Consider the following 113057-nt stretch of genomic DNA (forward strand, 5'->3'; position numbering starts at 1 on the left):
GACTCGGCCAGGTAGACGTAGGCGTCCGGGTTGCTCGAGACGGCGCGGGCGACCGGCGGCACCGCGCGCAGGGCGAGATTGCGGTAAACGGCGCGCAACGCCTGCCGGGTGGGGGTGGAGAACTCGCAGATCACCAGCCTGCCCCCCGGGCGGACCACCCGAGCCATCTCCCGCAGGCCCGCCGCGGTGTCCGCCAGATTGCGCAGGCCGAACAGCATCGCCACCCCGTCGAAGGTCCCGTCGGCGAAGGGCAGGCTCAGCGCGTCGGCCGCGACCATGGGCAGCCCCCTGCTGTAACCCGCCGAGAGCATCCCGAAGGAGAAGTCGGCGGCCACGCACTTCGCCCCCGAACGGGCGAACTCGCCGGTGGAAACGCCGGTTCCCGCGGCCAGGTCCAGGATGCGCTCCCCACTCGCGGGGGACAGCGCGCGCCGGGTGACTTCCCTCCAGTACCGGTCCAGACCGAGTGAGAGCACCGTGTTGGCGAGGTCGTAACGGCGCGCGACGTCGTCGAACATCGCCGCCACGGCGCGCGGATCCCTGTCCAGGTCGGCACGAGACACACCCGCAGCCTACGTCCCCGCGCGCCCCGCCCGGTGAGCGGCTCCGCCCGGCCGCTCCCCGACCGGACCCGCCCGCGCGGTGCTGGTGCCCGACCGGCACCGTGTCGCAGAAGCGGCTGATCACCGACGCCGCGCGGACCGACGAGCGCGGGTGGCCGCACCGAGGTTCGAGTCCGAGCGGGACCGACGGCGAACCATCCGGTTGCACTCGGGCGGGTTCCCCCGTGCCAACGGCAAGTCGCGGTTGGCGCGGATCGGGGACGTGAGGGTCGCCTGGTCACGGCCAGGGCATCGATGTCGGGGGCGATCTCGGGCTGAACGCGTTCGCCGTGGACCGGCACGGGCGGGGCATCGACGACCCGAGGTTCCTGCGCCGCGCCGAGCGCAAGCTCAAACGGGCGCAGCGCGAGCTGTCCCGCGAGCAGCGCGGGTAGAACCACCGGGCCAAGGCACGCCGCAGGGGCGCCCGACAACACGCGAAGGTCGCCGACACCCGGGCCGACTGGCTGCACAAGGCCACCACCGGCCTCGTTCGTGAGAACCAAACGATCGTGCTGGAGGACCTCGCCGTGTCCGGCCTTGCCCGCACCCGGCCGGCGAAGAGCGTGCACGACGCCTCGTGGGGCACCTTCCGCAGGTTGTCGGCCGAGAGAGCTGCCCGCTACGGGCGGGACCTGGTAGTCATCGACCGCTCGTCACCGACCTCGCGGACCTGCTCGAACTGCGGGCGCGTCGACGGGCCGACACCCCTGCCCGCGCGCGGGTGGGAGCGCCCCGCGGAACGGTGCGCGACCGCGACGCCGCGGAAAACGTCCTCGCCGCCGGACGGGCGGAGAGGCGAAACGCCTGTGGAGACCGGGCAAGACCCCGCACCGGGGCGCAGGTCGCCGAAGCAGGAAGCAGCGGAACCCCGCTAGGGGACGCCGCTCCGCACGCGGCGCAAGCCGCGTGCGGAGCCCCCGCCCTCCAGGAGGAGGAGCACGTCAACCGAACATCTCCTGGTGTCCACCCGCACGTATCCTTCTCGTCACTCAGCGAAGCGATTATGTGTCGGGATGAACGTCACTTCTTCCCAACGGGCCGGGCGCGCGGAACCGGCGCTGGTATCGCACGCCCTGGAGACAGCGGGCCGCCTGGCCAACGAGGCCGCCGACGTCATCACGGCCACGGCGGGAAGGGACCCCCGGTCCCCGCAGGCCGCCGATCCGCCGTTCGACTGGGTGACCGACACCGGCCGCACTCTCGAACGGCACACTCGACGGATCCTCGCCGACAACTTCCCCGGAGTTCCAGTGTTCGGGGACGAGTTCGACGCTTCCACGTTCGGGAACGACGCGGCGGGGCTGCGGTGGGTCGTCGACCCGGTGGACGGGACGGCGAACTACGCGGCCGGGGTTCCCTGGTGCGCCTACAGCCTCGCCATGCTGGACGACCACGGCCCCGTGGTCGGGGTGGTCGCCGACCCGTACCGCGCACAGATCTACGCGGCGGCGCGGGGCAGAGGGATGCGCGCCAACGGCACGCCGGTGCGCCTGGGGGAACGCCGCCGGGACGGCTCCGGGCTCGTCTGCACCGAGTTCACCAGGCACGGCCCCTGGGACGGCATGGACCGTTTCATAACCAACGCCGCGGCCGACCAGGTCGGGGTGCGGGTGCTCGGCTCGCCCGCACTGGCCATCACCCAGGTGGCGCTCGGGCAGGCGACCGCCGCCGTGCTGCCGTCCTACGGCGAGTGGGACGTGGCCGGCGCGCTCGCCCTCGCCGTCGAAGCCGGGGCCACCGTGCTGGACCGGAACGGCCACCCTGCCACCCTGCCCAGGGGCGGCCTGCTGGTCGCCGCCCCGGAAATGACCGCCACCGCGTTCGGATGGTGGCGGCAGGCTTCGGGAACCCGTGCTCCGGAAGAGCCGGAGGCCGGATTCGCTCCCGGAACACCGGATCGAGCCCCCGGGGCGCCCCCTTCCGTTGGAGACCCCGAGCGCCGCTGACCGGGGAACGCGCTCCGACGCCCCGGCCGGGTTTCCGGGGACGGTTCAGCGGGTTTCGACCAACGCCTCGGCTTCCGGGGTCGAACGCGGCCGCGTTCGCTCCTCCCGTCCGGCGAGGATCTCCGACATCGAGGGCAGCAGGGGGAACCGCGCCCGCAACCCGGCTATCCGGGTCTGCGCGTGGTCCGGGTCGGCTTCGGCGCCGAGCTCGGCCACCACCTCGGTCAGCCGGTCGGCGAAACTCGTGAACACGGCGGAGGCCTCCCGCACCTGACGGTGCAGCCGCCGCGACGTGGCCCGCCGCGACGAGCTCTCCTGCTCCGGGGGGACCGCCCCGTCCCCGCCCGGATTCGCCTCCGGCGCGGCGGAGTCGAACTCGCGCCCCAGCTCCACCAGCGTCCGCACCGTGGGCAGTTCGGCGTCCATCCGGTAGACCACCTGCCGCAGCCCACGGCGCACCGGCAACGAGGAAACCGTGTCGGCCGCGCGCACGGCCCGGCGAACAGCCTGCTCACAACGATTGAGCTCGCACAACCACCGGTCCCGGTTCCGGTGCTGGTTCGAGGGCTGCTCGCCGTTCGGGACGGTCCCCGCAGCGGGCGACGTTCGCCGTTCTTCGCACCACCCCCGCGTGGACTCACCCGACGAGCGCCGGAACGACAGCCCGAGCAGCGTTCCGAGCGCCCCCGCGAGCAGCGCCACGATCAGGTGCGTCACGAATCCGCTCATTGTCCGCGGTGCCCTTCACTCGACTCCCCCGTGGCCGTGTGCGGCGCGCATTACGCCATCCAACAACTGTGCACCACGCGGAAGGGCCGCGGCTTGGGGAAAAGTACTCAAATAGTGGGCCGCACCTACCCGTGATCACGGTGTCCCTCCGTGGTCACCGCCCCGCCCGCTGAGCGCCGGGCCGGTGAGTGGCCCGCTCCAGCGCGAGGGGAGCCGCCGGATTCAACGGCCCCCCGGCACGACGTCGAGGTCCGCCTCGCTCCGGGTCTCGGCGAGCAGGAAGTCCAGCGCCGCCGTGTGCGCTCCGCTGCGCCCGTTCGGTTCGTCCTGCTCGGAGAACACCCGGGGGTCGGGGAAGTCCAGCCGGGCCACGGAAAGCACCTCGTCGACCAGGTTCGACACCTCGGCGCGCAGCCCGGCCGGATCCACGGCGTAGCCCGCATCGGCCAGTCGCCGCTCCACGGGGTGCACCGCGAAGAGCTCCCGCGTCATGGGCCAGACACGGGCCAGTCCAGCACGCATCCGTTCCCTGCTGCCCGCCGTCCCGTCGCCCAGACGTATGACCCACTGCGCGGCGTGGTCCCGGTGTCCACGGGTCTCGGGCCACGCCATCCCGGCGACTCCGGCCAGCACGGGGTCGCGGCTGTCCATCAGCCTGCGCAGCAGCGCGCTGCGCCACGCCGCGCAGACCAGCAGCCGCGCGACCGAAGCGGCGAAGTCCCCGCCCGCACCGGGGCCGCAGTCGAGCTCGGTGAGCCGCACGTTGCGGAACTGCTCGGAGCCCCGGGAACGCGCGAAGGCGTTCTCGTCCCGTGCTCCGCCCTCCACCGCGGCTGCCCGGCCCAGCAGCTCCCGTGCGTGACCGAGCAGCTCCAGCAGGATGCGGACCTGTTCCTGGTCCTCCTCCAGGTCGGGACCGCGGTGGCACCACTGGGCCAACCGCCACGACAGCACCAGAGCGTCGTCGCCGAGCATCAGGCAGTAGGCCGAGAGGTCCGCCAGGGACACGTCGCCGGGGACCCCGCGGTCCACCCCCGCCAGGGGATTGTTCGCGGCCGGGCGCACCTCCCAGCCGGGGGACGAGCGGTCGTCCGGGATCCGCTCCTGCTGCCGGGGGAGCTGTTCGGCCTCGCCCCCGAAACCCGAAGAGTTCATGACCACCTCGATTCCGTGCCGCTGGGCCGTCGGCACGATCGCCGAAGTGCGCCGCCAACGATGCTTCCACCTGGGGCGGAGACGACTCCGGGACGACCGCGTTCCGACGCCGGTTCGGCCGACTCCGGGTTCGAACGCGTCCGAGGGCTCTCCGGAGCCGGCGGTCGGTCGAGGACCGGCGGAAAGCTCACCCCCAGTGTCCCACCGCACACCGGAGAGCCCAACCACGTGTTCGGATGCATCGCCCGGCGGCTCGACCAGGAGGTCGCACGGGTCGGTTCGCCCGGCGGTTCGCCCGGGGGAACCTCGGCCGGGGCCTCGCCGCGGGATCCGCCCACGTCGAGCGGCCACGACCGGCGCCCCACCGCGTCGCAGGCCCCGGGAAGCGTCCCTACTCGTTCCTCCGGGGGTTCGCGGACAGCGTTCTGCGCAGCGCCCAGTAGGTGGGCAACAGCACAGCCCAGACCACGGCCGTCGCGCTGCCCACGGGAAGCAGCGCCACGCTCATGTTCCTGTCCTTCACGCGGACGAGATCGGGATTGCGCGTGTCGAACTCGACCCGGACGAGCTGGCCCTCCTTGAGGTCCGCCGGGTATAGGACCCCTCCCGGCGGGACGTAGACCCTGCCCTCGTCGGTGTTGAACCGCACGACGGTGCGGAAGTAGGAGTTCTCCACCACCTCGGCCACGGCGGTGCCGCGGGACTCCTCGATGGTGCGGTCGTTTATGTGGCAGGCCAGCAGCAGCGCGACCGCGAGCGCGGTGAGGAGCCCACCCAGCGCCAGCACCAGACGCGGAGCGAGGCGTCCGAACCGCCACCGTCCTCGCGGAGGACTCGGATCGCCGTCCGAGGAGGCCGGCCCTTCGGTGGGACCGTCCGCCCCTCGGGTGCGCGTTTCAACAGCCACGGCCGGTGATTGTATGCCAAGCACACCACCCGCACGGAGCATCCGGTGGGCTTCGGCGGGTGTGCCTCGCCACGCGCGCGGGAGACCTACCCTCGAGTCGTGGAGTATTTCCAGCGCAACCTTACTGTCCGCACACGCGGGATTCCAGCCGGGCAGGAACTCCCCGATCTCCTGGAGTCGCTGCCCGAGGGCGTCTCCCCGGACACGGATCCCGTCTGCTGGCTCCGGAACGGCTCCGGACTCGTCGGCTGGGGCGAAGCGGCACGCATCGAGACGCACGGCGGCGAGCGGTTCGTCGAGACCGACGAGCGATGGCGCGGGCTGGTCGCGGAGATGGACGTCGACGACGAGGTGGGGCTGCCCGGGACCGGGCCGGTGGCCTTCACGAGCATCGCCTTCGCCGACGAACCCGGTTCGTCGGTGCTGATCGTGCCCGAGGTCGTCGTCGGCCAGCGCGCCGGGGTTCGCTGGATCACCACCATCGGTGGCGGGGAACGCGAGGTGCGCGGGGCCCCGCCCGCGGCCACTCCCGGAACCGTCCGCTATTCCGACGGGGATTTCCCGGCCACCCGTTACGGGGAGGCGGTGGCCGAGGCGGTGAACCGGATGCGGAGTTCGGAACCGCTCGACAAGGTGGTGCTGGCCCACGATCTGCTCGCCACGACCTCCGAACCGCTGCGCAGCAGATACCTGCTCGACAACCTCACCCGCCGCTACCCGGACTGCTGGACCTTCGCGGTGGACGGCCTGGTCGGTGCCACGCCGGAGCTGCTGCTTCGGCGCGCCGGGGGCGAGGTCAACTCGCGCGTGCTGGCGGGAACGGCCTGGCCGCGCGGCGGGCGGCCCCAGCACCAGCTCGTCGCCGAGCTGATCGACTCGGCCAAGAACCGGGGCGAGCACACGCACGCCGTGCGTTCACTGGCCCGGGAGCTCGAGCCCTTCTGCAAGGAGTTGGAGGTCCCCTCGACTCCCGAGGTGCTGCGGTTGCGAAACGTGCTCCACCTCGCCTCGGACGTCTCGGGCAGGCTCGACCCGGCGCTCGTGGAGAACGGGGAGGCCGGCCTGCTGCGGCTGACCCGTGCGGTGCACCCCACAGCCGCCGTCGGCGGGACTCCCACGGCACGGGCCATCGAACTGATCGACGAGCTGGAGGAGATGGACCGGGGGCGCTACAGCGGTCCGGTGGGGTGGCAGGACGCCGAGGGCAACGGGGAGTTCGGCATAGCCCTGCGGTGCGCCCGGATCACCGACGACGCGGAGGGCGGTTCCCGGGCACGCCTGTTCGCGGGTTGCGGAGTCGTCGCGGACTCGGATCCGGACACGGAGGTGGCCGAGGCCGAGGCGAAGCTGCTGCCGGTGCGGGAGGCGCTGGAAGGGGTGCGCTGACCGGAGCGATACCGGGGGCTCCGGTTTCAGCTCCCCGGCGCGTGCCGGGCCAGCCGCAGCCGCTCGGCCACCGCGGCAACGTCCCGCCGGGCGGCACCAGGATCGACCCGGTAGGCGGTGACCAGTTTGCCCACCACCCGTTCGGGAGTCTCTCCCCCGGCCAGGTCCCGCAACACCCACGTGCCGGTGTCGGTCAGCCGGGCGGTGGACTCGTCGCGCAGCAGCAGTCCCATACGAAAACTCCGGCACCTCCCGCGACCACGGTTCCTCTTCGAGGCTATCCACGGCGCACCACTCACCACAGTGAACAGCCCGAAGTTCACGCGAAGGTGCAACACGAAGCGGGAAAACGTCCGCTGGACAGGTCTTCCGAAATGGACTCCGAGTGCGGTCGGGACCCCGTGTTCAACCTCCACAAGGTGCTCGATCACCACGGAGGTGCGGGGACGGGGCTTTCGGGACGGACTCGCCGGAACCACCGCCCGCGGTGCGGGGCCGAATCGCCAGACCCACGAACTCGGCGAGATCCAGGAATTCCACTGCCGGGACCTGGGACCGTCCCAGCTCTACCGCACCCGCGGAGAAGGCGGCTACGAGGCGGGGTTGCCGGACGAGCGGTACCACCTGGAGTTCACCTCGCACGTCGATGGGAGCCCCGGCGCCGCTCCCGGCGAAGGGGTCCTCCTGGTGCTCCACTTCGAGACGGAGGCGCGGATGCTCACCGTGGCACGACTCCCCGGAGCAGCCGGCCGATCCCGGCAACCCGTGGTGGCGCGAACACGGTGCCCGCGCCTTCCAGAACCCGGACGGCCGGCACATCGTCCTCAGGCCCACGCCCGTCCGGCCGACGGGGGCGGGCTCACGCGGTGCCGTCGAGCACGGCGGGCAGCTCGCCGATCGTCGGCAGTATGTGCGTGTGCGGAGCTCTGCCCAGTTCCGCGACGCCGTGCGCGCCGGACAGCACGCCCGCCACCAAGCCCGCACCGGAATTGGTGCCCGCCAGCAGATCGTTGACCGTGTCGCCCACCACCATCACCTCGCGCATCGCCGACGCCGACAGCTTCAGGGCCGCTGTCAGAACCAGGTCCGGATGCGGGCGCCCGCGGTCGACGTCCGAGGAGCAGAGCACGAGGTCGGCCAGGCCCGTCCAGTTCAGCGACTCGATGAGCAGATCGCGCGTGGTGGCCTCGAAGCCGGTCACCAGCGCCACCCTGATGTCGAGTGCCCGCAGGCGTCGAATGGTCTCGGTCGCGCGGGGCAGCGCGGTCACCGTCCCGGCGGACACGTATTCGGCCAGTGCCTCCTCGAACGCCGCGTGCGCGCGGGCCGCCAGTTCCCGGTCCCCGTCGAGGACCGCGCGGAACATGTCCGGCTTGGATCCGCCGCGCAGTTCGCGGAACCGCTGCTCGAGGTCGGCGGGCAACGTCGCCCCGACCCGTTCCAACGCGGCCCGGAACGATTTCTCGACCACGCCGTTCTCGGCGACCGTGGTCCTCGCCATGTCGAGCACCGCAAGATCCACGACGTCACACTACCCCGTGTCGCTCCCACGTATCGCGTCCACTCCCGCCGCCGAGGACGAACCGCCCCACCCGAGCGGAACGCCCGGCCGGTGAGGTTCCGGCCGGGCGTCTCATCGGTGAACGGGAGTCAGCCCGCGTTGTGCCTGCGGGCCAGCATCCGGTGCGTGTGGTCCAGCTGCTTCACCGCCCTCGGCTCCGCGGCTGACCGGGCGGCGGCCGCACGCGGCACCCCGGTCGTCTCGCCCACCTGGGGCTTGCCCGAGCTGAACAACCACTCGTCGAAGAACCCGTCGAGCTGCTGCCCCGAGATCCGCTCGGTCAGCGCGATGAACTCGTCCACCGTCGCGTTGCCGCCCCGGTTCTGCTCGTACCAGCTCCGCACCGTGCGCAGCATGGCCTGGTCACCGATTCGGTTGCGCAGCGCGTGCAGCGTCATGGCGCCCCGGTCGTAGACGGCACTGTGGAACAGGTCCTGCTTGCCGGGATCGCCCGGCTTCACCTGCCAGAACTCGTCACCGGCCGGGTGGGCGGAGTAGTAGTGGTCGAACAGCTCCTGGGCGGTGCCGTTGCCCTGGTGCTCGGCCCACAACCACTCGGAGTAGCTGGCGAACCCCTCGTTGAGCCAGATCTGCGGCCAGTCCTTCACCGCCACCGAGTCCCCGAACCACTGGTGGGCGAGCTCGTGGGTGACCACCGAAGTGTTCGACCCGATCCTGAAGAAGCCCGGACTGTACACGGGACGGGTCTGCGTCTCCAGCGCGAATCCGAGCCCCTCGGCCGGAACCACACCGCCCTGGGACTCGAACGGGTACTCCCCGAAGAACCCCGACAGGAAGTCCAACACCTCGGGGGTGCGTTCCACGCTGGCCTTGGCCGGCCCCCTCAGCTCTCCCAGACCATCGGCGTAGGCCGTCACCATCGGCTGCCCGAAGGCGCCGGTCTTGCCGCTCACCTCGTACTGCCCGATGGCCAGGAAAGCCAGGTAGGTGGCGGAACGGCTGGGCATCCGCCAGTTCCACCTCGTCCAGTCCCCCATCGCGGAACGGCCGGTCATCTTGCCGTTGGACAGCACCTCCGTGCCGTTCGGCACCGCCACCGAGATGTCGAAGCTCGCCTTGTCGCTGGGGTGGTCGCTGCTGGGGTACCACCACTCGGCGATCTGCGGCTGCCCCACCGCCACGGCCCCGGTTCCGGTGTGCTTCCAGGGAGTCTGCCCGTCGACCTCCACCTCGGACGGCTTGTCCGCGTACTCGACCACGAAAGTGGCCAGACTTCCCTCACGCAGGGCCTTCTTCGGCTCGACCTTCACCTCGGTCGCGTTCTCGCGGGTGACCTCGGCTGGCTCGCCGTTGACCCGCACCGACCGGATGTCGAGCGCGAAGTCCAGGTTGAAAGTGCCGAGATCCTCGGTCGGTTCGGCCACGATGGTCGTGGTCCCCCGCAGCCGGTCGTTCTCCGGCTGGTAGCGCAGCTTGATGTCGTAGTGCGACACGTCGTAGCCGCCGTTGCCCGCCTCCGGGTAGTACGGGTCGCCGACCCCCGGCGCCCCGGGACTCGCACTCCCGGCCAGCGCGGGGGTGGCGAAAACCGCCATGGCTCCACAGGTGGCTACGGCAGCGCGCAGACCTCGTCTCCGCAACACGTGGTTACCTCCTCGAACACTGCTCGGCGCGAACACGCGAGGTGATCGTACGCCCACCCAGCGCGATCACACCGCATCAGCGGTGCACTCTAGCGGGAAGTCACCACTCCGGCCGAACACGACGGAATCACGGGATTTGCCGAAATCCCGAGAAAAACGGCAACACCGCTGCTCGTCGGTCCACGGAGTCCGGTGCTGTCGTCCGCTCCCGCCTCGGGAACACACCCCCGGGAACCGGTGAAGGCGAAGCGCGGCGAACCGACCGCCCCGGGAACGAAAGAACCTCCGTCAGCCGACCACGGCGGCCGAAACCGCGTCGAGCAGTCTCCCGTGGACCCCGCGCAGCCCCGCACGCGGCGCGCGGACCTCCACCACCCGCAGTCCCGGCCGGTACCGCAGGGCGCGAGCCAACTCCTCCCGGCCGGTCACCAGCTCGTGGGGCACGTGGTGCGCCGCGCACAGCGCTGCCAGGTCCGTTCCGTGCGGCGTGCCGAAAACGCGCTCGAAAGTCTCGGAGTGCGCGGAACGGCCCTGCTCGAGCAGGCTGAAGATCCCGCCGCCGTCGTCGTTGTACACCACGATCGTCAGATCGGGGCGCCGCTCGTGCGGACCGAGCAGCAGACCGTTGGAGTCGTGCAGGAAACCGAGGTCCCCCAGCAGCGCGTAGTTCGGTCCCGCGCTCTCCAGCGCCACCCCCACCGCCGTGGAAACCAGACCGTCGATGCCGGCCGCACCGCGATTGCGGTGCACCCGGACAGCCGGCCTGCGCGCCCCGCACAACGCGACGTCCCGAGCGGGGTTGGACGATCCCAGCACCAACAGCGAGTCCGCGGGAAGAGCCTCGACCAGCCGCCCGGCCACGACCGGTCCGCTGTCCACTTCCTCCCGCTCCAACGCGGCGTTCAACTCCGTACGCGCCTTGTGGTCCGCGGCGCGCCAGGTGTCCAGCCACTCCGGATCGGGACTCACAGCCGTGGTGTCCAACCGGCCGGCCACCACCGAGACGTCGTGCGCGGGCGCGGGCCAGCCGTCCGGGTCGGAGTGCACCAGGATCACCTCGATCCCGCTGTCTGCGAGCAACCGCTGAACCTGGCGGAACACGGTCGGGCGTCCGACGCAGACCACCTGCTCCGGACGGTGCTGCCGCACGAACTCCGGCAGCGCGAGCAGCCACATCCCGGTCGGCAGCGTGTTGGCCCCCGCCGTCACCCCGCCCGTCTCGGACAGCAGCGGCCAGCCGAGCGCCTCCGCCCACGCGGTGGCCCGTCCGGCCGCGTCCTGATCGGCGAGGATCACCAGACCACGCGCGGAACGCACCTCGGCCTCGGGGGGAACCTCGGCCACCGCGCCGAAACCGGTCCAGGGCCCGCCGCCGGCACGCCCCTCCAGTGACTCGCACCACTCCGCACCGCCGTCCTCGTCCGGAACCAGGGGCTCCCGGAAGGGAACGTTGAGGTGCACCGGCGCGCGCCGACGACCTCCGCCCGAGGCGGTGTGCACCGCGCGGCAGACCTGACTGCGCCAGTACGCGTTCTGCCCCGGCCGGTTCTCGGCGACGGCGATCTCGTCGAACGAGCGCACCGCCGAGGTGTAGAGCCGGTTCTGGTCGATCGACTGGTTGGCCCCCGCCGCGCGCAGCTCCGGAGGGCGATCGGAGGTGAGCACGATCAACGGCACCCCGGAGTGACGGGCCTCACTCACCACGGGGTGCAGGTTCGCCGCGGCCGTGCCGGAAGTGCACACCACCGCCACGGGAGTGCCGCCCGCTGCCAGCCCCAGCGCCAGGTAACCCGCGCTGCGCTCGTCTACGCGCACGTGCAGCCGTACCCGCCCGGAGACCTCGGCCCGGTACAGCGCGAAGGCGAACGCCGCGTTGCGGGACCCCGGCGACAGCACCACGTGGCGCACGCCGTCGCGCACGAGCTCGTCGACCATGACCTCGGCCTGCGCCGTCGCGGGATTCAACCGACCACTCCAGCTTCGCGGTGGATGTGCGGGTCGGGTCCAGACTATTGACGTCCTCCCCACGGCTGAAGCCGGGGCCCGCGCGCTGCGGAATCCGGTCGAGAGGCGGATGAGCACCGGCGGTGCCGCGCCGCGGCGAGAGTCCTCGGCGGTGGCGGCGGAAGCAGCCACGCGACCGAAGGGGAAACTCACATCATCCCCGGGTACGGTCCGGAGCCGGAGCTCACCGGCGGACAATGCCGGTATGAGCAGCACGCGGAGGCTCCGCCCCTTGAAGGTCCCCGACGGCGCCCGCGCCCCGGAGGTCCTTCCCGAACTGCGCCGGGCGCTGGACGGCGACGGCCCGGCCCTGCTTCCGATCCCGGAAGGGGACCCCGCCGCAGTCGAGACCGCCGGGGCGCTCGGAGCGGACGAGCCGCTGGACCCGGCGGAGGACTCCCCCCTGGATCCGACCGCGCTCGTGATCGCGACCTCCGGTTCCACCGGGCGGCCCAAGGGAGTGCTGCTGTCCGCGGCGGCGCTGCGCGCCTCCGCGCGGGCCACCCACCACCACCTGGGCGGACCGGGGCGATGGCTGCTGGCCATGCCTGCTCATCACATCGCGGGCATCCAGGTCCTGATCCGCTCGCTGCTGGCGGGCCGCCCCGCCCACGCCGTCGACTCGACGGCGGGGTTCCGTCCCGAGGTCTTCGCCGACGCGGCCGAGGAGGTGCTGTCCGTTCCGGACAGGCACTACACGGCGCTGGTGCCCACCCAGCTCGGCAGACTGCTCGCCCCCGAGAGCGATCCGCGCGGTTTGCGGGCGCTGCGCGCCTTCGACGCGGTGCTGGTCGGAGGCTCGGCCATCGCGCCGAGCCTGCTGGACAGCGCGCGGCAAGCAGGTGTGAACGTGGTCACCACCTACGGAATGAGCGAAACCGCGGGTGGGTGCGTCTACGACGGGACCCCCCTGCCCGGCGTCGAGGTGCACGTCGAAACCCCCTCGCCCGGCGCTATCAGCCTGTCCGGGCCGACCCTGGCGCGCGGCTACCGCCGTTCCGGAGGCGGCAGCACCGCCTTCGCCGATGGCTGGTTCCGCACCGGCGACCTGGGCGAGTGGCGGGACGGCCTGCTCGACGTCCTGGGCAGAACGGACGACTTGATCGTCACCGGCGGAGTCAACGTGGCCCCTGCCGTGGTCGAGCGCGCGCTGAGCGGGCACCCGCTGGTCCGGGAGGTCTGCGTGCTGGGCGGCCCGGACCCGGAGTGGGGACAGGCCGTACTGGCCGCCGTGGTCCCCGAAGGGGAAGCTCCCCCGCTCGAGGAGCTGCGCGCGGCCGTGCGCGAGCGGGCCGGTGCCGTGTGCGTCCCCAAGCGGTTCGCCGTGCTGGACGAACTGCCCCGCCGCGGCCCGGGCAAGCCGGACAGGACGGCACTGCTCGGGATGTTCGCCGAGCGCGGGGAGAACGAGCTCTCGACGGGACTGCCCACCGGGTCGGACGAGCCGATGCGCGAGGATGACCCCCATGGCCTCAGTCGCTGAATGGGTGGAAGGTGCCCGCATCCGTACCCTGCCGAACGCGATCGCCCCCGTGATCGCGGGCAGCGGCGCCGCGCTCGGCACCTCCGGATTCGACCTCCCGTTGGCCTTGTTGGCCCTGGCCGTGTCACTGCTGCTGATCACGGGGGTCAATTTCGCCAACGACTACTCCGACGGCATCCGCGGCACGGACGAGGAGAGGACCGGCCCGCAGCGCCTCGTCGGCTCGGGAGCGGCCAACCCGCGCAGCGTGCTCGCGGCGGCCCTCGCCTGCTTCGCGCTGGCGGCGATCGCCGGGCTGGCCGTGCTGTACCTGAGCGGGCACTGGTGGCTGCTGCTGCTCGGTGCGGTCAGCATCGCGGGAGCCTGGTTCTACACCGGGGGGAAACACCCCTACGGTTACGCGGGACTCGGCGAACTGGCCGTTTTCTGCTTCTTCGGCCCCGCTGCGGTGCTGGGCACGATGTACGTGCAGGCCGACACCGTCAACGGCTCCGGAATCGGGGCGGCGGTCGCGATGGGCTCGTTCTCCAGCGCGGTGCTGGTGGCGAACAACCTGCGCGACATCCCGACCGACACCGCCAGCGGCAAACGCACCCTGGCCGTGCTGCTCGGCGACAGGGACACCAGAACCCTGTACGCGCTGCTGACGCTGCTGCCGTTCCTGATCAGCACGCTCACGGCGCTGCGGATCCTGCCCGCGCTGCTCGGCTTCCTCGCCCTGCCGCTGGTCGTCACTCCACTGCGGACGGTACTCGGAGGCAGAACCGGGCTGAGCCTGCTGCCCGTGCTGCGGGACACGGGTCTGGCCATGCTGCTGTGGGCCGTGACCACGGCGATCGGGTTCGCCGTCGCTTGAGCGGGGCCCGCGCGTTTCCGCGCGCGTCCGCCCCCGATGGACGGACGACAGCGCGGAAACGCGTTCCGGGCCGGGTTCGGCGTCAGCGTCGCCGGATCCGCACCAGCCCGTACGCCCAGTTGAGCGCGAGCCCCAGCGGCACCGCGGCAGCCACGGCCAGACCGATCTGGAACAGCCGCGAGGTCGCCAGCTCGTACACCTGGAGAGCGGTTCCGGTGCGCACCCTGACTTCCTGCTCGCAGGTCATCGTGGCGGGTCCGGAGAACCAGCGCTCGTAGTACCTGTAGTGGCCGGACCTTTTGCGCGGACTGATGATCTGACGTTCCTCCCCGTTCTCGGGGACCACGTCGCAGTACGCCGCCGTATGCCTGCGGGAACGCTTCTCGATGCCGATATCGCCGTTTTCCCAGGTGAACTGCTCGGTCACCCTGTCATGGCCGTGCTCCTCCAGCACCATGTACGTGGAGTTCAAAGCCCCGTACCCGTACATCGCCGCGAATCCGAGCACGAGCAGACCGGCCCAACCGATCGCAAGGCCGACCACCACTTTCCGCAACATTCGTCCTCTCTCGCTGTTTCCTCCGCGCGGAGGTGAGTCCCGTCCGCCCCGAGGTCCCTCGCAGCGTGGCTCGCTCGGTCGGGCGGTCACCGGCACGTGAGGCGGTGCCCCGCTGCGTTGCGGGGCACCTCGAGCAGCCACCTGCGCCACGTGCCCGCTGCCCCGCGACGCAACCACTCCCACGCACCGGAACTACTCGCTCCACGTGAGCTGAGCACCCCGGCCACAGCGAACCCCGCTGCGGAGAACCTCTCATTCCGGCGGGCGGTTCGGGTCGTTCTCGATGATCTCGGCGACCTCGTGCCCCTCGTCGAGCATCTCCTTGGCCTGCTGCATGTTGGGCACTCCGGAGGCGAACGCCGACTGCACCCCCTCGTCCTGCAGGGCGCGCCCCTCGGCCACGTCCTCCCAGCTCAGCTCGCCCTCGTCGACGCGCCGTTGCAGTTCGGCGATCCCCTCCGGGGCCTCCCCCCTCCGGACGAGCTGCTCGATCCGCTCGGTCTGCTCCTCCGAGAGCTTGGCCTCGGGCAGCTCCCTGTTCATCTCGTCCGCGCGGGCGCCCACGCGCTCGGCGTTGGCCAGCGCTTCCTCCAACGCCGCCTCGGCGTCCCGGATCTCCTGGGTTTTCCAGTCCTCGTTCACTTCTTCCCCCGACCGGTCGACTGCTCTCGTGCGGAAATCCGCTGCTCCGGGCGAACGATCCGTCCCCCGACACGTGACGGCTCGCTACAGGGTCCCCGACATGGACGTCTGATAGCCCGATCCCCCACCGCCGTCCTGGGAACCGGAGGACCCGGTCGGAGTGGAACCGTCCTGCTGTGCGGAACCACCGCCGTCGCGCATCTCGGAGTAGGTCTGGCGCGCCTGGGAAGCGTCCTGGCGCGTCTGAGTGGCCCCGTCCCGCACCTGAGTGGCCCCGTCGGCCACCTGAGTCGCTCCGTCCTTCATCCCGGACACGGCGCTGCTGAGCTCGCTGCCCTGGTCCAGGACCGCGTTGACGGCGTCCCCGGTGCTGCGTGGCCCGTCGCCACTGGCGATCTCCTTTATCTTGGAAAGCGAGGTCCCCGCGGACTTGATGCCGTCGATCATCTGCTGGACGCCCTCGTACATCTGCCTGATCGCGTCGATCATGTCCAGGATCATGAAAACGAGGTCGACGCACTGCAGGACGAGACGCACCGCGTTCGCCCAGCCCCCGACCGGGATCCAGGCGGTGCAGGCGGCCTGGATCAGCCTGTTGACCAGCTTGGTCAGCATCTCGAGGATCTTCGAACACAGCATCTCCGAGGCATCGGCCGCCTTGGTGAAGCCCTGGCTGATCAGATCGGCCACCGCGGCGTCGGCCTCGAGGGCGACGGTCCAGGTCCCGACGATCATGGCCTCGAAGGAGGCCGCGGCCTCCCCCTCCCAGCTCTCGCGCAGATCGCTGGCGCCGTGGTTGATGTTCTCGCGGACCGCCCGCAACGACTTGCCCACGGCAGTCCACGCCTCTGCGTTCTGGCCGATCTTGGCGAAGTCCCCGGTGATCGGCGATATCAGGGATTCGACCAGGTTCTGGCCGGTCACCTGCTCGTAGATCCAGTTGATCCCCTGGACCTGCCAGCTGGCCCCCTCGATCGCCGATTTGAGCCCTTCCGAACTGTCCTGGTTCGTCTCGGGTTCCAGTTCGGCCAACGGATCGGCGGAGTCCTCGAACAACGCCACTGAGTTCCCCCTTTCTTCCTCGTCCGTGAGCGAAAGCGCCGGTGCCTGCCGCGCTTGCTCGCCGCGCCGCGGACAACCGGCAGCCGAGCGTCGAACCCCGCTCGTGGGATCCGGTCCCCTCGGAGAACGGGCTCAGACCCGCATCGCGTCGAGTTCCGAGGAGATCTTGCCGAGCATCTGCTCGATTTTTCGCTCGCGCTCCTCGTAGTCCTCGGCCGTTTTGTCCAGTTCCTCACGGACCTGGGTGAGTCGGGACTCGGCCAGCTGCAAGGTCTCGGAGTACAGGGAGGTCACCCCCTCCACCACGGGGATCAGGGCCGCCATGACCCCGGTGAAACCGCTGGTGTCCGAGGCCGTCTCGTTGGCGTACTCCTCGATCTTGCCGAAGTACTCCGCGTTGCGTTGCAGCAGTTCGCCATACCCCTGCAACTGGGGAGTCGTCACCCTCGCGAGTGTCGTCAACGTCCCTCCTGCCGATCGCTGCGGCGATGTCGGGACTCTGCCTAGCAATCACCCGTGTGGCGGACCGCGAATACGCCGGAAACGTTTCTCTTTCGTAATAATCGGATCCGCCCCGTGCGAGTCGTCGTCGCACGGGAAACCGACTCACCCGCGAAGTGGGCACGAAACGGACACCCCGCCCGGGGGCTTCAGTAGACCAAGGGCCGCAGCACGCGACGCGACACCTCGGCGGCCGTGTCGCACTGCTCGGGGCCCGCCTCGGGAACGGCCACCGTGACCTGCAGAGTCGTACCGGCGACATCGGAGTACACGGTGCAGTCGTTGGCGTGCGACGTGCGCGAAGCGGTAACCGGCAGCGAGGTGACCTCCTCGGAACCGATCTCGTGGTAACCGTCCGGCTGCGCGGCCACCAGAACGGAGCGCTCGCCTTCCCGCCCGGGAAAGCGGCACCCCCGCACCGGCGGGTCGAAACTCACCTCTTCCGAGCTTCCGGACTCCACCGGAAAGGCGAAACGCCCCAGCTCGGCCGGCCCCACCAGTTCGCACAGCCGTTCGGCGGAAAGCTCCCCCAGCCGCTCCCGCTCCTTCTCGGGAACCTCCCGCGTGGTCGAAACACCGGAGGAGCTGGGGGAGGCCTCGGAGGAGCTCCCGGCTCCGTCCGCGGGGGAACCACCACCGGAGCACCCGGCGAGAGTGACCAACAGCACCCCGGCACACAGGGACACGCGCTTCGGATCCGCCGAGCCGCGTCGGAAACCGGCACCTGATTCACGAGACATGGGATTCAGGATGCCTGATGGGGGTTTCCCGGCGTGGTTGTCGTGGGCGCTCGCTCGGCGGAACCTCGCGCAGGCCCTCGCTCCCGGTGCCCGGACATCGGGCAGCCGCCCCCGAGGCGCTCACTCCCCCCGGCGGTCCGGTTCCGGCTCCTCCGGATCGCGCTCCACCGGGGAGGGGTCGGCCGTTCCGCGGAGTTGAGCACGCAGTCGTTCCTTGTGCTGCCGGCGCACACGGCTCCGCTCGGCCACCCCCGCGGCCACTCTGCGCCGCAGCCCCGGGAAAATCACCAGGGAGAGCGGCATCGCCACCACCACGGCCACCGCCAGGGCCACGAGCAGCGGAACGCGGAAAAGCACGAGCGCCCCCGCCAGCACGGCGAGCAGGCCGAAACGGGCCACGGTGTAAAGAGCGATGTCGAACGCCAGCCGGCTCGACCCCCGCTCCTCCCGAGAGTTCTGGTCACCCGACTCGGAATCGGGCGGTCCCTGCTGTTGCTGCACCTCAGCCAGGGTAGAGGACGGCCGCGGACGCGGAACCGCCCGTTCGGCGAAACGCCCTCCACCGGGACTCCCGCCCGCCGCGGCCCCCGGAGGAACGCTGGCGGGCAGGCGCCCCGAAGAGAAGTGACTCGAAACACGTTCGGCTCAACCGGACGCGAACCGGGGCAGCAGCCGCCGCGAAAACCGGTACTTTCCGAAAAGTCGCAGGTCGCCCGAACCGCACTTTTCGTCCCTTACTTTCCCTTTACCTGAACCCAACTGTTCGAGTACCCGACGCGGGGAGTGCCAGGATGCGACCGGAATGCCCGGATACCAACTCCGACCGTGGAGGTCACCAGTGACAGCGTCGACCCAGCAGCTTCCGCAGAACAGCCAGGATCAACTGCTCACCCCAGGAGAGGTCGCCGCTATGTTCCGCGTCGACCCGAAGACCGTGACCAGGTGGGCCACCGCAGGCCGGATCGGGTCGATTCGCACGCCGGGCGGGCACCGGAGGTTCCGCGAATCCGAGGTCCGCACCATGCTCGCCGAGCTGACCAGCGATGTGGACACGGTAAACGGCGTTTGACGGAGGGTTCCCGCTTCGGCTGCCGCGGGTTCTCGGGAACGGGGCGCCCCGGCATCGGCAGCGATGACGACCTCGCAGGGCACCTCGAACGGTGGACCGCGCAAGCGGAGTCGGCCGCCGTGCGGCGGTCGTGCTCGATTTCCGGTTCCCTGGACGGGTACCGTGAAACCGACACGAAACGGACCAAGAGATCTTTTCGGACGACTCGGAGCCCCGGGACACCACTCGGAACTCCGCGCGCTCGCCCGGAAGTGGTCCGCGAGGACCCGCCACTGGACTCGTTCGGTGTGCGACCGTACACAGTAGGTGCCTGCCCGTTCCGAGCGTGTTCCGCTAGTCTGGGAGCGGGGAGAAAACGGAGGTGGCCACGATGCTCTACGCCCTGGCTGCGATCGGCGCGGTGACACTGATCGTGCTCTTGTGGAAGGGCTTCGGCCCGGTGCGCGAGGCACTCGAGCGGCGGGAGGACGAACAGCCCGGACGCCCGGCTCCCGACGACGACCCGGAATTCCTCCGCAGGATCGCGGAGCAGCAGAACAAACCCGGTGAGGACAACCGCTGAACAGTTGATCGGGTGGTGATGAGCGGCGTCGGCCGCTCATCACCACCCGATCAACCGGCACCGCCGGTTTGGCTCGGTCTTCTCTTCGGCGCGCGGCGCCGAAACCATCACCGTGCCCACCGACACCGCCGGGGGTTCTCAGTCACGGGTCTCGCGAGGACAGCCTCGACGTTGTGCAGCCGCTACCCGATGTCGAGGATCCCGCAGCGAGACCCCGACCGAGGTCCCCCCACGGAACCACCCGAGCAAACCGAGCCGCTCAGAGTTCTCACTGCCTGCCGGCAGCGTGCGGGAAGTCGTCGGCGACGGTCGCGGCGAGCTCGAGCAGTGCCAACCTTGTCGGGGCGGCGAGCTGGTCCAGGTCCACCTCGGCCCCCTCCTCGAGGTGGGCGTCGAAAGGAATCCGGGAAACCGAGCGGCACCTGGCACCGAAGTGCGCCGCCAGCTTGTCCACGTCGACCTTGCCCGACCCCGGACGCACCGAGTTGATCACAGCGACGGAACGCGCGACCAGTTCGCCGTAGCCGTGCGCGTCCAGCCAGTCCAGTGTGGCCGAAGCGCTGCGCGCGCCGTCGACCGAGCCCGGTGAGACGATCACCAGCGAGTCGGCCACGTCGAGCACGCCCTTCATGGCCGAGTGCATCAGACCGGTGCCGCAGTCGGTGAGCACCATGTTGTAGAAGTGCTCCAGCAGCGACACCGTGGTGTGGTAATCGGACTCGCTGAAGGCCTCCGAAACAGCCGGGTCCTGCTCGCTCGCCAGCACCTCGAGCCGGCTCGGCCCCTGCGAGGTGTACGAACGGACGTCGCTGTACTTGCGGATGCGCTGGGCGTCCCGCAGCAGGTGCCGCACCGTCGCCGTGGTCTCCATCGGAATCTTCTGGCCCAGCGTCCCCCGATCCGGGTTCGCGTCCACCGCGATCACGCGGTCACCACGCAGCGAGGAGAACGTGGATCCGAGGGTCGCCGTAGTAGTGGTCTTGCCCACCCCGCCCTTCAGGCTGAGCATCGCGATCTTGTAGCAGCCTTGCAGCGGCTGGTTGATACGACCGATCAGCTCACGCCTGCGGACGTCGGCCGGACTCTCCCCCGGGTTGATCGTTTTCCCGCTGGCCAGGTAGACGGCACGCCGCCAACCGGACTGCGGGGGACGTTTGGCCTGGCGCACCAGCTGCGCCGAGGAGAGGTCCTGTCCCAGGGCGGGATCCTGCTGGCCGGGAACCGGCTGCTGCGCGGGAAAGGACTGCCCCTGCTGCGGCTGCGGGTGCCCCTGCGGATATCCCCGCGGGGGATGGGGCTGCTGCCCGGGAGGAGCCGGGTAGGGACCCGAGTGCCCGCCCCACACCTGGTGGGCGCCGGAGGAGCCCCCCGGAGCCTGGTGCGGTCCGGACTGCATCCGGTACTGCTCCGCGCCGGGAACCTGCTGGGGCCCCGAAGCCGCGGGATTCACGTAGGGAGGCACCACGGGGTTGGGCCCCGAGTACGGCTGTCCCGGGACCTGCCGCGGAGGAGGCGCTCCGCCGGGAACGCCCGGCTGCTGATGCGCCCCCGGGTCACCGGGCGGATTCGGGCCGGACCGCTCCGGGTTCACCCCGGCCGCGGGGTCGCCGCCCGGGGTGGCGCTCACCTCGGTTCCCGCACCGTAGTCGGGCACCGAGTGCTCCGGCCGAGCACCGCTTTCGGCCGCCTCCGCGTTCGAGTTCGGCGTCGCGTCGGAGGAGCCCTGTTCCGAATCCCACCGGGCTCCCGGCTCGTCCTGTCTTCCGGTCACCGTTCGAATCCTCCAAGAACGAATCGAGAGCCACCGGTCCGCGCGCACGGCAGTTGGCGGGTGAAGCCGAGTCCGCGCCGGATGGCGCTTCCCGGAAGCGGGCGGCCACCGCGGCGCGAAACCGGTCCGGGCATCGGACCGGGCACGGCAACCGCGATCTTACGGACGGTGTCGACCGGTGTGCGAGGACCCTGCCGACCCGGCTCCTCCACCCGCGCGAACGGCCTCACAGCCCCGCGTAGGAGTGCAGCCCGGAAATGACGATGTTGATGAAGAACAGGTTGAAGACCATCACGGCCAGACCGAAGATGTTGATCCAGGCCGCGCGGGTGCCGCGCCACCCCGAGGTCGCGCGGGCGTGCAGGTAGGCCGCGTAGACGATCCACGCGATGAAGGAGCAGGTTTCCTTGGGGTCCCAGCCCCAGAAACGTCCCCATGCGGCTTCGGCCCAGATCGCACCCGCGATGATCGCGAACGTCCACACCGGCATGATCAGCACGGTGGCCCGGTAGGCCACCCGGTCCAGCATCCGGCTCATCGGCAGCCTGCTGCCGATCCGTTCCGACTTCAGCGGGTTGTTCTCGTACCGCAGGCGGACGAGGAACATCATGCTGGTGACGCCGGCCACCATGAACACGCCGGTGGAGACGATCGCGGCGGAAACGTGGATCCAGATCCAGTAGGACTGCAGCGCGGGCTGCAGCTGGGAGGCCTTGGCGTACAGCGCGGTCCCGGACAGGAACAGCAGCAGCGTGGTCGGCAGCAGCACGAACCCGCCGAGACCGCGCAGGCGAGGAGCGGTGGTGGTCTTGCGCTGCGGGCGGGACTGCCGGTAGAGCACCACCAACCACGCCACGACGGCGACCAGGCAGATGGCCGAGCCGAACTCGTACATGTTGCCCCAGGGCACGCGGCCCACGGCGAATCCGCGTGTCACCAGGGAAAAGGCGTGCACGAGAGTCGCGAGTGCCGTGACGGCCACCGCCATCCCGCCGAAGCGTTCGGACCACGGTTTGCGCGGCTCGGGTTCCAACCGTCCCACGACGGGACGCTGCGGTCCCCCGGAAGCGGAGCTCCCCCCGGCCGCGGACACGGCGGCGGGCTCGGCCGAGTTCTCCTCCGCCGAGTCCCGCGCTCGCGCGGAGGCGAATTCGGCGAAGTACAGCAGCATGGCGAGAACGTAGACGGCGACCGAGGTCGCGAACGCCATGTCGCTCAACGTAGACAACGTCCCGTTGACCTGCATCAACTACTCCTTCCGCGGGAGTTGTCCCCCGCCACCGAGGAGGAGGTGGAACCACGCCCACCCACCAGCAGCTCTTCGGCGATCCTGGTGAACTCCTCGCCGTATCCGGCCTGATCGGTGCGGGCGAGTCCGCCGATCTCGACGGAAGTGTCGCCGTCCGACTCCTCCGCGTCCGTGCCGGTGGGCCCTGTTCCCGCCCCGGCCGGAGTGATCCGCACCCAGATTCTGCGCCGCTTGATGCTCAACGAGGCACCGAGGCCGACGACGACCGTCAGCGCGAACACCAGGACGTACGGCTGGAACGGGTTGTGCGAGACCTGCAGGTTCACCCACCGTTGAACACCGTCGAACCTGATGGAGGTCCCGTCGGCCAGGCGAACGGAATCGCCGACGGCCAGGTTCTGCCGCTCGACCCGCTCCAGCTCCCCGGAGTCGATCAGTTCCTGGTTAACGTTGAAGATCGACTGGCTTTCCCCGGTAGCGAAACCGAGTTTGCCCTTGAGCACGTCCACGGCGACCATGGGGTCGTTCAGCGCGGGAAAGCTCGAGCTGAGGACCTTGCCGTTCAGCTGCGCCGTCGGCGCGAACAGCCCCCTGATCGCCAGCTGGTTCTCGTGGCGCCGCTGCTCATCGGGCATGTCGGGCCGGTCGAACTTGGTGGCTCCCTGCGACAGCATGGTGCCGGTGTTCACGGGCTTCCACTGGGTCTTCTTGGTCCGCTGCTGTCCGTCCGGGAAGGTCACCGTGAACACCGGGGTGTAACCGTTGCCCGTGAGGTAAACCCGGTCCCCGGCCGTGCGCAGCGGATTGTTCACCTGGAGGTCGTGCGGTTTCCAGTTGCCGTTGTCCAGCGCCTCTCCCGACTGGTAGTCGATGTCGGCGTGGAAGTTGTCGGGCTGGCCGGACGGGAGGTATCCCACGTCGAAGTCCTTCACCCGCAGGCAGAACTCGCTCAGGCTGGTTCCGTCCACGGTGGGGCCCGCCCGGAAGGAGTCGTAGTTGTACGTGCCCGAGTTGCAGAAACTCGACCCGTCGGCCTGCACCACCACCTGGCCCTCGTAGCGCGTGAGCTGACCGCCGGCGACAGTGATCAACAGTCCGACGAGGGCGAAGTGGAAGACCAGGTTCCCCGCTTCCCGCAGGTAACCGCGTTCGGCGCTGATCGTGCGCGACCCGTCCGGTTCGGTCGCCTCCTCGGTCCGCCAGCGACGCAACCTGCGCCGGGCGACCGCGGTCATCTCCTCGGCGGAGAGGTCGACGGTTCCGCCCGCGTGATGCGGCATCCTCTCCAGGTTCCGCGGCGTGCGCACGGGACGCGCGCGCAGCTGGCGCAGGTAGTGCGAGCTGCGCGGCAGCAGGCACCCGATCAGCGACACGAACAGCAGCACGTAGATCGCCGCGAACCAGACGGAACCGAAGACGTTGAACGCGCCGACGGCGTCCAGGACCTTCGCCAGGGTCGGGTAGTTGTCGGAGAACTCCCTGACGTTGTCCTCGTTCAACGACCACTGCGGCAGCAGCGCTCCGGGAAGCGCCGCGAGCGCGAGCAGGAAAAGCAGGACCAGGGCGGTGCGCATGGAGGTCAACCCGCGCCAGGTGTTGCGCAGGAAGCTCAGGGTGCGCCGCAAGAACGAAGTGCTCATCAAATCGGCAACTCGAATCCGTTGATCGGGACGCGCAGTTCGGCGATCATCTCTCCCCAGAGACCGGTGACCAGCAGCAAACCGACCAGCACCAGCAGGCCTCCACCGATGAGCTGAATGACCCGGCCGTGTCTGCGCAGCCACCCGGTGCTTCTCACCGCCCAACGCGCGCCGAGGGCGAGCACCACGAACGGGACGCCGAGGCCGAGGCAGTAGACGAGCACCAGGAACGCCCCCCGCACCACGTCACCGTTGACGGCTTCGGTGGTGTAGGCGAGTGATATCACCCCGCCGAGAGTGGGGCCGATGCAAGGTGTCCAGCCGAGACCGAACACCGCACCGAGCAACGGAGCTCCCCAGACACCGCCACGTGGTACGCGGTGGATCCGCACGTCGCGCTGCAGGGCCGGGAACGCTCCGAGGAAAACCAGGCCCATGAGCACCGTGACGACCCCGCCGACGCGGCGCAGCACCGGCTCGTTGGCCAGCAGCGCGTCCGAGAGCCCGAACACGAGCATGGTGGTCAGCAGGAACACGACCGTGAAGCCGAGGATGAACAGGGCCGCCGCGCCGGCCACACGCCAACGTCCGCGACGCGTCTCGGCGGCTTCCGAAACGTCGACGGCGGGAGCCTCGGCTCCGACCACACCGGCGAGATAGGCCAGATATCCGGGGACCAGCGGCACCACGCAGGGCGAGGCGAAACTGACCACACCGGCGAGCGCGGCGAACCCGACCGCCAGAAGCAGCGGTCCGGACTCTGCCAACGCATGCGGATCCACACCGCCGAGGGTAGGCAAGCCTTCCGCGGGACGGGACAGCGCCCCTGGTGAGCGGGAACACACTACGCGCGCGATCCGCCTCGCGGTGGGGAAAGCCCCGCCCGCGGGCGGCGGAACGACGACCCCCTACCGGCGAATCCTGTTAGTTCGCACCACCGGGTCCGGGGGCCCGGGAGTCCTGCTCCTCGGATCCGGACTCCTTCGAGCCCGTCCCCTCGGAACCGGTGTCCGCTCCCTCGCTCGCGATGTCCCGCACCTTGGGCAGCAGCTCGTCCTTGGTGATCGCCGTCAGGTAGATCGCCGCCACCCGGTGCCGACGATCCAGCACCACGGTCGCCGGGGTCGTGCTGCGCGGAAAACCGTCCAGGGCCAGCATGGCGCGCCCGGAGGGATCGAAGATCGACGGGTAGGTGATCCCGAAGTTGTCCACGAAGTCCCGCGCGGCGTCCCGGTTGTCCCTGACGTCGATGCCGAGCAGCTGAACCCCCTCGTCACCGAGGGAGTCCTGCACCGCCTGCAGATCCTCGGCCTCGGCCCTGCAAGGCGGACACCACGATCCCCAGATGTTGAGCACCACGGCCTCGCCCTCGAAGTCGGACAGCCGAATCCGCTCGTCCGACTTCTTCAGGGACTCGCCCTCGAGACCGGTCACCCGGCCGCGCTCGTCCGGCGGGTAGAACAGCCTGGTCCTGCCTCCCGGGGAGACGAAGGTGAACTCCCCGTTGTCGGTCACCGCGTCCCCGTCGCCGCCCGCGCACCCGGACAGCAGACCGAGCAACGCCACGGTCGCCAGGACCAGCCATCGCCTACCGGCTCGGAACCGCCGACGGTTCGACTTCATGCACCACTCGCTCTCGCGTCCGTCTCACCCGCGGGCTCGGTGTAGAACAGCCGTTCGAACTCCTCGTCGCGGAACACCAGGCTGGTCACGGAAGCCAACGAGCACTGCCGTCTCCGCGGATCGTGCCACAGGGGTTTGCCCTCGAGGTAACGCCGCAGTGTCCAGATCGGAAGCTGGTGCGAGACGCAGACGGCCTCGCCCGTGCCCGCCGCGTCACGCGCCCGGTGCGCCGCCGCCAGCATCCGGTGGGCGATACGCAGGTACGGCTCCCCCCAGGACGGACGGAGCGGGTTCCACAGCTTCGGCCAGTGCCGGGGGGAACGCAGCGCCCCGTCCCCCACCGAGACCCTGCACCCCTCGAAGCGGTTCTCCGCCTCGATCAGGCGTTCGTCCGTGGTGATGTCGAACGCGTGCTGCTCGGCCACGGGTGAGGCCGTTTCCGCGGCGCGCCGCATCGGGGAAGCGTGCACCGTCCTGACGTCGTGCTCGGCCAGGAAGCCCGCGACCAGCTTGGCCTGGCGCCGACCTTCCTCGGAGAGCCGGTACCCGGGAAGGCGCCCGTACAGAATGCCCTCCGGGTTGTGCACCTCGCCGTGACGCACGAAGTGGACGACGGTGGTTCTTCCACTCACTTCCCCGCCTCCGAACCGGCCGCTGCTGCCGCTCTCGCCGCGTGCGGCAGCGCTTCCGCGATGATCTCGAAGGAGGTGTCGTCCATGGCCGCGTTGACGAACCAGCACTCGAAGGCGCTCGGCGGCGGGTAGACACCGCGCCGCAGCAGCTCGTGGAAGAACGGGGGGAACCTCCAGCTCTGCTGGGACTTCGCCCCGGCGAAGTCGTGCACCGGCGTCTCGGTGAAGAAGACGCTGAGCATGTTCCCGGCGAAGGAGACCCGGTGCGGCACCCCCTGAGCGCTCAGCGATTCGGTGAGCAGCTCGCCGAGCCTGGCGGAGTTGCGGTCCAGGGCCGCGTAGGCCGCGTCGTCGGCGGCGCGCAGGTTGGCCAGTCCCGCAGCGACGGCCACGGGGTTACCGGCCAGGGTTCCCGCCTGGTAAACCGGGCCCCGCGGGGCCAGCAGGTCCATCACGTCGGCGCGTCCCCCGAACGCGGCCGCGGGCAGCCCGCCGGACATGACCTTGCCGAAGACGTACAGATCACCGGCGACGCCGTCGAGGCCGTACCAACCGGCGCGCGACACCCGGAATCCCGTCATCACCTCGTCCATCACCAGCAGCGCACCGGCGGAGCGGGTGATCTCCCGCAGCTCGGCGTTGAAGCCCTCCCGCGGTGCCACGGCCCCCATGTTGCCCGCGGCCGCCTCGGTGATCACGCAGGCGATGTCGTCGCCGTGCTCGGCGAAGACCTCGCGCACGGCCTCGATGTCGTTGTAACCGACCACGATGGTGTCGGCGGCCTGGGCGTCGGTCACACCGGGTGTGCTCGGCAGCCCGAGGGTGGCCACTCCGGAACCCGCTCCGGCCAGCAGCGAATCGACGTGCCCGTGGTAGCAACCGGAGAACTTGACGACCTTGCTGCGCCCGGTGAAGGCGCGGGCCAACCTGATCGAGGTCATCGTGCCCTCGGTTCCCGAGTTGACCAGCCGCACGTGCTCGACCGGGCCGACCCGGTCGATGATCTCCCGGGAGAGGTCGATCTCCCCTTCTGCCGGGGTGCCGAAGGACAGCCCGTTGGAGGCCACCCGGCGCACCGCCTCGACCACGTCCGGGTGCGCGTGGCCGTTGACCATCGGCCCCCACGATGAAACCAGGTCCACGAAGCGGTTGTCGTCGGCGTCCCAGAGGTAGGGGCCCTCGCCGCGAACCATGAACCGCGGTGTTCCGCCAACCGAGTGAAAGGCGCGCACCGGGGAGTTGACCCCACCGGGTGTCACGGCCTCCGCGCGCTCGAACAGCTGCCCGGAGCGTGGCGCGGGATCGGATACGGACGACGTGGAGTTCGCGGGAGTATCGGCAGTCACGCTTCCAGTCTGCCAGCCGGAGAACTCCGGGGGCCCGGGCCTCCCCCGCGGCGGGTGGTACATCTTGCACGGCCCCGGAAGGGGGCGGCGCGTGGGCCGTGCCCCGCGACACCGCCGGACCACCCCCACGCGGGCGGCTGCTCGACCAGCTGCACCAGCTGCGCGAAGTTCCGCCGCGAGTCCTCGCCGGGAAGAGCGGGAAACCCCGGTCAGGAGGGGCGGTCGACGGTTTCGTCCCCGGGAGGGGGCTGCGTCGAGTCCCGCGCACCGGAACGCCCACCGACCCCGAGCATCAGCTCCCGGAGCCCGTCCAGCAGCAGCAGACCGGCCGCGGTCACCGCGAGCACGGCCAGCGTGACCCAGCTTCCCAGCATCCTGGAGACGACCACCCCGCCCGAGGCCGCGGGGAGGTCGATGTGGACCACCGAGTTCCCCCAGGCGGAGAAGGCCGCCGCGACCAGCAGGGCGGCGAGCACCAGCTCGATCCCGAGAACCACCAGTCGCCGGGGCTGGTGCAGCCCGGGTGAACGTGTTCCGGTCGAGCTCGCCGCGCTTTCGGAATCCCGCACACGGCAAGGATCGCACGGCGGGGTCACTCAGGAGGCCCCGGCGGCTTTCCCAGCGCGGTGCGCAGCGCTTCGGGGTCCCGCGCCCAGGCCAGCACCCTCTCCCGCCGCTGCGCTGAGCCCGGTTCCCCGCTGCTCAGCAGCAGCGGAACAGCGCCGGTGCCCCTCGGGAGGGTGAGCTGCCCGCCCAGCACCCGCCCGGTCCAGGCATCCTCCGTCTCCCCGAGGGCCTCGATCCGCTCGACCGGCACGGTCTCGCCTCCGACCACCAGCCGTTCCGGGGTCAGCAGCACCGAGCGGTACTTCCTGCGCGCGGCGACCCAGACAGCCGTGGCGGCCGCGAACAGCGCCGCCGCCCCCAGCCACTGCGGCAGGTGCACCGGCCCGGGCAGACCGAGCTCGACGAGCAGGCCGAGCAGCGCGAAAGCGGGTCCCCAGGTCAACGGCGACCAGCCGGACCCGCTCTCGACGTAGCCCGCACCTCCGAGATCAGTCGCGGTCACCGGACAACCACTCCGAGGTGCTCCTGCGCCAGAAGCAGGCCCAGGCCAGCACCGCCAGCAGCAGCACGATCAGGTTCGTGGGGGTCCACGTGCCGAAGGCCAGCACGAACAGCACGTGCCCGGCCGCGAGCACCGTGAGCGCGACACGTGCCCAGGAACGCCCCCGCAGCACCAGCAGGGCCAGCACCACGTACCCGGCTGTCAGCGCCACGGCGACAGCGGTGTTCACCAGCAGCAGGCTCCGGACCATCGAACCGGCCTGGACTTCGGGGACACCGCGAACGTCGATCAGCCGGTCCCGCAGCGAACCGAACTCCGTCCAGGCGATCGTCGCGCGGACGATCAGGAAGACCCCCAGCGCGCCCCAGAGGCCGAGGCCTGCGCGCAACGCGGGCGGAGCCCCGGCGAGAGACGGTCGCGATGTGTCCATCTCCCGAAGATATCCCGGAACGGCTCCGGCCCCGGCACGCCTCGCGGCCGGCGTGCTGCTCAACATCCGCCGCCGGAGCGCTCACGCTCCGGTTCAGCCGTGCTGCGCCGCCTTGAAGAACCAGTTGGACGGCCGCAGCCACACCAGGACCAGGAAGGCGATCATCGAGATGACGCTGACGGCCCCGGCCGAGACGTTCAGCGCGAACAGCGCGGCGGGGGGATCCAGATCCACCTGGCTGCCCTGGACCGTCGTGCTGTTCACCGAGGTGACGCCGCTGCCGAACAGGGAGGGCAGCATGAACAGGATCCAGATCCCGGCGAACACGGTCAGCGTGATCCGCGCCCAGTTGCGCCCGGCCCGCATCTTGAAGCCGAACAGGATCCAGAGCCCGGTCAGCACGGCGTAGAAGAAGATGACGAGGCCGAACATGAACATGAACGCGCCTTGCACGATGCTGCGGGGGTCCGGGGCGTCCGGAGCGGTGGCCTCGAACTCGGCGCCGGCGACCATCTGGTCGATCATCTGGGTGACCGACAGCATGGCCCCCGCCGTGAGCAGGGTCACCACGATGGGGGCGATGATCGCGATCCAGAAGGCGACGTTGATCGTCGTCGGACGCTGCGCGACCGCGAGCTCGGAACCCGACACCGGAGGTGCCGCGTACGGGTTGGCGCCGTACGCGCCCTGCTGGTATCCCTGCTGCGGATAGGGCTGTTGTTGATAGGGCTGCTGCGGATAACCTTGCTGCGGGAACCCGCCCGAGGGCGTCCCGGGTTGGTACCCGGGCTGCTGGGACGGGTCCTGCTGCCATGGATTCTGTGGGGAAGTCACGCGCAAACAGTAGAAACCCACACTCGGCGTGTCCATCGGTCGTAATCAACCGTTATGCGCGCCACGGACACGGGCGAGTCCCGGCCGCCGAAGTTCTCCTGCCGAATGGCAAACCGGCTCCGCCGGGGGTGCTCCCCCCGGCGCGGCAGCGCCGCAACACCACCCCCGCAACTCGCACCGCCGAAGGCCCGGCCGGAAACTTCCGGCAGAAAGGCACCCTCCGACGCGAACGCCCTGAGCCCACGCAGTCGGCACCGCCGCGGGCTCTCCCGTGGTGCTCTCACGAGGACGGCCCCGACGTCGTGCAGGCCGCTACCCGAGGTCGGGGCGCCCGCAGCGAGAGCCCGCGAGGGGCTCCGCCACCCGCACCGCCACGCGAACCGAGCCGTCGCCCCTCTTCACCTCAGCGGGGGCCGCGCCGCTTGACCTCCGCGAAGAACCTCCTGGACTCCGGCCGCAGCAGCAGCACGAACACGGCCGCGTCCAGCAGCGCGATCACGATGCCGAAGGCCAGGCTCAGCGGCCCCAGAGCCATGCTGGGAACGCCCTCGACCGAGGCCGTCGGAGTTCCCGAGCCCGTGGTGATCAGCGTGAAGGCGGTGCTGACCACGAGCAGCCCCGCGATCACGAGGATCACCACCCGCGCCCAGTTCCGGCCCCGCGCCATCTTGTTGCCGATGAGCACGTACAGCGCGGCCACGGCGAGCACGAGCAGCAACGAGAACATGATCCCGCCGTTGACGGCCGCGTCCACCTCGTGCTGGGCCAGCTCGGGGTTCAGCGAGCGCAGCTCCTCGACCAGTGCCCTGCGATCGGACATCTGGATCACCGAACGCGCGAAGCCGACGATCGCCGCGGCTATCCACAGCCAGCGGGCGAGCCACACCGACCGGGGCGGGGAGTCTGGACCGCTCCCGCTCTCCCCCCGCACCGGTTCCCCCTGTGCCGGACCGGAGTTCCACCCCGCGTTCACGAGGCGTCACCCGCAGGCTCGTCACGCAGCCAGCGCGCTGCCTGCGTCGCCCAGTAGGTCAGCACGATGTCCGCCCCGGCACGACGCACCGAGGTCAGCATCTCCAGCACGGTCCGCTGCCGGTCCAGCCAGCCGCGCTCGGCGGCGGCCTCGATCATCGAGTACTCCCCCGAGACCTGGTAGGCCCCCACGGGCACCGGGGAGGTCTCGGCCGTCTGCCGGACCAGGTCCAAGTAGGACATGCCCGGCTTGATCATCACCATGTCAGCGCCCTCGGCCAGGTCCAGCTCCACCTCGCGCCGGGCCTCGCGCCCGTTGGCCGGATCCTGCTGGTAGGTCTTGCGGTCCCCGGAGAGCTGGGATTCGACGGCGTCGCGGAACGGGCCGAAGAACGCGGAGGAGTACTTGGCGGAGTAGGCGAACAGCGAGGTCTCGTGGAAACCGGCCGCGTCCAGCGACTCCCGGATGGCGCCGATCTGGCCGTCCATCATCCCGCTGGGGCCGAGCACGTGAGCACCGGCCTCGGCCTGCGCCAGGGCCATCTCCCCGTACAGCCGCAGGGTCCGGTCGTTGTCCACGTTGCCCGCGTCGTCCAGGACTCCGCAGTGACCGTGATCGGTGAACTCGTCCAGGCAGGTGTCGGCCATGAGCACCGTGTCGTCGCCGATCTCGGAGGCGAGATCACGCAGTGCCACGTTGAGCACGCCCTCGGGATCGGCGGCGGCCGAACCGGAGGCGTCCCGCTCCGCGGGGACGCCGAACAGCATCAACCCGCCGACACCGGCCCGAACCGCCTCCACGGCCGCTCTGCGCAGCGAATCCCTCGTGTGGTGCAGCACCCCCGGCATGGAGGGGATCTCCACCGGCTCGCTCGCCCCCTCGTGAACGAACATCGGCAGCACCAGGTGCCTGGGGCGAACGTCGGTCTCGGAGACGAGACGACGCAACGCCGCGTTGCGACGCAGCCTGCGCGGACGGACTGCGGGATACATGAGCAGCACCTCACGTAGGGGTAAGGATTCTTGGCAACATGGCTCGCCCGGTTGGCCCCTTGGCGGAACCTCCCGCGGGGGTGCCGGTGGCTCGGGTGGTTAGCGGCGGTGCCGACTGCGCAGTGGAGCGCTTCGGCGCTGCCCGCGCCGAAGAGACCACACCGGGGTGGGGCTTCCGGGGAAGCCCCACCCCGCGGCTCAGGAACGTCGGGTCCGCTTGGCCTTCTTCGGCGGCGGCAGCGCCCCCTCGGCCCGCAGCCGGGCCGCGTGCTCGGCGAGCGAGTCCACCAGCGAGGGAACCTGCGCCACGTCCGGCCGCACGTCCACGCGCAGCCCGAACTCCTTGGCCGTCTCGGCGGTCTTGGGACCGATGCAGGCCACCAGGGTCCTGGCGTGCGGCTTACCGGCGATTCCGACCAGGTTCCGGACGGTGGAGGACGAGGTGAAGCACACCGCGTCGAAACCACCGGTCTTGATCATCTCGCGCGTCTCGGCGGGCGGCGGCGCCGCGCGGACCGTGCGGTAGGCGGTCACGTCGTCCACCTCCCAGCCGCGCTCGGTGAGCCCGGCCGAAAGGGTCTCGGTGGCGATGTCGGCCCGCGGGAGCAGCACCCTGGCCACCGGGTCGAGAACCTCGTCGTGCGGGGGGAAGTCCTGGAGCAGCCCCTCGCTGGACTGGTCACCGGAGGGCAGCAGTTCCGGGTTGATCCCGAAAGAGCGCACCTTCTCCGCGGTGGCCTCTCCGACGCAGGCGATCTTGACGCCGGAGAAGGCCCTGGCGTCCAGTCCGAACTCGTGGAACTTCTCCCACACCGCGCGGACCGCGTTGGCCGAGGTGAACACAACCCACTGGTAACGACCGTCCACCAGCCCCTTCACGGCCCGCTCCATCTGGGCCGGGCTGCGCGGGGGCTCGACGGAGATCGTGGGCACCTCGTGGGAGACGGCGCCGTGCGACCACAACCGGTCGCTCATCGCACCGGCCTGGTCCTTGGTCCGCGGGACCAGCACCTTCCACCCGTACAGGGCCCTGGTCTCCCACCAGGACAGCCCACCACGGTTTCCGGCCACGTGACCGACGGTGACGACCAGCGAACCCTGCAGCTCACCGGCGTCCCCGGCCATCGAAGCCAGCGTGGTGTCGATGGTGCGTTCCGAAACCGTGGTTCCGTAAGCGGTAACCGAGACAGGCGTCTGAGGGCTCATCCCGTGTTCGACCAGCGCGGAAGCGGCCTCGGCCAGGTGGCTGCCCGCGGCGTGCAGCACCAGGGGGCCGTTGGTGTTAGCCAACGCCGCCCAGTCCACCTCGCCCCGGACGTCCACCTCGGCGTGAGCGGAACCGAGCGCGACACCCGCGTAGGCGGGGACCGCGGTTCCGGCGGAGACGCCGGGGACCACTTCGAAGGAAACGTCGGTCTTGGCGACCTCCTGGACTTCACGCACCACCGCGTCCGCGGTGAACGGGTCCCCGGACACCAGGCGCACCACCGGCCTCCCGGTCTGCGCCTCGCCTGCCAGGTTCCCCGCCACGTCGGACGGCTCGCCGACCGCGGGACGCACCTCGGCGGCCTCGTCCGCGAGCGCGGACACATCGGCCGGAACGTCCGGATCCGTCACCACCAGTGACGCGTGTGTAAGCAAATGCTTCGCCCGGACGGTGAGCAGGCCCGAATCACCGGGGCCGGAGCCCACGAATGCCACTCGTCCGGGGGTATTACGTGCTCGGGTCATCAGGGCACTCCCCATCAACTACTGCCGGGCCCGCTGAGCAGCGCGGCCCCGGCGTCGAGCAGCTGGGCGGCGATGCCGGTGCCCAGCTGCTCAGCGGCGGTCGTCTCACCAGTGGCGGATGCGCGAAGCAACTCGTTGTCCTCGGTTGCCGCCACCCCGCGCATGGACAGCCGCCGTACCGCGCGACCGTCCTCGTCGAGGTCCTCCACCACTCCGGCCAGTGCGCCTACGGGCGCACTGCAGCCGGCCTCGAGCGCTGCCAGCATGGCGCGCTCGGCGGCCACCGCGGCGCGGCTGGCCTCATCGTCCAACACGGACTGCAGCAAATGCTCGGTATCCACGTCTTCGACGCGGCACTCCACTGCCAACGCGCCCTGGGCGGGTGCGGGCAGCATCTGCAGCGGATCGAGCGATTCAGTGATCACCTCGAGTCGGCCCACCCTGGCCAGACCCGCGCGGGCGAGAACGACGGCGTCCAGCTCACCGTCGGTCACCTTGCGCATCCGGGTGTCCACATTGCCACGAATACCGCACACCTCCAGCCCCAGTCCGAGGGCTTCGAGCTGGCTGGCGCGGCGCGGCGATCCGGTCCCCACAACGGAGCCCGGGGGTAGTTCGCCCAACGTCAGACCGTCCCTTGCCACCAGCGCGTCCCGCGGGTCCTCCCTGGAGGGGACCGCGGCCAGCGCGAGCCGGGGATCGACAGCGGTGGGCAGGTCCTTGTAGGAGTGCACCGCCACATCGACCTCACCCGCGGCGAGCGACTCGCGCAACGCCGAGGTGAACACGCCGACACCGATCTCGCTGATCGGTGCCTGCGACTGGTCACCGGGTGTGGAGACCCGGACCAGTTCGGTCGTGTAGCCCGCACGCTCCAGCTCTTCGGCAACCGTCGAGCTCTGCGCCATGGCGAGAGCACTTCCCCTGGTGCCGATACGGAGAGTGTTCGTCAACGGTCCTCACCGTCCTGTTCGGAGCGATCACGCGAGACAGCCGTAGCCTGCGTCCCCTGGGCGTGCGACACGGAGGTGCTCACAGCCTGGGTCGCCCGTTCCCCGTCCTCCACTGCCTGCGGAGTGCCGATGACGGCGGCGGTCTGCGGATCCAGTTCGAATAGCTCACGAAGCGCGTCGGCGTAGCCGGAACCACCCGGTGCCGACGCCAGTTGCTTGACCCGCACGGTCGGAGTGTGCAGCAGCTTGTCCACCACGCGGCGGACGGTGCGCGTGAGCTCCTCACGAACGTCGGTATCGAGTTCGGGCAGCCGCGAATCCAACCGAAGCAGCTCGGAATCCACGACTTCGGCCGCCCGCTTGCGCAGCGCGGTCACCGTCGGGGTCACCTCGGCGGAACGCTGGGTGGCCAGGTAGGAACGGACCTCCTCGGCGATGATGGCCGAGGCGTCCTGCTCCGCGCTGACACCGTTCTCCTCGGCGAGTCTGCGCTGCAGCGATTCGAGATCCACCACGGTGACTCCCGGAAGCTCGTCCACTTCCGGTTCGGTGTCCCGGGGCAGACCGAGATCGCAGAACACCAGTGGCCGCCCGGAGGAGCGCTCGGACAACGCCGCCGAAACGGTGTCCGCGTCGACCACGGCACCGACGGCGCCGGTGCAGGTGACCACCACGTCCGCCGCGCGCACGGCCCGGGTCAGCCCGTCGAGGGCCACCGTGTCCGTGGCCAAGCCGTCCGCACGCAGGGACTCGGCCAACCTGGCCCCGTTCTCGGGGGTGCGGTTGGCGATCACCACGTCGGCTATGCCGAGCCTCTTGAGCTGCGCCGCTGCCAGCGCGCCCATGGACCCCGCACCGACGAGCAGGGCGGAGCGCCCCGTCAGCCCTCCGTGCGCGCGTTCCGCGTCGGCCAGCCCCTCGGACACGACCGAGGCCCCGGTCGAGTCGATGTCGGTCTCGGAGTGGACCCGCTTGCCGACGCGCAGGGCCTGCTGGGCCAGCTCGTGCAGCGTCTTGCCGACCGTTCCGGCGCGGTCCGCGTCGCTGTAGGCCTGCCGGAGCTGCCCCAGGATCTGGGCCTCACCGACGACCATGGAGTCCAGCCCCGAAGCCACCGAGAACATGTGCTCGACGGCGGCCCCCGCGTAGTGCACGTAGAGGTGGTCGGCCAGCTCCACGAACTCCGAACCGGAGTGCCGAGCCAGCACCGAGGTCACGTCGTCGAGCCCTCCGTGGAACGTCTCCGCCACCGCGTAGACCTCGACACGGTTGCACGTGGCCACGAGCAGCGCCTCGCAGATGTGCTCCTTGCGCAGCAACTCGTGCAGCAGTTTGTCGACGTCCTCGGCACCGACCGCCACACGTTCGAGCATCCGTACCGGGGAACTCTGGTGCGACAGACCGACGGTGAGCAGATTCACGGCCGAACCACCATCCCGTCCACCGGGTTGACCCCGGCATTCACATCACGAGTTTTCGACTGAGCCGCTCCGTCCGCCTCCGCCCCGGACGCGGTGGACTCCGAGGTCTCCTGGCTGCGACGGGCGACGTGGAAGGACAGGATCTGCATCTCCACCGCGAGGTCCACCTTGCGCACCTCGACCTCTTCGGGGACCTGCAGAACCACGGGGGCGAAGTTGAGAACACACCGCACACCGGCCTGCACGAGACGGTCACAGACGTCCTGCGCCCCCTTGGCCGGCGTCGCGATCGCCCCGATGGTGACGTCCCGTTCGGCGCACACGCGGGGGATGTCGTCGACGTGGTCGACGGGGATTCCGCCGACGGGCACCCCCATCAGGTCGGGATCGAGGTCGAACAACGCCGCGACCGGAAAGCCCCGGCTGGGGAACCCGCCGTAGTTGGCGAGCGCGTGCCCCAGGTTACCGATTCCGATCACGGCGACGCTGTGCTGCTGGGTCAGCCCGAGCGTCCGCTCGATCTGGCCGATGAGCACCGCGACCTCGTAACCGACCCCGCGGGTGCCGTAGGAACCGATGTAGGAGAGATCCTTGCGCAGCTTCGCCGAGTTCACCCCGGCCGCGACCGCCAGCTCCTCACTGGAGACGGTGTGCACCTCCTGCTCGGCGAAGCCGGACAGCACGCGCAGATACACCGCGAGCCTGGCCACGGCCGCCTCCGGGATCGCCTTGGCGCGGTCCTGGGGCTCGGGGATGGTCACCCCGTCCGACGACTGCTGCTCCGATGCGGGCTCCTCCGCGCCGTGCGCGTCGCCGTCTCGCACGCCTTCTCCGTGCGCCGTCACGCTGGCTCTCCCTCGACCTGCCTGCTGGTGCGTTCGTCGGTGGCCGGTAAGGGCGCGATCCACCCGCCGCCTCGTTTCGGAAAGCGGCGAGCGGTTCGGCACAGCACCGACCACGAAGTCGTGACATCCGGGGACGCGTGTGCACGCCACCAATGATCGCGTGCGGAGAATCCGCGGAACGAGTCCGGCAACACGACACCGCCCACCGTAGCTATTTGTGAACACATGCACAAAGTTGGAAGGCCCCGTCGTAACGAGACCCACACCCACTCGAAGCATCATCCCCGAAAGCCCCCCGACGTGCCAAAACGAGTGGTATGCGGGCTACACGGGCTTCCGCTCCCGGAAAACACCGCCCGAGGAGGAACACTTTTCACGCCCGGACGCGCCCGGCGGGACACGACGCCCCGGACCGCGGTACCCGTTCCGTGACCGGACGGGTTCAGCGCGTCAACGCGGACCGCAACCGCTGCGGCTCCACTTTCCAGAAACCGTGCTCCGCGCCGTCGACGAGAATCACCGGGACCCTGTCACCGAACTCCGCCCGCAGCTCGGCGTCGGCATCGACGTCGGAGACCTCCCACGGCACACCGAGTTCGTCGCACACCCCGGCGAGCTCCGCCTCGGCGGTCTCGCAAGCAGGGCAGTTCTGACGCACGAGAAGCGTCACCTCGTGCTCGACAGTGCCGGACACGCCGCATCACCCCGTTTCGGCCGAAACTCCGCTGTTGCCCCGTGATTGTCCAGCAGACCCCCGGGGAGGCGCTCACCGCCGCCCTCCCCGCGCGAGAACGACGGCCCGAAAGTGTCCGGAATCACCGAGCGCGGGGCTCCGCGTGTTCCGGACCGCGAAGGCCCAACGGCGGAAATCGACATCAATTCGAAGCCCGCACACACTACCTACCGGGCAGTAGCAAGACGTATGCTGCCGATCCTGAAAACCGATCCCCGACGAGGCTCACACGATCAACCGAAGACTCCAGGGACCAGACATGCTTCAGGCCACGGTGCAGCAGCAACCGACGCCGCGACACCCACCCGCCCTCCCCGAGGTGGCCCAGCAACCGTACCCCGGCACCGCGGGAGGCACCCCCCGGCAGCTCAGCACGGCTCCGCGGGAACCGACGGGAACCGACGAACCGGCCGAGACCGAGACCGAGTCGACCCCGCCGGAACAGTCCGGCGCGGACAACTGGAACCACGTCCACGCCGCGCAGAACGGTGACAACCAGGCATTCGGCAGGCTCTACGACCAGTACGCGTACCTGGTGTACCGCTACGTGCTGCTCCGCGTCAGCGATCACTGCCTGGCCGAGGACATCACGAGCGAGACCTTCGCCCGCGCGCTGCGGCGCATCGCCTCGGTGAGTTACCAGGGACGCGACGTGGCCGCCTGGTTCATCACGATCGCGAAGAACCTCCTGCTCGACCACATCAAGTCCAGCCGCAACAGGCTGGAGGTCCCGCTGGCCGATCCCGGCGAGGCCAACAGGAACGGGGGCCCGCACCACAACGGCCCCGAGCAGCAGGTGCTGGCCGAGGCAGCCCACGCGGAACTGCTGGACTGCGTCCGCAGACTCAACTCCGATCAACGCGAGTGCATCAGGCTGCGCTTCCTCCAGGGGCTGTCCGTCACCGAGACGGCCGAGCGCATGCACCGCAACGAAGGTGCCGTGAAGGCGCTGCAGCACCGGGCGATCCGCAGACTCGCCCAACTGCTGCCCGACGACCCGCGCTGATGCGCGCGGCAGAGCAGGAACCGGGACGAGAGGGCCGCCCGAGCACCCCTGAACCAGGGGCACCCCGCCACCACAGCCCCGGCCACCCGCGTCCCGCCCCGCGGTGGAACACCGCCGCCCCCGACTGGGTCAGTACCCGAAACGGACAATGCCTCTAAGCTAGGAATGCCGGCGGCAGGCACAGCACCCACCGATGAACAGCCCGACCGCCCGCAGGCCCACAGCAACACGCAAAAGACTCCGGAGGACACCGGGAGGCGCGGCGGTGCCGACATGGCCAGGCTCAGCCGAGAGAACCGACAGCGGGGACCAGCACGGCAACACGTCCGAAACGAACCAACGGACGCAGGAAGAATCCCTGGACAGCGCCAAACTGGCCGGGCGGGCCTCCGCCGAGGCAGCGGTCACCACGGCTCCGGACAGCGGCAGCACGACGGCACCGCGCGATCTGACGGCCGCCGCCTTCTTCGACGTCGACAACACGATGATGATGGGGGCCTCGCTCTTCCACTTCGCCCGCGGGCTCGCCGCCAGGAAGTTCTTCAAGGCCGCCGATCTGGCCGGGTTCGCCTGGCAACAGGTGAAATTCCGCATAGCCGGGACCGAGAACGTGCAGGACCTGCAGACCAGCAGGGAGCAGGCGCTGTCCTTCGTGGCGGGCCGCGACGTAGCCGACCTGGTCAGGTTGAGCGAGGAGATCTACGACGAACTCATGGCCGACCGGATCTGGGCGGGGACGCGAGCACTGGCCCAGATGCACCTCGACGCGGGGCAGCGCGTGTGGCTGGTCACGGCCACACCGGTGGAGCTGGCCCAGATCATGGCGCGGCGTCTCGGACTCACCGGCGCACTCGGAACGGTCGCCGAGCACTCCCGGGGCATCTACACGGGCCGGCTCGTGGGTGAGATGTTGCACGGGCGGGCCAAGGCGCACGCCGTCCGCGCGCTGGCTGCCAGCGAAGGCCTGGACCTGCGACGCTGCACCGCCTACTCGGACTCGGCCAACGACGTGCCCATGCTCTCGATCGTCGGAAAGGCCGTCGCGATCAACCCCGATCAGCGCCTGCGCGAGATAGCGCGCTCGCGCGGCTGGGAGATCCGCGACTTCCGGACCGGCCGCAAGGCCGCGCGCATCGGTGCGCACTCCGTGCTGGGGGCCGGAGCGCTGGCCGGAGCGCTGGCGGCCGGGCTGGCCTACCGGCGCAGGGATCGTTCCTGACCGGCCGTCCTCGGGCTCTCGAACACGCTCCCGCCCGGTTCCGGACCGCGGAACCCGCTCAACCGCGGGACCGGGTCACCCACGCACCGAGCAGGCAGCCCGCTCCCAGCGTGAGGAGCACGCCGCCGAGCACGACCGCGAACGGCACGCCCTCGCCCCGGTCCACCGTCCTGATCGACACGGCCGGTGGCCTCCTCGGCGCCGAGACGGGCACCTCTTCGCCACCGGTAACCGCCTCCTCGCCGAAACCTCCCCCCGAACGGGGACTCCACCGACTCGTCCGCTGAGTGCGCTCCCGGTGGGCGGCTTCCCACAGCGACAGCACACGCTCCTGGTCGGCTCCGACGACCCGGCAAAAAACCAGCACCGCCTGATAGGGCGGTAACGTTCTGCCGCTGAGATACCGTCCCCACGAAGACTTGCTGTAGTTCGTCCGCTCCCCCAGCGCCGCCAGCGTCAGCCCGCTGCGGGCCCGCAGTCTTCGCAACTGGGTCACGAGCTCGTCGGTTCCCGCGGCCTCGGAACTCCGGTCGCCCTGTCGTGCCATGCTTCAGTCCTCTCGTAGCGGTCCGCGCGTCCGCCGGGCCGACGCTGTGCGACGAACCGCAACGGACTTCGCGCTCGCGATCGACCCTAAACGGCGTGTCCCACCACGACAGTGCCGTCACTCGGCGCATTCCCCGAACTTCCGGCCTTTCGCCCGCCGTTCCGACGGAGAGCCAACACCTCGCGGAGAGCGGTGTGGACTCGCTCGACAGTGGACGAGTCGCCGCCGGCGGAACCGTCGTCGCCGCACGCCTTCCGGAAGAGGCCCACGCTCCGGGATTTCCCGTCCCGTCCCACGAACTCTAGCCGGGAAGGCGAGTCGCGGCGATGATTCCGGACCGACAGGCCCGCCGGGCCACGGTCGTGTTCCGAGGCGTGTCCTCCCCCGGAAAGTGGTTGTCCGCACCGGCGGGGTCGCGGACCGAGCCGCTACCGGAACGTCGGAGGTGCACGGCGACCCCGCGAGCACGCCCGCTCCTCGAATCCTTCGGAAAGGAATCCATGCGCGAGTCACGTTTCCCGAGAGCGGGGGCGCGTCACCTGCTGTTCGGATTGTTAGCACTGGTCATAGCGGCCACGGGCGCGGTCGCGGCACCCGGCCAGTCGGAGGCGGCTCCCAGCCTGTCGGTTCGCGAGGTCCAGCAGGACCTCGCGGGGCTCGGTTACCTGCCCTGGGAGGGCGTCGACGGCGTCGACGGCCCGCAGACCTCCGGAGCCATCAGCAAGTTCCAGTCCGCGCAGTGCCTCGACGTCGACGGCATCGCCGGTCCCAACACGACCACCGCGCTGATGGACAAGGTCGAGGAGGTCCAGCGGGCGGTCAACACGAGCGCCGACGGCATCTACGGGCTGTGGACGGTCCAGGGCGTGGAGCGCTACCAGCGTGAGCACAACCTCACCTACGACGGCATCGCCGGACCGCAGACCATGAGTTCGATGGGCATCGAACGGCGGAAGGGCTGCTCCGACGACGTCCAGGGCCTGCCGTATCCGTCCTCGTACACCCAACAGGTGCAGTGGAACCTGGCGGGAATGGGGTACCTGCCGTGGAGCGGGATCGACGGCGTCGTCGGTCCGCAGACGCGTTCGGCGACTCTCGAATTCCAGCGCGACGCCTGCATCTCCACCGACGCGATCGCCGGTCCGGAGACCAGCGACCACATGAGCGAGCAGGTGACGAAGGTCCAGCGAGCCGCTGGGTCCGGTGCGGACGGCGCCTACGGTCCGAACACACGCGCCGCGGTCGAGGACTACCAGCGGGACCACGGCCTGGCCGTGGACGGGATGGCCGGGCCGAACACCATGAGCGAGATGGGGATCGCCCGAGTGATGTGCGATCAGTCCTCGGGGGACCCGGTGCCTCCGGCCGACGGCTCGACGCGGGACAGGATCGTGTCGATCGCGGCGGGTGAGCACGGATACCGGGAGTACAACACGAACTGCCAGAAGTACGGCGACTGGTGTGCCGCGTGGTGCGCGCGGTTCGGCACGTGGGTGTGGCAGAACGCGGGCGTCGACGTGCCGACCTACTGGTTCACCGGGGACTGGTACAGGTGGGGCCTGAACAACGGGCACTCCGTCCCCGCCTCCGCGGGCTTCTCCGGCATCAAGCCGGGTGACGCGGTCTTCTGGGGATCCAGCCCTTCGAACACCTCCACCAGCTATCACGTGGACCTGGTCGAGTCGGTCAACGCGGACGGCACGTTGAACCTCATCGGAGGCAACGTCTCCGACTCCGTCAGCCGCAAGTACAACGTGGACCCGTACGCGGCCGACATCTACGGCTACACCCGCCCGTGAACGGGACTTCGCCGAGCCGGTTTCCGCAGGTGCTCGATCGGCGACGCCCCCGGTCTTCCTCACGCGACCTTGTGCCTTCCGAAACCCACGCCCCCTTTAGAAGCCCGCGATTGGCAGGAAATCGATGTCACGAGCTACAACCGGCACGAAACGCGTTCTCAGCGTGATCGGCCTCGCGACGGCCTCGGCCACGGCCGCGCTGGCGTTCCCGCTCGCGGCCACGGCCGAAACCGCGGCGATCCCCAACTGCACCACCGTGGACGGAGTGATCCCCGCGACCTCCGGCGGCTCCCACCACTGCGTGATGGGTCCGGGCAACGGCGGCTCGCCCGTAACGGCGTTGCAGCGATCGTTGCGGAACTGCGAGGGGCAGTCCATCGCCGTGGACGGCATCTACGGCCCCGCCACCAGCGCCGCGGTGCTGGACGTGCAGCGGCGGGCCGGGATCGCGCAGGACGGCGTGTACGGGCCCCGGACCCGTAACGCGATGCACTGGCACATCGGTGCCGACTGCGTCAGCTACCAGTACGGCTGGGGGTGACGGGAACTTTTCCGGTCCGGTCATCGGGGGAACTCGGTGACCGGACCCCGGCAACCGGGGTACCGGGCCCGGCTAGCCGAAGAAGACGCTGTCCCGCTGGGCCAGCAGCCGGTAGATCGTCTCCTGGATGTTCTCCCGCACCTGGTCACTCAGGTCGAACACGACCATCGGGTCATCGGCCGCGTCCGCCCCGTACTCGACGGTGTCGATGGGCTCGCCGAACTCGATGTACCACTTGGTGGGCAACGGCACCGCGCCGAGCGCGCCCAGCTGCGGGAAGAACGGCGTCACGGGGAAGTAGGGCGTCCCGAGCAAGCGCGCCAGCGGGCGGATGTCGCCGATCTTGGGGTAGGTCTCCTCCGCCCCGACTATGGAGCAGGGCACTATCGGCACTCCGCGCCGCATGGCCGCCGAGACGAAACCGCCGCGTCCGAAACGCTGCAGTTTGTAGCGGTCCCGGAACGGTTTGCCGATCCCCTTGAACCCCTCGGGCCACACACCGACCAGTTCACCCGCGCGCAGCAGGCGCTCGGCGTCCTCGTTGCACGCGAGAGTATGCCCCGTCCGCCTGGCCAGGGAACCGATCAGCGGAGCGGCGAAAACCAGATCGGCGCCGAGCATCCGCAGGTGCCTGCCCGCCGGGTGCCGGTCGCGCAGCGCGACCGTGGTCATCAGCGCGTCCCACGGCAGCGTGCCCGAGTGGTTGGCCACCACGAGGGCCCCCGATTCGCTCGGCACGTTGTCCAGGCCGATGGCCTCCACCCGGAACCAGTTCTCGTAAACGGTCCGCAGGGCGGGCAGGAAAACCCTGTCGGTGAGTTCCCTGTCGAAACCGAACTCGTCCACTCCGTACTCGCCGAGCAGGCGCCGCCGGGCGAAGGCGAGCGCGTCGACGAGGGCTTCGTGCCAGTCGGCGTGGTCCTCCTCCGAACCCGTCCGCGCCCGGCCGCCGCCGGGACTCCCTTCCGAGCCGTCCTGCCCTCCCGCACGGGACTCTCCCCCGTCCGGGTGAAGCGGGATCACTCTCGCGTTCGTCATCGTTCCTCCCTCACAGAGCTCGTCCGGACGATCGGCTCCCGCCCGAACCCCCGCTCACGAGACGGCGGGAGGTCCGCGCCGGACGAGCACCCGCGCGAACCGAAACGGAAAACCTCTACCAGCGCACCCGGGAGATCGCCCTGCCGATCTCACGTTCTGCCGCCCTGATCCGCTCGGGGGAAACCAGTGGACGCAGGTCGCGGCCGTGCACGAAATCGTCGAAGGCCTGCTGAGTGGTCCACCTCGGAACGAACCCGAACCGCTCGCGCAGCCGCGTCGTGTCCACGACGCGCCCGAAGTTCAGGAACTCCAGCTGAGCGGCGGAGAGCCCGGCGAGGTTCGTCCCGCGCAGGAAACCGGTCAACGGCGGGATCGCCGCTCCGGGGAGCGGCGTCGGCGCTCTGCCCGCTCTCCTGATCGCCTGGCCGAGCATGAGCACCCCGTCACCTCCCACGTTGAACACACCGGGGTGTTCCTCCAGGGTGGCCCGCTGCAGCACGGCGAGGGCGTCCTCCGAGTGCAGCAGCTGCAGGCGGGCGTCCCGCCCGAAGATCGTCGGCACGAGGGGGAGCGAGAAGTACCTCGTCAGGGCGGAGTCGATGCGCGGTCCGACCAGGTCGGTGAACCGCAGGACGGTTATGTCCATATCGGGACGACGCCGCCCGAGACCGCGCGCGTAGCCCTCCACCTCGACGGCATCCTTCGAATACCCGGAGGAGGGCAGGTCCTTGGGCGCGGTGTCCTCGGTGAAGACCGCGGGGTCGCGCGGGCTGGCCCCGTAGACCGCACTGGTCGACTTCACGACCAGTTTCCGCACTCGCGGGGAGCTCTGACAGGCGGCCATCAACCGCATGGTGCCCAGAACGTTCATCTCCTTGTGCACGGTGCGGGCCGGGGGCAGACCGTCCGAACCGGTCGAGACCTGCACGACCGTGTCCACCCGCGCCTCGGAGACGATCTTGGCGATCAGCGGGTTCCTGATGTCGGCGCGCACGAACTCCGCACGTCCCATCCGGCGCGAGAGCTCCGGGGACGGCGGGACGACGTCCACCCCGAGAACTCTTCCCACGCCGGGGCTGTCGGCCAGTCTTCCGGCCAGATGCGCACCGGTGAAGCGGCTGACTCCCGTGACGAGCACGACATCCGGCACCGCCGGCCTCCTGGAAGCGTTCGACCGTCGTTCCGGGCCGGAGGTGCACCGCGCGAAGGACTCCGCAGTCCGGCCTCGCCCACGGCACCGGCCCTCCGGCAATCGTAACCCCGAAAGCGTTAACGGAGCGTGCTCACAGCTTCACTAAAAGCCGCGGGCAGCAGCAGGTTCGGTCGCCCCGGCGCGGGTACCGCCCGGCACCGCCGCGGGGTCCCCCGTGGTGCTCTCGCGAGGAGGGCCCCGACGTCGTGCGGATCGCCGCTCCTGCGCCGGGGCACCCGCTCACGAGACCGCGAGAGGTTCCGCCGGGCAACCGCCTGATCAACCTGAACAGGAAATCTCAGTCAGTCGTCCGCCTCGGAGGGACCCGACCGGTGCTTGGCGCCCAGCTCCACGGAGCGGGAGTGGGCCGCCTCGATCGCGTCGATCAACGCGGCGCGAACCCCGTGCTTCTCCAGCTCGCGGACACCCGAGATCGTCGTACCTCCCGGAGAGGTGACTCCCTCCCGCATGATCACGGGGTGCCCCTCGCCCTCCCGGAGCATGGCGGCCGACCCCACCGCGGACTGGACGATCAGCTCGGCGGCCACCGCCCGCGGCAGGCCGAGCAGGATCCCCGCGTCGATCATCGCCTCCACCAGGTAGAAGAAATAAGCGGGCCCGGAACCGGACAGCGCGGTGACCGCGTCCTGCTGGCTCTCCGGGATGCGCACCACGCGCCCCACGCTGCCGAGCATCTCCTCCACCGTTTCGAGGTGCGAGTCGGTGGCGTGCGTACCGGCCGAGACCGCGCTCATCGCCTCGCCGACCAGCATCGGCGTGTTCGGCATGACTCGCACGACCGGAGTCCCCGCGGCGAAGCGCCGCTCGAAAAGCTCCGTCGGCAGCCCGGCGCACAGCGTCACGACCAGCTTCTCCGGGGTGACCAGCAGGGCGATCAGCTCGAGCAGTGGCTCGATGTCCTGCGGCTTGACCGACACGACCAGCACGTCGGCCTGTCCCACGGCGTCGGCGATGTCCACGTTGCGGACACCGTAGCGCTCGGTCAGCTCCTCCGCGCGCTGTTGGTGGCGCTCGGTGAACAACAGCTTCTCCGTCGCGTGTCCGGCGTTGATCAGACCGGACAGCAACGACTCCCCGATCTTTCCTGCCCCGAGTACGGCGATCGTCGACATGGGATCAGGGTGCCAGAGCGGGGCCGCACCCGAACTCGCGGTCCCGTCCACCCGGTGGGACGAACTCACCCGCAGGTGGGGCCGCTCGCGGAGGCCTTCCGGTCGAGTCGTTGGCGGGGCCGGGGTTTCCCCTTCGGCGCGGGCAGCGCCGCGACACACCACCCGAGCGGAACGACCTCCGTCAGACCCGCAGCGGCTCGAGGTGCAGCCTGGCGAACAGCAGGGCCTCCGCCAGTTGCGCCGCACGCTGGTCGGCCGTCCTGGCCTTCCGCGTGTTGACCTCGATGATCACCGCCCCCGTGTACCCGCCCGAACCCAGGGTCGTGCACACCTCCGCGCAGGGCTGGGTGCCGTGCCCCGGGAGCAGGTGCTCGTCACGAGGTGCTCCCGTGCCGTCCGTCAGATGGACGTGCGCCAGACCGTCCCCCATGCGTCTCATCAGTTCCAGCGGATCGCTCTGGGCCGCCGCCGCGTGCGAGACGTCCAGCGTGTAGTGCCGGAAACCGGTCTCGGTCGGATCGGGCGAGGGCCGGAAGGCCGACAACCCGGCCGCCCTGTTGCCGCGCAGCCTGTCCCAGCTGTTCGGGGGCCGCACGGGGAACATGTTCTCGACCGCGACCCGGATGCCGCTCGTCTCCTCCAGGCTCGCCACCAACTCGGCGAAGGCCTCCGCGTACCTGCGCTGCCAGCGGAACGGCGGGTGCACCACGACCGTCGAGGCCCCCAGTTCGCTCGCGGCCACCACCGCCCTGCGCAACCGCTCCTCCGGTTCGGAGGACCACACCCGCTGTGTGATCAGCAGGCACGGCGCGTGCACCGCCAGCACCGGAACCCCGTGCTGCTCGGACAGCCTGCTGAGCGCGGAGACGTCCTGGCTGGTCGCGTCCGCCCACACCATCACCTCGACACCGTCGTACCCCAGGTCGGCGGCCATCTCGAAAGCCGCCCGAACGGGCTGCGGCCATACCGACGCGCTGGAGAGCCCCACCGGCACGGCGGGCCGGTGGGGCTGGGGTGTCGCTACGCCCGGTGTTTCGCGAGTCATGTCCCGCCAAACTCGATTACTGGAACGAACGGGGAGCGGCCCGTGCGGCCGCGGGATCGACGGAGCGGTCGAATCGGTCCGCCCCCGGAACAACCGGCCCGGAAGGAGCCCCGGCGCACCGGCACCGCTCCGAGCACCATCCGTTCGGACGACGCGTGTCGATCACTTTCAGTGTCCCACCAGCAGCAGAGCGACCGGCGAGACGGTGCACGCCAGACCGACCAGCACCGACAACAGAATGGTCTGCAGATCATCGGTACGCAAGACTTTGCGGGCCCCCAGCACGAGAGCACCGGTGAAAGCCAGCGCGGCGGCGAGCGCGGGCAACGGGAGCTCGCGCCACAACCAGCGGAAACCGATCCAGACCAATCCTCCTGCCAGCAACCCGCCCAGGGTCTGCCCCGCGAGCACCACCCAGTCCATCGCCCTGGACCGCCCGACGTCCTCCGGATCCGCGGATTCCGAGTCGATGTCCGCGTCCTCGTTCTCCAGCCCCGCAGGCAGCGAACGCTCCGCGCTCTCGTCGAGGTCGTCCTCGTCGGCGTACTCCGAGTCGTCCGCTCCCCCGAGCTCCTCGCGGTGGGACGCGCCGTCGACCTCACCGTAGAGGTCAGCGGCGTCGGCGAACGGATCCTCGTCCGGTTCCTCGGCGGCGTAGTAGGCGTCCTCGTAGGGATCCGGGGCGGCCTCGACGCCGGAGGAGTCCCGGGCGGGCTGCTCCTCCGGGATCTCCGGGTACTCCAGCAGAGTGGTTCCGTCCCCGTCGGTCATCTCCGGATCGGCGGAGGGGGCGGAGGCAACCGCAGGAGCCGCGGGAGGGGTGCTCACGGGCGGGAACCGTTCGGTGGACTGCTCGTGCACCACGGAGGCCGCCGCCTCCGGCTGACGAGGGGATTCCCCACCGGCCCCCGCCGCGCCGCCCGCGGTTTCCGCACCGGAGGCCGCCCCGCTCGGAGCGGCGCTGCCCGCGGGCAGCGCCCCACCTCCCGGCTCGGCCGCGGGCAGCGGCGGCTGTTGAGCCGTGACCTCGGTGTCCACGGCCGATCCGTCCGGTTCGTGCCCGGTCGTCGGCCGCCCCTCGGGGGCCTCCCCGGCTCGGGTGTCCCGTTCCGCCGGGGGGAGCTGTCCCTCCTGCTGCTGCGGAGCCGCCCAGTTCCCCTGGTCCGCTCCCTGCTGGGTGGTCGTCCGGTCGGTCCCCTGAGTGGTGGCGCCCCGGTTCTCCTCGGCGGGAGGACGCCGGTCGTTCCCCTCCGGGGAAGCACCCTCCGCGGGAGCCGCGCCCGCCTGCCCGGAGTCACGGGGACGCACCACCGGTGCCTCCCGTCCCCGCACCCGCTGCGCGGGGCCGCTCTGCTCCGGGGAGAACCGGACCCCCATCGCTCCGGAGGAGCCCGGTTGAGCCGCGGCCGGGGGACCCTGCGGAGGAGCCGCGGAGGAGCCGGACACCGACCTCCTGGAGGCTTCCGGAGCGGGCTCGGCGTGCGTCTCCCCCGTGGCCGGTTCCGCCGGGGCCTGCCCGCTCGCCCCCTGATCGGAGGATTCCGGCACCTCGTCGTCGGCGTCCTCCACGGGAAGCATGCGCCCGCTGTCCGAGTTGACCCTCTCGATGATCGCCTGGGGAGCCGTTTCGGACGGGTCCTCGGCACGCCTGCGCCTGCGGCGTGAGCCGCGCTGCGCGCCACCGCCGTGTTCGGCCAGCAGTTCCGCGACGGTGCGCTGGCTCGGGTCCTTGGACCCACTGTCACGACTCATCGACTCCACCGTGCCCCGTGCTAGATCTCGCGTCCAGTTGACTCCGCGATCGCGCGGCTGTCACCCAGTATCGTCCCCTGCGATTGTCGACGGTGCGCTCAGGCCGTCCTCGGGCCCGTCGGCAACGTCGGCCCGGTCCAGGCGCCGCAGGATCACTCCCTCGCGCAGCGCCCACGGACAGATCTCGACCTCGGACAGCCCCAGCGCCCGCAGCACCCCCTCGGCCACCAGCCCGCCGCTCGCGAGCTGATGCGCCCGTGCGCTGCTCACCCCGTCCAACGAGGCCAGGTCGGCCGTGGAGATCCTCGTGACGAAGGCGAGCAGCTGGTTCAACGCCGCGGAGGTGAGGGTCCGGCGCACTCGCGGGCCCGCGGAGGCGGCGGCCGCACCGCTCAGCCTGGCCAACGAGCGGAAGGTCTTGGAGGTCGCCACGACCTTGTCCGGGTGGTCGAACTCCCGGAACCGGCGAGCCGCCTCGGCCAGTTGGTCGTCGATCCACTCCCGCAGCCGCTCGACCTCCGCACGACGCGGCGGGTCCTCCGCGGACCAGACACGCCCGACGTGGCCTGCTCCGAGCGGCAACGAGACCGCCGTGTCCGGTTGTTCGTCGACGCCGAGGGCCATCTCCAGCGAACCTCCCCCGATGTCGAGCACGAGGAGGTTACCGGCCGACCAGCCGTACCAGCGTCTGGCCGCGAGGAAGGTGAGGCGGGCCTCGTCGACGCCCGAGAGGACCCGCAGCTCGACCCCGGTCCGCTCCCGGACCCGCTCCAGGACCGCTGTTGCGTTGTCCGCCCGGCGGATGGCCGAGGTCGCGAAGCCCACGAGCTCGGCGCACCCGAGCTCCAGCGCCGACTTCCGCGCGGCTTCGACGCTGCTCGTCAGCTCCGCGACGGCGGGCTCGGACAGTGTTCCGGAGGCGTCGATCCGCTCGGACAGCCGCAACACGGTCTTCTCGGACGTCATCGGTGTCGGATGCGCACCGCGGTACGCATCCACCACCAACAAGTGAACGGTATTCGACCCCACGTCGAGCACCCCTAGGCGCATGGGGCCAACCTACCGTTCCCGAGGAAACGACGAGAGCGTGCCGAGAAGAAGGGCCCGGGCGGATCCGAGCGCTCGCCCGATCGAACCGGTCGTCAGATAATCGGATGAGCGACGCCGGTCGCTTGTATCCACCTGCGCAGCGGGCGCCGCCGCGGGTTCTCCCGTGGTGCTCTCGCGAGAGACGGTCCCGACGCCGTGTAGGTGCCTACCCGACGTCGGGGGCCCCGCGACGAGAGCCCACGATAGGTTCCGCCACCCGCACCGCCACGCGAACCGGGCCGCCGCCCCTCCGAGAATCAGGTCTCGAACTTGTACCCCAGCCCGCGCACCGTGAGCAGATGACGCGGATCGGTGGGGTCCGGTTCCAGCTTGGAACGCAGCCGCTTGATGTGGACGTCGAGCGTCTTGGTGTCCCCGACGTAGTCGGCTCCCCACACCCGGTCGATCAGCTGACTCCTCGTCAGCACCCGTCCGACGTTGCGCAGCAGGTACTCCAGCAGGTCGAACTCCTTGAGCGGAAGCCCGACCTCCTCACCGGAGACCGTGACCACGTGCCGCTCCACGTCCATGCGCACCGGCCCCGCCTCCAGCGTCTGGCCGGCCGGGGAAGGTTCCTCGGTCTCTCCACCGTGCCGCCGCAGCACCGCCCGCACCCGCGCGGTGAGCTCCCGAGCCGAATAGGGCTTGGTGACGTAGTCGTCGGCACCCAGCTCCAGACCGACGACCTTGTCGATCTCGGCGTCCCTGGCCGTCACCATGATCACCGGGACGGAGGAGCGCTGCCTGATCTCCTTGCACACGTCCGTTCCGCTCATCCCGGGCAGCATCAGGTCGAGCAGCACGATGTCGGCGCCGTTGCGTTCGAAATCCTCCAGAGCCTCCTGGCCCGTAGTGGCCACGGATGCCGTGAATCCCTCCTTGCGGAGCATGAAAGCCAGTGGGTCGGCGAAGGACTCCTCGTCCTCCACGATCAGCACCCTGGTCACCGGACTCCTCCCGTTTCGACGGTTCGCGCCCCTTCCGCGGTGTGGGCCGCGCGGCCTTCTGGATCGCCCCCCGGCTCCTCGCTCCGGGCGGACGCGTTTTCGGTGGTTCGGGCCGGTTCACTCCCCGGATGCCGCGGCACCCACAACGTGAAGGTGGAACCGGTTCCGGGCCTGCTCCACACCTTGACCTCCCCGCCGTGGTTGGCGGCGACGTGCTTGACGATGGCCAACCCGAGACCGGTACCGCCGGTGGCCCTGGAGCGGGCCCGATCCACCCGGTAGAAGCGTTCGAACACGCGCTCCTGGTCCGCGGGATCGATTCCGATGCCCCGGTCGGTAACCGCGATCTCCACGTAGTCCTCGCGGAGTCGCCTGCTGATCGACACCGGACTCGCGTCCGGCGAGTAGGACACCGCGTTGTTGATCAGATTGCTCAACGCGGTGACCAGCAAGGTGCGATCGCCTTCGAGCCGGAGCCCGCTGGCGTCGTCGGTGGTGATGTCGATTCCGGCCGATTCCGCGGCCACTCGGCAACGACCCAGCGCCTCCTCGACGACGTCGTCGACGTCGACGGTGGACAGCTCGGGAAGCGGCTCTGCGCCCTGCAACCTGGACAGGGCGATCAGCTCGGAGACGAGCGTGCCGAGCCGGGTCGACTCGTGCAGGATCTTGTTCGAGAAACGGCGCACCTCGTCGGGGTCGTCCGCCGCGTCCAGCACAGTCTCGGCCAACAGCGCCAGGGCCCCGACCGGAGTCTTGAGCTCGTGGCTGACGTTGGCCACGAAGTCCCGTCTGGTCTCCTCCAGCCGTACGGACTCCGACTCGTCGGCGGCGTCCACCACGGTGAACCCGTCACCCAGCGGGCGGACGTTGCCGAGCACGGCCGTCGGGGCACGCCCGTGCTGGGCGTCCCGGTTCAGCGGGGACAGGTCCACCGACACCGGCTCGCCCGTGTTCAAAGCCCGGTCGGAAGCTTCGCGTGCACGGGAGTCGGGACGGTTGTCGCGCACGAAACCGAGCTCATCGGCTCGGGGGTTGTGCACCACCACGTCGCCGAAGCCGTTCAGCACGACGATTCCGTTGTCACTGGTGTGCACCAGACGCTGCAACAGCTCCGCGACTGTCGGCCCCTTCGCACGTGTGCGCTCGGAACGTCCGCGGCTCACGGCGAGTCGGTAACCCGCCACCAAGCCCAACGCCAGCACGCCGATCAACAGGGCGCTATAGCCCAATGCGGTCACACCAGCATCGTAAGCAAGCCGGGGCAGGGCTCGGCCAGAGTATGAGGCCATTCAGTGATGCCTCTGACACCCCGCAGTGGGGTTTTTCACCTTGGATTCACCCGAGAGGGAGCGTTCGTTCAACGCGTGGACATCATCGATTCGAACGGGCCGTGGAACGGCCGTCGCCGCCCCCTCGGTCCTTCGCACCGGGAGGGCGGCGACGATTCGCGTCCGGTTCGGGTCAGCGTCCCTGGCTGGCCACCGATGCGGCGGCCTCCTCGGCCGCGGCCGGATCGAGGTAGGTGCCTCCCGGGTTCTCGGGGCGCAGCTGCTCGTCCAGGTCGTAGCGCAGCGGTATGCCGGTCGGGATGTTGAGCGCGGCGATGTCCTGGTCGGAGACCCCGTCCAGGTGTTTGACCAGCGCGCGCAGCGAGTTGCCGTGCGCGGCCACGAGCACCGTCCTGCCCGCGCGCAGGTCCGGGACGATCGAGGACTCCCAGTAGGGGAGCAACCGGGTGACGACGTCCTTGAGGCACTCGGTGCGCGGCATCTCGGAGCCCAGGTCCGCGTAGCGCGGGTCCCCCTCCTGGGTGTACGGGTCGCTCGGGTCGATCTCCGGGGGAGGAGTGTCGAACGAACGGCGCCAGAGCATGAACTGCTCCTCGCCGTACGTCTCCAGGGTCTGCTTCTTGTCCTTGCCCTGCAGAGCACCGTAGTGGCGTTCGTTGAGCCTCCAGTCCCTGCGGACAGGGATCCAGTGGCGCTCGGCGACGTCCAAGGCCGTGTTCGCGGTGCTGATCGCCCGGCGCAGCAGGGAGGTGTGCAGCACGTCGGGCAGCAGTCCCGACTCGGCGAGCAGCTCACCACCGCGACGCGCCTCGGCTTCCCCGTCCTCCGACAGGGGGACATCCACCCATCCGGTGAACAGATTCCGCGCGTTCCACGTGCTCTCACCGTGGCGCAGCAGTACAAGGGTACCGACAGTCATGCCGCCAGGTTAGCGCCCACGACGAGGTGGACACGCGACGCACGGGTGCGACAAATCACCGGTCCGCGCGAGCGCTCCCGGCGGGCCCGCCGGGAGCGGGAGGCACCCCGGACGGCGCACCGACGGGGCCGCCCCGATAAGCGCACGAAGGTCTGAGCGATTCAGCTCTCCCGTCCGGCTTCCGCTCCGGCACTCGGGTTCCCCCGCCGCGCCGTGGACGGCATTCCGCGGCCACCTTTTCCCGGAAGACAAAGACCCGGCGCCACAGGTGAAATCAGACCGTTATTTATTTGCTGCTTTCTTGATCCCCCGTATGTGTCACTGATCACATATTCGGGTGAAATAGGGACACGGGAACTTCACAGCGTTACTTTCTAATTCAAACTTCACTCGATTGGAGCAGGGCAGTGGCCTTGTGGTCATTGCTCGACTCTGCGAAGTTTGGCAGCGCTCTGACGAGATCGGCTCCCACGCACTCCCCGATCCCGTCGGAGTCGTGTACGGTCCGCACCCCCCGTCGGACCGTGCCTGCCGGGCCAGGGTCTCCCCGCCTACTGCGCCCGGCACAGCGGAACCCCCGCGCGGGGCGGCTCGAGCTCGTGACTCCCCCTCTCTCCCGAGCCGTCCCGCGCCGGGTCCGGCAAGGCACCCGAAAGCCTTCGGAGTCCCCTCCCCCCGCGTCGCGGAGCGGTGACCGGCCCACTGCGAGGCGCACCGGAGCACCGACTCGATCCCGGATACCACCAACCGGTTCACGCTTAAACGTACCGGCGGAACGCTCGGCCCGCCGCCCGAAATCGATGCCCCGGCGCCTGTCGCTCATCACCACCCGAGCAACCGGCACCGCCGCGGGTTATCCCGTGGTGCTCTCGCGAGGACGGTCCCGACGTTGCGCGGAACCGCTGCCCGAGACGAGCCCGCGAGAGGTTCCGCCACCCGCACCGCCGCGGGAAAGGAGCCGCCGCCCCTCTCCGAAATCAGGGTTCGGAGTCGGACACGGGGGGCACGGCACCCTCCCGCTCGACGAGCGAGCTGAACGCGCGCAGATTCGCCAGCGATTCACCGCGTGATTCCCGCCATCCCCACTCACGACGGATAGCGGTTGCGAAACCGATTCGCAACAAGGCGTTGAAATCACCGTCCGCGGCTTCCAACACCTGCCCCAGAACACGATCGAGTTCCTCAGCGGTGACCGCGTGCAAACCGATTCTTCCGATCAGGTAAAGATCGCCGGTGCTGTCGACGGTGTAGTGAACCCCGTACAACCGCGCATTGCGGCGCAGCACGTAGCGGTAGAACTCCTCGTGCCCCTCGTCGGGTTGCCTGCACACGAACGCTTCCACGATCAGCGAGTGCTCGGAGACGATCAACCAGCAATTCGTCTGCAGTTTGTTGCTGCCCGGCAACGTGACGAAGAACCTTCCGACCTCGGGATGCTCGTAATCGAGCTCCCCGTCGTCCAGAGTGTCCTTGATCACTCGGTCGAGTGATTCCCGCTCGTTTGAGCTCATCGCTCTCCTCCTGGCTCTTGATCCGGTGTGTGAGCACCGGAGCGATTACGCTTCCTCGGACGGACGAACGCAGGACCACCGGTCCTCCGGGGATCGAACCACCAAAGCCTTCCGGGGCTGTCGCCTGCACCGCGCTCAAGCAGTCGCTTCGCCCAACCAGGGGCGCTCCCGGAACGACTTCCGCGCCCGGACGTAGGTCTCCAACAGCGATTCGGTGGTGCGCTGCCAGGAGAAGCGCGCGGCGTTGTCCGGAGCCGCCGCACCGAGCCGCTCGCGCAGCCCGGGATTCCACACCAGCGAAGAGAGCACATCGGCCCAGTCCGCCGGTGCGTGCCCCTCGACCAGCCTGCCCGAGACCCCGTCGGACACGGCCACCGACAGCCCGCCCACGGCGGCGGCGACCACGGGGGTCCCGCAGGCCTGCGCCTCCAGCGCGACGAGCCCGAACGACTCGTTGTAGCTGGGCACCGCCACCAGATCACTGGCGCGGTACACGGCCACCAGATCCTCCCCCCACTGCGGGGGCGAGAAGCGAACCACGTCCGCGATGCCGAGCGTCTCGGCCAGTCGCTCCATGGCCTCCGGGCGTTCGGTGCCGTTGCCGGAAGGTCCACCCACCATCAGCACGCGGAGCACGGGGCGCAACTCGGGACGACGCCCGAGGAGCTCGGCGACCGAGCGCAGGAGCACATCGGGCCCCTTCAGCGGCTGCACCCGCCCCACGAAGGTGAGCACCACCGAATCGGCTTCCAGCCCCAACCGGTCCCGTGCGGCACCTCGGTCCCCCGGGGTGAAGCGCTCCAGGTCCACCCCCGGAGGGACCACCGCGACATCGGCGGGATCGGCCTCGTAACGCGTGACGAGCTCCCGCGCCTCGGTCTCGGTGTTGGCCACGAGGCGGTCGGCATCGGCCACGACCTGCTCCTCGCCCACCACACGCACGCTCGGCTCGGGCTTGTCGCCCTCGGCCAGGGCCGCGTTCTTCACCTTGGCCAGGGTGTGCGCGGTGTGCACGAGCGGAACACCCCAACGCTCCCGCGCCAGCCAGCCGACCTGCCCGGACAGCCAGTAGTGCGAGTGCACGACGTCGTAGTAGCCGGGCTCCTGACGCGCCTCCACGCGCAACGCCCCCGCGCCGAAAGCGCACAGCTGCGCGGGGAGATCGTTCTTGTCCAGCCCTTCGAACGGCCCGGCCACGATGTTGCGCACGGTCACTCCCGGCGCCAGCTCGGCGACCGGGGGGATCTCCGAGGAAGTGGCACGGGTGAAGATCTCGACCTCGGTACCCAGCTGCGCCATTCGCCGTGCCGTCTGTGCGACATAGACGTTCATCCCGCCCGCGTCGCCGGTTCCCGGCTGTTCCAGCGGCGAGGTGTGCAACGAGAACACGGCGACACGGCGCGGGCGCATCGGAAGTCTGCTGGAATTCATCTACTGCTCATCGCAAGTTCGTCGTGTGCGCCCGAGACCTTCGGGCTCACGCAACCACGACGCCTCACCGCTCGGAAACATTCCGAGACGCACGCAACAACGGGGCCGGCGCGACGCGCGCGGATTCGCACGTGTCCCGCGCACGTCGACATGACCAGCGAAGACATCCGGCACCTCGGTCCAGGACACCGGATGGTGATCTAAGTCACCTCTGCTTGTCCGACCACGGTGCCCACGCCGGGTGGAACGCTTCGGCGGCGTTCCACCCGCGTCCGCTCCCGGCCGGAAACCACCCGGAGGGCACCTTCACAGTGCCGACTTCTGCTTCCACTGCTGCCAGCTCAGCATCCAGTCGTAGACCGCGTACTTCGGAGGCATCCGGGTGCCGGATCCGGTCACCTCGACCGGGTCCCCGATCAGCGCGCCCTGGAAGTACTCCTTGGCATCGGCGTTGGTGAGGTTCACGCAACCGTGCGAGGTGTTCCTGCTCCCGATGTTCGCCCGGTTGTTCTCGTTCTCGTGGATGAACTCACCGTGATTGGAGATCCGCACGGCCCACTTCTTCTCCACATCGGTGTAGCCGTACTTCGGGTTGTCCATGATCTCGACGGGGTGCTTGGCCATCACGGTGTACGTGCCCTCGTGCGTGTGCAGATCCGGGTTGGACGGCTTGCCGTAGCTGGCCGGGTAGTTGGCGATCTCCGCACCGTCGCGGACCACACGCATCCGGTGCTTGTCCACCTCGGCCTTGACCACCTGGGAACGCCCGATCTCGAACTCGCTCGTGAGGTCGGCCTTGCCGTAACCGCCTCCGCCGTAGTCGATCCCGTACAGCGGCGCGTCGACGCTCACCCGGGTGTGCGCGGGCCAGTACTCCTTCGGCCGCCAGTCGACCTGCTTGTCGTTGAGCCACGCCCAGGCCCCCTCGACGGACTTCGACGTCCGCACGTCGAGGGCGCGCTGCACAGCGGCCTTGTTCCGCACGGGGGAGTCGAACTTGATGCTGATCGGCATCGCGACGCCGACCGTCTTGTCGTCGATCGGGTTCACGGTGGCCCGCACCACGCTCCGCGGGGAGACCGTGTGGAAACCGCCCCGCACCGGAGCGGTGTCGCCCTCGGAACCGACCACCTTCCCCGACCACTCGTACTCCGTGTCGTAGCCGAGCGGCTCGGTGGCCTTCCAGGTGCTTCCGTCCTCGGCGAGTTCGCCCTCGACCTGCTCTCCGTCCCCGTTGACCAACGAGACGTCGCGCAGCTTCCCGTTCTCGGCCGCGACCTTGATCGGATCCTTCGGGTTGACCCCGTTCGCGCCGCTCCCCGGCTCGACGGAAACCGACGGTCCCGCGTCACCGCTATCGTCCCCACCGGTGCTGCCGGCCCTTCCGCTCGCCCCCGCGCACCCGGAGACCAGTAACAACGCCGCCAGCACCACGACCAGTGCTCCCCCTGGCGAGCGCATCAGCGAACCGTTCACCCTAGTGGCCACTCCTACCTCAATCCATCGCCCGCGTAAACGCGTTTCACCTCTCTGTCCAGAATGACGCTCGGCAAGCGCACAGGATGCCCGACAACGAGGTGTGACGCATCACATCTGGTTGTTCCACCGGCTGCGCCTCTTGCTCCCGCGCGACAATCGTGACGTGAGTACCGAGCCGACAACGACGACAGCGGAGAACACCTCCGGCGGGCGGAACCGCGGAGTGGCGGTGGTCACCGGAGCCAGTTCCGGAATCGGCGCGGCGACCGCCCGCGCCCTCGCCTCCGAGGGCTTCCACGTGATCCTCGGTGCGCGGCGGGTGGAGCGGCTCCGGGAGCTCGCCGCCGAGACCGGCGGCACCGCGATGTCCCTCGACGTCACCGACGAGGACTCGGTGAACTCCTTCGTCGAGCAGGTGCCCACCTGCCGGGTTCTGGTCAACAACGCGGGCGGCGCGAAGGGGAGCGCTCCGGTGGCGGAGTCCCGCGAAGAGGACTGGCGCTGGATGTGGGAAACCAACGTCCTCGGCACGCTCCGGCTCACGAAGGCGCTGCTGCCCAAACTGGTCGACTCGGGAAACGGCCACGTCATCACCATCACCTCCGTGGCCGCCCTGGAGACCTACGACAACGGATCCGGCTACACCTCGGCCAAACACGCCGAGGCCGCCCTGCACCGCACGCTGCGCGGTGAGCACCTGGGGGAGCCGGTTCGGTTCACCGAGGTCGCCCCCGGACTGGTCGAAACCGAGTTCTCCGAGGTCCGCTACGGCGGCGACACCGAACGCGCAGCCGCCGTCTACCGGGGCCTCACCCCGCTGTCCTCGGAGGACGTCGCCGACGTGATCTCCTTCGCGGCCACGCGCCCCGAGCACGTCAATCTGGACCAGATCGTGCTCAAGCCACGCGATCAGGCCTCCGCCACGCGCGCCCACCGCGTTTAGAGAGTGCGCGGGTCGGGTTGCGCGTGTGGTTCCGCGGCGGAACCTCTCGCGGGCTCTCGCTCCGGGTGCCCCGACCTCGGGTAGCGGCCCGCACGACGTCGGGACCGTCCTCGCGGGAGCACCACGGGAGAACCCGCGGCCGCGCCGACTGCGCAGTGGGATGTTTCGGCGGTGCCGGTGGACAGGGCGGGTGTTTCGGCGCGGCAGCGTCGAAGTGCTCCTCGGGAGCTTCGGGACGTTTCACGCGGAACCGTCATTCCGGAATCCTTCCAGAAGGGCTGTTCCCCGGCTCCGGCACGAGCGGAGCTCAGTGCGCGTACTCGCCGTACGCGCGCAGCCTGCGGAACGTGACGGCGAGCTCCAGATCGAGCTCGGCCAGCACATCGGATATGGGGCAGGCGTAGCCGACGGTCCCGTCACGGCTACCGGCGACGTGCAAGCCGACCACCCGGCCGTCACCGTTCACCAGCACGGCACCGGCGTCCCCCGCGCCGGCGAACGGCTGGTCCTCGGCGGCACTCACCTTGAGTTGCTCCCGCAGCACCCGCACTCCGAGCGCGGCCCCGTGATCCACCCGGATCGTGACGTCGTTGGACGTGATCGTGGCGCAGGTGAGCCCGGTGCCGAATCCGCTCTTGCGCACGAACTCGCCCGGTTCCGCACTGCCCTGTCCGGTCACCGACCCGACACCGGGGATCAGACAGCAACGGTCCAACGATCCCGCGATCGTCACCGCGGCCGCGTCCACCCGACCGGACAGGGCGGCTCGGGACAGGTCGGCGTACTCCCGTCCGGAATGGGGGTCCAGCATCGCGTCGCCCACCGACCAGGCATCGTCCATGCAGGCCACGTCGAAAGTGGTCAGTCCCATGGTGAGCACGGTGGCCCCGTGCCCGAACACGAGAGTCCCCAAGGTGCCGATCCGCCGGCAGTCACCCTCGACGGCGGCCTCCTCCGGCCCCACCGTGACCGGACGGTGCGGAGTGATCCCCACCCCGCCGAACACGGTGGCGCTTTCCGCTGGAGCCAGCGGTGGCACGGGATCGTCCAGTCTGTGGTGCGCGTGGTGCAGACTCACCTCTTCTTCCACCACGTCGGTGGGGATGCCCAGTATGTTGGGCGGAACGCGCTCCGAACCGTCGAGCCGCTCCCGCGGTTCCTTGCGGGGGACGGACACGACGATCGCCTGCTGTCCGGTCCCGCACCCAGCGGTTCTCTTCTCGCCGATGTCCACGGCGACCACCCCTGGGATGTCCAGCAGCTGGTCCTCGACCGCGCGCTTGACCGGGCGAATAACCGCTCGATCGCGTACTTCCCTGACGCTAATCATGGCAGCCTCCGCCCACCATTTAACACGCAGGGTTAGGGTTTAGTCACGAAGAGTCACTCTTATGGTCGTAATACGTAGTCATCGAAGTAGACAGTCCACCAAAACCGGCTCGGGGGCCAGTGACACGCCGAAGGACTCCCGCACACCGGCACGAACTTCACCCGCGAGAGCGAGCAGGTCGGCGGTGCTCGCCGAGCCGCGGTTGGTCAGCGCCAGGGTGTGCTTGGTGGACAGACCGACCCTGTTCCCCGGCCCGGCATAGCCTCTGGTGAACCCGGCCCGCTCGATCAACCAGGCCGCGGACAACTTCGTGTCCCCCGTTGGGGTGGAGTAGCGGGGAATACGCTGTTCACCGACCCGCTCTCCGATGACACGCAGCACCTCGGGCAACCGCCCGGCGCCGACGATCGGGTTGGTGAAGAACGAACCCGCGCTCCACGTGTCGTGGTCGAACTCGTCGAGGACCATGCCCTTGGAGCGCCGCAGCGCGAGCACGGCATCGCGCACCCGCTCCGCCGCGACCCGCTCACCGGCGTCCGCTCCGAGGCTCTCGGCCAGCTCCCCGTAACGGACCGGCTCGGAGAGCCCGTCCGCGCGCAGTCGCAGGCGGACACGCAGCACCACGGCCGCGTCGGTGTGCTTGAGCACACTCGTGCGGTAGGCCAGCCCGAGCTCGGCGGCGGGAGCCGTGCGGACCTCGCCGGTGACGCGGTCGAGCAGGTCCACCGAGATCAGCCTCTCGGAGATCTCGACCCCGTAGGCCCCCACGTTCTGGACCGGTGTGGCCCCGGTCAGCCCCGGGATCCCCGAAAGGCACTCCAGCCCGCCCAGACCGCGTCGCACGCTGTCGGCCACGACCTCGTCCCAGTTCTCCCCCGCCTCGGCCGTCAGGCACACGGTGTCCTCGGAGAGCCGCTCGTAGCGCAGCCCCGTGGTGGCCACGCGCACCACCCGGCCCTCGAAGCCCTCGTCGGGGACGACCAGGTTCGAACCGCCGCCGAGCACCAGCAGGCGGGTCCCCGAGCCGTCCGCGGCACGCACCCGCTCGACGAGCTCGTCCGCGCTCCCGGCGGTGATCAGCTCCGCCGCGGGGCCACCGAGGCGGAGCGTGGTGTGGCGGGCCAGCGAGCGGGCGTCCCCGGCGGGGGCTCCGCCTGCGGGACCGGGACGGTCCACACCGCCGACGACGGCCTCGCCCTCGGACATCGAACTGGAGGTCACGGTCGTCAACGGTAACCTGCGACGCATGACACGCCGCATCGAGCACCGCAGCACGTCGCACCGGCCTGCGAGGCACATCCACGCGGCGCTCGTCGACACCGACTACCTCCGGGCCAGGCTCACCGAGCTCGGCGGCGACGTGGCCGAGCTGGTGTCCCACTCCGCCACCGAGGACGGAGTGCACTTCCGGACCCGCCAGCGGATTCCCGATCGGGACCTGCCCGCGGTGCTGCGCCCCGTACTTCCCGGGAGCACGCTCCTGGAGCGCAGCGAGACGTGGCGCGAGCGGGATCCCGAGCACTTCACCGGCGAGGTCGCCGCCATGCTGCGCGGGGTTCCCGGTTCCGTGACGGCCTCCCTGTGGTTGCGTGACCTGGAGGAGGAGCACAACGGAGACGCGGAACCCACCGCAGGAGAGCCGGAGGTGGAGAAGCTCCCGGACGTCAGCGAGTTCCTGCTGCAGGGTGAGATCCGGGTGAAACTGCCGCTGCTCGCCGACAAACCGGAGGAACTGCTCGAGAGGTGGGTGCGGACCCTGATCGAGCAGGAATGCGAGTTCACCCACCGTTGGCTCTCCGGAGTTCGCTGACCGGGCCGTCGCAGGTGGTTGCGTGGCGAAACCTCTCGCGGTCCCGTGAGCGGGCACCCCGGCACCGGGTAGCCACCTCCGGGAGTCACCCCTCCGTGGTGGAGTCGAGCCCGGCCAGGACTTCGGCGTTGGCCAGCTCGGCGAGCACCTCGCCCGCGACGACGATCTTGCCCGAGCGCAGGCCGCTGCCGACCACGACCGCCGGGGAGTTCGCCACCGCCTCGTCCAGCAGCACCGGCCACTCGGACGGCAGCCCGAACGGGGTGATCCCGCCGTAGGCCATGCCGGTCTCGTGCACCGTCTCCTCCTGCGGAGCGAAGGACGCCTTGCGCACGTCCAGCCTGCGCCGCACCGCCCCGTTGACGTCGACCTTCCCGGTCGCCAGCACCAGGCAGGCCGCCCTGCGCCGCTCGCCGGAGCGCCTTCCCGTGGTGATCACGCAGTTGGCCGAGGCAGCCGGGGGAACACCGTACCGCGCGCAGAAGACCGCCGTGTCCGCGAATCCCGGATCGATCTCGGCCACTCCCACCCGTTCCGGGGAGTCCGACATCAGCACCGACTCGGCCACCGGCCCGGCCAGCAGATCGAGCCGTTCGGGAGCGGGGCGCACGTCGAGGCTCGGGGAGATCTCCCACTCGGACATGTCGGGAGCATACGCGGCGCCGCCGTGCGTCAGGAGTTCAGGAAGCCACTCAGCGAACCACGCAACTCCGCCCGGTGCGTCAGCATCGGCGCCACCGAGTCGAACAGTTCGAGCCTGCCCTCCGGCAGAGCGGCGGCGAGCTGCTCGGCCACCTCGGAGTCGTGCAGCGGGTCGGCGGTCGCGCCCAGCACGAGGACGGGGGACGGAACGGCGGCCAGCGCGGACCGGTCGGCGAGCGGCGCCCGGTGCGGCAGCGTCTCGAGGGCCGCCCCGAGTCGCAGCAAGGTGGAGCTGCGCTGCTCGACGTACTCACCGACCCCGGTTCCCTCCGGGAGCCCCCGGCCGACGAGTTCGCGCAACCGGGCTCCTCCGTCCGCGGAGGCCGCCCGCACCCCGGAGGAGAGCCGTTCGAACACCTCGGTGACCGCGCCGCCCCTGGGCCGGTCGACGGCGGCGGGGAGCAGCAGGGCCAACCGCTCGAAACGCCGGGGGTGCTCGGCGATGATCCGGGTCAGCGCGCCCGCTCCCAGCGAGACGCCGACCGCCCGCTCCGCGCCGACCAGGTCGGCCACTTCCAGCACGTCGGCGGCCACGTTCCCGTAGTCCCAGTAGTCCTCGTCCGGGTCGGCGGCCGCACCGTGTCCCGGCAGGGTGAGCACCACCCTCGTGCCGCGCACGCCGGAAGCCGGGATGCGGGCCTCGCCCTCCGTCGCTCCGAGGCCGTGAGCCACGAGCGTGACGGGGGAGCCGCTGCCGTGGACACGCCACCTGGTGCCCGAGGGCAGCACCCGGAGGTCCGCCTCGGGTGCCTCGCTGTGCCTGCGCACTACCAGGAGCTGCCCTTCTGCACCTCGAGGACTCTCGGCCGCACGTCGACGATGTAGACCAGAGCGGCGACGACACCGGCGATCCAGAAGATGGTCATGGGACCACCACGCATGAGGATCAGGATCAGAGCTCCCGCCCCGGTTATCCCGAGCCAGACGGGTTTGGACATCTTGTCCGCCGCCGTGAACGCGTCGGCCCGCTGCATCGCTGCGTGCACGAAGGCGTACACCCCGAGCGGTATGCCCGCCATCCACAGAACGGTAACGATCACCTGAGCGAGTAGCACAGCACCCAGGGTACGTGTTCGTGGCGCGCAGTGGTGCTCCGTTCCGGTCGGCAGGACGACCGGCCGGCGGAACCTCCCCGCCCGCTCGCGCCGCGGCTCGTCGACATCCTCCGGGGCTGATCCCCGTTCGGAACCTCCCCGCCCGCTCGCGCCGCGGGGGTCGTTTCGGCGCCGCCGCGCCGAAACGCCCGGGATCCGCGAGGAGACCTCCGTCGGCGGCTCCGTGTTCGGGAGTTCCGTTCAGCTGTCCGACTGCTCGCGATCACCGGAGCCGGACTCGCCGGTGGATCCGCCCTTCTTCGCGGCGGAGCTCCGGGCGGCCGTCCTGCGCGCGGTGCTCCGCGTCTCGGAAGCCGCCTGCTTGCCCGCCTCGCGGACGCTGTCCGAGGCCTCGGCCGCGGCGGAAGCCGCGCGGTCCCCGGCCTCGTTCACCTTTTCGGCCGTCTCCTCGGCCACGTTCTCGGTGGTGCGGGCGGCCTTCTCCCCGAAAGAACGGGTGGTGGTGCTCACCTTTCCGAGCACGTCGTCGGCCACTTCCCAGGCCCCGTCGACGACCTCCTCGACGCGGTGCTGGGCCTGCCCGACCTGGTCCCTGGTGCGCTGGACTTCCGGCCGGGTGCGGAGCTGTTCCAGGGTCCGCTCGCCGCGTTCCCCGCAGTATCCGTACACCTGCACCGCCGAGTCGCGGTAGTGGTCGAGCAGCTTCCTCAGCTCGCCGGAACGCAGCCTGTCGCGCAGCTCGCCCAGGTCCGAGGGAGTTCCGGCGGTGCTCTCGCGGGCCGCGTTCGCGCAGTCCGAGATCTGGTCGCGCACCCGCTGCGCCGTCTCGGCCACGGCGTGCGCCGCGATGTCGCCCGCTCCCAGCGCCGCGACCAACGGGCCCCGTGCCTGCTGGTAAGCGGTCTCGGCGACCTTGCCCGCCTGCAGGCGCACCCGTCGCAGATCCTCGTGCCGCGTGTTCATCTAGCTCACTCCTCGAATTCGGATCCAACCGCTTCGGCGGGCACCGTGGTCACACCGTCCGCCCCCTTCTCGGAGGCAACCGCTTCGGTACCGGGTCGGTTCTCACGGCGGAACGAAGCGTGGATGTCGAGCAGGGCCTGCTTCTGCCGTTCGCTGAGTTCGGTGTCGGCGAGTATCGCCTCGGCGACCGGTCCCCCCGAGCGGGGTTCCATGATTCCGGCCTGTACGTACAGGGCCTCGGCAGAGATCCGCAGCGCCTTGGCGATCTGCTGCAGGATCTCGGCACTCGGTCTGCGCAGTCCGCGTTCCACCTGGCTCAGGTACGGATTGGACACGCCCGCGCGCTTCGCCAACTGGCGCAACGAGATCTGGGCCGTGTCGCGCTGTGCCCTGATGTAGCTGCCCAGGTCGGTCACGGCCCGATTGACGACCCCGTTGACCGAACGATCCGTACGCCCCACGTTTCAGCCACCTCTCACCGACCACGCTAACAGCATTGCTAACTGTTGCAAGCAGTCAGTTTGCACTCTTCCGGGGGACAGGAACACCGGAACCGCCCCGGGGATCACCAGCACAGGCAGAACGGGTGCCCGGCCGGATCCGCGTAGACCCGGAAGTTCGACTCCTGCTTGTCCGCGGGCTGCGGCAACCGGGCCGCCCCGACGGCCCCGGCGAGCGACTCCGCCTCCTCCGCGCCGTCGACGCGCAGATCCAGATGGGCCTGCTGCGGAGCCCCGCCCGGCCACCGCGGCGGCGTGTGGTCGGCGACGCGCTGGAAGGCCAGGCGCGCCCCACCGAGCGGATCGGCCAGTTCCACCCAGTCCTCGTCGGAGTCCGCCTCGGAAACGGCCCAGTCCAGCAACCGTCCGTAGAAGCGGGCCAACTCGCGGGGATCGGGGCAATCCAGCACGAAGGCGAGCGGGCGCGACGCGGGCGAGCCCGCGGGAACACCTTCCGTCATCACGACTCTCCATAACCACTGAAAAAGTTTTGACAGTTATCAATGTGTGAGTCTCTCCCGATAACCACGTAGAGGCAAGCCGTTTCTGCCCTACGATGGGCATGTGAACAGCAAAGCCGTCGCAGCCGTCGCGCCGAACGGGCTATCAGCGGCAGCGTCCGAGCCCGTCGGGCCCGACACGGAACAGGACATCGACCTTCTGCTGGCGTTCCTCAACACCACTGACACCGAGACGGGCACGGACGTGCTCCTGGACGCGGAACAGTGGCAGCAATGGTGCTTGGAGCACACCGGGCAGGCTTCCGTCGACACGGCAGCCGCACGCGAGATCCGCGATCTCATGCGCACGTCGGTCAGCTGTGGCCCGGTGACCGCTCCCCGGAGCACACCCCCGAGCACCGCACAGTGGCCGGTGCACGTGCGCCTGGAGGACGGTATTCCGATAACCTCCGGCAACGACTCGCTCGGCGTCGTACTGGCAGCGGCCTCCCGGATCGCCATCACCGGCCGCTGGCACCGCATCAAGATCTGTCCCGCGACGAACTGCCTGCGGGCCTTCTACGACCGTTCCAGAAACCGCTCGCGCACCTGGTGCTCGATGCGCGTGTGCGGCAACAGGGAGAAAGCGCGCTCCTGGAGGGAACGGCACGCCCCGCACTGACGTGGCGGAGAGCGTCGGCGCGGACGGCCGCTCGGCCGTTCACGACAGCAGGTGCGTCGCAGTGTGAATGGCCAAACCGGCCAACGCGCCGACGACCGTCCCGTTGATCCTGATGAACTGCAGGTCACGTCCCACGTGGAGTTCGATCTTGTCGGACGCCTCGGAGGCGTCCCACCGCTCGACGGTGTCGGTGATCAGCGTGGTCAGCTCCGAGCGGTAGTGCGTGACCACGTAGCGGGCCGCCTCGCGCAGCCAGCCGTCCACCTTCTCCCGCAGCTCAGGCTCGGCCGCGAGGCGCCCCCCGAAGGAGCGCAGCCCTTCCCGGACCCGCGTACGCAGCTCACTGTCCGGGTCCTCCGCCGCCTCGAGGAACATCCGCTTGGCCGTGGTCCACGCGGACCCCAGCAGGTTCCGGACCTCGGGGTGCTCCAGGATCTGGTGCTTGATCCGGTCCGCCCTGGCCATGGTCACCGGGTCCTCGCGCAGATCGGTCGCGAACTCGATCAGGAAACGGTCGACCGCGGCACGCATCCGGTGCTCGGGGTCGGTCTTGACCGCCCAGGCGAAGGCCAGCACCTCGCTGTAGACCCTGTCCGCCACCATCGAATCGAAGAAACGCGGTGACCAGGAGGGGGAGCGCTGGTTGACCACGCGCGAAACCGTCTCGTAGTTGTCCCGGACCCACTCGTAGGCGCGATCGCACACCAGATCGACCAGCCCCCGGTGCGAGCCGTCCTCGAAGACCCGCCCGAGGATCCGCCCCAGCGGAGGCCCCCAGGGCTGGTCCACGACCTTCCGCAGCACGGCCTGCTCCAGCACCTGACGCACGTCCTCGTCCCGAAGCACCTGAACGGCACCGCGCGCCGCTGCCGCGAGCTCGGTGGTGGCCCGCTCCGCGTTGTCCCGGTCCGCCAGCCACTCGCCCGCCCTGCGGGCGATCCCGGCGCGGTCCAGCTTGTCGACCACCACCTGCTCGGACAGGAAGTTGCCGCCCACGAAGTCACCGAGGTTCCGCCCGAGGGCGTTCTTGCGCGTGGGGATGATCGCCGTGTGCGGGATCGGAAGCCCCAGCGGCCTGCGGAACAACGCGGTCACCGCGAACCAGTCGGCGAGCGCTCCGACCATGCCCGCCTCGGCGGCGGCGTTCACGTAACCGACCCACACCGGAGCCGCACCGGCCTGCCACCAGCTGGTGAGCACGTAGATCAACGCTGCCAGCAGGAACAACCCGGTGGCCAGCGATTTCATCCGGCGCAGGGAACGCTCGCGGACGAGTTCGGCTGCCGACGACGCTTGCGACACCCCACGATTCTGACAGCGCGCCCCGAGCGCGGAGCCCGGCCGCACCCGCTCCCGCAACGTGGGAGGCCGCTACTCGACGTGCCCTCCAGAGCAGCAAGGCGCCGACTCACGTGACGGCCGGCCGACCAGCCACGCGAAGCTCCGTCACGAGCCGCGAAGCCCTACTATGCAACCGCGGAGCGGCCGCATAAGGTTCACCGCGTGCGTACTCCAGCCCTGACCCGACGACTACGCCCGTTCACTTCGACGATCTTCGCCGAGATCACCGAGCTCGCCCGGAGCACCGGCTCCGTCAATCTGGGGCAGGGCTTCCCCGACACGGACGGGCCCCCGGGGATGCTGCGGCGTGCGGAGCACGCCATCGGCGAAGGGGTGAACCAGTACCCGCCCGGAGCGGGCGAGCCCGAGTTGCGCGCCGCCATCGGCGCCCAACGCCGCGCGGACTACGGGATCGAGCACGATCCCGGCAGCGAGATCCTGGTCACCGTCGGGGCGACCGAGGCGATCAGCGCCTCGATGCTGGCGCTGGTCGAGCCGGACGAAGAAGTAGTACTGATCGAGCCCTACTACGACGCCTACCCGGTCGCGGTGGCGATGGCGGGTGGGGCGCACCGGTCGGTCCCCCTGCGCGCCGAGCGGGGACGGTTCCGGCTCGACACGGCGGCCCTGCGCGCCGCCGTGGGGCCGCGCACCAGAGCGGTGGTGCTGAACTCGCCGCACAATCCCACGGGGACCGTGTTCACCGCGGACGAGCTGGCGGCGATCGCCGAGATCTGCCGCGAGAACGACCTGCTCGCCATCACCGACGAGGTCTACGAGCACCTGCTGTTCGACGGCAGGGCGCACACCCCGCTCGCGACGCTGCCCGGCATGGCCGAACGCACCCTGTCGATCTCGAGCGCGGGCAAGAGCTTCAGCGTCACCGGCTGGAAGATCGGCTGGGTGTGCGGCCCGGCCGAACTCGTTTCCGCAGTGCGGGCGGCGAAGCAGTTCACGACCTTCGTCGGGGGAGCTCCCTTCCAGCCCGCCGTGGCGCACGCGCTGAACGAGGAACGGCCCTGGCTCGAAGAGCTGCGCTCCGGGCTGCAGCGGAAGCGGGACCGGTTGACGAGCGGATTGCGCCGGGCCGGGTTCGACGTGCTGCCCTCGGAGGGGACCTACTTCGTGTGTGCCGACGTGCGCCCGCTCGGTTATTCCGACGGGGCCGAGTTCTGCCGCGCGCTGCCCGAACGGATCGGGGTCGCGGCGATCCCGCCCCAGGTGCTCTGCGACGACCCCGAGCCGATGCGCCACCTGGCGCGCTTCGCGTTCTGCAAGCGGGACGAGGTGATCGACGAGGCGGTCGAGCGGTTGCTCGAGCTCGGATAGGAGGGGCGGCTCGGTCTGCGTTGGTGGTCGTGCGGCGCCGCCGGGCAGGCGCGGGTCACGAGCCGCCGCGCCGCTCGACCGGCGACCGGCCCGACCGGTCGAGCGCTCGCCTGACCCCGTGCGGACCCCTGGTGCTCCCCGGGCCGGGCGGCCACGGCGGAGTCCCTCCCGCGAGGGCTTTCGCGTGGCCGCCCGGCCCGCCGGTTCAGCAGGCGAACCAGTCGGTGGCGGCGCTGGAGCCCCACCGCGAGCGGAGGAGCACGCGCACCGGACCGGCTGCTATCCCGCGCACCAGGAACCCGCCGCAGTCGTCCAGCACGTCGTGGCTCTCCCCCGCTCCGTGCCGAACGCTCAGCACACCGCCCGCGAGCGACTGGCCGGTTCTGCTGAGCACCACCCCTCCGGCGCGGAGGAGGCCGGGGGCGGTCGTGACCAGTTCCAGTTCGACCACCCGCCCCGGGGCTCCGAAGGTCAGCACGCGCGGACCGCCCGCGCGCTCTTCGAGGCCGGGAACGAGCTCCGCGCGGTCCGCGGTGTCACTGAGCGGGACGAGACGCGCGTCCGGTGCCCGCCTTCCGAGGACCTTCTCGACGGCCCGGTAGGCCCCGGCGAACGCTCGCCGCGGAGCGGGATCGCCGGCGAGGAAGAGCTCTCCCAGCAAGTTCAGTTCAGGGGGTGGTGCCGCGCTCATCCGGCCGTCACCTCCAGGGCCTCGGTGCTGCCCTGATCGCTCATCCGCTCGCGCAGCGCGCGCAGGCAGCGCTGCTTCTTCGGACCGATCGAACCGCGCGCCATTCCCAGCGCGGCGCTGATCTGCTCGTAGCTGGCTTCCGGGGCCACGGCCATCACCCGCAGCAGCTGCTGGCAGCGGCCGGACAGCTGGGAGAAAGCCTGTGCGAGCCGCGTCGTGAGCACCGAACGCAGCGCGTCGCCCTCGGGGTCGCCGCTGTCGTCCACGATCTCGGCCAGCACGCCGTCCACTCCCGCCGGGGACTCCCTGCGCCTGGTTCGCGCCAGGCGCAGGGATTCGCGCCGCGCCGTGGTGACCAACCAGCCGGAAAGCGCCTCGGCGTCCCTGAGGCGGTGCAGGTTCTCGGCCAATGACAACCAGGTGGCCTGCCAGGCGTCCTCCGCGTCAGCACGGGTCGCGGAGTACGCCCGCACCGCTCCCCAGACGACATCACCGTTGCGGTCCACCAGGTCACGCCAGGCCCGTTCGTCCCCGAACGCCACACGCCGCAACAACACGGCCGTCCCGCAGAACTGTCCCTGCTCCGTCACTGCTCACACCTTCCCGTGCTATAGCTGCTTGTCCCGAAGGCCTCACGGACGGTCCGCCGTGGACCGGCGTGCTCTTTCGGGCTCGTGCTGTAAGAGCCGTGCGGACGCCGCGCGGATTCACCGTTCGCGGACGAACCCCTGAACGGGCCACCTGTTCGAGTAGTTCTACGCAGCGGGCGGACGAGGAACATCGTTCTGCTCAAGTGCCCGCGCGGGCGGACGAGCACCCGCCCGGTCGGCCGCTCGCCGGGAAAGCGGCGAACACGCTTCCCCACCCCGCGCCAACCGCTCCGCGGACCCTCCGAGCGGCTCCGGCCGGAGCCGCTCGATACCGCCTAACCGAGTGACAGGGGACTTCTACGGATGCCAACACCGCCGACACACGGCAGGATGATGGCCGGACGGCTGGTAACGGGCGCGGGCGGTGATCTGCATGACGCGATTCCCGGACGGTCGCGGCCACGTGTCCGCGACCGCTCTGGTGTTTCGCGTGGCGCTGCTGCTCGGGATGATGATCGCGTTCTGGCTGGCAGCGCAGTGGTGGAACGCGGACAGGGCGAACGCCGCGGCCGCATTCCCCGGAGCGGAGCGGACAGGTCCGCAGGCGGAGAGGACGGGGCCGAACCCCCTGGTGGAGCCGATCTCGGTCCGCTCAGCCGACACGGCCCAGGAAGTCGCCGAACGGATCGCCGAAACGTCCGACGAGACAGCACCGGAGACCATCACGGTCGACGTCGAGCCGCTCGTGGAACCTCCCGATCCCCCGGACACGGCCGAACTGGTGTCCGAGAGCATCGAGGAGGCCGGCGGCGGGTCACGACCGGAGGCCGGGGACACCCAGCGGGAACTCCGCCCTGATCGAGGACGAGCCGGTCAGGAGGCTGCCGGAGCAGCGTCCCCCGCGAACGCGGGGGCGTCCGCGCCGAGCTCTCCTCGGCGGGAAGCTCGCGGTGCGGAGAGCACGGCACCCCGGACCCACGCCGACGAACCACGGGCAGGCGCGGATTCCGCCGCCCGCCACGAGCTCCCGCGGAACAGCGGTGCCGCCTTCCCCGCGACGGAGACCGAACGGGCCGGCGAGGCCGATCCGGGAACCACCGGTTCCCCCGAAACGCTCACCCCGGAGGGGAGAGCGGGGCAGAACCCCGAGCAGCCCCGGCGGACACCGCTGCCCGCCCCGGTCAAGGCTCCCTCCACCGCGCAGGTCGGCCAGCCGAACGCGGGAAGCGGCCCGCGGGACGTGCACGCGCTCCACCCGGAGCCGCTGAGGCTGCCGACCGTCACCGGAGCACGGGGCGAGCAGGAGCACGAAGGGCTCCGCTCCGGCATCAAGGCGGCCGTACCGGTAACCGCACCGGACTGATCGGCGGGCACGAACCCGCGAACCAGGGCGCCGCGTCCCGGCGCCGCTCGAACGGTCGGTCGTCCCGGACGAGGGACCGAGAACGACCACGAGCCACCCGAGAGTCGAGCTCTTCCCACTTCCGGTCCGAATGTCCGCGCCCACTCGGACCGGCCGGGGCCCCGTCCCAACGGCGACCGACTCGTCACGAGAACGGACGGTGCCCCGCCCCGGTGTCGTAATTGCCCCTGCGGCACCGGGGTCCGCGGCCACCCACCGGCACGTCGAGGGGCCGTGCCGGCGGGTGGCCGCCCGCATTCCCGGCCCGCGCGTTCCGCGCCCGTCGCCCTTCCCGGGTGACGGTGGGGAGTTCCGCACCGGTGGACCCCGCCTTCCCGGACGAAGAACTTCGATCAGGTGACCAGTTGGGCGCCGACGCCCTCCGTTTCGGGGGACAACTCCGCAGCGGCCCGCGCCAGCCTGCCGACCGCGTCCTCCAGGACCTCGGCGGGCAGTGTGTAGGGCAGTCGGAGACGACTGTCCAGATCCCCCTCCACGGAGAATCTCGAGGACGAGGCCAGCCGCACCCCGTGCCGTTCGGCCGCCGCCACCAACCGGCTGCCGTAGTGGCCCCCCGTGTCGCACCACAGCGACAGCCCGCCCTCCGGAACCCTGTAGGTCCACTCCGGGCACCACTCGCCCAGCGCGGCGACCAGACGGTCCCGGCCGTGGCGGAGCTGTTCCCGCCTGCGCGGCAACGACTCGGCGGAGTGCTCCAGCAGTTCGCTCAACACCAGCTGCTCCAGCGCCGGGCTGCCCAGATCGACAGCGGCACGCCCCACGACCAGCCTCCGGACGAAGTCCCTGGGGGCGCGGATCCACCCCAGCCGCAGGCCTCCCCAGAACACCTTGCTCGCCGAACCCACGGTCACCACTTCGGACTCGGCGAACGCTGCCTGGGGAGGTGGTGCGGGCCCGGTGGACAGGTCGAGTTCCACCATCGTCTCGTCCACCACGGCCGTGGTGCGGTGCCGCTTCAGCGCGGAGCCGAGCCGCTCGCGGTCCCGCTCCGACATCCGGGCGCCGGTGGGGTTCTGGAAATCGGGAATCAAGTAGGCGAGGCGGGGCGACCCCTGGGCCAGGGTGGCCTCCAGCAGGTCGAGGTCCCAGTATCCGTCCACCATGGGCACGGCCACGGGGCGCGCGTGCGTTCCCCGTATGGCCTCCAGGGAGTTCGGGTAGGTGGGTTGTTCGACCAGCACGCGCTGTCCCGGCGCGACCAGGGCGCGCAGTACCAGCGCGAAGGCGTGCTGAGCCCCGTTCGTGATCATCACCTGGTCCGGTGTGGTGGCGAGGCCACGGGCCTCGAAGCGTTCCGCGATGCGCTCCCGCAGTTCCCCCGTTCCCTGCGGGTGGTACCCGTGCCCGGCCACAGCGGGGGTCAAACGCCGATGGGCCCGGGAGACCGCTTCGAACACCTCGGGCAGCGCCTCCGGCGTTCCCTGGGCGAAGTTGACGACGTCCTCCCGTCCCGGCGGATACCACCCACCGGCTCCGGCGCTGCCGCCGTCGCCGGGCGGCAGACTCGTCCAGGACCCCGCGCCGCGTCTGCTCTCGACGAATCCGAGCTCGCGGAGCTCGTCGAGAGCGCTCGTCACGAGGTTGCGGCTCACCCCGAGCCCGCCCGCGAACGCTCGTTCGGAGGGCAATCGCGTTCCCGGCGGCAGCTGCCCCTCGAGCACCAGCCCGCGCAACGCGTCGCGCAACACGTCGGCGCGGGGACGTCGTCCGCCGGTCCAGTCGCCCAGCAACCGGACGACGGCATTGGCCCCTATCGTTCCGTCCACGGAGAACACCATGGGACCACTTTCCGGACATTGGCCCTGTCCTGAAAAGCCCCCGGAGGCATATCAAGGACCACATGACGAAAGAAGCACCGCGTGTGGACCTCACCACGCTGCCCGTGCGGGACCGGCCGGCTTCCAGGCTCGTGCGGCTCCTCGCCGGGCTGGTCCTGTACGGGACGAGCATGGCGATGATGGTCCGCTCCGGCCTGGGACTCGCGCCGTGGGACGTGCTGCACGAGGGACTGGCCGAGAGCGCGGGCACGGGATTCGGCGTGGTCACGGCCCTGACCGGTGCGATCGTGCTGCTGCTGTGGGTTCCGCTGCGGCAGCGCCCCGGCCTCGGGACGGTGGCCAACGTCGTGGTCGTCGCCCTGTCGGTGGATGCGGCGCTGCGGCTGCTTCCGGCGGTGGAATCCCCGCTCGTCGGGGTGCTGTTGCTGGTAGGCGGTGTGCTGTGCAACGGAGTCGCCACCGCGACCTACGTGGGCAGCAGGTTCGGTCCCGGTCCCAGGGACGGTCTGATGACCGGCCTGCACGATCGGACGGGGCTGTCGCTGCGCGCGGTCCGCACGGGCATCGAGGTCGCGGTGCTGGTGACGGGCTGGCTGCTCGGCGGGACGGTCGGCGTGGGCACGGCCTGCTACGCGCTGGCCATCGGGCCGTTGGTCCAGCTCGCGATGCCCGTTGTGGCGGTGAGCACCGCACGAGCCGGATAATCCGGCACATGACCACTGTGCGGACGGCCGAACGAGCGGGGACAGGCCCCGGCGGGACGAGCGAGGACGTGGTGCTGGTGCTGCGGAACGCGGTAGCCGTGCTGGACGGCGCGACCTCGTTACGCCCCACCGAGTACACCGGCGGCTGGTACGCGGCCGAGCTCGCCGGGAAGCTGCGCCCCAGGTTGGAAGCGGAGGGAGCCGAGCTCACCGAGTCGCTCGCGACGGCGATCTCCGAAACCGCGACCGCCCACGGGCTGCGTCCCGGAAGCGCTCCCTCCAGCACGGTCTCGATCCTGCGTTGGAACGCGAGCTCGGTGGAGGCGCTGGTGCTCGCCGACAGCCCGGCCGTGGTGTTCACCGATTCGGGGGCCGAGGTGGCCAGCGACGACAGGCTGGCCGAGTTGAGCGTCCCGAACGGCGGAGGGTACCGGCAGCGGCTCCGTGCGGGCGGCGGCTTCGACGAGCTCCACGGGCGGAACCTGCGCGAGGCGGTGGACGAGACGAGCAGGTGGCGCAACGTCGAGGGCGGCTTCTGGGTGGCCGAGGCCGCCCCCGTCGCCGCGCACCGGGCCGTCGTGCGGAGCTGGCCCCGGTCCCGGGTCGAGGCCGCGCTGCTTGCCAGTGACGGGGTCTCCTGCGGGGTCGAGCAGTACGACAGCTACCCCGACTGGCCCGCTCTGTTGAGCCACGCGCGCGAGCGGGGGCCGCAGGCCGTGCTGGACCGGGTACGCGCGGCCGAGGAGTCCGACCCGGACGGCTCGCGCTGGCCGCGCCCCAAAAAGCACGACGACCAGGCGCTGGTCGTGGTCGACTTCGAACACCACGAGTAGCCTCCCCCGCTCCGAACCGCCCGCCCCCAGGGGGCACGCACCGGAGGTTGCGTCACATGGCGCTGATCCACGGCACCGTCTACGCGGACGGCAGACGGCAGGAGGACTACCGCACCCTGGAGGAGACGCTGAGTCGGCTGCGCGACTCCGAGTCGGCCGCCGACAGCTTCGGTTGGATCGATCTGTTCGAGCCGGAGCACTCCGAGCTGGAGGAGCTGGGCAGGGAGTTCGACCTGCACCACCTCGCGCTGGAGGACGCGGCGGTGGCCCACCAGCGTCCGAAGCTGGATCGCTACGGGGAGACGTCGTTCCTGGTGCTGCGCCCGGCAGAGTACCGGGAGAGCACCGAGAACGTGGTGATCGGGGAGCTGCACGCCTTCATCGGCTCGGACTTCGTCATCACCTCCCGCCGGAGCGAAGGTCCCGACATCGAGGGCGTGGCCCACCTGCTCGAGCAGCAGCCGCACCTGCTGGCCCGCGGCCCCGCCGCGGTGCTGTACGCGCTCGTCGACCGCGTGGTGGACGACTACCTGCCCGTGGAACGGGGGGTGCAGAACGACCTGGACGAGATCGAGGACGAGGTGTTCGGCGGCGAACCGGCCGTGTCCAAGCGGATATACCGCCTCTCCAGGGAAGTGATCGAGTTCCAGCGGGCGACCGGACCGCTCATGGACGTGCTGGACGGGATGAGCAGCACCTTCGCGGAGCTTCGGAACGGGGTCGAGCTCAGTCGGCACCTGCGCGACGTCCGCGATCACGCCGCCGACGTCGTCGAGCGGGTGGAGTCGCACCGACAGCTGCTCGCCAACGTCCTCACGGTCAACTCGACGCTGCACTCCCAGCGGCAGAACGAGCAGGCCACCAGGCTCACCGAGACCAGCCTGCGGCAGAACGAGGACATGAAGCGGATCTCCTCCTGGGCCGCCATCCTGTTCACCCCCACGCTGGTGGGCACCGTCTACGGGATGAACTTCACCCGCATGCCCGAGCTGAACTGGCCGTTCGGCTACCCGATGGCGTTGGTGCTGATGTTGTTCGTGGCGGTGACCCTGTACTTCGTGTTTCGTGGTCGCGACTGGCTGTGATCGTCGAGATTGATCAAAAAAGATCTCTTCCCCTAGAGACATTTGCGGTCCTACCTAGTAGACTGAGGCACGTCCACCTGACCCCCAGGGGTGGACTTGGCGCCCCCGCACTCCCGGTGACCCCCAGGCCGGTTGAGAGCGGGGGCGCACCTTTTCCCTGGTCGTCACCTGTCCGGCTGAGCAACGCGGCCGTCACCCGGATTCGCCGAGTGCGCTTCCGTGACACGTGCCATCCTCCGAACCACAGCCCGGAACAGGGGAACGGAAGCCTCGCCCGCTCGGCGGGCGAACGGACCCGGCGAGCGCGGTCCCGACCGATACCGAACCCCCGGAATTCATTCGATCGAGTGAAGAACCGGAACTGCACAGGCCCCTGAATCGTCAGTTCTGTAAGGAAAGCCGGAGGTTTTTCACAAGCGGAGGCCCACCATGAACATGCACGCGCGGATCGAGCTGTTCGGCGGCCCGGAGGACGGCCGCGAGATCACACTTCCCGTGAGCGCCGAGGGAGAGCCACTGTCCCCCCTGCCTGTTCCCGCCCCCCGCGGCTCGGGGGAGAACGAGAGAGTCGCCTGGTACGAGCGACACCACCACCGGGGACGCGGCATGTGGATCTACAAGTACGCGAACTCCCGCTCGGCCCAGCAGAGCGAACTCCCCTGATCGGGCTTCCGCAGGACCCGCTCCGGCGCGGGAGACGTCCCGCGGTTCCTCCGCCTCCTTCGGCCCCGCTCCGGGGGTCGGCGCGCGGCCGGCACGCCGTCCGCGCGGACCTCGGCCCCGCGCTCGCGGTGCGGCAGCGATGTCCGCGTGGCACCGCGACCGTCCACTGCGCTCACGGAGCGTCAGGACAGCGGCCTCGACGGGACTCACCGGACCGCCGCGGGGAAGTCGTTGGTCTGCAGTCATCGTCCCGCCACGAACGAGGACCTGGCCGCGAGCGTCGAGACCTGCGACTCGGCCGTTCCGGGCAGGAGCGCCACCTGTGACACGGAACCGGCAGGCATCGCCTCCCGGGAGGCGTGGTTCGCCGCTTCGACGCCGGAACGCCGCCCGGTTCGGGTGGGTTACGAACCGGGCGCGCCGCGAACGGTGACCGGGTACCCGTCCTTCGACGACTTCCTCAACGGCAGGCCAGGATACGACGTGACCGCCGACATCGCCGCGCACCTCCACCCCGGGCACCGTGGACGTGGACAGGACGACCGGCTGCTGGGCGATGCGGTCGCGCACGCCCCGAAGCCGGGGCGCGGAACCCGGCCGCCACGATCCTCGCCTCCGACGAGCCGAGCATCCGGCTCTTCCGGTCCCGGGGTTTCCTGGAGTGGGACGGCTCCCGGGCGTGGCCGAACTGGACGGTGCGGCCCGGGACGTCGTCTTCCTCGGACGCTCGGTGGCAGGCTCGCGGCAGTGACCGGTGCTTTCTGCCCGCCCGCCGAGTTCAGCGGAGGCCGGCGCTCGCGGTCGTCGCGTCGGGCCGGACCGAGTGCGTGAGCTCGGCGGCGGCGGTGTGGATCTCGTCGATCATGTCGGTGACGACCGTCTGCGTCGCGACGGAGTCGCGGACAGCCAGGTACGTGCTGACCGTCGGTTCGGGCCGGCGCACGGGCCGTGCGACGACGTTCGTGGCGGCTCCGACGCGCAGCCCGAGCTCGGGAGCCAGCCGGATCCCGAGACCGGCTGCGACGAAGCTCTGCGCGGTCAGGAAGTCGTCGGCGCGGATGGCGACGCTCGGGGTGAACCCGGCCGAGGCGCACGCCTGGCGCAGGAGTTCGGTGCAGGTGTCCGGTGTGGAGCCGCTCGCGTTCTCCACCCACGGTTCGTCGGCGAGTTGGGCGAGGTCGATCGCGTCCTGCTCCGCGAGCGGGTGATCGACCGGCAGCACCGCGCGGAACGGGTCGTCGAGGAGGTGGATCATGCGCACCCCGGAGGGGCGCGGCACCTCCGACGGCACGGACACCAGGGCGATGTCCGCCTGCGCGTCCATCACCTCCCGGAGGGAGTCGTCGCTGAGGCAGGGCTCGATACGAACATCGGGGCTCCTGCCGCGGTACGCGGTCACCGCGTGCGGAACGAGGGAGGCGCCGATGCTGTCGGACCACCGAATCCGGACCCGGCCGACGTAGCCGTCCCGGAAGCCGGCGAGTTCGGCCGTGGTGTCGCTGAGGATCTTGGAGATCGCTCCCGCCCGCTCGGCGACCATCGCACCCGCCTGGGTCGCGCGGATGCCGCGGCCGACCTTCTCCAGCAGCGGCACTCCGGCCTCCCGCTCCAGAGTCGCGAGCTGCTGACTGATCGCCGACGGGGTGTAGCCCAGGTTCGTCGCTGCCACCGTCACGGAACCGCTGTTGATCACGGCTCGGAGCAGTTGCATGCGTCGTGTGTCCAGCACACGCACATCGTATAGCTCACCTACACGGCTGCATAGGCATCTACACTTGTACTACTTCGACCGCGGCCGCCGGGTGAAGTACCGGAAACACGGTGATCAGCACGGCGCACGAACGCCGCGCGAAGTGGCCGCCCCGCCGAGCCGACCGCCGCACGCCGGTGGGACAAGAGCGCGACTCCGAATCCACCGCCACGGACACGAATGGTTCGTCCACAGCGCGCACGCGCTCCGCCCGCTCGCCCCGGCCACCGGTCTTCCGTCCGCAGTGGACCTACCGGCGGCGGCCGGTCCGATCGCGCGGACGGTCCCGTGGGAGGAGTTCACCCACGTCTGCAGCGTCCACATGCTCGGCTTCGACGTGGGGATCTCCCCGGCCCGGTGCCGACCGGTTTCCTGCTCGCCGCCCGCCCACCGTCGCTGTTCCCGGCGTGGGCGGTGTGCGCCGCTGCCTGACCGGGGACAGCGGTCTCGGGTCTCACCGAGCCGTTCCGCACAGCGGAAGTTGATGCCGGGCCCCCTTCGGCCGCCTTCGGCCGCCTTCGGCCCTGCCGCGACGACTACCGGCCGGTGAAGCGGGCCGGGCGGCGCTCGACGAACGAGTTGACCCCCTCGGCAGCGTCCTCGCTGGACAGCAGCGCGCCCACATCGGGCACGAGCCGGTCGGCCGCGGCCCGGTGCCCCTCGGTCAGGGCGCGGTGAGCCGAGGCCAGGGTGGCGCGCACCCCCAGGGGAGCGGCTTGAGCGGCGATTCGCTCGGCCAGCTCCACCGCCCGGTCCACCTGGGTGCCGGGGTCGACGACCTCCTGCACCAGGCCGAGCCGCAGCGCTTCGGCGGCGTCGAACTCGTCACCGGTGAGCAGCCAGCGCATCGCGTTGCCCCAGCCGGCCTCGCGGGGGAACCGGATCGTCGCCCCGCCGAACGGGTAGATGCCCCGCTTGACCTCCATCTGGGAGAACCGGACGCCCTCGGCGGCGATCCGGATGTCGGCGGCCAGCAACAGCTCGATCCCCAGTGTCAGACACCAGCCCTGGGCCGCGGCCACGATCGGTTTCGACCGCTCCCGCCCGATCAGTCCCCACGGGTCGATCGCGTCCTCGGAGTCGTGGCGCGACTCCCCCGCACCGATCCGCTCCGCGAACTGGGCCAGGTCCAACCCTCCGGTGAAGTGCTCCCCGTGAGCGAACAGCACCCCCACCCACGCCTGCGGATCGTCCTCCAGCCGCGTGTACGCCTCGGCCAGCGCGTCGAGCACGGACCGGTCGAACGCGTTGCGCTTGGCCGGGCGGTTCAGCCCCATCATCAACACGTTCCCGTGCAGCTCGACCGTCACAGCGGTCTCGTCCTCGTGCTCGCCCACAGTGCCTCCTTCTGACGCGGCCCGAGCTTCGCGGGAACCGCTCCAAGTCCTACTCGATAGTAACTATGTAATCTGACATACTCCCGAGTCAATACCCCGCGCCGGGAGGGGCAGCAGGACGAACAGGCGGAGGGAGCGGCCGAACATGCCGGGAAGCACGAAACAGCGGATGCTCGACAGCGCGGTCGTGCTGCTGCGGGAACGCGGCGCCGCCGGAGTCACCATCGACGCGGTGCTCGCGCACAGCGGAACGCCGCGCGGGTCGGTGTACCACCACTTCCCCGGCGGCAGGAGCGAGCTGGTCCTCGCCGCGGCGCGGCAGGCAGGCGACTACATCGCCGCGATGGTCCACGAGGCCGGTGTCGACAACGATCCCCTGGCGGCACTGGACCGCCTCGTGGAGTTCTGGAAGCGCGCGCTCGCCACCACCGATCACCTGGCCGGCTGTCCGATCGCCGCGCTCGCCCTCTCCGGACAGCGGGACAACCCCGACGCGGCCGAGCTGGTGCGCGAGATCTTCACCCGCTGGCAGGACAACCTGTCCACGCTGCTCGCGGAGAACGGCACGCCCCCGGACCGCGCCCAGCGGCTGGCCACCGTGGCCGTCGCCGCCGTCGAGGGCGCGATCGTCCTCTGCCGCGCCCATCGCGACGACGGGCCTCTCGACGACGTCCGCACCGAGATCACCCCGCTGCTGGAAGCACCGTCGACGTGACGAGGCGCCCGGCCGACGTCCGGCACGCGCGCCGGGCGGCCGGTCGCGGCTCCGTCCGCGGCGTCGCCCGAGCACCGCGCGGCCGACTCGCGGCGGTGCGCCGAGCCCGAGGCGCGAACCCGGTGATCAGGTCGTCGGAAGCGGATCGCGGCCCAGCAGCTCGGCGAAGTCCTCGGCGGGGACCGGACGGGAGAACAACCATCCCTGGAAGGCGTCGGCCCCCAGGTCGACGAGCTGCTCGTACTGGGCGGTGGTCTCGACTCCCTCGGCGATGCAGCGGCGGCCGGTGGAATGGGCCATGTCGATGGTCGAGCGCGCTATGGCGCGGTCGCCCTCCTCTGCGGCCAGACCGGCGACGAACTGGCGGTCCAGCTTGATGTACTCGGCAGGCAGGTGCTTGAGACGGGCCAGCGTGGAGTAGCCGGTGCCGAAGTCGTCCACGGCGAAGGTCACGCCGCGCTCGATGAGCGCCCCCATCCTCGCCAGGACCGGTTCGGACAGTTCCGCCAGCGCGGTCTCGGTGATCTCCAGGACGACCCTGCGGGCGTCGACGCCGGACTCGGTGATGACGGTGCCGACGGCGTCGAGCGGACCGGACTCGGTGGCGATGTTGCTGCTGAGGTTGGTCTCGATGATCACGGGCCAGTCGGCGGCCGCGCGCAGCGCGGTGCGGAGCACCCACAGGTCCAGCTCGTCGAGCAGGTTGCCCTCCGCGGCGGTGGAGAGCACGACGCCCGGCGACAGCATGCCCTGCTCCGGGTGGGGCCAGCGCACCAGCGCCTCGGCGGCGATGATGTGGCGAGCGCTGTCGACGATGGGCTGGTAGTGCAGCCGCAGCCCGTCGGTGCGCAGCGCCTCGGCCAGCTGCGTCTCGCGCTGCACCTGCCTGGCCAGCGTGGTGCTCCGTGCGGTGTCGGCGACGACCACCCGGCCGGAGCCGAGGTGCTTGGCGTGGAACCTCGCGTCGTCGGCGAAACGCAGCAGCTCCTCCCCGCTGAGCTCGGTGTCGATGGCGGTCGCCGCGCCGACGGAGACCGAGACGCCGACGGGGTGCCCGCCGGCCGGCACCGTCGTGCGCAGCAGGTCGGCGATCTGCTGCGCACGCTCGCGGAGGTGCTGCGGAGTCGCCGTCCCGGGACAGGCGAGGAAGAACTCGTCGCCGTACAGGCGGGCGACCGTCTCCTGCGGAAGGGCCGCGTCACGCAGGCGCTGGGCGATCAGCGTGATCACCTCGTCCCCGGCGGTGTGGCCGAGGGAGTCGTTGATCCGCTTGAAGTTGTCGATGTCGCAGACGATCACACCGAACCGGCCGGTACTGCCGGTGAGCAGCTCTTCGATGCCGGTCCGGTTGAGCAGGCCGGTCAGCCCGTCGTGGGTGAGCTGGTGCTCCAGGTCCTGGGTGTGCCGGATGCGTTCGGTGATGTCCTGGAAGGTCACCAACCGAAACCGGCTCCCGTCGTCCTGCTCGCTGGTCGCCCAGCGCACCTCGCAGGTGACGGTCCGCCCGTCGAGGTGCAGCAGCCTGCGCGTCCGCGAACCGGTCTGGTCGGTGGTCAGCCCTTCGGCGCGATCCTGCGGGTGCAGCAGGTCCACGCCGCGCTTGTCGAGCAGTGCGGACCGCGGGTAGCCGAGCAGCCTGCTCAGCTCGACGTTGGCCTCCTGCAGCCGTTCGTCGAAGTCGAAGAAGCCCACGCCCACCGGTGCCAGCTGCAGCAGGTCGGAGAAGCGGCGGGAGGAGCGCTGCTGGCGAGCGTGGACCTCGGTGTCGTCGCGCACCACCTTGATGAAGCCCTGCAGTTCGCCCTGCTCGGAGTGCTGGGCGGCGATGATGATGTAGGCCCAGAACCTGCTGCCGTCCTTGTGGATCCGCCAGCCCTCGTCGAGGTGCACACCGACTTCGGCGGCCCGCGCCAGCTCCCGGTCCGGGAATCCGGAGGCCACTTGCTCCGCTGGGTAGAAGATCGAGAAGTGCCGTCCGAGGATCTCCTCGGCGCCATACCCCTCGAGTCGCTGGGCGTCCGGGTTCCAGTCGAGCACCCGCCCGACGGCGTCGAGCGCGAACACGCAGACGGTGCCCTGCCCGGAGCGCTGCCGCAGCGCGGCCCTCTCCCGCGAGAGCTCGCGCATCTCGATGTGCTGCCTGCCAGGCTCGGTCATGGCCCCTCGCTACGTCCAGTGGCGGTCGTGGGTTCGCGCCCGTCCCCATGAAAGCCGCAACCCGCCGTGTTCACATGATCACCAGCAGTTCCGGCTCCCGTGGTCCCCGGCGGTGGGCGCCCCGCCCACCGGGTGGTGACGGCCTCGCCGAACAGCTCGCCCCTGTTCCCGGCAGCCGTGCTCCACCCGAGCACTCGCGCCCGAGGCCCGTCATCACCGGTCGGGCGTCCACCCGCGGGACCGCGCCCACGCCTCGGCCCGTGCGAGGATCTCGTCGATCAACGGGCCCTTCGCGTCGGCGTAGGCGTTCATATCGGCCCACTCCCGCCCGGCGAGTTCCCGTTTGAGCTGCGCGTAGCGCGCCCGGTCGGATTCGTCGCCGCGCAACCGGTCGCGGAACAGCAGGTGAGCACGTTCCCATGCGCTGCCGACGTCGCAGACGTGAACGTGCACATCACGGGCCGGGGTGCGCAGCATCCGGTGCCCGGGTTCGCGCACTCTCAGCTGGTATCCCGCTTCCCTCAGGGGACCGAGGCAGGTCTCCTCCGCGGACACGTCCGGCACGCTCACGCCGATGTCCACGACGGGTTTCGCGGCGAGCCCCGGCACGGCCGTGGACCCGATGTGCTCGATCCGACGAGCGGTCGTCCCCAGCGCAGCCGCGATCCGCTCGCGCTCCGCGCGGAAGCGCTCCGGCCAGGCGGGGTCGTACTCCACGACTCGAATGTCGCGCTTCTCGACCCCGCCGATCAGTTCGACGTCCTCGTCCACGAGCCGACCGTAGCCGCGCGCACGGGAGGACCGGTACCCGCCTGACGCGGGAACGGGTCCGTGGTGTCCGGAGTCGACGAAGCCGGGGTGAACGCGTTCGGGTCCCGATCGCCGCGCTCGATGTCGGGGGCGGGCGCCAGTTTTCCCGGCATGGCCGCACAACGGACGAGCCGCGAGCTCGAAGCCCCCTTCGAGATCACCGCTTGGGACGAGACCGTATACGAGGAACCGGCCGAGGGCCCCAAGCTGACCCGGATCACGATCCGGAAGCGCTACCACGGCGCGATCGAGGGTTCCGGAGTCGTCGAGGTGCTCACCGCCCAAGGGTCCGCGGGCGCGGGGTACGTCGCCTCCGAGCGGATCGAGGGCACGCTCGACGGCCGCCGGGGGACCTTCGTCGTTCAGCACAGCGGCTTGGCCGAAGGAACCGACCAGAGCAGCTGCGGCAGCGTCGTCCCGGCTTCCGGCACCGGAGAGCTCGCCGACATCTCGGGCCACGCGAAGGAGGTCCAGCAGGAGGTTCTCACGCTCGTCTGCGCGCTGTGAGACCTGCCGGGGAGCCGTACTCGCCCTCCCGCGGCGGCTCCGCGCACCGGGCGCGGCGACGAAAGCCGCGCGACCGTCCGCCCTCGGGGAGCCCTTCGGGTCACCGTGCGCTAGCCGCCTTCCCGAAACACTCCCACCGTCCACTTTCAGCCCGGTCGAAGGCTTTCCCGGGTCACCCCGGAAGCGCATACTCCATTATGAGGCACATCACCAATAGCGTTTCCTTCAGGCTTCTGGGCGGCCCACCGTGCCGGACGAGGTCACCAAGCAGACCGCCTTCGACGACAACCTCCAGCGCCTCACCCAGTTCAAGACCCGGTACGCCCCCAATCGGTTCCGCCTCAACAACATCCCGCCGAGCAGCGCCTGACCACGAGCACTCCCGAACCTGCCCGAACGGGCTCGCGGGATCAGCCCCACGCGAGAGCGGTCCCACCACTTCCGGCGAGGGCCGCTCCCGCAGCTTCGAGCCGCGGCCGGGAACACTGCGCCGCATCGAGCCCGTCTTGGCCGAATGGGCTCGGACGGCGGAGGACTCCGACGGGCGCGTCACCCTGATCGATGGGGTGCTCGTTCCGACGGGAAACCATCGTGACCAGGAGAGGCCGTACCCGGGAAAGCGGCGATGCCACGGAGTGCGGCCGCACGTCGCCACCGATGCCCGGGGTACCGTTCTCGCTCGTTCGGAGCTCTTTCCCGGCACGACCCATGATCTCACGGTGTTCCGACGCTCATCGGTGCGCGAGACACTGAATCATGCCTATACGATCGGCGCTCTCGGCTACCTGGGAAGTTCCATAACTCACCCCCATGAAATCCCGGAGGGGCGCCCCCTGACCCCGACAGAGAAAAAGTCAATACCACCGCCGCTCTACTGCGTCATCCCGTCGAAAGCATGATCGCTCACCTGAAAAACTGAGCCATCCCGACCACCCGGTACCGCCGCCCACTTGTCCATCCTCAACGAGTCCTCCACATCATCACCGGAATCCAAGGAATCCGAACGAACGCCCTGCTCATCAATTGAGTGCACAACCTTCATTGTTGACACGTGGACACGCCCCATGTTTACCTTCGCAAGGTGAGCTCCGCTGAGCACAGCTGTTCGGCAATGTGCTTCAACTGCTCGACGGCGGAGACTGCAGGCTGGGTAGTACTGTCACTTTTGAAGTGTGTTTCCGCCCTCAGGAGGTTAAGATAACCTACCTCGCTCCTATCGAAGTCACCCTTCTCGCCACTATCGCGCTGGTTTTCGTCGGGACGGGCGTCATGCTGGCTCTGGCAGTGGCAAAATACTTTTCAACATCAACGGATGCATCACGATGGCTTGGACGACCGAAGCGGACCTCCGAGCCGAAAACCAAGAGTCGCGCCCATGGAGTACACGACTCCGGAGAGTTCGTGGAAGACAGGTCAGCGCGAGCTTCGGGCACTGAACGGGACCGAACTATCGAAAAGATTCGAGATGAGACGACACAGGGGCGCCTCACGGCCGGTGAGTCCGAATAACGCATGGAGAACGCCCAGTGCGCTAAGACGCTGAGAGAGCTGGACCAGCTCCTACAGGATTTGCCGAACGAGAGACACCAGAGCAAGTCAGGGTCGAATCCGGTAACCACGTCTGACTTTCTTCCTACATTCTGGGGTACTGCTCCAGCCACCTCTTGCAGAGACCGACGTTGCCCCAGGACGGAGCTGTAGTCATCGAGGACCGTCGAACGCTCCTCGATGACTACAGGCGCGGCAGCGATCGCCGGGCTCAGGGGAACCACGGGCACAGCCGCGAGAACCACCGAACAACTTCCGCCCTCGGGAAGCGCTCACCGGCTCTTCAGCGCGGGCTCACCGTGTTCGAGGTAGACGGTGAGCCCTTCCGCGCGGGCGGTGTGCGCCTGCTTCAGCCGGCGGACCAGGCGCGGGATCAGGTAGTCGTCCAGTGCCTCGACGTCGACCCACTCCCACCGGTCCAATTCGCCGCCGTCGAGTCGAATCCGGTGCTCGTCGTCTGCAAGCTCCCCGCAGTAGAACACCCACAGCAGCTTGTCACCGTCCTGCTCGGTCGGTGCCCAGTCGACCGCCAGCACTCGGAACGGCCGGCGATCGACTCCCAATTCCTCGACCAGTTCGCGGACGCAGGCCCGCGCGGGCGACTCGCCGGTGTCGACATACCCCCCTGGGATGTCCCACCGTTTGTCGCAGGTCTTGCGGACCAGCAGCACCTTGCCCGCGCCGTTGACGAACAGCGCCCCGGCGGCCACCCGCGGAGTGGCGAACCTGTCGGCCTCCGACCCCATGAGTGCGACCCTAGTGCTGTGTCCCAGCAGGTCGGCGGGGTGATGGCCTCGGGGACCGCCGACTGGTCCGGCCTGGCGGGCTGCTCGTGGAGGTGGTGCTGGTGGCTCGTCAGCCCGAGGTGTTCGCGCATGAGCTGGAGCCCGCGCAGGCACAGCGTCCGGTGAAGATCACCAGGTCCACGCGGTAACGGGTCCGGCTGCGTCGCATCAGGCCAGCGTCGTGTTGGCGTCGGTGCGGGGTCGGCCGGCGAGCGAGATCGCGATCTGCTCCATCCACGACCGGTGTGAAGCGGAAAGCTCATCATTGGCACTCCACCGAGTCAGAGACTTGCGGGGGTGCGGATCCCCGGCCCGATCCGAACCAGACGCACACTCCCCACTCGGCGCACGTGACGCGCCGACAGCGGGCTTCGGTGACTTCCATGGTCGCTCTCCGGTCCAGCCGTGTTGATCGCACGCTTAACGACAACTGAGCCGAGTTTCGAACTCACGGTGGATCCAGCCGGACGGCCGACGCGGCATTCAACTGGAATCGGCCCTTAAGCGGTGATGTGGGACGCGAGCCGATCGGCGACGCTGCTGGGCTCGCGGCCGAGCAGTTCGGTCAGCAGCGGGCTGGCTTCGGCGAAGTAGCCGGCTCGACTGGCCTGATAGAAGGTGAGCACGAGTCGGGCCATCTGCTCCGGGACACCGATCGCGATCTGGTCGGCAACCCACTGCTCGTCGTCCAGAACGACGCGCTTGATCGTGCGGCCGGTGAGGTCAGAGGCGATCTTGGCGACGTCCTCGAAGGTGACGGCGGTCGGCGAGGTGAGGGTGATCGGGCCGTCGAAGGAGCGGTCACCGGCGAGGATGACCGCGGTGGCCTCGGCCACCTCGGCACGGTCGGTATACGGAACGGGACCGTCTTCCGGTTGGGCGATCGCTGCGGTCTGCTGCCACGGGCCGAGCACCTGTTCCAGCGTGCCGTAGGCGCCGTTGCGCAATGCGGTCCAGGCGACCCCGGACTCGGCGAGGATCGCTTCGGTGGCGATGTGGACCTCCGACGGCGGGTACGGATTGCCGGGGATGGAGGCGTGCTGGCTCGTGTAGAGAATTCGCCGGGCACCTGCCGTGACGGCTGCCTCGATGGCGTTGCGGTGCAGGCCGACCATGTCGGCCGTCGGGTCGTTGCCGGACACCAGCAGTACCTGGTCGGCACCTTCGAACGAGTCGCGCAGCGCGGCCGGATCCTGGTAGGACCCCTGTCGCACGCGGACACCCCGGTCGGCGAATGACCGCGCCTTGGCGACATCGCGGACGCTGACCCCGATCCGGTCGGCTGGTACGCGCTTGAGGAGGTGCTCGACGGTCGCGCCGCCAAGCCCGCCGGTAGCCCCGGTGACAACGATCATGCGTGTGGCCCCTCCCTGTGAATCCGCATCCGGCCTGGTGGGGCGATGTTCATAAGTTGACCAGCATGGTCAGGTTCGCCCGTGTCGACGACACTAGGTAAACTGACCTTGCGAGTCAAATTGTGGCGAAGGCCGGGGAGGCGGTGAATGACATGGCCGGTGCGGCACCTTCGGAACCTCGGCTGCGTGCTGATGCCGAGCGCAACGCCGAGCAGATCAGGCGCGCGGCGATCGATGCCTTCCGAGGCAGAGGGCTGACCGTGCCACTGGAAGAGGTCGCCAAAGTGGCGGGGGTGAGCAAGGGCACGATATTCAACCGGTTCAGCGGCCGGATCGGCCTCATCGAAGCCGTGATCGAAGAAGTCGTCGCAACCGAGCTGTACGCCATCATCGACCGCACCCGATCCATCGCTGAACCCGGGAAGCAGCTGAGGTACTACGTGACCGCGATCCGCGACCTGCAATACCGCCAGCCCGCCGTCGTGGACACCGTGCTGCAGACCTACCCCGACTCGAAGAGTCTCATGGCGATCTGCCGGGCGGGCACCGAGATTCACGACGAACTCGTCGCGGCAGGACGCGCTTGCGGCGCACTGCGGTCCGACTTCACGGCCGACGACCTCCATGTGTTGCTCCACGACAGCGCACTCACCCTGAAACACGGGACTCGCCCGCAGCGGGACGACTACGACCGCCGAACCACCCACTTGCTCGACGGAATCCACGCGCAACAGCCCACTGCCGCCGGGTGATGGCAGTTCCTTGAGCAGCCTGCCCCGGGCCAGTCAGCTCCGGACCTCGTTCACGGGCCCGCGCCACAATCTCGGCAGCCAGCCGTTTCCGCACAGACTGCGCACCCTCACCCGAAGAAGTGTCCACAGCATCCAGTGTCATCACGCATCGTGCCCACCCCGCCGAACCCAAGCTCAGCGTGTCGGGTCGAAAACACCGCTGAGGAGGTGAACGACCACACCCCGCAACGTTCGAAGCCCGCACCGCTCACGCGCCGCGCTCGATCGTGCTCCGGCTCCACGGCACCGCCACCAGCGGGAAGCCGAGCTTCGACGTGCGGGCAACGAGCGGCTGAACGCCCACTTCTGGGAAGTAATCATCACAGGGTTCCTTCACGGCAGTGGTGACGGAGAAGGGGCCCCGGCCGCGTGCGGACCTCTGGACGAGCACGATCAAACCCACGCGACCGCGGCGCGGCCGGGGCTGAGAAATCGCAGATCGCGAACGATCACGGGGGAATGCTGAACCACGTCCTGGGGCTCGGCCGGTCAGGCCTGTGATACCGAGGGATTCGCCAGCGGTCGCGCCTCTGGGCACGCGCTGGTCACCGTGGTTGCCTGGCGTGATGCACCTCGAGCAGTTGACTCTGATCGTCGACGACTACGACGAGGCGATCCGATTCTTCCTGGATGCACTGGAGTTCGAGCTCGTCGAGGATTCACCGTCCTCGACCGACGACGGGCGCGAGAAGCGGTGGGTCGTCGTGCGACCGCCCGGAGCCACGACAGCTCTGGTGCTCGCACGAGCTGACGACGAGCGGCAGGAGCGAGTCGTGGGAGATCAGTTCGCAGGCCGAGTGGGGCTGTTCCTGCGCGTCGACGACTTTCAGGCGTCCTACGACCGGATGCGTGCGGCTGGGGTCGAGTTCGTCACCGAGCCACGCCAGGAACCGTACGGCCGGGTTGCGGTCTTCGTCGACGTCGCGGGCAACCGCTGGGACTCGCTGGGCCCACGGCCGTCTCAGTGATCACTCCCGCTGGGAGAGGGACCGGAAGCCACCGGCGAACAACCGAGACCGGAACCGAGCCCCCACACGCGAGAACGGCCCCCACCGTCTCCGGTGAGGGCCGTTCTCGCAGCTCCGAGCCGTGGCCAGGGACGGGGTCGAACCGCCGACCTTCCGCTTTTCAGGCGGACGCTCTACCAACTGAGCTACCTGGCCGTTCGCGCCCGGCTCTTGGCCGATCGCAATGGCGACCCAGACGGGACTCGAACCCGCGACCTCCGCCGTGACAGGGCGGCGCGCTAACCAACTGCGCTACTGGGCCATATCTCGTTGTCACCGGACGGGCCGGCTCCGTACCCCCAACGGGATTCGAACCCGCGTTACCGCCTTGAAAGGGCGGCGTCCTAGGCCTCTAGACGATGGGGGCTTAGCCGGCCAGCGGACCGACCGAGCCTTGCCTCCAACCGGCTTTCCCGTTTTTGTGGGGTGCCCCGTTGGGAACGATTAAAAGCTTACTGCATGCTTTCGCGGCTTCGAAAAGGGGGGTCCCCCCGAACCCGAGCGAGCCACGCGAACCCCCACGCCCGCTTCGACGGCAAAGCCGTGCACTGCGAAGAACAAGTACACCCCCTTGCTTCCACCCCGAACGAGACCCCGCGACGAACCAGCACGTCCCCTCGAATCCCCCCACGAAGACGCGAAACCGGTTTTTGTGAACCCGGTCTCACACGAAAGCCGGTCAACGCCCCTCGGAAGAACTCATCGGGAACGCCGGTTGCTCAACCACTCGGGACTGGCCACTCCGCGCAGAGTGACGCGCCAGACCTCCTCCATGCGCGCGGCCGCCCCCGGCCCCGACGCGGAGGCACCGGCCACGCTCGCCCCCACCATCGCCGTGTAGGCGACCCGGGCCACCGCCATCGAATCCACCCCGGGGCGCAGCAGACCACTGGCGGCGGAGCGCCGCAGCAGATCCTGCAACAACGGCTCCCACTCCAGCTCGTGGCTCTCCTCGCCCTCCGCTATGCGGTGACGCGCGAGCTGGGTTCCGGCACGGATCACGACGTCCTGCTCGGTCAGGCGGACCGCGTCGTTGAGCAGCCCCACCGCGATCGAGAGCGGATCGAGCTCACGACGCAGCCAAGCACGTTGCAGCCTGGGCCAGCGTTGGGCCTGCAGCCGGACCAGCGCCAGCGCCAGCTCCTCCTTCGAGGAGAAGTGGAAGTAGAAAGCGCCCTTGGTCACGCCACTACGCCGCAGGATCGCGCTGAGCGGCACGGCGTCGTAGCCCGCTCGGTCGAACTCCTCCGCGGCGGCCACGACGATCGCACGACGGGTCAGTTGGGCACGACGCTGCTGAGGCATGTGCGCGGCTCCGGCGTACGACTGTGGGCAGCGCACCAAAACTCACCGTAACGGGCAGGCGGCTACCACCCACGAATGGATGATCAACTTTGCGGAATGAAATTACCGCGCGTGGGCAGCCCTTGCCCATCCGCCTTCCCCACGAACCCGGCCGCGCGAAGCCGAAACGCGCTCACAACCGGGGAAAGGACCACCTGGCGGACGATCAAAAAAGACCCGGGGGTAGGTTTTCCCCGTGGCCACACGGCGGCCCGCCCGAGTCCCGCGAGACGTTCCACCGGGGGGTGTACGTCTCGCGGGACTTCGAACACGCGCCCTCGCCGTCCGGCCACGGCCTTCCGCCGGGCGAGCGATCACCACAGCGAGCACACGAAAGAGGCCCGTGCCTCCGGCCGGCCACGAACAGGAAAACGACACAACTCCCACGGCGCCGTTCAGCGGGACCGCTCAGCTGGACACCGGCGGGTCCTCTTCGCCCTCTTCGTCCTCGTCCGCCGTGAGACCGAGCATCTCCAGCAACTTCCTGCAGTCTTCGGTGTCCCTGGCCCCGCGCGCCACCGCCATCCGAGCACGGTGTAGCTGCTCGGGAGAGAACCGCGCCGAGTCACTGCTGCGCTGCGCGGGCACCGAGGTCGAGGACCTGGGGTGACTTCTGTCCTGGAGCGCCAGGAACTTGCGTACGTCGAGCGAGCCGTCCATAACCCCTCCCCGACTAGGGTTCTGCCGCAGGTTATCCACCGGGAGACCTCCAAAACAGCCCCCTGGAGAGTGACGTATGAACACGCGTCGTAACCAAATGCCTCCACGGGGAGCACGGGGCACTCCGCGCGAAGGGGTTGTTCCCGAGATGCTCGCCGAATAATCACCGCGGACGAGTGAGAAGCCGCGGCGTTGCACAGCACTTACCCCCTAGGGGTATATTGCGAGGTGGCCGAAGCCATCCGAACGAACTTCCCGCAGGTGCGAAAAAGGAGCGGCAATGCCCACTCAGACCTTCACCGTCAACGGAATGACCTGCCAGCACTGCGTCGCCTCGGTGACCGAGGAGCTCGGCGAGCTCCCGGGGGTCTCCGACGTCGACGTCGCCCTCGAAACCGGCAGGGTGACCGTCACCTCGGAATCGGAGATCAGCGAGGAAGCCGCCTCCGCCGCCGTGCAGGAGGCCGGTTACACCGTCTCCGACTGGCCCGGTGAGTGAGCGGCCCGCGAGCCGCACCACGAGGCCGCCGCGGAAGGGTGTTCCCGCGGTGAGCACAGGGGACCTCGCGGACCGGGTCCGCGACTCCGAGCGGCGGCCCGCTCACGCGGACGGCCGAACACGAGGCCGCTTCACGAACCCTCCACAAAAGGCGACCGGACATGCCACAATCGGTCCCGCTGACCCACCCCCGGTCAGCAGCTGTGGAGATCGGCATTGCCCTGCCCCCGCGTTTCCCCTGGCGCGGGGGCTTGCCGGACCACGAAACCCCGACACTGACGAGTGAGCACCCCCACATCCGCTGTTCCGGCCGGTCGGAACCGTTATCGTGTCCGCGTGGTTCTAGGACGGGCGAAGATCGGACGTCGACAGCGCACCGACGATGTCGACACACAGCAGCAGGACCAGCCGGACGGCGAACTCGAGTCCTACCTCGCGGCGCTCTCCCCCGACGAGGACCCGGAGACCACCGGCACCGGCCGCAGCTTCGGCACCTCCGAAGTACATCAACTGCGTCTCCCGTTGATGGCCAACGAACGTCTCAAGGAACTGGCCGCCGAGCAGGGGACCTCTCCGAGCGCGCTGGCCAGGGACTGGGTGCTGCAGCACCTGAACGACCACCCCGCCCCGGAAGAGGCCGAGTGGCCCGGCAGCGCGGAACCCCGGCCCGCGCACGCGCACCCCGAGGCCGGCGGGAACGAGGAGTGGCCCGCGGACGAGGGCTTCCCCACCGAGTTCCCCGAGGCGACCGCCCCCGGCAGCGGGCAGCCGCCCGCGGGGTTCCCCGACCACGGCGTCGAGGAGACCGACACCGAGATCACCATCCCGCACGGCCAGTACCGCTACTAGGGAGTCGACGGGTCGGCTCGCGCGGCGGTGCGGGGCCGCTGGCGGCCCCGCCGCTCGCCCGGTGAACGACCCGCGGTGAACGCCCCGGCCGGGCGAGCACCAGGGTTCTCCCGGCGGGCCAGCCGACCCGCGGCCCCGCCGGCTCCGATCAGGCCGGGAGCCCGAGCTCCCTGGCGATCAGCATCCGCTGCACCTCGCTGGTGCCCTCGCCGATCTCCAGGATCTTGGCGTCCCGGTAGAACCGGCCGACCGGCGTCTCGTTCATGAAGCCGTAGCCACCGAATATCTGGGTGGCGTCCCGCGCGTTGTCCATGGCCGCGTTGGAGGCGGCCAGCTTGGCCACGGCGGCCTGCTTCTGGTAAGGCGCGCCGCGCAGCATCCGGCTGGCCGCGTCGTAGTAGGCCAGTCTGGCCGTGTGCGCGCGCAGCTCCATGTCCGAGATCTTGAACTGGATCGACTGGTTCTGCCCGATCCTGCGCCCGAAGGCGCTGCGCTCCTCGACGTAGCGCAGGCACTCGTCCACGCACCCCTGGGCGAGGCCGACGCCGAGGGCGGCGATGGCCACCCGCCCCTCGGTCAGGGTGGCCAGGAACTGCGCGTACCCGCGACCACGCTGACCGAGCAGGTTCTCGGCCGGAACCCGGCAGTCCTCGAAGACCAGCTCGTGGGTGTCGGAGGCGTTCCAGCCCACCTTGGAGTACTTGGGGGCCACGGTGAACCCCGGTGTTCCCGCGGGAACGATGATGGTGGAGATCTCCTTGCCCCCGTCCGGCTTCCTGCCGGTGACGGCGGCGACCGTGACGAAGCCGGTGATGTCGGTCCCCGAGTTGGTTATGAACGCCTTGGAACCGTTGAGCACCCACTCGGAACCGTGCTGTTCGGCCGTGGTGCGGCAGGCGCCCGCGTCGGAACCGCCGTCCGGTTCGGTCAGCCCGAAGGCACCGAGCAGCTCACCCGCGGCGAGCCGCGGAAGCCACTGCTCGCGCTGCTCCGGCGTGCCGAACCGGTAGATCGGCATGACCCCCAGCGACACCCCGGCCTCCAGGGTCACGGCCACCGAGGAGTCCACCCGCGCGAGCTCCTCGATGGCGACGCAGAGCGCGAGGTAGTCACCGCCCATGCCGCCGTGCTCCTCCGGGACCGGAAGCCCGAACAGCCCCATCTCCCCCATGCTCCCCACCAGCGGGTAGGGGAACTCCTCCCGCTCGTAGTAGTCCCCGATCACGGGGGCCACCTCCTTGAGCGAAAAGGACCTGACCGCCTGACGCAACTGCTCGTGCTCGTCGCTGAGCTGGTAATCGACCATCCCGACCTCCTGAGCGGTTCGCGGCGTGGGTGTGCCGCGCCGAATTTCCTCCCGGGGAGGTTCACTCCTCGGGAGGGACGTCTCCGTCCGCGGTGACCACCGCGAGCGGCTGTTCCAGCTCGACCGCCCGGCCCGTCGTCGCGAACACCTCCGTGACGGTGCCGTCCACGGGAGCGGTCACGGTGTGCTCCATCTTCATCGCCTCGACGACGAACAGCGCCTGACCGCCGCGCACCCGCTGGCCGGGTTCGACGTTGCTTACCAGCACCGTTCCGGGCATGGGGCTGGTGACCGCACCGTCGGTCACGTTCGACTTCCCCGCCGCGTCGGCGAGCAGGGTGCGCTCGGTCAGCGACCAGGTTCCCCCCTCGGCGGCGAGCCGGACCGTCTCCCCGGACAGGGCGTAGCGGTAGCGCCTGGTTCGTCCGTCCAGGGTGACCGCGAGCACGGAGCCGTCTCGACCGGCGCGCACCGGGCTCGGCCGGGGGGCCTCCGCGCCGGGTTCCCGCTCGACCAGCGCCTCGGCCGCCGTGGAGTCCCCGCGCAGCCGCACGGTCCAGCGCACGCCGGATACCTCGAAGGTCCGGCTCATCCAGGCCCGGCCACCTATCCGCCAGCCGGTGAGCGCCTCCCAGGGGTCCCGTGCGGGACCGGCGGGCTCCAGTTCCATCAGTCGAACCGTGGCGGCGGCGATCAGCACGTGCTCGGGCGGTGCCGCCCGCTCTCCGCTGCCGTCCAGCAGCTCGTCGAGCTCCCGTTCCACGAGTCCGGTGTCGAGCTCGCCCGCGCGTACGTCCGGGTGGTCCAGCAGCGCCCGCAGGAAAGCGGAGTTGGTGTGCAGCCCGAGCAGCGTCGTCCCGGCCAGCGCGCCGTCCAACCTGCGCAGCGCTTCGGAACGGGTCCTCCCCCAGCCGATGATCTTGGCAAGCATCGGGTCGTAGTCGGAACCGACCCGGTCGCCGCCGCGCACTCCCGAGTCGATCCGGACACCGGCTCCCCCCGGCTCGTGGAAACGCACGATCTCGCCACCCGTGGGCAGGAACCCCCTGGCCGGGTCCTCCGCGTAGAGCCGCGCCTCCACTGCGTGTCCCACCATGTCCAGCTCGTCCTGCCGGAACGGGAGGGGTTCGCCCTCGGCGACGCGGACCTGCCACTCGACCAGGTCCAGCCCCTCCGGCTGCCCGTCCCGGCTCCGCGCGGACCGGGCGGCGCGCTCCGGTTCCCCGCCCACGGCGGTGACCATCTCGGTCACCGGGTGCTCGACCTGCAGCCTGGTGTTCATCTCCATGAAGAAGAACTCCTCCGGCTTGTCCGCCGAGACGATGAACTCCACCGTTCCCGCGCCCACGTACCCCACGGCACGGGCCGCCTCCACGGCGGAGGCGCCGATCTCCGAACGCGTCGCCGGGTCCAGCAGCGGCGAGGGGGCCTCCTCGACGATCTTCTGGTGCCTGCGCTGCAGGCTGCACTCCCGCTCCCCGAGGTGCACCACGTTGCCGTGGGAGTCGCCGAGCACCTGGACCTCGACGTGCCGGGGACGCGTGACGAAGCGTTCCACGAACAGCGTGTCGTCGCCGAACGACGCGCGGGACTCACGGCGCGCGGCGTCGATCGCCGCGGTGAGCTCCTCCGCGGTGTGCACGAGCCGCATTCCCTTTCCTCCGCCGCCCGCCGCCGGTTTGAACAGCACGGGGAGCCCGGTTTCCAGGGCCGCCCGCCGGAGCTGCTCGTCGGTGGCCCCCTCCGCGCCGCTTCCCGGAACCAGCGGCACGCCGGCCTCGGCCACGGTGCGCTTCGCGCGGATCTTGTCGCCCATCGACTCGATCGCGGTCGCGGACGGACCGATGAAGGTCAGGCCCGCCTCCGCGCAGGCCGCGGCGAACTCGGCGTTCTCGGACAGGAAGCCGTACCCGGGGTGCACGGCCTGCGCACCGCAGGCCGCGGCCGCCTCCAGGATCCGTTCGCCGCGCAGGTAGCTCTCGGAGGCCGCGGCCGGTCCGATGCGCACGGCCGTGTCCGCCTCGGCCACGTGGGCGGCCTCCGCGTCGGCGTCGCTGTGCACGGCCACGGAACGAATCCCCAGGCGGCGCAGTGTCCTGATGACGCGCACCGCGATCTCTCCGCGGTTGGCCACCAGCACCGTGCTGAAACGCCGCGCTTCCGACGGTTGTGTGTGGACCATCTCTTCCCTCCGACCGGCCCTGCTCGTGCTGGACATCCGCTCTCGCTCCACGTTCGGTCACATGCGGAACACACCGTTGTTCACCGGCTCCAACGGAGCGTTCTCCGCCGTGGCCAGGGCCAGTCCGAGCACGTTCCTGGTCTGCTTCGGGTCGATCACTCCGTCGTCCCAGAGCCGGGCGGTCGAGTAGTAGGGATGTCCCTGCCGCTCGTACTGCTCCCGCACGGGTTGTTTGAACTCCTCTTCCTCCTCGGCGGACCAGTGCTGCCCGCTTCCCTCGAGCTGGTCGCGCCGGACGGTGGACAGCACCGAGGCGGCCTGCTCCCCGCCCATCACCGAGATGCGGGCGTTCGGCCACATCCACAGGAACCGCGGCGAGTAGGCGCGCCCGCACATCGAGTAGTTTCCCGCGCCGAACGAGCCCCCTATCACCACGGTCAGCTTCGGGACGCGGGCGCAGGCCACGGCAGTGACCATCTTGGCCCCGTGCTTGGCGATCCCCCCGGCCTCGTACTCCTTGCCCACCATGAACCCCGAGATGTTCTGCAGGAACACCAGCGGGATCTCCCTGCGGTCGCACAGCTGCACGAAGTGGGACCCCTTGAGCGCGGACTCGGCGAACAGGATCCCGTTGTTGGCGACGATGCCCACGGGCCTGCCGTGGATCCGGGCGAAGCCCGTGACCAGGGTCTGCCCGTACTCCGACTTGAACTCCGAGAAGCGGCTGCCGTCGACGATCCGGGCGATCACCTCGCGCACGTCGTAGGGGGTCCTGCTGTCCGTGGGAACCACCCCGTAGAGCTGCTCCGGGTCCACGGCGGGCTCCTCGACCGGAGCCGACCGCGGGGAGGGCTGCCGCCCGCTGTCCGTGGTGCCGACGATGGAGCGCACCGTGCGCAGCGCGTCGGCGTCGTCGGCGGCCAGGTGGTCGGTCACTCCCGAGGTGCGGGCGTGCAGCCCGCCGCCGCCGAGCTCCTCCGCGCTCACCTCGGCGCCCGTGGCCGCCTTCACCAGCGGCGGACCACCGAGGAAGATGGTGCCCTGCTCGCGCACGATCACCGCTTCGTCGCTCATGGCCGGGACGTAGGCCCCGCCCGCGGTGCAGGAGCCGAGCACCGCCGCGATCTGCGGGATTCCGCGTGCGGACATCGTGGCCTGGTTGTAGAAGATGCGTCCGAAGTGCTCCCGGTCCGGGAAGACCTCGTCCTGGCGCGGCAGGAAGGCACCGCCCGAGTCGACCAGGTAGATGCAGGGCAGGTTGTTGTGCAGGGCCACTTCCTGCGCACGCAGGTGCTTCTTCACCGTGACGGGGTAGTAGGTCCCCCCTTTGACCGTGGCGTCGTTGGCCACGACGACGCACTCGCGGCCCGCCACCCGGCCGATCCCGGTGATGATCCCCGCCGAGGGGGCCTCGTCCTCGTAGAGCCCGTGCGCGGCCATCGGGGAGAGCTCGAGCAGCGGCGAGCCGCGGTCGAGGAGCGTGTCCACCCTTTCGCGCGGCAGCAGTTTGCCGCGTTCGACGTGCCGCCGCCTGGTTTTCTCCGGACCACCGGCCCGGGCGCGGGCGAGCTGCTCCTCGAGGTCCTGGACCAGGGCCGCGTGCTCCGCGGTGTAGCGCGCGTAGGAGTCGGCCGTCGGGTCGACGGCGGTGGACAGTACCGGCGCATCCATCTCGTTGACCGCACCTTCCGTTCTCGTTCCCGCCCCGCACGGTGGGACTTCCGGCCGGACAGACACACTCTCGGCAACGTTGTTAGTGATCGTTAACGTACTTATGTTAACGCCTCCTAACTGGATTCGTCTAGTATCGGAGTCGATGACGCGCAACGCCGCCGAGCAGCCTCCCGCCTCGCCCCAGACCCCCTCACGACGCGAGCAGATCCTCGGAGCCGCGGCGGAGCTGTTCGCACGGTACGGATTCCACGGGGTCGGGATCGACGACATCGGAGCGGCTGTCGGCGTGTCGGGCCCGGCGCTGTACCGGCACTTCCGCAGCAAGGACGCGATGCTGGGCGAGATGCTCACCGGCATCAGCGAGAAGCTGCTCCGCGGCGGCCGGGCCAGAACGGCGAGCACCGCGAACCCCGCCGAAGCGCTCGAAAGCCTGGTGCGCTGGCACATCGAGTTCGCGCTGACGAACTCAGCGCTGATCACCGTGCACCTGCGCGATCTCGACAGCCTGACCGAACCCGACCGGCACCGGGTCAGGGAGTTGCAGCGCGGCTACGTCGAGGTCTGGGTGCGCACCCTGCTCACCGTTCGCCCCGAACTGGACGAGGACACCGCGCGGGCCTCCACCCACGCCGTGCTCGGTCTGATCAACTCCACCCCCTACAGCGCGCGGCTGGACACCGGCACCATGTCCGCGCTGCTGCACCGAATGGCCATGGGCGCGCTGGGCACGGAACCCCGGCCGCGCTGACCCGGCGGGCCGGGAGCGCCACCGGCCGCCACCTCCCCGGCTCCGAGCCGCTCGGAGCTCGCAACGGAACGTCGCGCGGCCGGCCGGGCAGCCCGCACGCGAGTCGGCGCCCCCAGGAGCGCTGGAGGGCACCTCGAGCGGCGATCCGCAGCCACGTGCCCTGCCGCCTCGCGATGCGTCCGAACCACGCGTTCCGCGTCGGCCGAGCACCCGAGCCGGACGGACTCCCGCCGGAAGTTCTCCGCGAACGGTTCGAGCGGGCCAAACATCAACCCATCGGGTTAAGAACACGTTTTGCGAGCCAACAGCACCGGAGCAAGACTGGACCGGCGTGCCACCGAGCCGAAGGAGGCAGGATGGCTACTTCCGGTACGCGTCCGACACCGGTCCCCACGCGCGCGTCCGAAGGAGCACGCGCCCCGAAGGGTTCGGTGCTCGTGGCGCTGAGCCGCACCACCGATCCGAAGCAGATCGGGATGCTCTACCTCTCCACGGCTTTCACGTTCTTCCTCATCGGCGGCCTGCTGGCGATGTTCCTGCGCGCGGAGCTCGCCGCCCCCGGACTGCAGGTGATCTCGCAGGAGCAGTACAACCAGCTGTTCACCATGCACGGCACGATCATGCTGCTGCTGTTCGCCACCCCGATCCTGTTCGGATTCGCCAACGTGGTGCTGCCGCTGCAGATCGGCGCCCCCGACGTGGCCTTCCCCCGGCTGAACGCGTTCTCCTACTGGCTGTTCCTGTTCGGCGGGCTGATCGTGATCGGCAGCTTCATCACCCCCAACGGAGCGGCCGACTTCGGCTGGACCGCCTACACCCCGCTGGCCAGGGGAGAGCACAGCCCGGGGATCGGCGGGAACCTCTGGATCACGGGGCTGATCGTCTCCGGCCTCGGCACGATCCTCGGCGCGGTCAACATGATCACCTCGATCGTGTGCATGCGCGCACCGGGCATGACCATGTGGCGGATGCCGATCTTCACCTGGAACATCCTGGTCACCAGCCTGCTGATCCTGGTCGCCTTCCCGATCCTCACCGCCGCGCTGTTCGGGTTGCTGGCCGACCGGCACCTGGGGGCGCACGTCTTCGACCCGGCCAACGGCGGCAGTGTGCTGTGGCAGCACCTGTTCTGGTTCTTCGGCCACCCCGAGGTCTACATCGTCGCGCTGCCGTTCTTCGGCATCATCACCGAGATCCTGCCGGTGTTCTCCCGCAAGCCGCTGTTCGGCTACACCGGTCTGGTGTACGCGACCTGGACGATCGGTTTCCTGTCGGTGGTGGTCTGGGCCCACCACATGTTCGTCACCGGTGCGGTGCTGCTCCCGTTCTTCTCGTTCACGACGTTCCTGATCGCCGTGCCCACCGGCATCAAGTTCTTCAACTGGATCGGCACCATGTGGCGCGGCCAGATCACCTTCGAGTCCCCGATGCTGTTCAGCATCGGTTTCCTGGTGACCTTCCTGTTCGGCGGGCTGACCGGGGTGCTGCTCGCCTCACCACCGCTGGACTTCCACGTCTCGGACACCTACTTCGTGGTGGCGCACTTCCACTACGTGCTGTTCGGGACGATCGTGTTCGCCGTGTTCGCGGGGATCTACTTCTGGTTCCCCAAGATGGTCGGCCGGATGATGGACGAGCGCCTGGCCAAGGCACACTTCTGGCTGACCTTCATCGGCTTCCACACCACGTTCCTGGTGCAGCACTGGCTGGGCAACGAGGGGATGCCGCGGCGGTACGCCGACTACCTGCCGACGGACGGGTTCACCACGCTCAACATGATCTCCAGCGCCGGCGCGTTCCTGCTCGGAGCCTCGATGCTTCCGTTCCTGTACAACATCTTCAAGAGCTACCGCTACGGCGCGGTCGTCAACGTCGACGACCCGTGGGGCCACGGCAACTCGCTGGAGTGGGCCACCTCCTGCCCGCCCCCGCGGCACAACTTCCACGAGCTGCCGCGCATCAGGTCCGCCCGCCCCGCGTTCGAACTGCACTACCCGCACATGTCCGAGCGAATGGAGCTGGAGGCTCACGTCACGCGGCAGGGGAACTCCGGCGGGGAGCACCGAGCCTGATCGCCGAGCACCCGCCGGTTCGCGGGCCTTCCCCGCGCTCACGGCGGCGGTGCGGTTCGGTGCGGCGGCCTACTCCTCGGGCATCGGTGCGGCGCCGGGGATCTCCTCCCGGTACTCCCTGGTGCGCGGCGGCATGGTCGGACGCTGCTGCTCGATCCCCGCCGCGTCGAAGCGGGACGGGTGGGAGTTGTTGTTCGACAGGGGCTGGATCCGCTTGCCCGTGTTGACCACACAGCCCTTCCCGGGAAGGGCCTTGCAGACGGGGCACTTGACCTGCAGCACCGTCCGACGCGCCCGGATGTCCTCGATCGCGTTGTCGGGGTCCTGCCCCCTGGCCTCCAGCAACGCCGCCGTGGCTCGTTCCCAGCCGCGCAGCGACTCCTCCGCCGAGGGGCGTCGCTTCGCCTTGATCTCCGCGCTCTCCGCCTTCTGGATCTGCTGGTTCCGGTACTCCACCCACTCCCGGTGGATCACGCTCGTCGACACGGAGGTGGAGTTCCTCCGATAGTGCTCGACGACAACGGACTTGGCGAAGTCGGCCGGGATGTCACCGAGCGCCGCGGCCCACGACTCGGCCGTGAGATCGGCCTTGCCCTGCTGCTGCTCCGTCTTCGGATAGGCCAGGAACTCGAACGACTTGTCGTAACTGGCGACGAGCTGGAAAAGCTCGGGCAGCTCGTAGGTCTCCATCAGGCTCCCTCCTCGTTCGAGGACCCGTCGACATCGACGACCCTGGAATCGTCCTCCCGCTCACGAATGCTCGCACGCAGCCGCTGCTTGTTCTGCGCGGCGACGTAGTGCGCCTGCCTCGGCAGGTCGAAGGCCCTGCGGCCGAACGTGGGTTCGGGCAGGCACTTCGGGCACTTCCGCACCCGCCCGTCGTCCTGCTCGATGTAGCCGTTGTCGCACTCCGGGTTGCCGCAGTGCCCCGGCAGCGGTCGCGTGCGCGCGACGGCACCGCCGGACGACGAGTCCGGGATGGTGACCTTCCGCTGCTCGGAGCCGTCGGGGCGCGCGGGCTTCGCGGAGCTCTTGGCGACCTCCGCGTTCGAGGAGCTGTCGTACACGTCCCGCGCGGAGCGCTGGAGCGCCTCCCCGTAGCACTCGGGGAACTTGCTGGGGGCGGCCTTCTTGTCCCTCCAGATGTTGAGGGCCGCTATGAGGTCGCCGGTGTTCGCCAGCGGGGACAGCTCCCGCTTGGACCGGATCTCCTTGGCCAGCTTCTCCAGTATGGAGTCGGGGAACGGCGTCTTCTGCTGCTCGGCCCACTGGCGCACGATGCTTTCCGAGGTCATCGTGTTCGCCGAGGGGGCATCGCCCGCGGACTCCTGCTCGGTCTCGCGCTGCGGAGCCTGTTTGGCCACCGGGGCGGTGACCTCGGTGGCCAGGGTGGTGCGCTCGCCACGGGAGACGGCACCGGAGTGCACCGTCCAGCGCACGCTGCCCGATTCGGAGGCCCCGGTGAGCCAACCGCTCCGCTCCAGCTCGGCCACCAGCGCTATCGGATCGGCGGCCCCCGCCGATGCCAGGTCGTCCAGTCGAACGCGGCCGTTGGCCTGGATGAGTGCGTACGCTGCTCGGGCCTGCAGGCTCACGGAATTGTCCAGAGCCAGTTCGATCGGGACGGCCGTCCAGCCGTCCCACCCAACAGAAAGCGCACCATCCATAGGACGACTCCTCCATCGGTGTCACACGCCGTGCCGGGACAGGCTATACCTGCGGACACGGGGCTCCGACAACGTGAGCCGAACTCGGGCCACGTCGCGCCGAGGTGTTCCGCTCGGGGTTGTCGCAGGTGCTCGGGCGGCGGGCCCCGCTGCCTCGTGAGCGGATTCCCCGCCACCGGGTGACGTCTCGGGAGTCACCCTGCCTCATCCCCGCGGAGGCTCGTGCGACACCACCCCAGTCTTGTCATCCGGTCGGGTGAAACAGGACCGATCACGTACGTGGCAGCGTTCATAATCGATGCAGGAACAAACCCGGAACGGGTAACGTTGTGGTGTGCCGGGATGCGCGACGACGCGCGACCCGAATCGATCATGAACGGTCCGGGCCGAGGGCCCACGCTCAGTCGACTGCCACCCGATCTCTCAACCGCCGGTGAGGACCCGATGAGTCCCGCGGCGTACGAAGCTGTCGGCGTGTTCGCGCAACACCGGAGGAGAAAGCGTTGCCTGTTGCCCTGCTGGCACTAGCCATCGCGGCGTTCGGGATCGGCACCACCGAGTTCGTCATGATGGGGCTGCTTCCCGAAGTGGCCGCCGACATGGACGTGACGATCTCCGCCGCGGGTGGATACATCTCGCTGTACGCCCTGGGGGTCGTCGTCGGCGCACCGCTGCTCACCGTCGCGGGCATGCGCGTGCGCAGGAAGACCATGCTGCTGAGCATGCTGGGATTGTTCATCGTGGGCAACCTGCTGTCCGTCGTCGCCCCCACCCACCTCTCGCTGCTGGGCGCGCGGTTCATCGCCGGGCTGCCGCACGGAACGTTCTTCGGCATCGGCGCCGTGGTCGCCGCGAGCCTCGTCAGCAGGGACAAGCGCGGGCGGGCCATCTCGATGATGTTCGTCGGTCTCACCGTGGCCAACATCATCGGCGTGCCGCTGGGCACCCTGCTGGGGCAGGCCATCAACTGGCGCTGGACCTTCGGCTTCGTCGCGCTGATCGGGGCCGTGGCGCTCGTCGCGGTCAGCGCGCTGGTGCCGCGCCAGGCCAAGCCGACCGAGGCCAGCCTGCGCGGCGAGATGACCGCGTTCAAGCGCCCGCAGGTGTGGCTGGCCTTCGCGGTCGTGGTGTTCGGCTTCGGCGCGATGTTCTCCTTCTACAGCTACATCAAGCCGCTGCTGGTCCAGGTGAGCGGCTACACCCCGGTGGGGGCGACCGTGCTGCTCGCCCTGTTCGGAACCGGTATGACGCTGGGGACCGTGCTCGGCGGCAGGTTGGCCGACCACTCCCCGATGCGGACGCTGTACGGCTTCCTGACCGCACTGGCGATCGTGCTGATGATGTTCACCTTCACCGCGGAGAACACGGTCCTCGTCGCGGCCAACGTCTTCCTCGTCGGCCTGACCGGTTTCGCCGCGATACCGAGCATCCAGGCGCGGATCCTGGACCAGGCCAAGGAGGCTCCGTCCCTGGGGTCGGCGAGCATCCAGTCCACCTTCAACATCGCCAACTCGCTCGGCGCCTACCTGGGCGGGCTGGTGATCGCCGCGGGCTTCGGGCTCATCGCCCCGAGCTGGGTCGGCGCGATACTCGCGCTCGTGGGGCTGGCCTTCGCGGCACTGTCCGGCAGGCTGGACCGGCTGGGCCACGCCGCGGGAACCACCTCCACGGAGGAGGTGCACGGCAGGCACACCGCTCCCGCCCGGGGCGGTGCGGAACCGGTGGACGCGGGGCGCGGCCCCGGCGACCGGAGCGGTTGAGCCCGGCGCGGGCGCGCCGGGTGCGCAAGGCCCACGCGGGTCGGGCGAGTGCTCAGCCGGGACGGGCAGGCCGTCGAGCAAGCGGCGCAGCCGCTTGTCACCACCCGATCGACACGCCAGGCAAACCGAGCCGCCGACGCTCTGAAGGGGAACGTGCTGGAATCGCCCCGCCGGGAATGCTTGATCGATTCCATCGGTTGACCGGAATGGTGCCGCCTCGTCCGAACGGGCGCGTCCACAACGCCCGTTCGGACGAGGCGTGCCACGAGTCGACATTCGTGAAGGGAAAAAACCGCATGAACCAGGTTCCGAACATCACGCTCAACACAGGCGCGAAGATGCCGCAGCTGGGTTTCGGCGTTTTCCAGATCCCGTCTGACGAGGTCGTCGCCCCGGTTCAGACCGCTGTCGAGGCGGGCTACCGCAGCATCGACACGGCGGCGGCCTACGGCAACGAGGCGGGGGTCGGCAAGGCCATCTCCCAGTCCGGAGTGCCTCGTGATGAGCTGTTCGTGACCACCAAGCTGTGGAACGACGGTCAGGGCTACGACAACGCGCTGCGCGCGTTCGACGACAGCCTGAGCAAGCTCGGGCTGGACTACGTCGACCTGTACCTGATCCACTGGCCGATGCCCGGTCAGGACGCCTACGTGGACACCTGGAAGGCGTTCGAGAAGCTGCACTCCGAGGGCAGGGCCAAGGCCATCGGGGTTTCCAACTTCCACAAGGCCCACCTGCGCAGGCTGTTCGACGAGACCGGCATCGTGCCCGCCGTGAACCAGATCGAGCTGCACCCCAACCTGCAGCAGTCCGAGCTGCGCGAGTTCCACGCCGAGAACGGCATCGTCACCGAGGCGTGGAGCCCCATCGGACAGGGCAAGGGTCTGCTGGAGGACTCCGGGCTGCGGACGATGGCCGAGAAGTACGGCAAGTCCGCCGCTCAGGTCGTGCTGCGCTGGCACGTCCAGCTGGGCCACGTGGCCATCCCCAAGTCGGCGACTCCTTCGCGGGTGCGGGAGAACCTCGACGTGTTCGACTTCGAGCTCAGCGAGGACGACATGGCCGCGATCGGCGAGCTGGAGACCGGCAACCGCGTCGGTCCGGACCCGGACGTCTTCGGGGCGTGACTTCCGCCCGCCCCCGCGCGGGCGGGGCGGTTTCCTCTGCCGGAGCGGGGCGTGCCGCGGCACGCCCCGCTCTTCGTGCTTCCACCGCGAGGGGGCCGGGCCCCGCCGTGCCCGCGGGTTCCGGAGGATTCCGGAGGGCCCGAAAAACTCCTCACTGATGCTTTCCTGTCATGCTGATGGCTGGTGTGGTGCTTCGGCGCCCGCGGCGCCGAAAGTTTCACCCGAGCAGCTCGCACCGCCGCGGGTTCTCCCGTGGTGCCCACACGAGGACGGTCCCGACGTCGTGCGGGCCGCTACCCGAGGTCGGGGCACCCGCGGCGAGAGCCCGCGGGAGATTCCGCCACGGAACCACTTGATCAACCTGAACAGAAGACCTCGGTCAGGCCACGCCCACGCTCACGGAGGGATACGCCAGACCGCGCAGGATGTTGCTGCCGGAGCGCAGCGAGATCACCTGGCTGCGGGTGGCGATCCACCCGGGGAACTTGCCGATGCGCTGCAACGGGGTGCGCCGCTGCGCCGAGGTCAGCGCGGCCGTGCGGGAAACCTTGGCCACCCTGGGGCGACGTTGCTGCTCGTAGTCCCGCAGCATCGGTTCCGGGTCCCCCTCCACGCGCGACAGCGCGGAGGAGAGCAGCCAGGCGTCCTCCATGGTCTGGTTGGCGGCCTGGGCCACGGCGGGCGGCATGGCGTGCGCGGCGTCGCCGATCAGCGTGGTGCGGGGCCCGCCCCACACCTTGGGGACCTGGTGCCGGATGTGCGGGAAGAAACCGAGGTCCTCGTCGGTGACGGAAGCCAACAGCTCCTCCACCGGATCCGGCCAGCCGGTGAAGGCGGCCCGCAGGTCCGAGACCGTCAGCTCGGGGTGGTCCTCGCTCCACGGCATGTCGAACCACCAGTGGAGCAGACCGTCCCCGGCGGGGATGAGCCCGCAGTGCCCGTCCCGCCCGGCGATGTTCAGCGTCTGGTAACCGTGCGCTATCGGGAGGTCGCTGTAGGTGAGCCCCTGCCAGCTGGCCCAGCCGGTCAGCCGCGCGGGCTCCCCGCCGAGAACCGTGCGCCGCACCATCGAACGCTGCCCGTCCGCGCCGACCACCACGTCCCCGGTCTCCGAGCCGCCGTCCTCGAAATCGGCGACGACGTGGTCGGCGAACTCCCGGACACCGACGCAGCGCCTGCCGAAGCGGAAGACCCCTCCCGGCAGCGCCTCCGCCATCCTGTTCAGCAGCTCACGCCGGGGAATCTCCACCGTGGGAGCGCCGAGACGCTCCGTGACCTCGTCGAGGTCGGCTTCCCAGAGCATCCTGCCCGCCGCGGTCATGGCCCGCAGGCTGTGCAGCTGACGGCCGACGCCCTCGAGGGAGATCCCCAGCCCGCTCAACGCGGCCGTACCATTGCTCCAGATGGTCACCCCGGCCCCACCGTCCCGGAGCCGGTCCGCGTGCTCGTAGATCCGAACCCGGTGCCCCTTGTCGAGCAGGCCTTTGGCCACGGCGAGTCCGCCTACGCCTCCCCCGATGACCAGAACCCGCATCGTCTCCGTCCGTTCGAAAACCGGCATCCCTGCAGAGTGGGCGGGTCGACCGCCGTGGGCCACCCCGGGCCCGCCTGCGACGCCGATTTTATCCGGAACGTCTCGGACGGAGTCATTATCCTTGCTCACATCCGGATCACCCGGTTCACCTGTCCGGCCGAGCACGCGGGTCGACGCGTGCCGCTCGCCGCCGTCTCCGGTCCGGGGCCCCGGGTCGCCGCCGACCGGCGTTACCGTTCAGCCTGTACGCTCGAGGAAACGACCGGCGACCAACCCGGGTTCTTCGTCCCCGTCGAAGCGCACCCACAGCACGGGACCGTCGAACACGTCCGGCAGACCGGTCGCGGTCTCGACCACGGTCCCGATCTGATCCTGAAAGCGACCGAACGAAGCGCGCACACGCGTGCCGGGCTCCAACGGACTCGATGACTGCTCCATGAGAATGGACGGTACGTGCCCGCTCCACGCGACGAAAATCGCACCCACCGCTCCCGTGATTCAGGCACGTGCGCAGGGAATAAACACCGCTCACACGAGGTGCCGGAGATCACATCCGACCAGGGGTGACCGCTGTCACGGTTTCCGGCCGTGAGCCTGCCTTCGGTTCCGTTCGCCGCGGAGCGGCGACGGAACGGGCCACCGAGAACGGGAAGGAAACATGCGCACCATTCGAAACGCGGGATCCGCCGAGCTCGTGGAGAAGAAGTCGCGCTTTCTGTGCTCGCTCGAACGCGTCGAATCCGAGAAAGAGGCTCGGGAGTTCATCGGGCGGTGCCGCAAACAGCACCCGGACGCCCGGCACCACTGCTACGCGTACGTGCTCGGTGACTCGGGGGAGAGCCAGAAGTCCAATGACGACGGTGAGCCCTCGGGAACCGCCGGCGTCCCCATCCTGGAGGTCCTCCGCCGCAACGAGCTGACCAACACGGTCGCGGTGGTGGTGCGGTACTTCGGCGGAGTGCTGCTCGGGTCCGGCGGCCTGATCAGGGCGTACGGCACCGCCGTCACCACGGCGCTGGAAACGGCGGGGACGGTGCGGCGCCTGCGCGCCCGGACGGTGGTCGTCACGGTGGAGCACTCGCTGGCGGGCAAACTGGACCACGAGCTGCGTGCCGCCGGGCACGTGCCCGGCGAGGTCCGCTACGGGCAGCGCGCCGAGTTCGACGTGCCGATCGCCGAGGACTCGCTCGAGGAGTTCCGGCAGTGGGTCACCGAGAGCACCGGGGGCTCCGCGGACATCGCCGTGGGGGATGTCGTTTTCGCCGAGGCCGAGTGACGACCCCCGCCCGCGTCCACCGTCGACATTTCATCCACAGTGGACCTCGCACTGTCCCGCATTCGGACGAATCGGACGTGAGAAGATCAACATCTCCGTGTCCGACCGACTCCGTTGCGTGTTAGGAACGCCCGGGGGTGATCGACCCACCCCGGAAACACGCGTCCGAAGGAGTCGTATGACCGACATCGCCGAGAAACTGAACAAGGCCTACGAGGAGAAGACGATCTCCGAGCTCGCCGACGCCCCGGTATCGGCCCTGCAGGGTGTCAGCGAGAACGACGCCAAGCTGCTCGAAGACGCGTTCGGGATCCGCACGGTGCGGGACCTGGGGACCAACAAGTACTTCCGCTGGGCTCAGGCGGTCGCCAACCTCGCCGACTGACCCGGAGAGCCCGCGGCTCGGCCTGCTCGGCGGGTCGGGTGGGGGAACCTCGGCCGGGGGCTCGCCGCGGGCCCCTCGACATCGAGCAGCCACTACGGCACGTCGGGGCCGTCCTCGCGAGCCCACCGGCTGAGAACCCCCGGCGTTGCCGGTGAGCGACGTGGTCACTTCAGCGCTGCCCGCACCGGGAACGGCCCGCGGGCCCGGCACTGCCTCACGATGAAGTAACGATCACCGGACGTGGCCACGCCGGGGGAACCTTTCACGGAACCCTTCCGTTCGCGCGACGAATTCGCCGTCGAACCCGGCGAAACGGCCCGCTACGGAAGGACCGGACATGTTCAAACGAATGCTGCAAGCGGTCGGCATCGGCGGCCCCTCGGTGGACACCGTCCTACGGGAAGGAGCCTGCCACCCCGGAGGCGGCGTTTCCGGTGAGGTGCGCATCGGAGGGGCGAGCGGCAGCACCCGGATACAGCGGATCGACCTGATCCTGATCGCCCAGGTCGAGACCGCCGACGACCAGCAGGGGGCGCTGGAGTTCCGGCGGTTGACGGTGGCGGAGGACTTCCAGCTGGAAGCCGAGCAGCACACGAACATCCCGTTCGAGATCCCCCTGCCCTGGGAGACTCCGATAACCGCGCTGCGGGGGCAACCGCTGCCCGGGATGCGAGTGGGCGTGCGCACCGAGGTCGCGGTCGCGCGCGCGGTCGACACCGGCGACATGGACCCGCTGCACGTGGAACCGCTGCCCTGCCAGCTCCCCGCGATCGAAGCGCTGTTCGGCATGGGGGCCCAGCTGAAAAGCGCCGACGTGGAGCACGGCACGCTCAGCGGGATCGCCCAGGAGTTCCCCTTCTACCAGGAACTGGAGTTCTTCGCCCCGCCGGAGTTCTCCGGCCGGATCAACGAGGTCGAGCTGACCTTCGTCACCCGCGCCGACAGCGTCGACGTCGTGCTGGAGGCCGACCGGCGCGGCGGGTTGTTCACCTCGGGCGGGGACGCGCTCGGCAGGATCCACCGTTCCCAGGAGGAAGCGGTCCACACCGACTGGACCTCCGAGATCCGTGGCTGGCTGGAGGCCGTCGCCCAGTCCGCGGGCGGTTTCTTCGGCGGAGGCCACGACTCCCACGGCAAGCACGAGCACTCGGGGCACTCCGGAGGTTCCGGGATCGGAGGCATGGTCGCCGCCGGAGCCGCCGGAGTCGCGGCGGGAGCCGTCGGCGGAATGATGCTCGACGAGGTGTTCGAGGGCGACGAGGAGGAGGGCGACGAGGAGTAGAGGAAGGTCGGCGGCTCGGTTCGCTCGGGTGGTCGCGAGCGGCTTCGCCGCTTGACCGACGACCGGTACGACCGAGCGGTCGGCACCGCAGGGCGAAGCGGGAAACCGGAGATCCACCGAAGGGAAGGGGAAGCCGTGAGCTGGTTCGGCCAAGCACTCGAGGGAATCGGGGACATGGTGGAGGACGCGGCCGAGGAGGGCAGCGTCACCTCCGAGCTGGGAGACCTCGTCGAGGACCTGGGCGAGTCGATGCAGGAGGAGTGAGCAATCGGCGCCTCGGGAGTGTTGGGCCGCTGGCGCGCAGCCACCTGCGTCGCGAGCGGCCCAATCGAGCCGCTGCGAACCCGGACAGGAGCTCCCGGAAGAAGGACACCGTCCGACCCAAGCGCTCTGAGCCTGAGCCGCCCGACCGACCGCGGGTTCTCTCGTGGTGCTCTCGCGAGGACAGCCTCGACGTTGTGTAGGTGCCTACCCGATGTCGAGGAGCCCGCAGCGAGAGCCCGCGAGAGGTTCCGCCACGCAACCCCACCGAGCGACCGGCACCGCCGAAAAGCTCCCACTCAGACGTCGTAGTCCACCGCCACCGTCTCCGACACGGGAAGCGCCTGGCAGGTCAGCACGAAACCGTCGTCCAGTTCGGACTGCTCGAGGGCGAAGTTGCGCCGCATGCGCACCTGCCCCTCGGTCACTCTGGCCCGGCAGGTTCCGCAGACCCCGCCCTTGCAGGCGAACGGGAGATCGGAGCGTACCCGCTGCGCCGCGTCGAGCACCGGGGTGCCCTCGTCGAGCGCGACCTCGGTGGTGCGCCCGTCCAGGGTGATCCTGCCCGTGCCCGCGGAACCGTCGCCGGCCCTCTCCTCGTGCCGCACGGGCTCGGGAGGGAGTTCGTCCACGTAGAACAGCTCGCGGCGCACTCTGCCCGGGGGGACCCCCAGCCCGTCGAGCACGCGCCCGGCCGCGTCGACCATCCCGTACGGCCCGCACAGCCACCACCGCTCCGAACCGTCCAGCGGGATCAGCGTGCCGAGCAGCCCCCGCAGCTTGTCCTCGTCCAGCCGCCCGGTGACCAGCTCCGACTCGCGCGGCTCGCGGGAGAGCACGTGCACCAGTTCGAACCGGGCCGGGTACCGGTCCTTGAGATCGGCCAGTTCGTCGATGAACATCACCGTGTCGCTGCGCCTGTTGCCGTAGACCACCGTGACCGTGGAGCCGGTTTCGGCCAGCAGCGAGGAGGCGATGGACAGCACCGGGGTGATCCCGGATCCGGCCGCGATCAGCACGTGCCTTCCCGAGGTGTCCGGTTCCGGGGTGAACCGCCCGGACGGGGGCAGCACCTCGACCTCGTCACCCACACCGACCTCGCCGGTCAGCCAGCCGGAGAACATCCCCCCCGGCACCAGGCGGACACCGATGCGGAGGCGTTCGCCGCGCCGAGCGCAGATCGAGTAGCTGCGGCGGTGCTCTCCCTCGGCCGTCCACCGCCGCAGGGTCAGCGACTGCCCCGGCCGGAAGTCGTACAGCTCGGCGAGGTCCGCGGGCACGTCGAAGGTGACGGCGACGGCGTCGTCACACAGCTTCTCGACGTCGGCCACGCGCAGCGTGTGGAAGGCGTTGTCGCCCCGTGTCCTCGGACTCGAAACCGTCGGCGTCGGCACTCAGATCTCCTTGAAGTATTCGAAGGGCTCCAGGCAGCGCAGGCAGCGGTACAGCGCCTTGCACGCGGTCGCGCTGAACTCCGAGGTCCGTTCCGTGCGCGTCGATCCGCACCTCGGACAGCTGACGCGCCGCCGCGGTGGCTCCAGGGTCAGCGGGACCGGCCCCCCTGCGGTACCGGGAATCCCCGCGGCTCCGGCCGAGGAGTCGTCCGGGGGGTGTATGCCGTGTTCGGCCAGTTTGCGCCTGCCCCGTTCGCTGATCCAGGAGCTGCTCCACGGCGGGGAGAGCTCGGTGCGGATCCGCACGTCGTCGAAACCGGCCTCGTTCAGCTTGCGCTGCAGGTCGGAGCGCATCTCGGTCAGCGCGGGGCAGCCGGAGTAGGTCGGCGTGATCGTCACCAGCACCCCGCCGTCCCCGCTCGGACGGACGTCGCGCAGCACGCCCAGGTCGGCGAGGGTCAGCATCGGCAGTTCCGGGTCGGTGACCGTCTCGGCCACGGCCCGCGCCGCGGACGTGTCGACTTCGCCGCCGGTCACCATGTCGCCTCCGGATCGCTGCGGGCGAGACTCTGCATCTCGGCCAGCAGGTAGCCGAAGTGCTCGGTGTGGATCCCGTCCCGGCCCGCTCTGCCCGCGAGCGTGCCCACCGGGGTGACTTCGGGCCGCGTCGCGGCGGCCCGCGCGCACACCTGGTCGAGCACCTCGTCGAACTCCCGGCGCAGCGCAGCGGGATCGACCGCGACACCGTCCCGCTCGAGGCGGTGTTCCACCGCGTGCGGGGTGAACAGTTCCTCGGCGAACGGCAGCACGTCCGCGAACCCCGCGTGCAGTCGCTCGGCCGAGTACTCGGTGCCGTCCCCGAGGCGCACGGCCCAGCGGGCCGCGTAGTCGCGGTGGTAGGCGACCTCCTTGACCGCCTTGGCCGCCACCGCCGCCAGCACCGGATCGGCCGAGCCGGTGAGCCGGTTCAACAGGGCCAGTCGCCAGGTGGAGAACACCAGCAGCGCGGCGACGGTCCTGCCGAAGTCCCCCCGCGGCAGCTCGACCAGCCGCACGTTGCGGAACTCGTCCTCGGGCCGGAAGTGGGCCAGCGCGTCCTCGTCCCGGCCGCTTCCGTCGACCGTTCCCGCGCGTGCCAGCAGCATGCGTGCCTGGCCGAGCAGGTCGAGCGCTATGTTCGCCAGCGCCACCTCGTCCTCCAGCTCGTGGGCGCGGGTCACCCACTCGGTGAGCCGTTGCGCGAGGACCAGCGCGTCGTCACCGAGCATCAGGCAGTAGCTCGCCAGATCGGCCCGGTCGATCCCGTCCGGGACGGTGGTGTCCACCCCGGACAGCGGATCCTCGAAGCCGGTCCCGAAGGCCCAGCGCGCGTCCCCTTCCGGGTGCGCTTCGGCGATGGCCTCGTAAGCGTTGTCGAAGGACATGACGTTAACCTCCCGGGGCGACGTCCGCTGTGCTCACTGATGCTTCCCTGTCCTGTCGTGTTGATGGTTGGCGTGGTGCTTCGGCGCCGGAGGTGCCGAAACGACCACGTTGCCCACCGGCGCCGCCGCGAGAGGTTCCGCCAAGCGAGCACCGAATCAAGGGCGAACAGAAAATCTCAGTCAGATGTGCGGGACGTCGTCCGGTATCTCGTAGAAGGTGGGGTGCCGGTAGACCTTGTCCCCGTTCGGCGCGAAGAACGGGTCCTTCTCGTCCGGGCTGGACGCGGTGATGTGCTCGGCACGCACCACCCAGATGCTGACCCCCTCGTTGCGGCGGGTGTAGAGGTTGCGCGCGTTGTGCAGCGCCATCTCCTCGTCGGGGGCGTGCAGCGAACCGACGTGCACGTGGTTGAGTCCGCGCTTGCCGCGCACGAAG

113 protein-coding genes and 3 tRNA genes (2 of these 116 cut by a window edge) are annotated in these 113057 nt (G+C 69.9%); 37 read left to right on the forward strand and 79 right to left on the reverse strand.

From position 1 onward, the window contains the following. A protein-coding gene (locus FHR84_RS09680; RefSeq protein WP_179535133.1) for a demethylmenaquinone methyltransferase crosses the window boundary here: on the reverse strand, positions 1–563 show its 5' portion. 127 nt of this gene lie to the left of the window's left edge; 563 of the gene's 690 nt are visible here — the first part of the coding sequence; the start codon lies at positions 561–563; the stop codon falls past the left edge of the window. A 551-nt stretch (positions 564–1114) separates the two neighbouring features. Between FHR84_RS09680 and FHR84_RS22365 the strand changes: the two genes are divergently transcribed. Continuing rightward, positions 1115–1480, forward strand: coding sequence for a zinc ribbon domain-containing protein (locus tag FHR84_RS22365; protein ID WP_425489879.1), 366 nt, complete (start codon positions 1115–1117; stop codon positions 1478–1480). Positions 1481–1618: 138 nt separating this feature from the next. Next, a complete protein-coding gene (locus tag FHR84_RS09690; protein WP_179535134.1) occupies positions 1619–2551 on the forward strand; it encodes an inositol monophosphatase family protein in 933 nt (310 codons plus the stop codon). Positions 2552–2596: 45 nt separating this feature from the next. Here FHR84_RS09690 and FHR84_RS09695 read toward each other — a convergent pair whose 3' ends face one another. The 3 genes from FHR84_RS09695 to FHR84_RS09705 form a co-directional block, all read right to left on the reverse strand. Continuing rightward, positions 2597–3268: a hypothetical protein gene (locus FHR84_RS09695; RefSeq protein ID WP_179535135.1), complete on the reverse strand. Its 672-nt coding sequence runs from the start codon at positions 3266–3268 to the stop codon at positions 2597–2599. Positions 3269–3502: 234 nt separating this feature from the next. Continuing rightward, positions 3503–4435, reverse strand: coding sequence for a 1,2-phenylacetyl-CoA epoxidase subunit PaaC (gene paaC / locus FHR84_RS09700; protein ID WP_246300410.1), 933 nt, complete (start codon positions 4433–4435; stop codon positions 3503–3505). A gap of 391 nt (positions 4436–4826) precedes the next feature. After that, positions 4827–5342 carry a DUF3592 domain-containing protein gene (locus tag FHR84_RS09705; protein WP_343075213.1) on the reverse strand — a complete coding sequence of 172 codons (516 nt, stop codon included), beginning with the start codon at positions 5340–5342 and terminating at the stop codon, positions 4827–4829. Positions 5343–5441: 99 nt separating this feature from the next. On the opposite strand from FHR84_RS09705, the gene FHR84_RS09710 reads away from it, so the two are divergent. Next, positions 5442–6728 (forward strand): isochorismate synthase, encoded by a 1287-nt coding sequence (locus FHR84_RS09710; RefSeq protein ID WP_343075214.1) that lies wholly within the window; start codon positions 5442–5444, stop codon positions 6726–6728. Between the two features lie 26 nt (positions 6729–6754). On the opposite strand, the gene FHR84_RS09715 is transcribed toward FHR84_RS09710, so the two are convergent. The 4 genes from FHR84_RS09715 to menD all read right to left on the reverse strand — a co-directional run bounded on the left by FHR84_RS09715 (position 6755) and on the right by menD (position 11858). Continuing rightward, on the reverse strand, positions 6755–6961 hold the full coding sequence (locus tag FHR84_RS09715; protein WP_179535136.1) for a PqqD family peptide modification chaperone: 207 nt from the start codon (positions 6959–6961) through the stop codon (positions 6755–6757). A 626-nt stretch (positions 6962–7587) separates the two neighbouring features. Continuing rightward, a complete protein-coding gene (locus tag FHR84_RS09720; protein ID WP_343075215.1) occupies positions 7588–8250 on the reverse strand; it encodes an HAD-IA family hydrolase in 663 nt (220 codons plus the stop codon). Positions 8251–8378: 128 nt separating this feature from the next. After that, a complete protein-coding gene (locus tag FHR84_RS09725) occupies positions 8379–9845 on the reverse strand; it encodes a M1 family metallopeptidase (RefSeq protein ID WP_179535405.1) in 1467 nt (488 codons plus the stop codon). Positions 9846–10181: 336 nt separating this feature from the next. Continuing rightward, positions 10182–11858, reverse strand: a complete 1677-nt coding sequence (gene menD / locus FHR84_RS09730) for a 2-succinyl-5-enolpyruvyl-6-hydroxy-3-cyclohexene-1-carboxylic-acid synthase (RefSeq protein ID WP_179535137.1) — start codon at positions 11856–11858, stop codon at positions 10182–10184. Positions 11859–12102: 244 nt separating this feature from the next. On the opposite strand from menD, the gene menE reads away from it, so the two are divergent. Both menE and FHR84_RS09740 read left to right on the forward strand, forming a co-directional pair. Continuing rightward, complete coding sequence (menE, locus tag FHR84_RS09735) at positions 12103–13380, forward strand: o-succinylbenzoate--CoA ligase (protein ID WP_179535138.1); 1278 nt, start codon at positions 12103–12105, stop codon at positions 13378–13380. Further along, positions 13364–14236 (forward strand): 1,4-dihydroxy-2-naphthoate polyprenyltransferase, encoded by an 873-nt coding sequence (locus FHR84_RS09740; protein WP_179535139.1) that lies wholly within the window; start codon positions 13364–13366, stop codon positions 14234–14236. The genes menE and FHR84_RS09740 overlap by 17 nt, the downstream gene beginning before the upstream one ends. An 82-nt stretch (positions 14237–14318) precedes the next feature. On the opposite strand, the gene FHR84_RS09745 is transcribed toward FHR84_RS09740, so the two are convergent. From FHR84_RS09745 to FHR84_RS09770, 6 genes are all read right to left on the reverse strand, one after another. Beyond that, the gene (locus tag FHR84_RS09745) at positions 14319–14795 is read right to left on the reverse strand and encodes a hypothetical protein (RefSeq protein WP_179535140.1); all 477 of its coding nucleotides are present in this window, start codon (positions 14793–14795) and stop codon (positions 14319–14321) included. A gap of 252 nt (positions 14796–15047) precedes the next feature. Further along, positions 15048–15437, reverse strand: a complete 390-nt coding sequence (locus FHR84_RS09750) for a hypothetical protein (protein ID WP_179535141.1) — start codon at positions 15435–15437, stop codon at positions 15048–15050. An 84-nt stretch (positions 15438–15521) separates the two neighbouring features. After that, the gene (locus FHR84_RS09755) at positions 15522–16499 is read right to left on the reverse strand and encodes a hypothetical protein (RefSeq protein ID WP_179535142.1); all 978 of its coding nucleotides are present in this window, start codon (positions 16497–16499) and stop codon (positions 15522–15524) included. A 132-nt stretch (positions 16500–16631) separates the two neighbouring features. After that, complete coding sequence (locus tag FHR84_RS09760; RefSeq protein ID WP_179535143.1) at positions 16632–16961, reverse strand: hypothetical protein; 330 nt, start codon at positions 16959–16961, stop codon at positions 16632–16634. Between the two features lie 188 nt (positions 16962–17149). Then, positions 17150–17740: a DUF3558 family protein gene (locus tag FHR84_RS09765; protein ID WP_179535144.1), complete on the reverse strand. Its 591-nt coding sequence runs from the start codon at positions 17738–17740 to the stop codon at positions 17150–17152. Positions 17741–17860: 120 nt separating this feature from the next. Beyond that, positions 17861–18241 carry a DUF4229 domain-containing protein gene (locus FHR84_RS09770; protein ID WP_218862616.1) on the reverse strand — a complete coding sequence of 127 codons (381 nt, stop codon included), beginning with the start codon at positions 18239–18241 and terminating at the stop codon, positions 17861–17863. Between the two features lie 337 nt (positions 18242–18578). On the opposite strand from FHR84_RS09770, the gene FHR84_RS22370 reads away from it, so the two are divergent. Together FHR84_RS22370 and FHR84_RS09780 are read left to right on the forward strand one after the other, a co-directional pair. Next, a complete protein-coding gene (locus tag FHR84_RS22370; RefSeq protein ID WP_026152763.1) occupies positions 18579–18809 on the forward strand; it encodes a BldC family transcriptional regulator in 231 nt (76 codons plus the stop codon). Between the two features lie 370 nt (positions 18810–19179). Beyond that, positions 19180–19371 (forward strand): hypothetical protein, encoded by a 192-nt coding sequence (locus tag FHR84_RS09780; RefSeq protein WP_179535407.1) that lies wholly within the window; start codon positions 19180–19182, stop codon positions 19369–19371. Positions 19372–19639: 268 nt separating this feature from the next. Here the strand turns inward: FHR84_RS09780 and FHR84_RS23230 are convergent, their stop codons facing one another. The 18 genes from FHR84_RS23230 to FHR84_RS09870 all read right to left on the reverse strand — a co-directional run bounded on the left by FHR84_RS23230 (position 19640) and on the right by FHR84_RS09870 (position 37574). Continuing rightward, on the reverse strand, positions 19640–21142 hold the full coding sequence (locus FHR84_RS23230) for an AAA family ATPase (protein WP_179535145.1): 1503 nt from the start codon (positions 21140–21142) through the stop codon (positions 19640–19642). 226 nt (positions 21143–21368) lie between these two features. Next, positions 21369–22388 (reverse strand): c-type cytochrome biogenesis protein CcsB, encoded by a 1020-nt coding sequence (ccsB, locus tag FHR84_RS09790; protein ID WP_179535146.1) that lies wholly within the window; start codon positions 22386–22388, stop codon positions 21369–21371. Further along, entirely contained in the window at positions 22388–24031 is a 1644-nt protein-coding gene (resB, locus tag FHR84_RS09795) for a cytochrome c biogenesis protein ResB (RefSeq protein ID WP_179535147.1), read from the reverse strand. Before resB ends, ccsB begins: the two co-directional genes overlap by 1 nt. Then, on the reverse strand, positions 24031–24813 hold the full coding sequence (locus tag FHR84_RS09800; protein WP_179535148.1) for a cytochrome c biogenesis protein CcdA: 783 nt from the start codon (positions 24811–24813) through the stop codon (positions 24031–24033). Before FHR84_RS09800 ends, resB begins: the two co-directional genes overlap by 1 nt. Before the next feature lie 142 nt (positions 24814–24955). Then, on the reverse strand, positions 24956–25654 hold the full coding sequence (locus FHR84_RS09805) for a TlpA family protein disulfide reductase (RefSeq protein WP_179535149.1): 699 nt from the start codon (positions 25652–25654) through the stop codon (positions 24956–24958). Then, a complete protein-coding gene (locus tag FHR84_RS09810; protein WP_179535150.1) occupies positions 25651–26286 on the reverse strand; it encodes a histidine phosphatase family protein in 636 nt (211 codons plus the stop codon). The genes FHR84_RS09805 and FHR84_RS09810 overlap by 4 nt, the downstream gene beginning before the upstream one ends. Next, a complete protein-coding gene (gene hemL / locus FHR84_RS09815) occupies positions 26283–27632 on the reverse strand; it encodes a glutamate-1-semialdehyde 2,1-aminomutase (RefSeq protein WP_425489881.1) in 1350 nt (449 codons plus the stop codon). Before hemL ends, FHR84_RS09810 begins: the two co-directional genes overlap by 4 nt. A gap of 209 nt (positions 27633–27841) precedes the next feature. Next, the gene (locus FHR84_RS09820; protein WP_179535151.1) at positions 27842–28201 is read right to left on the reverse strand and encodes a hypothetical protein; all 360 of its coding nucleotides are present in this window, start codon (positions 28199–28201) and stop codon (positions 27842–27844) included. Between the two features lie 23 nt (positions 28202–28224). Beyond that, positions 28225–28701, reverse strand: a complete 477-nt coding sequence (locus FHR84_RS09825) for a hypothetical protein (RefSeq protein WP_179535152.1) — start codon at positions 28699–28701, stop codon at positions 28225–28227. Beyond that, positions 28688–29131, reverse strand: a complete 444-nt coding sequence (locus tag FHR84_RS09830) for a hypothetical protein (RefSeq protein WP_179535153.1) — start codon at positions 29129–29131, stop codon at positions 28688–28690. The genes FHR84_RS09825 and FHR84_RS09830 overlap by 14 nt, the downstream gene beginning before the upstream one ends. A gap of 93 nt (positions 29132–29224) precedes the next feature. Beyond that, on the reverse strand, positions 29225–29965 hold the full coding sequence (locus FHR84_RS09835) for a hypothetical protein (RefSeq protein WP_179535154.1): 741 nt from the start codon (positions 29963–29965) through the stop codon (positions 29225–29227). 403 nt (positions 29966–30368) lie between these two features. Then, positions 30369–30938 (reverse strand): hypothetical protein, encoded by a 570-nt coding sequence (locus tag FHR84_RS09840; RefSeq protein WP_179535155.1) that lies wholly within the window; start codon positions 30936–30938, stop codon positions 30369–30371. Then, on the reverse strand, positions 30935–31930 hold the full coding sequence (gene hemB, locus FHR84_RS09845; protein ID WP_179535156.1) for a porphobilinogen synthase: 996 nt from the start codon (positions 31928–31930) through the stop codon (positions 30935–30937). Before hemB ends, FHR84_RS09840 begins: the two co-directional genes overlap by 4 nt. Before the next feature lie 198 nt (positions 31931–32128). Further along, positions 32129–33661 carry a bifunctional uroporphyrinogen-III C-methyltransferase/uroporphyrinogen-III synthase gene (locus tag FHR84_RS09850; RefSeq protein WP_179535157.1) on the reverse strand — a complete coding sequence of 511 codons (1533 nt, stop codon included), beginning with the start codon at positions 33659–33661 and terminating at the stop codon, positions 32129–32131. A 14-nt stretch (positions 33662–33675) separates the two neighbouring features. After that, a complete protein-coding gene (hemC, locus tag FHR84_RS09855; RefSeq protein WP_179535158.1) occupies positions 33676–34614 on the reverse strand; it encodes a hydroxymethylbilane synthase in 939 nt (312 codons plus the stop codon). Then, positions 34611–36035 (reverse strand): glutamyl-tRNA reductase, encoded by a 1425-nt coding sequence (locus FHR84_RS09860; protein WP_179535159.1) that lies wholly within the window; start codon positions 36033–36035, stop codon positions 34611–34613. The genes hemC and FHR84_RS09860 overlap by 4 nt, the downstream gene beginning before the upstream one ends. Continuing rightward, positions 36032–36796: a redox-sensing transcriptional repressor Rex gene (locus FHR84_RS09865; RefSeq protein WP_425489888.1), complete on the reverse strand. Its 765-nt coding sequence runs from the start codon at positions 36794–36796 to the stop codon at positions 36032–36034. The genes FHR84_RS09860 and FHR84_RS09865 overlap by 4 nt, the downstream gene beginning before the upstream one ends. Before the next feature lie 526 nt (positions 36797–37322). Next, complete coding sequence (locus tag FHR84_RS09870) at positions 37323–37574, reverse strand: glutaredoxin family protein (protein WP_179535161.1); 252 nt, start codon at positions 37572–37574, stop codon at positions 37323–37325. A gap of 298 nt (positions 37575–37872) precedes the next feature. Here FHR84_RS09870 and FHR84_RS09875 point away from each other — a divergent pair, with 298 nt between their 5' ends. Then, the gene (locus tag FHR84_RS09875) at positions 37873–38619 is read left to right on the forward strand and encodes a sigma-70 family RNA polymerase sigma factor (protein ID WP_179535162.1); all 747 of its coding nucleotides are present in this window, start codon (positions 37873–37875) and stop codon (positions 38617–38619) included. A gap of 265 nt (positions 38620–38884) precedes the next feature. Beyond that, positions 38885–39838, forward strand: a complete 954-nt coding sequence (locus FHR84_RS09880; RefSeq protein WP_179535163.1) for an HAD-IB family hydrolase — start codon at positions 38885–38887, stop codon at positions 39836–39838. A gap of 58 nt (positions 39839–39896) precedes the next feature. On the opposite strand, the gene FHR84_RS09885 is transcribed toward FHR84_RS09880, so the two are convergent. Then, positions 39897–40385 (reverse strand): helix-turn-helix domain-containing protein, encoded by a 489-nt coding sequence (locus FHR84_RS09885; protein WP_179535164.1) that lies wholly within the window; start codon positions 40383–40385, stop codon positions 39897–39899. 500 nt (positions 40386–40885) lie between these two features. Between FHR84_RS09885 and FHR84_RS09890 the strand changes: the two genes are divergently transcribed. Both FHR84_RS09890 and FHR84_RS09895 read left to right on the forward strand, forming a co-directional pair. Beyond that, the gene (locus FHR84_RS09890) at positions 40886–42184 is read left to right on the forward strand and encodes a peptidoglycan-binding protein (RefSeq protein WP_179535165.1); all 1299 of its coding nucleotides are present in this window, start codon (positions 40886–40888) and stop codon (positions 42182–42184) included. A gap of 124 nt (positions 42185–42308) precedes the next feature. Further along, on the forward strand, positions 42309–42725 hold the full coding sequence (locus FHR84_RS09895) for a peptidoglycan-binding domain-containing protein (RefSeq protein ID WP_179535166.1): 417 nt from the start codon (positions 42309–42311) through the stop codon (positions 42723–42725). Between the two features lie 72 nt (positions 42726–42797). Here the strand turns inward: FHR84_RS09895 and FHR84_RS09900 are convergent, their stop codons facing one another. From FHR84_RS09900 to FHR84_RS09955, 12 genes are all read right to left on the reverse strand, one after another. Continuing rightward, positions 42798–43763, reverse strand: a complete 966-nt coding sequence (locus FHR84_RS09900) for a lysophospholipid acyltransferase family protein (protein WP_179535167.1) — start codon at positions 43761–43763, stop codon at positions 42798–42800. A 115-nt stretch (positions 43764–43878) separates the two neighbouring features. Then, complete coding sequence (locus FHR84_RS09905; RefSeq protein WP_179535168.1) at positions 43879–44913, reverse strand: NAD-dependent epimerase/dehydratase family protein; 1035 nt, start codon at positions 44911–44913, stop codon at positions 43879–43881. A 344-nt stretch (positions 44914–45257) separates the two neighbouring features. After that, positions 45258–46088 (reverse strand): pyrroline-5-carboxylate reductase, encoded by an 831-nt coding sequence (gene proC, locus FHR84_RS09910; RefSeq protein WP_179535169.1) that lies wholly within the window; start codon positions 46086–46088, stop codon positions 45258–45260. Positions 46089–46269: 181 nt separating this feature from the next. Beyond that, a complete protein-coding gene (locus FHR84_RS09915) occupies positions 46270–47133 on the reverse strand; it encodes a sugar phosphate isomerase/epimerase family protein (RefSeq protein WP_179535170.1) in 864 nt (287 codons plus the stop codon). Positions 47134–47301: 168 nt separating this feature from the next. Then, on the reverse strand, positions 47302–48885 hold the full coding sequence (locus FHR84_RS09920; protein ID WP_179535171.1) for a hypothetical protein: 1584 nt from the start codon (positions 48883–48885) through the stop codon (positions 47302–47304). Positions 48886–48945: 60 nt separating this feature from the next. Continuing rightward, complete coding sequence (locus FHR84_RS09925) at positions 48946–49935, reverse strand: Ppx/GppA phosphatase family protein (protein WP_179535172.1); 990 nt, start codon at positions 49933–49935, stop codon at positions 48946–48948. A gap of 296 nt (positions 49936–50231) precedes the next feature. Then, positions 50232–50921: a response regulator gene (locus FHR84_RS09930; protein ID WP_179535173.1), complete on the reverse strand. Its 690-nt coding sequence runs from the start codon at positions 50919–50921 to the stop codon at positions 50232–50234. Beyond that, positions 50918–52162, reverse strand: coding sequence for a sensor histidine kinase (locus tag FHR84_RS09935; protein ID WP_343075216.1), 1245 nt, complete (start codon positions 52160–52162; stop codon positions 50918–50920). Before FHR84_RS09935 ends, FHR84_RS09930 begins: the two co-directional genes overlap by 4 nt. 223 nt (positions 52163–52385) lie before the next feature. Then, the gene (locus tag FHR84_RS09940) at positions 52386–53132 is read right to left on the reverse strand and encodes a phosphoglyceromutase (protein WP_179535174.1); all 747 of its coding nucleotides are present in this window, start codon (positions 53130–53132) and stop codon (positions 52386–52388) included. Positions 53133–54109: 977 nt separating this feature from the next. Continuing rightward, entirely contained in the window at positions 54110–54643 is a 534-nt protein-coding gene (locus FHR84_RS09945; RefSeq protein WP_179535175.1) for a type III secretion system chaperone family protein, read from the reverse strand. 135 nt (positions 54644–54778) lie between these two features. Then, a complete protein-coding gene (gene mshA, locus FHR84_RS09950) occupies positions 54779–56074 on the reverse strand; it encodes a D-inositol-3-phosphate glycosyltransferase (protein WP_179535176.1) in 1296 nt (431 codons plus the stop codon). A 306-nt stretch (positions 56075–56380) separates the two neighbouring features. Continuing rightward, complete coding sequence (locus FHR84_RS09955; protein ID WP_179535177.1) at positions 56381–57550, reverse strand: Ig-like domain-containing protein; 1170 nt, start codon at positions 57548–57550, stop codon at positions 56381–56383. Between the two features lie 166 nt (positions 57551–57716). On the opposite strand from FHR84_RS09955, the gene FHR84_RS09960 reads away from it, so the two are divergent. Further along, a complete protein-coding gene (locus FHR84_RS09960) occupies positions 57717–58496 on the forward strand; it encodes an SDR family NAD(P)-dependent oxidoreductase (protein ID WP_425489882.1) in 780 nt (259 codons plus the stop codon). A gap of 307 nt (positions 58497–58803) precedes the next feature. On the opposite strand, the gene FHR84_RS09965 is transcribed toward FHR84_RS09960, so the two are convergent. Further along, the gene (locus tag FHR84_RS09965; RefSeq protein ID WP_179535178.1) at positions 58804–59826 is read right to left on the reverse strand and encodes a chymotrypsin family serine protease; all 1023 of its coding nucleotides are present in this window, start codon (positions 59824–59826) and stop codon (positions 58804–58806) included. 78 nt (positions 59827–59904) lie between these two features. Then, on the reverse strand, positions 59905–61032 hold the full coding sequence (locus tag FHR84_RS09970) for a UDP-N-acetylmuramate dehydrogenase (protein ID WP_218862710.1): 1128 nt from the start codon (positions 61030–61032) through the stop codon (positions 59905–59907). A gap of 40 nt (positions 61033–61072) precedes the next feature. Between FHR84_RS09970 and FHR84_RS09975 the strand changes: the two genes are divergently transcribed. Beyond that, a complete protein-coding gene (locus FHR84_RS09975) occupies positions 61073–61636 on the forward strand; it encodes a DUF2505 domain-containing protein (protein WP_218862620.1) in 564 nt (187 codons plus the stop codon). Between the two features lie 85 nt (positions 61637–61721). Here the strand turns inward: FHR84_RS09975 and FHR84_RS09980 are convergent, their stop codons facing one another. The 6 genes from FHR84_RS09980 to FHR84_RS10005 form a co-directional block, all read right to left on the reverse strand. Continuing rightward, entirely contained in the window at positions 61722–62279 is a 558-nt protein-coding gene (locus tag FHR84_RS09980) for a YbaK/EbsC family protein (protein WP_179535181.1), read from the reverse strand. A gap of 29 nt (positions 62280–62308) precedes the next feature. Beyond that, a complete protein-coding gene (locus FHR84_RS09985; RefSeq protein ID WP_343075218.1) occupies positions 62309–63106 on the reverse strand; it encodes an alpha/beta fold hydrolase in 798 nt (265 codons plus the stop codon). Continuing rightward, positions 63106–63393 carry a DUF2516 family protein gene (locus FHR84_RS09990; protein ID WP_179535182.1) on the reverse strand — a complete coding sequence of 96 codons (288 nt, stop codon included), beginning with the start codon at positions 63391–63393 and terminating at the stop codon, positions 63106–63108. The genes FHR84_RS09985 and FHR84_RS09990 overlap by 1 nt, the downstream gene beginning before the upstream one ends. A 240-nt stretch (positions 63394–63633) precedes the next feature. Next, a complete protein-coding gene (locus FHR84_RS09995; RefSeq protein WP_179535183.1) occupies positions 63634–64356 on the reverse strand; it encodes a hypothetical protein in 723 nt (240 codons plus the stop codon). A gap of 5 nt (positions 64357–64361) precedes the next feature. Continuing rightward, positions 64362–64817 (reverse strand): helix-turn-helix domain-containing protein, encoded by a 456-nt coding sequence (locus FHR84_RS10000; protein ID WP_179535184.1) that lies wholly within the window; start codon positions 64815–64817, stop codon positions 64362–64364. Positions 64818–64921: 104 nt separating this feature from the next. Further along, positions 64922–65317 carry a VOC family protein gene (locus FHR84_RS10005; RefSeq protein WP_179535185.1) on the reverse strand — a complete coding sequence of 132 codons (396 nt, stop codon included), beginning with the start codon at positions 65315–65317 and terminating at the stop codon, positions 64922–64924. A gap of 103 nt (positions 65318–65420) precedes the next feature. Between FHR84_RS10005 and FHR84_RS10010 the strand changes: the two genes are divergently transcribed. Then, the gene (locus FHR84_RS10010) at positions 65421–65978 is read left to right on the forward strand and encodes a CGNR zinc finger domain-containing protein (protein ID WP_179535186.1); all 558 of its coding nucleotides are present in this window, start codon (positions 65421–65423) and stop codon (positions 65976–65978) included. A 39-nt stretch (positions 65979–66017) separates the two neighbouring features. Here FHR84_RS10010 and FHR84_RS10015 read toward each other — a convergent pair whose 3' ends face one another. Continuing rightward, positions 66018–67226: a DUF445 domain-containing protein gene (locus FHR84_RS10015; RefSeq protein ID WP_179535412.1), complete on the reverse strand. Its 1209-nt coding sequence runs from the start codon at positions 67224–67226 to the stop codon at positions 66018–66020. Positions 67227–67481: 255 nt separating this feature from the next. On the opposite strand from FHR84_RS10015, the gene FHR84_RS10020 reads away from it, so the two are divergent. After that, entirely contained in the window at positions 67482–68648 is a 1167-nt protein-coding gene (locus tag FHR84_RS10020) for a pyridoxal phosphate-dependent aminotransferase (protein WP_179535187.1), read from the forward strand. A gap of 205 nt (positions 68649–68853) precedes the next feature. Here FHR84_RS10020 and FHR84_RS10025 read toward each other — a convergent pair whose 3' ends face one another. Together FHR84_RS10025 and FHR84_RS10030 are read right to left on the reverse strand one after the other, a co-directional pair. Further along, positions 68854–69339 carry a hypothetical protein gene (locus tag FHR84_RS10025; protein ID WP_179535188.1) on the reverse strand — a complete coding sequence of 162 codons (486 nt, stop codon included), beginning with the start codon at positions 69337–69339 and terminating at the stop codon, positions 68854–68856. Then, positions 69336–69929 carry a sigma-70 family RNA polymerase sigma factor gene (locus FHR84_RS10030; protein WP_179535189.1) on the reverse strand — a complete coding sequence of 198 codons (594 nt, stop codon included), beginning with the start codon at positions 69927–69929 and terminating at the stop codon, positions 69336–69338. The genes FHR84_RS10025 and FHR84_RS10030 overlap by 4 nt, the downstream gene beginning before the upstream one ends. 433 nt (positions 69930–70362) lie before the next feature. On the opposite strand from FHR84_RS10030, the gene FHR84_RS10035 reads away from it, so the two are divergent. Further along, on the forward strand, positions 70363–71292 hold the full coding sequence (locus FHR84_RS10035) for a hypothetical protein (protein WP_179535190.1): 930 nt from the start codon (positions 70363–70365) through the stop codon (positions 71290–71292). A 392-nt stretch (positions 71293–71684) separates the two neighbouring features. Here the strand turns inward: FHR84_RS10035 and yczR are convergent, their stop codons facing one another. Then, a complete protein-coding gene (yczR, locus tag FHR84_RS10040; protein ID WP_179535191.1) occupies positions 71685–73130 on the reverse strand; it encodes a MocR-like transcription factor YczR in 1446 nt (481 codons plus the stop codon). 62 nt (positions 73131–73192) lie between these two features. On the opposite strand from yczR, the gene yczE reads away from it, so the two are divergent. The 4 genes from yczE to FHR84_RS10060 all read left to right on the forward strand — a co-directional run bounded on the left by yczE (position 73193) and on the right by FHR84_RS10060 (position 76415). Further along, positions 73193–73834, forward strand: coding sequence for a membrane protein YczE (gene yczE, locus FHR84_RS10045; RefSeq protein ID WP_179535192.1), 642 nt, complete (start codon positions 73193–73195; stop codon positions 73832–73834). An 8-nt stretch (positions 73835–73842) separates the two neighbouring features. After that, positions 73843–74667 (forward strand): hypothetical protein, encoded by an 825-nt coding sequence (locus FHR84_RS10050; RefSeq protein ID WP_179535193.1) that lies wholly within the window; start codon positions 73843–73845, stop codon positions 74665–74667. A gap of 56 nt (positions 74668–74723) precedes the next feature. Further along, positions 74724–75752 (forward strand): magnesium and cobalt transport protein CorA, encoded by a 1029-nt coding sequence (locus FHR84_RS10055; RefSeq protein ID WP_179535194.1) that lies wholly within the window; start codon positions 74724–74726, stop codon positions 75750–75752. 429 nt (positions 75753–76181) lie between these two features. Further along, on the forward strand, positions 76182–76415 hold the full coding sequence (locus tag FHR84_RS10060; protein WP_179535195.1) for a hypothetical protein: 234 nt from the start codon (positions 76182–76184) through the stop codon (positions 76413–76415). Between the two features lie 778 nt (positions 76416–77193). Here FHR84_RS10060 and FHR84_RS10065 read toward each other — a convergent pair. Both FHR84_RS10065 and FHR84_RS10070 read right to left on the reverse strand, forming a co-directional pair. Beyond that, positions 77194–78144: a LysR family transcriptional regulator gene (locus FHR84_RS10065; protein ID WP_343075219.1), complete on the reverse strand. Its 951-nt coding sequence runs from the start codon at positions 78142–78144 to the stop codon at positions 77194–77196. A 557-nt stretch (positions 78145–78701) separates the two neighbouring features. Beyond that, positions 78702–79502 (reverse strand): crotonase/enoyl-CoA hydratase family protein, encoded by an 801-nt coding sequence (locus tag FHR84_RS10070; RefSeq protein ID WP_218862622.1) that lies wholly within the window; start codon positions 79500–79502, stop codon positions 78702–78704. Positions 79503–79647: 145 nt separating this feature from the next. On the opposite strand from FHR84_RS10070, the gene FHR84_RS10075 reads away from it, so the two are divergent. Continuing rightward, entirely contained in the window at positions 79648–80217 is a 570-nt protein-coding gene (locus FHR84_RS10075; protein ID WP_218862624.1) for a TetR/AcrR family transcriptional regulator, read from the forward strand. A 126-nt stretch (positions 80218–80343) separates the two neighbouring features. Here the strand turns inward: FHR84_RS10075 and FHR84_RS10080 are convergent, their stop codons facing one another. Together FHR84_RS10080 and FHR84_RS10085 are read right to left on the reverse strand one after the other, a co-directional pair. Then, positions 80344–82374, reverse strand: coding sequence for a putative bifunctional diguanylate cyclase/phosphodiesterase (locus FHR84_RS10080; protein WP_179535196.1), 2031 nt, complete (start codon positions 82372–82374; stop codon positions 80344–80346). A gap of 213 nt (positions 82375–82587) precedes the next feature. Further along, positions 82588–83145, reverse strand: a complete 558-nt coding sequence (locus tag FHR84_RS10085) for a GrpB family protein (protein WP_179535197.1) — start codon at positions 83143–83145, stop codon at positions 82588–82590. Between the two features lie 150 nt (positions 83146–83295). Here FHR84_RS10085 and FHR84_RS10090 point away from each other — a divergent pair, with 150 nt between their 5' ends. The 3 genes from FHR84_RS10090 (at position 83296) to FHR84_RS23500 (ending at position 84590) form a co-directional block, all read left to right on the forward strand. Continuing rightward, entirely contained in the window at positions 83296–83691 is a 396-nt protein-coding gene (locus FHR84_RS10090; protein WP_179535198.1) for a DUF3224 domain-containing protein, read from the forward strand. A gap of 247 nt (positions 83692–83938) precedes the next feature. After that, positions 83939–84061 (forward strand): hypothetical protein, encoded by a 123-nt coding sequence (locus FHR84_RS22860; protein ID WP_281361287.1) that lies wholly within the window; start codon positions 83939–83941, stop codon positions 84059–84061. A gap of 136 nt (positions 84062–84197) precedes the next feature. Then, positions 84198–84590, forward strand: coding sequence for a transposase (locus FHR84_RS23500; protein ID WP_179535199.1), 393 nt, complete (start codon positions 84198–84200; stop codon positions 84588–84590). A 921-nt stretch (positions 84591–85511) separates the two neighbouring features. Here FHR84_RS23500 and FHR84_RS10100 read toward each other — a convergent pair. Then, complete coding sequence (locus tag FHR84_RS10100; RefSeq protein WP_179535200.1) at positions 85512–85985, reverse strand: NUDIX domain-containing protein; 474 nt, start codon at positions 85983–85985, stop codon at positions 85512–85514. Positions 85986–86003: 18 nt separating this feature from the next. On the opposite strand from FHR84_RS10100, the gene FHR84_RS10105 reads away from it, so the two are divergent. Then, on the forward strand, positions 86004–86150 hold the full coding sequence (locus FHR84_RS10105) for a hypothetical protein (RefSeq protein ID WP_179535201.1): 147 nt from the start codon (positions 86004–86006) through the stop codon (positions 86148–86150). A gap of 374 nt (positions 86151–86524) precedes the next feature. Here FHR84_RS10105 and FHR84_RS10110 read toward each other — a convergent pair whose 3' ends face one another. Continuing rightward, positions 86525–87379 (reverse strand): NmrA family NAD(P)-binding protein, encoded by an 855-nt coding sequence (locus FHR84_RS10110; RefSeq protein WP_179535202.1) that lies wholly within the window; start codon positions 87377–87379, stop codon positions 86525–86527. Positions 87380–87531: 152 nt separating this feature from the next. Here FHR84_RS10110 and FHR84_RS10115 point away from each other — a divergent pair, with 152 nt between their 5' ends. Both FHR84_RS10115 and FHR84_RS10120 read left to right on the forward strand, forming a co-directional pair. Then, the gene (locus FHR84_RS10115; RefSeq protein WP_179535203.1) at positions 87532–88131 is read left to right on the forward strand and encodes a TetR/AcrR family transcriptional regulator; all 600 of its coding nucleotides are present in this window, start codon (positions 87532–87534) and stop codon (positions 88129–88131) included. A 605-nt stretch (positions 88132–88736) separates the two neighbouring features. Further along, positions 88737–89138: a VOC family protein gene (locus FHR84_RS10120; RefSeq protein ID WP_179535204.1), complete on the forward strand. Its 402-nt coding sequence runs from the start codon at positions 88737–88739 to the stop codon at positions 89136–89138. A gap of 122 nt (positions 89139–89260) precedes the next feature. On the opposite strand, the gene FHR84_RS10125 is transcribed toward FHR84_RS10120, so the two are convergent. The 5 genes from FHR84_RS10125 to FHR84_RS10145 form a co-directional block, all read right to left on the reverse strand. After that, a tRNA-Phe gene (locus tag FHR84_RS10125) sits at positions 89261–89333 on the reverse strand. Between the two features lie 29 nt (positions 89334–89362). Continuing rightward, a tRNA-Asp gene (locus FHR84_RS10130) sits at positions 89363–89439 on the reverse strand. Positions 89440–89471: 32 nt separating this feature from the next. Then, positions 89472–89544: transfer RNA gene (locus FHR84_RS10135), tRNA-Glu, on the reverse strand. 332 nt (positions 89545–89876) lie between these two features. After that, entirely contained in the window at positions 89877–90518 is a 642-nt protein-coding gene (locus tag FHR84_RS10140) for a TetR family transcriptional regulator (RefSeq protein ID WP_343075220.1), read from the reverse strand. A 411-nt stretch (positions 90519–90929) separates the two neighbouring features. Then, a complete protein-coding gene (locus FHR84_RS10145; RefSeq protein ID WP_179535205.1) occupies positions 90930–91181 on the reverse strand; it encodes a hypothetical protein in 252 nt (83 codons plus the stop codon). 280 nt (positions 91182–91461) lie between these two features. On the opposite strand from FHR84_RS10145, the gene FHR84_RS10150 reads away from it, so the two are divergent. Both FHR84_RS10150 and FHR84_RS10155 read left to right on the forward strand, forming a co-directional pair. Then, complete coding sequence (locus tag FHR84_RS10150) at positions 91462–91680, forward strand: heavy-metal-associated domain-containing protein (protein ID WP_142079147.1); 219 nt, start codon at positions 91462–91464, stop codon at positions 91678–91680. A 336-nt stretch (positions 91681–92016) separates the two neighbouring features. Next, on the forward strand, positions 92017–92529 hold the full coding sequence (locus FHR84_RS10155; protein ID WP_179535206.1) for a ribbon-helix-helix domain-containing protein: 513 nt from the start codon (positions 92017–92019) through the stop codon (positions 92527–92529). A 148-nt stretch (positions 92530–92677) separates the two neighbouring features. On the opposite strand, the gene FHR84_RS10160 is transcribed toward FHR84_RS10155, so the two are convergent. The 3 genes from FHR84_RS10160 to FHR84_RS10170 all read right to left on the reverse strand — a co-directional run bounded on the left by FHR84_RS10160 (position 92678) and on the right by FHR84_RS10170 (position 97688). Beyond that, positions 92678–93835 carry an acyl-CoA dehydrogenase family protein gene (locus FHR84_RS10160; protein ID WP_179535207.1) on the reverse strand — a complete coding sequence of 386 codons (1158 nt, stop codon included), beginning with the start codon at positions 93833–93835 and terminating at the stop codon, positions 92678–92680. A 61-nt stretch (positions 93836–93896) separates the two neighbouring features. Next, entirely contained in the window at positions 93897–96017 is a 2121-nt protein-coding gene (locus FHR84_RS10165; RefSeq protein ID WP_179535208.1) for an ATP-binding protein, read from the reverse strand. 57 nt (positions 96018–96074) lie between these two features. Further along, positions 96075–97688, reverse strand: a complete 1614-nt coding sequence (locus FHR84_RS10170) for a carboxyl transferase domain-containing protein (RefSeq protein WP_179535209.1) — start codon at positions 97686–97688, stop codon at positions 96075–96077. 145 nt (positions 97689–97833) lie between these two features. Between FHR84_RS10170 and FHR84_RS10175 the strand changes: the two genes are divergently transcribed. Continuing rightward, the gene (locus tag FHR84_RS10175; protein ID WP_179535210.1) at positions 97834–98439 is read left to right on the forward strand and encodes an SACE_7040 family transcriptional regulator; all 606 of its coding nucleotides are present in this window, start codon (positions 97834–97836) and stop codon (positions 98437–98439) included. A gap of 356 nt (positions 98440–98795) precedes the next feature. Further along, positions 98796–100511 carry an aa3-type cytochrome oxidase subunit I gene (gene ctaD, locus FHR84_RS10180; protein WP_179535211.1) on the forward strand — a complete coding sequence of 572 codons (1716 nt, stop codon included), beginning with the start codon at positions 98796–98798 and terminating at the stop codon, positions 100509–100511. Between the two features lie 69 nt (positions 100512–100580). On the opposite strand, the gene FHR84_RS10185 is transcribed toward ctaD, so the two are convergent. Together FHR84_RS10185 and FHR84_RS10190 are read right to left on the reverse strand one after the other, a co-directional pair. After that, positions 100581–101201, reverse strand: a complete 621-nt coding sequence (locus FHR84_RS10185) for a zinc finger domain-containing protein (protein WP_179535212.1) — start codon at positions 101199–101201, stop codon at positions 100581–100583. Next, entirely contained in the window at positions 101201–102178 is a 978-nt protein-coding gene (locus FHR84_RS10190) for a hypothetical protein (protein ID WP_179535213.1), read from the reverse strand. Before FHR84_RS10190 ends, FHR84_RS10185 begins: the two co-directional genes overlap by 1 nt. 503 nt (positions 102179–102681) lie before the next feature. Between FHR84_RS10190 and FHR84_RS10195 the strand changes: the two genes are divergently transcribed. Both FHR84_RS10195 and FHR84_RS10200 read left to right on the forward strand, forming a co-directional pair. Beyond that, complete coding sequence (locus tag FHR84_RS10195; protein ID WP_179535214.1) at positions 102682–103938, forward strand: MFS transporter; 1257 nt, start codon at positions 102682–102684, stop codon at positions 103936–103938. Positions 103939–104234: 296 nt separating this feature from the next. Continuing rightward, complete coding sequence (locus tag FHR84_RS10200; RefSeq protein ID WP_179535215.1) at positions 104235–105065, forward strand: aldo/keto reductase; 831 nt, start codon at positions 104235–104237, stop codon at positions 105063–105065. 379 nt (positions 105066–105444) lie between these two features. Here the strand turns inward: FHR84_RS10200 and FHR84_RS10205 are convergent, their stop codons facing one another. After that, positions 105445–106626: an FAD-dependent oxidoreductase gene (locus tag FHR84_RS10205; protein WP_218862626.1), complete on the reverse strand. Its 1182-nt coding sequence runs from the start codon at positions 106624–106626 to the stop codon at positions 105445–105447. 210 nt (positions 106627–106836) lie between these two features. Then, entirely contained in the window at positions 106837–107037 is a 201-nt protein-coding gene (locus FHR84_RS10210) for a hypothetical protein (protein WP_092525653.1), read from the reverse strand. A 220-nt stretch (positions 107038–107257) separates the two neighbouring features. Here FHR84_RS10210 and FHR84_RS10215 point away from each other — a divergent pair, with 220 nt between their 5' ends. From FHR84_RS10215 to FHR84_RS22865, 4 genes are all read left to right on the forward strand, one after another. Beyond that, complete coding sequence (locus tag FHR84_RS10215) at positions 107258–107875, forward strand: YigZ family protein (protein ID WP_179535216.1); 618 nt, start codon at positions 107258–107260, stop codon at positions 107873–107875. A 178-nt stretch (positions 107876–108053) separates the two neighbouring features. Further along, positions 108054–108260 (forward strand): hypothetical protein, encoded by a 207-nt coding sequence (locus FHR84_RS10220; protein ID WP_179535217.1) that lies wholly within the window; start codon positions 108054–108056, stop codon positions 108258–108260. A 337-nt stretch (positions 108261–108597) separates the two neighbouring features. Next, positions 108598–109542, forward strand: a complete 945-nt coding sequence (locus FHR84_RS10225) for a sporulation protein (protein ID WP_179535218.1) — start codon at positions 108598–108600, stop codon at positions 109540–109542. A gap of 135 nt (positions 109543–109677) precedes the next feature. Beyond that, positions 109678–109806: a hypothetical protein gene (locus FHR84_RS22865; RefSeq protein WP_281361288.1), complete on the forward strand. Its 129-nt coding sequence runs from the start codon at positions 109678–109680 to the stop codon at positions 109804–109806. 296 nt (positions 109807–110102) lie between these two features. Here the strand turns inward: FHR84_RS22865 and paaE are convergent, their stop codons facing one another. The 4 genes from paaE to paaB all read right to left on the reverse strand — a co-directional run. Continuing rightward, positions 110103–111197, reverse strand: coding sequence for a 1,2-phenylacetyl-CoA epoxidase subunit PaaE (paaE, locus tag FHR84_RS10230; protein ID WP_179535219.1), 1095 nt, complete (start codon positions 111195–111197; stop codon positions 110103–110105). Then, positions 111198–111737, reverse strand: a complete 540-nt coding sequence (paaD, locus tag FHR84_RS10235; protein WP_179535220.1) for a 1,2-phenylacetyl-CoA epoxidase subunit PaaD — start codon at positions 111735–111737, stop codon at positions 111198–111200. It lies immediately after the preceding gene. Beyond that, on the reverse strand, positions 111731–112621 hold the full coding sequence (gene paaC, locus FHR84_RS10240; protein ID WP_179535221.1) for a 1,2-phenylacetyl-CoA epoxidase subunit PaaC: 891 nt from the start codon (positions 112619–112621) through the stop codon (positions 111731–111733). Before paaC (FHR84_RS10240) ends, paaD begins: the two co-directional genes overlap by 7 nt. Before the next feature lie 180 nt (positions 112622–112801). Then, positions 112802–113057, reverse strand: the 3' portion of a protein-coding gene (gene paaB, locus FHR84_RS10245) for a 1,2-phenylacetyl-CoA epoxidase subunit PaaB (protein ID WP_246300413.1). The gene runs 98 nt beyond the window's last position; the window shows 256 of its 354 coding nt (coding positions 99–354); its start codon lies off the right edge, out of view; the stop codon is at positions 112802–112804.

The sequence above is a fragment of the Actinopolyspora biskrensis genome (genome assembly GCF_013408175.1).
In the GTDB taxonomy this organism is placed as follows: Bacteria; Actinomycetota; Actinomycetes; order Mycobacteriales; family Pseudonocardiaceae; genus Actinopolyspora; species Actinopolyspora biskrensis.

What these genes read in the sequence shown, in the direction of transcription:
- yczE (WP_179535192.1), top strand. Translation starts at nt 73,193, where the DNA reads ATGACGAAAGAAGCACCGCGTGTGGACCTCACCACGCTGCCCGTGCGG.
- FHR84_RS10015 (WP_179535412.1), bottom strand. Translation starts at nt 67,226, where the DNA reads ATGAAATCGCTGGCCACCGGGTTGTTCCTGCTGGCAGCGTTGATCTAC.
- FHR84_RS10150 (WP_142079147.1), top strand. Translation starts at nt 91,462, where the DNA reads ATGCCCACTCAGACCTTCACCGTCAACGGAATGACCTGCCAGCACTGC.
- FHR84_RS09975 (WP_218862620.1), top strand. Translation starts at nt 61,073, where the DNA reads ATGACACGCCGCATCGAGCACCGCAGCACGTCGCACCGGCCTGCGAGG.
- FHR84_RS10100 (WP_179535200.1), bottom strand. Translation starts at nt 85,985, where the DNA reads ATGGGGTCGGAGGCCGACAGGTTCGCCACTCCGCGGGTGGCCGCCGGG.
- paaC (WP_179535221.1), bottom strand. Translation starts at nt 112,621, where the DNA reads ATGTCCTTCGACAACGCTTACGAGGCCATCGCCGAAGCGCACCCGGAA.
- FHR84_RS10215 (WP_179535216.1), top strand. Translation starts at nt 107,258, where the DNA reads ATGCGCACCATTCGAAACGCGGGATCCGCCGAGCTCGTGGAGAAGAAG.
- FHR84_RS09965 (WP_179535178.1), bottom strand. Translation starts at nt 59,826, where the DNA reads ATGATTAGCGTCAGGGAAGTACGCGATCGAGCGGTTATTCGCCCGGTC.
- mshA (WP_179535176.1), bottom strand. Translation starts at nt 56,074, where the DNA reads ATGAATTCCAGCAGACTTCCGATGCGCCCGCGCCGTGTCGCCGTGTTC.
- proC (WP_179535169.1), bottom strand. Translation starts at nt 46,088, where the DNA reads ATGTCGACGATCGCCGTACTCGGGGCAGGAAAGATCGGGGAGTCGTTG.
- FHR84_RS10160 (WP_179535207.1), bottom strand. Translation starts at nt 93,835, where the DNA reads ATGGTCGATTACCAGCTCAGCGACGAGCACGAGCAGTTGCGTCAGGCG.
- FHR84_RS10110 (WP_179535202.1), bottom strand. Translation starts at nt 87,379, where the DNA reads ATGATCGTTGTCACCGGGGCTACCGGCGGGCTTGGCGGCGCGACCGTC.
- FHR84_RS09740 (WP_179535139.1), top strand. Translation starts at nt 13,364, where the DNA reads ATGGCCTCAGTCGCTGAATGGGTGGAAGGTGCCCGCATCCGTACCCTG.
- paaD (WP_179535220.1), bottom strand. Translation starts at nt 111,737, where the DNA reads ATGGTGACCGGCGGCGAAGTCGACACGTCCGCGGCGCGGGCCGTGGCC.
- FHR84_RS09805 (WP_179535149.1), bottom strand. Translation starts at nt 25,654, where the DNA reads ATGAAGTCGAACCGTCGGCGGTTCCGAGCCGGTAGGCGATGGCTGGTC.
- FHR84_RS10205 (WP_218862626.1), bottom strand. Translation starts at nt 106,626, where the DNA reads ATGCCGGTTTTCGAACGGACGGAGACGATGCGGGTTCTGGTCATCGGG.
- FHR84_RS10220 (WP_179535217.1), top strand. Translation starts at nt 108,054, where the DNA reads ATGACCGACATCGCCGAGAAACTGAACAAGGCCTACGAGGAGAAGACG.
- FHR84_RS09885 (WP_179535164.1), bottom strand. Translation starts at nt 40,385, where the DNA reads ATGGCACGACAGGGCGACCGGAGTTCCGAGGCCGCGGGAACCGACGAG.
- FHR84_RS10185 (WP_179535212.1), bottom strand. Translation starts at nt 101,201, where the DNA reads ATGGAGACCTACGAGCTGCCCGAGCTTTTCCAGCTCGTCGCCAGTTAC.
- FHR84_RS09830 (WP_179535153.1), bottom strand. Translation starts at nt 29,131, where the DNA reads ATGGACACATCGCGACCGTCTCTCGCCGGGGCTCCGCCCGCGTTGCGC.
- FHR84_RS10090 (WP_179535198.1), top strand. Translation starts at nt 83,296, where the DNA reads ATGGCCGCACAACGGACGAGCCGCGAGCTCGAAGCCCCCTTCGAGATC.
- FHR84_RS09850 (WP_179535157.1), bottom strand. Translation starts at nt 33,661, where the DNA reads ATGACCCGAGCACGTAATACCCCCGGACGAGTGGCATTCGTGGGCTCC.
- FHR84_RS10165 (WP_179535208.1), bottom strand. Translation starts at nt 96,017, where the DNA reads ATGGTCCACACACAACCGTCGGAAGCGCGGCGTTTCAGCACGGTGCTG.
- FHR84_RS09890 (WP_179535165.1), top strand. Translation starts at nt 40,886, where the DNA reads ATGCGCGAGTCACGTTTCCCGAGAGCGGGGGCGCGTCACCTGCTGTTC.
- FHR84_RS09690 (WP_179535134.1), top strand. Translation starts at nt 1,619, where the DNA reads ATGAACGTCACTTCTTCCCAACGGGCCGGGCGCGCGGAACCGGCGCTG.
- ccsB (WP_179535146.1), bottom strand. Translation starts at nt 22,388, where the DNA reads ATGCAGGTCAACGGGACGTTGTCTACGTTGAGCGACATGGCGTTCGCG.
- FHR84_RS10170 (WP_179535209.1), bottom strand. Translation starts at nt 97,688, where the DNA reads ATGGATGCGCCGGTACTGTCCACCGCCGTCGACCCGACGGCCGACTCC.
- FHR84_RS09725 (WP_179535405.1), bottom strand. Translation starts at nt 9,845, where the DNA reads ATGGCGGTTTTCGCCACCCCCGCGCTGGCCGGGAGTGCGAGTCCCGGG.
- FHR84_RS10120 (WP_179535204.1), top strand. Translation starts at nt 88,737, where the DNA reads ATGCACCTCGAGCAGTTGACTCTGATCGTCGACGACTACGACGAGGCG.
- FHR84_RS10210 (WP_092525653.1), bottom strand. Translation starts at nt 107,037, where the DNA reads ATGGAGCAGTCATCGAGTCCGTTGGAGCCCGGCACGCGTGTGCGCGCT.
- FHR84_RS09715 (WP_179535136.1), bottom strand. Translation starts at nt 6,961, where the DNA reads ATGGGACTGCTGCTGCGCGACGAGTCCACCGCCCGGCTGACCGACACC.
- FHR84_RS10060 (WP_179535195.1), top strand. Translation starts at nt 76,182, where the DNA reads ATGAACATGCACGCGCGGATCGAGCTGTTCGGCGGCCCGGAGGACGGC.
- FHR84_RS10190 (WP_179535213.1), bottom strand. Translation starts at nt 102,178, where the DNA reads ATGGATGGTGCGCTTTCTGTTGGGTGGGACGGCTGGACGGCCGTCCCG.
- resB (WP_179535147.1), bottom strand. Translation starts at nt 24,031, where the DNA reads ATGAGCACTTCGTTCTTGCGGCGCACCCTGAGCTTCCTGCGCAACACC.
- FHR84_RS09780 (WP_179535407.1), top strand. Translation starts at nt 19,180, where the DNA reads ATGCTCTACGCCCTGGCTGCGATCGGCGCGGTGACACTGATCGTGCTC.
- FHR84_RS09945 (WP_179535175.1), bottom strand. Translation starts at nt 54,643, where the DNA reads ATGAGCTCAAACGAGCGGGAATCACTCGACCGAGTGATCAAGGACACT.
- FHR84_RS10145 (WP_179535205.1), bottom strand. Translation starts at nt 91,181, where the DNA reads ATGGACGGCTCGCTCGACGTACGCAAGTTCCTGGCGCTCCAGGACAGA.
- FHR84_RS09970 (WP_218862710.1), bottom strand. Translation starts at nt 61,032, where the DNA reads ATGTCCGAGGGCGAGGCCGTCGTCGGCGGTGTGGACCGTCCCGGTCCC.
- FHR84_RS09995 (WP_179535183.1), bottom strand. Translation starts at nt 64,356, where the DNA reads ATGAACACGCGGCACGAGGATCTGCGACGGGTGCGCCTGCAGGCGGGC.
- FHR84_RS09765 (WP_179535144.1), bottom strand. Translation starts at nt 17,740, where the DNA reads ATGTCTCGTGAATCAGGTGCCGGTTTCCGACGCGGCTCGGCGGATCCG.
- yczR (WP_179535191.1), bottom strand. Translation starts at nt 73,130, where the DNA reads ATGGTGTTCTCCGTGGACGGAACGATAGGGGCCAATGCCGTCGTCCGG.
- FHR84_RS09900 (WP_179535167.1), bottom strand. Translation starts at nt 43,763, where the DNA reads ATGACGAACGCGAGAGTGATCCCGCTTCACCCGGACGGGGGAGAGTCC.
- FHR84_RS10005 (WP_179535185.1), bottom strand. Translation starts at nt 65,317, where the DNA reads ATGACGGAAGGTGTTCCCGCGGGCTCGCCCGCGTCGCGCCCGCTCGCC.
- FHR84_RS10025 (WP_179535188.1), bottom strand. Translation starts at nt 69,339, where the DNA reads ATGAGCGCGGCACCACCCCCTGAACTGAACTTGCTGGGAGAGCTCTTC.
- ctaD (WP_179535211.1), top strand. Translation starts at nt 98,796, where the DNA reads ATGGCTACTTCCGGTACGCGTCCGACACCGGTCCCCACGCGCGCGTCC.
- FHR84_RS09895 (WP_179535166.1), top strand. Translation starts at nt 42,309, where the DNA reads ATGTCACGAGCTACAACCGGCACGAAACGCGTTCTCAGCGTGATCGGC.
- FHR84_RS10175 (WP_179535210.1), top strand. Translation starts at nt 97,834, where the DNA reads ATGACGCGCAACGCCGCCGAGCAGCCTCCCGCCTCGCCCCAGACCCCC.
- FHR84_RS09915 (WP_179535170.1), bottom strand. Translation starts at nt 47,133, where the DNA reads ATGACTCGCGAAACACCGGGCGTAGCGACACCCCAGCCCCACCGGCCC.
- FHR84_RS10080 (WP_179535196.1), bottom strand. Translation starts at nt 82,374, where the DNA reads ATGACCGAGCCTGGCAGGCAGCACATCGAGATGCGCGAGCTCTCGCGG.
- FHR84_RS10035 (WP_179535190.1), top strand. Translation starts at nt 70,363, where the DNA reads ATGACGCGATTCCCGGACGGTCGCGGCCACGTGTCCGCGACCGCTCTG.
- paaC (WP_246300410.1), bottom strand. Translation starts at nt 4,435, where the DNA reads ATGAACTCTTCGGGTTTCGGGGGCGAGGCCGAACAGCTCCCCCGGCAG.
- hemB (WP_179535156.1), bottom strand. Translation starts at nt 31,930, where the DNA reads ATGTATCCCGCAGTCCGTCCGCGCAGGCTGCGTCGCAACGCGGCGTTG.
- FHR84_RS09745 (WP_179535140.1), bottom strand. Translation starts at nt 14,795, where the DNA reads ATGTTGCGGAAAGTGGTGGTCGGCCTTGCGATCGGTTGGGCCGGTCTG.
- FHR84_RS10225 (WP_179535218.1), top strand. Translation starts at nt 108,598, where the DNA reads ATGTTCAAACGAATGCTGCAAGCGGTCGGCATCGGCGGCCCCTCGGTG.
- FHR84_RS09920 (WP_179535171.1), bottom strand. Translation starts at nt 48,885, where the DNA reads ATGAGTCGTGACAGTGGGTCCAAGGACCCGAGCCAGCGCACCGTCGCG.
- FHR84_RS10055 (WP_179535194.1), top strand. Translation starts at nt 74,724, where the DNA reads ATGGCGCTGATCCACGGCACCGTCTACGCGGACGGCAGACGGCAGGAG.
- FHR84_RS10115 (WP_179535203.1), top strand. Translation starts at nt 87,532, where the DNA reads ATGGCCGGTGCGGCACCTTCGGAACCTCGGCTGCGTGCTGATGCCGAG.
- menE (WP_179535138.1), top strand. Translation starts at nt 12,103, where the DNA reads ATGAGCAGCACGCGGAGGCTCCGCCCCTTGAAGGTCCCCGACGGCGCC.
- FHR84_RS09925 (WP_179535172.1), bottom strand. Translation starts at nt 49,935, where the DNA reads ATGCGCCTAGGGGTGCTCGACGTGGGGTCGAATACCGTTCACTTGTTG.
- FHR84_RS10075 (WP_218862624.1), top strand. Translation starts at nt 79,648, where the DNA reads ATGCCGGGAAGCACGAAACAGCGGATGCTCGACAGCGCGGTCGTGCTG.
- FHR84_RS09875 (WP_179535162.1), top strand. Translation starts at nt 37,873, where the DNA reads ATGCTTCAGGCCACGGTGCAGCAGCAACCGACGCCGCGACACCCACCC.
- FHR84_RS09940 (WP_179535174.1), bottom strand. Translation starts at nt 53,132, where the DNA reads ATGACTGTCGGTACCCTTGTACTGCTGCGCCACGGTGAGAGCACGTGG.
- FHR84_RS09980 (WP_179535181.1), bottom strand. Translation starts at nt 62,279, where the DNA reads ATGTCCGAGTGGGAGATCTCCCCGAGCCTCGACGTGCGCCCCGCTCCC.
- FHR84_RS10050 (WP_179535193.1), top strand. Translation starts at nt 73,843, where the DNA reads ATGACCACTGTGCGGACGGCCGAACGAGCGGGGACAGGCCCCGGCGGG.
- FHR84_RS10200 (WP_179535215.1), top strand. Translation starts at nt 104,235, where the DNA reads ATGAACCAGGTTCCGAACATCACGCTCAACACAGGCGCGAAGATGCCG.